General features: G+C 70.7%; 98 protein-coding genes and 5 tRNA genes. 70 read left to right on the top strand and 33 right to left on the bottom strand.

Annotated features, from left to right (window positions below):
* Positions 1-173 precede the first annotated feature (173 nt).
* The 4 genes from ABD817_RS05910 to ABD817_RS05895 form a co-directional block, all read right to left on the bottom strand.
* The gene (locus tag ABD817_RS05910) at positions 174-1,298 is read right to left on the bottom strand and encodes a substrate-binding domain-containing protein (RefSeq protein WP_344915802.1); all 1,125 of its coding nucleotides are present in this window, start codon (positions 1,296-1,298) and stop codon (positions 174-176) included.
* A gap of 66 nt (positions 1,299-1,364) precedes the next feature.
* Positions 1,365-2,663: a multiple monosaccharide ABC transporter permease gene (gene mmsB / locus ABD817_RS05905; protein ID WP_425583271.1), complete on the bottom strand. Its 1,299-nt coding sequence runs from the start codon at positions 2,661-2,663 to the stop codon at positions 1,365-1,367.
* Positions 2,660-4,207, bottom strand: a complete 1,548-nt coding sequence (mmsA, locus tag ABD817_RS05900) for a multiple monosaccharide ABC transporter ATP-binding protein (RefSeq protein WP_344915797.1) — start codon at positions 4,205-4,207, stop codon at positions 2,660-2,662. The genes mmsB and mmsA overlap by 4 nt, the downstream gene beginning before the upstream one ends.
* 987 nt (positions 4,208-5,194) lie before the next feature.
* Positions 5,195-5,266, bottom strand: a tRNA-Met gene (locus ABD817_RS05895).
* A gap of 262 nt (positions 5,267-5,528) precedes the next feature.
* Here ABD817_RS05895 and ABD817_RS05890 point away from each other — a divergent pair.
* A complete protein-coding gene (locus tag ABD817_RS05890) occupies positions 5,529-5,870 on the top strand; it encodes a hypothetical protein (RefSeq protein WP_344915794.1) in 342 nt (113 codons plus the stop codon).
* Positions 5,871-6,243: 373 nt separating this feature from the next.
* Here ABD817_RS05890 and ABD817_RS05885 read toward each other — a convergent pair whose 3' ends face one another.
* The gene (locus ABD817_RS05885; protein WP_344915791.1) at positions 6,244-6,585 is read right to left on the bottom strand and encodes a hypothetical protein; all 342 of its coding nucleotides are present in this window, start codon (positions 6,583-6,585) and stop codon (positions 6,244-6,246) included.
* 649 nt (positions 6,586-7,234) lie between these two features.
* On the opposite strand from ABD817_RS05885, the gene ABD817_RS05880 reads away from it, so the two are divergent.
* The gene (locus ABD817_RS05880; RefSeq protein WP_344915789.1) at positions 7,235-7,897 is read left to right on the top strand and encodes a GmrSD restriction endonuclease domain-containing protein; all 663 of its coding nucleotides are present in this window, start codon (positions 7,235-7,237) and stop codon (positions 7,895-7,897) included.
* Positions 7,898-7,967: 70 nt separating this feature from the next.
* On the opposite strand, the gene ABD817_RS05875 is transcribed toward ABD817_RS05880, so the two are convergent.
* The 3 genes from ABD817_RS05875 to manA form a co-directional block, all read right to left on the bottom strand.
* A complete protein-coding gene (locus ABD817_RS05875; RefSeq protein ID WP_344915787.1) occupies positions 7,968-8,900 on the bottom strand; it encodes a hypothetical protein in 933 nt (310 codons plus the stop codon).
* Between the two features lie 181 nt (positions 8,901-9,081).
* The gene (locus ABD817_RS05870; protein WP_344915785.1) at positions 9,082-9,288 is read right to left on the bottom strand and encodes a hypothetical protein; all 207 of its coding nucleotides are present in this window, start codon (positions 9,286-9,288) and stop codon (positions 9,082-9,084) included.
* Positions 9,289-9,909: 621 nt separating this feature from the next.
* Complete coding sequence (gene manA, locus ABD817_RS05865) at positions 9,910-11,013, bottom strand: mannose-6-phosphate isomerase, class I (RefSeq protein WP_344915783.1); 1,104 nt, start codon at positions 11,011-11,013, stop codon at positions 9,910-9,912.
* Here manA and ABD817_RS05860 point away from each other — a divergent pair.
* The gene (locus tag ABD817_RS05860; RefSeq protein WP_344915781.1) at positions 11,012-11,140 is read left to right on the top strand and encodes a hypothetical protein; all 129 of its coding nucleotides are present in this window, start codon (positions 11,012-11,014) and stop codon (positions 11,138-11,140) included. The two genes, manA and ABD817_RS05860, sit on opposite strands and share 2 nt — an antisense overlap.
* A 424-nt stretch (positions 11,141-11,564) precedes the next feature.
* Positions 11,565-12,158, top strand: coding sequence for a dTDP-4-dehydrorhamnose 3,5-epimerase (gene rfbC / locus ABD817_RS05855; RefSeq protein WP_344917192.1), 594 nt, complete (start codon positions 11,565-11,567; stop codon positions 12,156-12,158).
* Here the strand turns inward: rfbC and ABD817_RS05850 are convergent.
* Positions 12,137-12,997, bottom strand: coding sequence for a TetR/AcrR family transcriptional regulator (locus tag ABD817_RS05850; RefSeq protein WP_344915779.1), 861 nt, complete (start codon positions 12,995-12,997; stop codon positions 12,137-12,139). The genes rfbC and ABD817_RS05850 overlap by 22 nt on opposite strands.
* A 492-nt stretch (positions 12,998-13,489) precedes the next feature.
* On the opposite strand from ABD817_RS05850, the gene ABD817_RS05845 reads away from it, so the two are divergent.
* Positions 13,490-15,034 (top strand): MFS transporter, encoded by a 1,545-nt coding sequence (locus ABD817_RS05845; RefSeq protein WP_344915777.1) that lies wholly within the window; start codon positions 13,490-13,492, stop codon positions 15,032-15,034.
* 15 nt (positions 15,035-15,049) lie between these two features.
* Here ABD817_RS05845 and ABD817_RS05840 read toward each other — a convergent pair whose 3' ends face one another.
* The 9 genes from ABD817_RS05840 to ABD817_RS05800 all read right to left on the bottom strand — a co-directional run bounded on the left by ABD817_RS05840 (position 15,050) and on the right by ABD817_RS05800 (position 19,740).
* Entirely contained in the window at positions 15,050-15,421 is a 372-nt protein-coding gene (locus tag ABD817_RS05840) for a hypothetical protein (protein ID WP_344915775.1), read from the bottom strand.
* An 896-nt stretch (positions 15,422-16,317) separates the two neighbouring features.
* The gene (locus tag ABD817_RS05835; protein WP_344915773.1) at positions 16,318-16,953 is read right to left on the bottom strand and encodes a hypothetical protein; all 636 of its coding nucleotides are present in this window, start codon (positions 16,951-16,953) and stop codon (positions 16,318-16,320) included.
* Complete coding sequence (locus ABD817_RS05830; protein ID WP_344915771.1) at positions 16,950-17,135, bottom strand: hypothetical protein; 186 nt, start codon at positions 17,133-17,135, stop codon at positions 16,950-16,952. The genes ABD817_RS05835 and ABD817_RS05830 overlap by 4 nt, the downstream gene beginning before the upstream one ends.
* Entirely contained in the window at positions 17,132-17,308 is a 177-nt protein-coding gene (locus ABD817_RS05825; protein WP_344915769.1) for a hypothetical protein, read from the bottom strand. The genes ABD817_RS05830 and ABD817_RS05825 overlap by 4 nt, the downstream gene beginning before the upstream one ends.
* Before the next feature lie 271 nt (positions 17,309-17,579).
* A complete protein-coding gene (locus tag ABD817_RS05820; protein WP_344915767.1) occupies positions 17,580-18,464 on the bottom strand; it encodes a helix-turn-helix domain-containing protein in 885 nt (294 codons plus the stop codon).
* A 26-nt stretch (positions 18,465-18,490) separates the two neighbouring features.
* Positions 18,491-19,240: a DUF6879 family protein gene (locus ABD817_RS05815; protein ID WP_344915765.1), complete on the bottom strand. Its 750-nt coding sequence runs from the start codon at positions 19,238-19,240 to the stop codon at positions 18,491-18,493.
* Positions 19,241-19,481: 241 nt separating this feature from the next.
* A tRNA-Val gene (locus tag ABD817_RS05810) sits at positions 19,482-19,556 on the bottom strand.
* Positions 19,557-19,570: 14 nt separating this feature from the next.
* Positions 19,571-19,641 (bottom strand) — tRNA-Cys (locus tag ABD817_RS05805).
* 27 nt (positions 19,642-19,668) lie between these two features.
* Positions 19,669-19,740, bottom strand: a tRNA-Gly gene (locus tag ABD817_RS05800).
* Between the two features lie 153 nt (positions 19,741-19,893).
* Between ABD817_RS05800 and hutH the strand changes: the two genes are divergently transcribed.
* Positions 19,894-21,441 (top strand): histidine ammonia-lyase, encoded by a 1,548-nt coding sequence (gene hutH / locus ABD817_RS05795; protein ID WP_344915763.1) that lies wholly within the window; start codon positions 19,894-19,896, stop codon positions 21,439-21,441.
* A 105-nt stretch (positions 21,442-21,546) separates the two neighbouring features.
* On the opposite strand, the gene ABD817_RS05790 is transcribed toward hutH, so the two are convergent.
* On the bottom strand, positions 21,547-22,881 hold the full coding sequence (locus ABD817_RS05790; protein ID WP_344915761.1) for an NAD(P)-binding domain-containing protein: 1,335 nt from the start codon (positions 22,879-22,881) through the stop codon (positions 21,547-21,549).
* Positions 22,882-22,939: 58 nt separating this feature from the next.
* Here ABD817_RS05790 and ABD817_RS05785 point away from each other — a divergent pair, with 58 nt between their 5' ends.
* From ABD817_RS05785 to ABD817_RS05775, 3 genes are read left to right on the top strand one after another with little or no spacing between them, the layout of a single operon-like run.
* Entirely contained in the window at positions 22,940-23,842 is a 903-nt protein-coding gene (locus tag ABD817_RS05785) for a LysR family transcriptional regulator (RefSeq protein WP_344915759.1), read from the top strand.
* Positions 23,843-23,846: 4 nt separating this feature from the next.
* Positions 23,847-24,866 carry a chorismate-binding protein gene (locus ABD817_RS05780; RefSeq protein ID WP_344915757.1) on the top strand — a complete coding sequence of 340 codons (1,020 nt, stop codon included), beginning with the start codon at positions 23,847-23,849 and terminating at the stop codon, positions 24,864-24,866.
* Positions 24,863-25,693 (top strand): aminotransferase class IV, encoded by an 831-nt coding sequence (locus ABD817_RS05775; protein WP_344915755.1) that lies wholly within the window; start codon positions 24,863-24,865, stop codon positions 25,691-25,693. The genes ABD817_RS05780 and ABD817_RS05775 overlap by 4 nt, the downstream gene beginning before the upstream one ends.
* An 81-nt stretch (positions 25,694-25,774) precedes the next feature.
* On the opposite strand, the gene ABD817_RS05770 is transcribed toward ABD817_RS05775, so the two are convergent.
* Positions 25,775-27,181, bottom strand: coding sequence for an LVIVD repeat-containing protein (locus tag ABD817_RS05770; RefSeq protein WP_344915753.1), 1,407 nt, complete (start codon positions 27,179-27,181; stop codon positions 25,775-25,777).
* 91 nt (positions 27,182-27,272) lie between these two features.
* On the opposite strand from ABD817_RS05770, the gene ABD817_RS05765 reads away from it, so the two are divergent.
* The gene (locus ABD817_RS05765) at positions 27,273-27,884 is read left to right on the top strand and encodes a DUF305 domain-containing protein (protein WP_344915751.1); all 612 of its coding nucleotides are present in this window, start codon (positions 27,273-27,275) and stop codon (positions 27,882-27,884) included.
* Between the two features lie 155 nt (positions 27,885-28,039).
* Here ABD817_RS05765 and ABD817_RS05760 read toward each other — a convergent pair whose 3' ends face one another.
* Positions 28,040-28,456 (bottom strand): SsgA family sporulation/cell division regulator, encoded by a 417-nt coding sequence (locus ABD817_RS05760; RefSeq protein ID WP_184547867.1) that lies wholly within the window; start codon positions 28,454-28,456, stop codon positions 28,040-28,042.
* 470 nt (positions 28,457-28,926) lie between these two features.
* Between ABD817_RS05760 and ABD817_RS05755 the strand changes: the two genes are divergently transcribed.
* The 9 genes from ABD817_RS05755 to ABD817_RS05715 all read left to right on the top strand — a co-directional run bounded on the left by ABD817_RS05755 (position 28,927) and on the right by ABD817_RS05715 (position 42,865).
* A tRNA-Val gene (locus ABD817_RS05755) sits at positions 28,927-28,998 on the top strand.
* A 366-nt stretch (positions 28,999-29,364) separates the two neighbouring features.
* A complete protein-coding gene (locus tag ABD817_RS05750) occupies positions 29,365-29,556 on the top strand; it encodes a hypothetical protein (RefSeq protein WP_344915747.1) in 192 nt (63 codons plus the stop codon).
* A 123-nt stretch (positions 29,557-29,679) separates the two neighbouring features.
* Positions 29,680-29,955 carry a hypothetical protein gene (locus ABD817_RS05745; protein ID WP_344915745.1) on the top strand — a complete coding sequence of 92 codons (276 nt, stop codon included), beginning with the start codon at positions 29,680-29,682 and terminating at the stop codon, positions 29,953-29,955.
* A gap of 423 nt (positions 29,956-30,378) precedes the next feature.
* Positions 30,379-31,398, top strand: a complete 1,020-nt coding sequence (locus ABD817_RS05740; RefSeq protein WP_344915743.1) for a ParB/RepB/Spo0J family partition protein — start codon at positions 30,379-30,381, stop codon at positions 31,396-31,398.
* Positions 31,399-31,464: 66 nt separating this feature from the next.
* Positions 31,465-34,368 carry a helix-turn-helix transcriptional regulator gene (locus ABD817_RS05735; protein WP_344915741.1) on the top strand — a complete coding sequence of 968 codons (2,904 nt, stop codon included), beginning with the start codon at positions 31,465-31,467 and terminating at the stop codon, positions 34,366-34,368.
* 1,047 nt (positions 34,369-35,415) lie between these two features.
* Positions 35,416-39,021, top strand: coding sequence for a galactose-binding domain-containing protein (locus tag ABD817_RS05730; protein ID WP_344915739.1), 3,606 nt, complete (start codon positions 35,416-35,418; stop codon positions 39,019-39,021).
* A gap of 161 nt (positions 39,022-39,182) precedes the next feature.
* Positions 39,183-41,090, top strand: a complete 1,908-nt coding sequence (gene recQ / locus ABD817_RS05725; protein WP_344915737.1) for a DNA helicase RecQ — start codon at positions 39,183-39,185, stop codon at positions 41,088-41,090.
* A 135-nt stretch (positions 41,091-41,225) separates the two neighbouring features.
* On the top strand, positions 41,226-41,888 hold the full coding sequence (locus ABD817_RS05720; protein WP_344915735.1) for a potassium channel family protein: 663 nt from the start codon (positions 41,226-41,228) through the stop codon (positions 41,886-41,888).
* Positions 41,889-41,968: 80 nt separating this feature from the next.
* The gene (locus tag ABD817_RS05715; RefSeq protein ID WP_344915733.1) at positions 41,969-42,865 is read left to right on the top strand and encodes a TIGR03564 family F420-dependent LLM class oxidoreductase; all 897 of its coding nucleotides are present in this window, start codon (positions 41,969-41,971) and stop codon (positions 42,863-42,865) included.
* A 38-nt stretch (positions 42,866-42,903) separates the two neighbouring features.
* Here the strand turns inward: ABD817_RS05715 and ABD817_RS05710 are convergent, their stop codons facing one another.
* A complete protein-coding gene (locus ABD817_RS05710) occupies positions 42,904-43,521 on the bottom strand; it encodes a phosphatase PAP2 family protein (RefSeq protein WP_344915730.1) in 618 nt (205 codons plus the stop codon).
* A gap of 310 nt (positions 43,522-43,831) precedes the next feature.
* Positions 43,832-44,809, bottom strand: coding sequence for a 2,3,4,5-tetrahydropyridine-2,6-dicarboxylate N-succinyltransferase (gene dapD / locus ABD817_RS05705; protein WP_344915728.1), 978 nt, complete (start codon positions 44,807-44,809; stop codon positions 43,832-43,834).
* 93 nt (positions 44,810-44,902) lie between these two features.
* On the opposite strand from dapD, the gene ABD817_RS05700 reads away from it, so the two are divergent.
* Positions 44,903-45,508, top strand: coding sequence for a glycoside hydrolase family 25 protein (locus ABD817_RS05700; protein ID WP_344915727.1), 606 nt, complete (start codon positions 44,903-44,905; stop codon positions 45,506-45,508).
* A 69-nt stretch (positions 45,509-45,577) separates the two neighbouring features.
* Positions 45,578-47,545 (top strand): threonine--tRNA ligase, encoded by a 1,968-nt coding sequence (thrS, locus tag ABD817_RS05695; protein WP_344915725.1) that lies wholly within the window; start codon positions 45,578-45,580, stop codon positions 47,543-47,545.
* A gap of 171 nt (positions 47,546-47,716) precedes the next feature.
* Here the strand turns inward: thrS and ABD817_RS05690 are convergent, their stop codons facing one another.
* Positions 47,717-48,517, bottom strand: coding sequence for an Asp23/Gls24 family envelope stress response protein (locus ABD817_RS05690; RefSeq protein ID WP_344915724.1), 801 nt, complete (start codon positions 48,515-48,517; stop codon positions 47,717-47,719).
* Positions 48,518-48,703: 186 nt separating this feature from the next.
* Between ABD817_RS05690 and ABD817_RS05685 the strand changes: the two genes are divergently transcribed.
* Positions 48,704-49,255 (top strand): HIT family protein, encoded by a 552-nt coding sequence (locus tag ABD817_RS05685; RefSeq protein WP_329078880.1) that lies wholly within the window; start codon positions 48,704-48,706, stop codon positions 49,253-49,255.
* Here ABD817_RS05685 and ABD817_RS05680 read toward each other — a convergent pair.
* From ABD817_RS05680 to ABD817_RS05670, 3 genes are all read right to left on the bottom strand, one after another.
* A complete protein-coding gene (locus ABD817_RS05680; protein ID WP_344915721.1) occupies positions 49,198-51,396 on the bottom strand; it encodes a hypothetical protein in 2,199 nt (732 codons plus the stop codon). The two genes, ABD817_RS05685 and ABD817_RS05680, sit on opposite strands and share 58 nt — an antisense overlap.
* A gap of 108 nt (positions 51,397-51,504) precedes the next feature.
* A complete protein-coding gene (locus ABD817_RS05675; protein WP_344915719.1) occupies positions 51,505-53,103 on the bottom strand; it encodes a glycoside hydrolase family 10-like protein in 1,599 nt (532 codons plus the stop codon).
* 159 nt (positions 53,104-53,262) lie between these two features.
* Complete coding sequence (locus ABD817_RS05670; RefSeq protein WP_344915716.1) at positions 53,263-55,395, bottom strand: elongation factor G-like protein EF-G2; 2,133 nt, start codon at positions 55,393-55,395, stop codon at positions 53,263-53,265.
* A gap of 269 nt (positions 55,396-55,664) precedes the next feature.
* Between ABD817_RS05670 and pgsA the strand changes: the two genes are divergently transcribed.
* The 18 genes from pgsA (at position 55,665) to ABD817_RS05580 (ending at position 75,056) form a co-directional block, all read left to right on the top strand.
* Positions 55,665-56,282 (top strand): phosphatidylinositol phosphate synthase, encoded by a 618-nt coding sequence (gene pgsA, locus ABD817_RS05665; RefSeq protein ID WP_344915714.1) that lies wholly within the window; start codon positions 55,665-55,667, stop codon positions 56,280-56,282.
* Between the two features lie 12 nt (positions 56,283-56,294).
* Positions 56,295-57,236 carry a phosphatidylinositol mannoside acyltransferase gene (locus tag ABD817_RS05660; protein WP_344915712.1) on the top strand — a complete coding sequence of 314 codons (942 nt, stop codon included), beginning with the start codon at positions 56,295-56,297 and terminating at the stop codon, positions 57,234-57,236.
* Positions 57,233-58,408, top strand: a complete 1,176-nt coding sequence (locus ABD817_RS05655) for a glycosyltransferase family 4 protein (protein WP_344915710.1) — start codon at positions 57,233-57,235, stop codon at positions 58,406-58,408. The genes ABD817_RS05660 and ABD817_RS05655 overlap by 4 nt, the downstream gene beginning before the upstream one ends.
* Positions 58,405-58,944 (top strand): LemA family protein, encoded by a 540-nt coding sequence (locus ABD817_RS05650; RefSeq protein ID WP_344915708.1) that lies wholly within the window; start codon positions 58,405-58,407, stop codon positions 58,942-58,944. Before ABD817_RS05655 ends, ABD817_RS05650 begins: the two co-directional genes overlap by 4 nt.
* 115 nt (positions 58,945-59,059) lie before the next feature.
* Complete coding sequence (locus ABD817_RS05645) at positions 59,060-60,076, top strand: DUF3048 domain-containing protein (protein ID WP_344915706.1); 1,017 nt, start codon at positions 59,060-59,062, stop codon at positions 60,074-60,076.
* Between the two features lie 150 nt (positions 60,077-60,226).
* On the top strand, positions 60,227-61,141 hold the full coding sequence (gene pdxS, locus ABD817_RS05640) for a pyridoxal 5'-phosphate synthase lyase subunit PdxS (RefSeq protein ID WP_344915704.1): 915 nt from the start codon (positions 60,227-60,229) through the stop codon (positions 61,139-61,141).
* A gap of 166 nt (positions 61,142-61,307) precedes the next feature.
* On the top strand, positions 61,308-62,999 hold the full coding sequence (locus ABD817_RS05635) for an alkaline phosphatase D family protein (protein ID WP_344915702.1): 1,692 nt from the start codon (positions 61,308-61,310) through the stop codon (positions 62,997-62,999).
* A gap of 184 nt (positions 63,000-63,183) precedes the next feature.
* The gene (gene pdxT / locus ABD817_RS05630; RefSeq protein ID WP_344915700.1) at positions 63,184-63,774 is read left to right on the top strand and encodes a pyridoxal 5'-phosphate synthase glutaminase subunit PdxT; all 591 of its coding nucleotides are present in this window, start codon (positions 63,184-63,186) and stop codon (positions 63,772-63,774) included.
* A 3-nt stretch (positions 63,775-63,777) separates the two neighbouring features.
* Positions 63,778-64,530, top strand: coding sequence for a YebC/PmpR family DNA-binding transcriptional regulator (locus ABD817_RS05625; protein WP_344915698.1), 753 nt, complete (start codon positions 63,778-63,780; stop codon positions 64,528-64,530).
* A 72-nt stretch (positions 64,531-64,602) separates the two neighbouring features.
* A complete protein-coding gene (locus ABD817_RS05620; protein ID WP_344915696.1) occupies positions 64,603-65,880 on the top strand; it encodes a cation:proton antiporter in 1,278 nt (425 codons plus the stop codon).
* A 128-nt stretch (positions 65,881-66,008) separates the two neighbouring features.
* Entirely contained in the window at positions 66,009-66,593 is a 585-nt protein-coding gene (gene ruvC, locus ABD817_RS05615; protein ID WP_344917190.1) for a crossover junction endodeoxyribonuclease RuvC, read from the top strand.
* On the top strand, positions 66,590-67,210 hold the full coding sequence (ruvA, locus tag ABD817_RS05610; RefSeq protein ID WP_344915694.1) for a Holliday junction branch migration protein RuvA: 621 nt from the start codon (positions 66,590-66,592) through the stop codon (positions 67,208-67,210). The genes ruvC and ruvA overlap by 4 nt, the downstream gene beginning before the upstream one ends.
* A 142-nt stretch (positions 67,211-67,352) precedes the next feature.
* On the top strand, positions 67,353-68,411 hold the full coding sequence (gene ruvB, locus ABD817_RS05605; protein WP_344915692.1) for a Holliday junction branch migration DNA helicase RuvB: 1,059 nt from the start codon (positions 67,353-67,355) through the stop codon (positions 68,409-68,411).
* Positions 68,412-68,636: 225 nt separating this feature from the next.
* The gene (yajC, locus tag ABD817_RS05600) at positions 68,637-69,002 is read left to right on the top strand and encodes a preprotein translocase subunit YajC (protein ID WP_344915690.1); all 366 of its coding nucleotides are present in this window, start codon (positions 68,637-68,639) and stop codon (positions 69,000-69,002) included.
* 84 nt (positions 69,003-69,086) lie between these two features.
* Entirely contained in the window at positions 69,087-70,862 is a 1,776-nt protein-coding gene (secD, locus tag ABD817_RS05595; RefSeq protein ID WP_344915688.1) for a protein translocase subunit SecD, read from the top strand.
* Positions 70,862-71,932, top strand: a complete 1,071-nt coding sequence (secF, locus tag ABD817_RS05590) for a protein translocase subunit SecF (protein ID WP_344915686.1) — start codon at positions 70,862-70,864, stop codon at positions 71,930-71,932. Before secD ends, secF begins: the two co-directional genes overlap by 1 nt.
* A gap of 170 nt (positions 71,933-72,102) precedes the next feature.
* Entirely contained in the window at positions 72,103-72,624 is a 522-nt protein-coding gene (locus tag ABD817_RS05585; protein WP_344917188.1) for an adenine phosphoribosyltransferase, read from the top strand.
* Between the two features lie 236 nt (positions 72,625-72,860).
* Positions 72,861-75,056 (top strand): RelA/SpoT family protein, encoded by a 2,196-nt coding sequence (locus tag ABD817_RS05580; RefSeq protein ID WP_344915683.1) that lies wholly within the window; start codon positions 72,861-72,863, stop codon positions 75,054-75,056.
* Between the two features lie 261 nt (positions 75,057-75,317).
* Here ABD817_RS05580 and ABD817_RS05575 read toward each other — a convergent pair whose 3' ends face one another.
* Positions 75,318-76,547 (bottom strand): DUF349 domain-containing protein, encoded by a 1,230-nt coding sequence (locus tag ABD817_RS05575; protein WP_344915682.1) that lies wholly within the window; start codon positions 76,545-76,547, stop codon positions 75,318-75,320.
* A 65-nt stretch (positions 76,548-76,612) separates the two neighbouring features.
* Complete coding sequence (locus tag ABD817_RS05570) at positions 76,613-77,473, bottom strand: peptidylprolyl isomerase (RefSeq protein ID WP_344915681.1); 861 nt, start codon at positions 77,471-77,473, stop codon at positions 76,613-76,615.
* Positions 77,474-77,620: 147 nt separating this feature from the next.
* Between ABD817_RS05570 and ABD817_RS05565 the strand changes: the two genes are divergently transcribed.
* Genes ABD817_RS05565 through aspS form a run of 3 tightly spaced genes read left to right on the top strand, consistent with a single transcriptional unit; the run spans position 77,621 to position 81,354 of the window.
* A complete protein-coding gene (locus ABD817_RS05565; protein ID WP_344915679.1) occupies positions 77,621-78,352 on the top strand; it encodes an MBL fold metallo-hydrolase in 732 nt (243 codons plus the stop codon).
* Positions 78,353-78,355: 3 nt separating this feature from the next.
* Positions 78,356-79,621: a histidine--tRNA ligase gene (hisS, locus tag ABD817_RS05560; protein ID WP_344915677.1), complete on the top strand. Its 1,266-nt coding sequence runs from the start codon at positions 78,356-78,358 to the stop codon at positions 79,619-79,621.
* Positions 79,618-81,354 carry an aspartate--tRNA ligase gene (gene aspS, locus ABD817_RS05555; protein ID WP_344915675.1) on the top strand — a complete coding sequence of 579 codons (1,737 nt, stop codon included), beginning with the start codon at positions 79,618-79,620 and terminating at the stop codon, positions 81,352-81,354. The genes hisS and aspS overlap by 4 nt, the downstream gene beginning before the upstream one ends.
* A 426-nt stretch (positions 81,355-81,780) precedes the next feature.
* Here aspS and ABD817_RS05550 read toward each other — a convergent pair whose 3' ends face one another.
* The gene (locus ABD817_RS05550; RefSeq protein ID WP_344915673.1) at positions 81,781-82,668 is read right to left on the bottom strand and encodes a peptidylprolyl isomerase; all 888 of its coding nucleotides are present in this window, start codon (positions 82,666-82,668) and stop codon (positions 81,781-81,783) included.
* Between the two features lie 199 nt (positions 82,669-82,867).
* On the opposite strand from ABD817_RS05550, the gene ABD817_RS05545 reads away from it, so the two are divergent.
* The 17 genes from ABD817_RS05545 to ABD817_RS05465 all read left to right on the top strand — a co-directional run bounded on the left by ABD817_RS05545 (position 82,868) and on the right by ABD817_RS05465 (position 99,303).
* The gene (locus ABD817_RS05545; RefSeq protein ID WP_344915671.1) at positions 82,868-83,326 is read left to right on the top strand and encodes a hypothetical protein; all 459 of its coding nucleotides are present in this window, start codon (positions 82,868-82,870) and stop codon (positions 83,324-83,326) included.
* Positions 83,327-83,384: 58 nt separating this feature from the next.
* Complete coding sequence (locus ABD817_RS05540) at positions 83,385-84,695, top strand: replication-associated recombination protein A (protein ID WP_344915669.1); 1,311 nt, start codon at positions 83,385-83,387, stop codon at positions 84,693-84,695.
* Positions 84,696-84,827: 132 nt separating this feature from the next.
* Positions 84,828-85,220 carry a DUF948 domain-containing protein gene (locus tag ABD817_RS05535; protein ID WP_344915667.1) on the top strand — a complete coding sequence of 131 codons (393 nt, stop codon included), beginning with the start codon at positions 84,828-84,830 and terminating at the stop codon, positions 85,218-85,220.
* Positions 85,217-85,471, top strand: coding sequence for a hypothetical protein (locus ABD817_RS05530; protein WP_344915665.1), 255 nt, complete (start codon positions 85,217-85,219; stop codon positions 85,469-85,471). The genes ABD817_RS05535 and ABD817_RS05530 overlap by 4 nt, the downstream gene beginning before the upstream one ends.
* Before the next feature lies 1 nt (position 85,472).
* Positions 85,473-88,142, top strand: a complete 2,670-nt coding sequence (gene alaS, locus ABD817_RS05525) for an alanine--tRNA ligase (protein ID WP_344915663.1) — start codon at positions 85,473-85,475, stop codon at positions 88,140-88,142.
* Positions 88,143-88,194: 52 nt separating this feature from the next.
* A complete protein-coding gene (ruvX, locus tag ABD817_RS05520; protein ID WP_344915661.1) occupies positions 88,195-88,695 on the top strand; it encodes a Holliday junction resolvase RuvX in 501 nt (166 codons plus the stop codon).
* A gap of 14 nt (positions 88,696-88,709) precedes the next feature.
* Positions 88,710-89,240, top strand: a complete 531-nt coding sequence (locus ABD817_RS05515; protein ID WP_344917186.1) for an endolytic transglycosylase MltG — start codon at positions 88,710-88,712, stop codon at positions 89,238-89,240.
* Between the two features lie 163 nt (positions 89,241-89,403).
* The gene (gene mltG / locus ABD817_RS05510; RefSeq protein WP_344915659.1) at positions 89,404-90,573 is read left to right on the top strand and encodes an endolytic transglycosylase MltG; all 1,170 of its coding nucleotides are present in this window, start codon (positions 89,404-89,406) and stop codon (positions 90,571-90,573) included.
* Positions 90,570-91,394 (top strand): shikimate dehydrogenase, encoded by an 825-nt coding sequence (locus ABD817_RS05505; protein WP_344917184.1) that lies wholly within the window; start codon positions 90,570-90,572, stop codon positions 91,392-91,394. The genes mltG and ABD817_RS05505 overlap by 4 nt, the downstream gene beginning before the upstream one ends.
* Before the next feature lie 182 nt (positions 91,395-91,576).
* Positions 91,577-92,359 (top strand): translation initiation factor IF-3, encoded by a 783-nt coding sequence (infC, locus tag ABD817_RS05500; RefSeq protein WP_425583265.1) that lies wholly within the window; start codon positions 91,577-91,579, stop codon positions 92,357-92,359.
* A gap of 130 nt (positions 92,360-92,489) precedes the next feature.
* Positions 92,490-92,684 (top strand): 50S ribosomal protein L35, encoded by a 195-nt coding sequence (gene rpmI / locus ABD817_RS05495; RefSeq protein WP_030920046.1) that lies wholly within the window; start codon positions 92,490-92,492, stop codon positions 92,682-92,684.
* Positions 92,685-92,708: 24 nt separating this feature from the next.
* Complete coding sequence (gene rplT, locus ABD817_RS05490) at positions 92,709-93,092, top strand: 50S ribosomal protein L20 (protein WP_012892552.1); 384 nt, start codon at positions 92,709-92,711, stop codon at positions 93,090-93,092.
* 72 nt (positions 93,093-93,164) lie between these two features.
* A complete protein-coding gene (locus ABD817_RS05485) occupies positions 93,165-93,980 on the top strand; it encodes a TrmH family RNA methyltransferase (RefSeq protein WP_344915657.1) in 816 nt (271 codons plus the stop codon).
* A gap of 79 nt (positions 93,981-94,059) precedes the next feature.
* On the top strand, positions 94,060-95,142 hold the full coding sequence (locus ABD817_RS05480; protein ID WP_344915655.1) for a sensor histidine kinase: 1,083 nt from the start codon (positions 94,060-94,062) through the stop codon (positions 95,140-95,142).
* A gap of 121 nt (positions 95,143-95,263) precedes the next feature.
* Positions 95,264-96,313, top strand: a complete 1,050-nt coding sequence (pheS, locus tag ABD817_RS05475; protein WP_344917180.1) for a phenylalanine--tRNA ligase subunit alpha — start codon at positions 95,264-95,266, stop codon at positions 96,311-96,313.
* Positions 96,313-98,886 (top strand): phenylalanine--tRNA ligase subunit beta, encoded by a 2,574-nt coding sequence (locus tag ABD817_RS05470; protein ID WP_344915653.1) that lies wholly within the window; start codon positions 96,313-96,315, stop codon positions 98,884-98,886. Before pheS ends, ABD817_RS05470 begins: the two co-directional genes overlap by 1 nt.
* Positions 98,887-99,057: 171 nt before the next feature.
* Positions 99,058-99,303: a hypothetical protein gene (locus ABD817_RS05465; protein ID WP_344915651.1), complete on the top strand. Its 246-nt coding sequence runs from the start codon at positions 99,058-99,060 to the stop codon at positions 99,301-99,303.
* A 245-nt stretch (positions 99,304-99,548) separates the two neighbouring features.
* On the opposite strand, the gene ABD817_RS05460 is transcribed toward ABD817_RS05465, so the two are convergent.
* The 3 genes from ABD817_RS05460 to ABD817_RS05450 all read right to left on the bottom strand — a co-directional run bounded on the left by ABD817_RS05460 (position 99,549) and on the right by ABD817_RS05450 (position 103,494).
* Positions 99,549-100,127, bottom strand: coding sequence for a Uma2 family endonuclease (locus tag ABD817_RS05460; protein ID WP_344917178.1), 579 nt, complete (start codon positions 100,125-100,127; stop codon positions 99,549-99,551).
* A gap of 83 nt (positions 100,128-100,210) precedes the next feature.
* Complete coding sequence (locus ABD817_RS05455) at positions 100,211-101,464, bottom strand: MFS transporter (RefSeq protein ID WP_344915649.1); 1,254 nt, start codon at positions 101,462-101,464, stop codon at positions 100,211-100,213.
* A 338-nt stretch (positions 101,465-101,802) separates the two neighbouring features.
* Positions 101,803-103,494, bottom strand: coding sequence for a class I adenylate-forming enzyme family protein (locus tag ABD817_RS05450; RefSeq protein WP_344915647.1), 1,692 nt, complete (start codon positions 103,492-103,494; stop codon positions 101,803-101,805).
* Positions 103,495-103,764: 270 nt separating this feature from the next.
* Here ABD817_RS05450 and argC point away from each other — a divergent pair, with 270 nt between their 5' ends.
* The 10 genes from argC to tyrS all read left to right on the top strand — a co-directional run bounded on the left by argC (position 103,765) and on the right by tyrS (position 114,551).
* On the top strand, positions 103,765-104,787 hold the full coding sequence (gene argC / locus ABD817_RS05445) for an N-acetyl-gamma-glutamyl-phosphate reductase (RefSeq protein WP_344915645.1): 1,023 nt from the start codon (positions 103,765-103,767) through the stop codon (positions 104,785-104,787).
* Positions 104,784-105,938 (top strand): bifunctional glutamate N-acetyltransferase/amino-acid acetyltransferase ArgJ, encoded by a 1,155-nt coding sequence (argJ, locus tag ABD817_RS05440; RefSeq protein ID WP_344915643.1) that lies wholly within the window; start codon positions 104,784-104,786, stop codon positions 105,936-105,938. Before argC ends, argJ begins: the two co-directional genes overlap by 4 nt.
* Positions 105,935-106,897 carry an acetylglutamate kinase gene (argB, locus tag ABD817_RS05435; RefSeq protein ID WP_344915641.1) on the top strand — a complete coding sequence of 321 codons (963 nt, stop codon included), beginning with the start codon at positions 105,935-105,937 and terminating at the stop codon, positions 106,895-106,897. The genes argJ and argB overlap by 4 nt, the downstream gene beginning before the upstream one ends.
* A 56-nt stretch (positions 106,898-106,953) precedes the next feature.
* Entirely contained in the window at positions 106,954-108,105 is a 1,152-nt protein-coding gene (locus ABD817_RS05430; RefSeq protein WP_344917176.1) for an acetylornithine transaminase, read from the top strand.
* A complete protein-coding gene (gene argF / locus ABD817_RS05425) occupies positions 108,095-109,069 on the top strand; it encodes an ornithine carbamoyltransferase (RefSeq protein ID WP_344915639.1) in 975 nt (324 codons plus the stop codon). The genes ABD817_RS05430 and argF overlap by 11 nt, the downstream gene beginning before the upstream one ends.
* A 5-nt stretch (positions 109,070-109,074) precedes the next feature.
* Positions 109,075-109,581: an arginine repressor gene (locus ABD817_RS05420; RefSeq protein WP_344915637.1), complete on the top strand. Its 507-nt coding sequence runs from the start codon at positions 109,075-109,077 to the stop codon at positions 109,579-109,581.
* 69 nt (positions 109,582-109,650) lie between these two features.
* Positions 109,651-110,850 carry an argininosuccinate synthase gene (locus ABD817_RS05415; RefSeq protein ID WP_344915634.1) on the top strand — a complete coding sequence of 400 codons (1,200 nt, stop codon included), beginning with the start codon at positions 109,651-109,653 and terminating at the stop codon, positions 110,848-110,850.
* A gap of 82 nt (positions 110,851-110,932) precedes the next feature.
* On the top strand, positions 110,933-112,330 hold the full coding sequence (gene argH / locus ABD817_RS05410) for an argininosuccinate lyase (RefSeq protein ID WP_344917174.1): 1,398 nt from the start codon (positions 110,933-110,935) through the stop codon (positions 112,328-112,330).
* 9 nt (positions 112,331-112,339) lie between these two features.
* On the top strand, positions 112,340-112,999 hold the full coding sequence (locus ABD817_RS05405; protein ID WP_344915632.1) for a DNA-3-methyladenine glycosylase: 660 nt from the start codon (positions 112,340-112,342) through the stop codon (positions 112,997-112,999).
* 283 nt (positions 113,000-113,282) lie between these two features.
* Positions 113,283-114,551: a tyrosine--tRNA ligase gene (gene tyrS / locus ABD817_RS05400; RefSeq protein ID WP_344915631.1), complete on the top strand. Its 1,269-nt coding sequence runs from the start codon at positions 113,283-113,285 to the stop codon at positions 114,549-114,551.
* Positions 114,552-115,343 lie beyond the last annotated feature (792 nt).

Below are 115,343 nucleotides of genomic sequence, written 5' to 3'. Positions count from 1 at the left end.
AGGCTTCCCGGTCAGGGGCGTTCGCTCGAGGCCTTCAGGTCATCGCTTCGTCAGGCTGCCGACGGACGACGACCGCCCCGCGCACCGTGAGAACGACGCCACGCGGCAACGAGAACGGGTCCCCGGCTGCGAGCTTCCGGGGACCCGTGAACGCGGCTGACTTCAGCCGGGCGTCACTCCTTGGTGAGCGGGGCCAGCTTGGGGTCGTTGGCGTACGCCTCCACGACGTTCTCCTTGGTCACGATCAGCGGCTCCAGCAGGTACGACGGGACGACCTTCACCCCGTTGTTGTACGACTTGGTGTCGTTGACCTGGGGCTGCTTACCGGCCTGCAGGTCCTTGGCCATCTGGATGGTCTGCTTGACCAGCTCGCGGGTGTCCTTGTTGATCGTCGAGTACTGCTCGCCGGCCACGATCGACTTGACCGACTCCACCTCGGAGTCCTGGCCGGTCACCACCGGCAGGTCCTTACCGGCACCCTTGACCGAGGTGATGATGGCGCGGGCCAGCGTGTCGTTGGGGGAGAGCACCCCGTCCAGGGCCTTGCTGCCGTAGGTGGAGGTCAGCAGCGAGTCCATCCGCCGCTGGGCGTTCTCGGCCTTCCAGCCGTCGGTGGCGGTCTGCTTGACGTCGGTCTGGCCGGAGCCGACCACCACGGTGCCGTCGTCGATCTTCGGCTTCAGCACGTCCATCGCGCCGTCGAAGAAGACCGCCGAGTTGTTGTCGTCCGACGAGCCGGAGAACAGCTCGATGGTGTACGGGCCGTCCGCCTTCTTCGCCTTCATGCCGTCCAGCAGGGCCTGACCCTGGAGCTGGCCGACCTTGAAGTTGTCGTACGCGATGTAGTAGTCGACGGCGTCGGTGTTCTTGATGAGCCGGTCGTAGGCGATGACGGTCGCGCCGGCCGCCTTGGCGGCCTCCGCCTGGGTGCTCAGCTGCGCGGCGTCGGTCGCGCCGATGACGATGACCTTGGCGCCCTTGGTGACCATGGCCGAGATCTGCGCCTGCTGGTCGGCGACGGTGGTGGAGGAGCCGGCGTACTGCACGTCGGAGGTGAAACCGGCCTCCTTCAGGCCGTTGGTGAACAGGTCACCGGCGAGGACCCAGTTCTCCGAGGTCTTCGACGGCAGCGCGACGCCGATCAGCGAGTCGGCCGCGAAGCCCTGCGCGGCACCGGTGGCGCCCGCGGAGGCGCCCGTGTCGCCCGCGGGGGTCTGCGAACGCTCGGAGGCGCAGGCGGTGAGTGACAGAAGCGCGATGGCCCCGGCCGCCACGCCCTTGACGAGGATATTGCGCATTTTCAGAGGTGCCCTTCTTCAATGTGGAACGGGGCGGAGGTCTTCCGCCCCGTCGACGGGGGCCGGTTAGCCGGCCACCGGACTCTTGCCGCGGTCCTGGTCCGTCTCCGTGCTGGACGCAGGGCCGGTCGGTGTCTCCCGGCGGAACGGACGCGTCAGCGATCCGATGACCGAGAAGCGCCCCTGCCTCTTGTTGTAGACGTCGAGCGCGACGGCGAGCAGCAGGACCAGGCCCTTGATGATCTGCACCCGGTCCGACCCCACGCCCATCAGCTGCAGGCCGTTGTTGAGCACGGCCATGACGAGACCGCCGACGATGGACCCGCTGATCGTGCCCAGGCCGCCGGAGACCGCCGCGCCACCGATGAAGACGGCGGCGATCGCGTCCAGCTCCCAGCCGATGCCGTCCTGCGGCCCGGAGGCGGCCGAACGGGCGACGAAGATCATGCCGGCCAGGGCCGCCAGGACCGACATGTTCATCATCACCAGGAAGTTGACCCGCCTGAGCTTGACGCCGGACAGCTCGGCGGCGCGGGCGTTGCCGCCGACCGCGTAGATGTGCCGGCCGCCCGCCGTGTTGCGGGTGACGAACCCGTAGACCACGACCAGGACGCCGAGGATGATCCCGGAGATCGGGAAGCTGGTCCCGACCCGTCCGCCGGCGAACTGCAGGGTCGCGAACACCACCACGACGATCGGGACGGCGACCCGGATCGCCGAGATCCACATCGGGGCGACGTCGGCCGCCATCTCCCGCCGGGTCCGGCGGGCCCTCCACTCCCGGACCAGCACCGCCACGCAGAGCAGCAGGCCGAGCAGGAGCGTGGGGTTGTTGTACCCGGTGTCCGGGCCGACCTCGGGCAGGAAGCCGGCACCGATCACCCTGAACCCCTCGGGCACGGGGATGGTGTCGGCGTTGCCGATGTACTGGTTGCCGCCCCGGAACAACATCATGCCGGCCAGGGTGACGATGAAGGCCGGCACCCCGACGTAGGCCACCCAGAAGCCCTGCCAGGCGCCGATGAGGACACCGACCCCCAGTCCGATCAGGATGGCGAGGAACCACGGCACCGAGTAGTCCTGCATCACCTTCGCGACCACGATGCCGACGAACGCGGCGATCGAGCCCACGGAGAGGTCGATGTGCCCGGCGACGATGACCATCAGCATCCCGATGGCCAGGATGAGGATGTACGAGTACTGGCTCACCAGCGAGATGAGGTTGCCGGAGTTCAGGGTCAGGCCGTTGGTCAGGATCTGGAACAGCAGGACGATCGCCACCAACGTGAAGATCATCCCGAACTGCCGGGCGTTGGAGGTCGTCCCCCCGAACAGGGACTTCTGGAGTTCTTTCACGCGGCTCATGATCGACGTGCCTTCTTCGCTGAGGTCATCTGCTTCATCAGTAGCTCCGGGTCGGCGTCTCGCCGGTCGATGTTGCCGGTGATGGTCCCCTCGAACACCGTGTAGATCCGGTCGCACAGGCCGATCAGCTCGGGCAGCTCCGAGGAGATGACGATGACGCCCTTGCCCTGTTCGGCGAGTCGCTGGATGATGCCGTAGATCTCGTACTTGGCGCCCACGTCGATGCCCCGGGTCGGCTCGTCGAGGATCAGCAGGTCGGGGTCGGTGAACATCCACTTCGCCAGCACCACCTTCTGCTGGTTGCCGCCGGAGAGCTTCGTCACCCCCTCGTCGACGGTGGGGGCCTTGACCCGCAGGCTCGTCCGGTAGCTCTCGGCCGCCCGATGCTCCCGCACCGGGTCGACCACGCCGTGGGTGGAGACCTTGGACAGCTTGGCGGACACCATCGAGGTCTTGATGTCGTCGAGCAGGTTCAGGCCGATCGACTTGCGGTCCTCGCTGACGTACGCCAGGCCGTGCGCGATGGCGTCCGACACCGACCTCAGCACGATCTCCCGGCCGTCCTTGAAGATCTTCCCGGAGACGTAGGTGCCGTACGACCGGCCGAAGACGCTCATCGCCAGCTCGGTGCGCCCTGCCCCCATCAGGCCGGCGAACCCGACGATCTCGCCCCGGCGTACGGTGAAACTGGAGTTCTTGACCACCAGACGCTCGGCGGAGATCGGATGCCGGACCGTCCAGTCGCGGACCTCGAAGAAGACCTCGCCGATGTCGGGAGTGTGGTCGGGGAAGCGGCTGTGCAGCTCCCGGCCGACCATGCCCCGGACGATGCGGTCCTCGTCGACGCCGTCCGCCTTGACGTCGAGGGTCTCGATCGTCCGGCCGTCCCGCAGGATGGTGATGGCGTCGGCGATCCGCGCGATCTCGTTGAGCTTGTGCGAGATGATGATCGAGGTGATGCCGCGCCGCTTGAAGTCGAGCAGCAGGTCCAGCAGGTGCTGGGAGTCGGCCTCGTTCAGGGCGGCGGTGGGCTCGTCGAGGATGAGGAGCTTCACGTCCTTGGCGAACGCCTTGGCGATCTCCACGAGCTGCTGCTTGCCCACGCCGATGTCCTTGATCAGCGTGTCCGGGTCCTCCTCCAGGCCGACCTGGGCCATCAGCTCCAGTGCCCGGCGGTTGGCGACCTTCCAGTTGATCACGCCGCCTCGGCCCGGTTCGTTGCCGAGGAAGATGTTCTCGGTGATGGACATGCCGGGCACCAGGGCGAGCTCCTGGTGGATGATCACGATGCCGGAGTGTTCGCTGGCCCGGATGTCGGAGAAGCGGCTCTCCGCGCCCCGGTAGAGGATCTCGCCGGAGTAGGTGCCGTACGGATGGACCCCGCTGAGCACCTTCATCAGGGTGGACTTGCCCGCGCCGTTCTCCCCGGCGATCGCGTGGATCTCACCGGCCCGCACCACCAGGTTGACATCGGAGAGCGCCTTGACCCCGGGGAACTCCTTGGTGATCGAACGCATCTCCAACAGGACGGACGCGTCGCTCATGACCGGCTCACCGCGGCCCGGACCCGTGCCGGGTACGGCCGGGAGACAGCGGTGTCGCCGTCTCCGGGCCGGCGGAGGGGTCCGCACACGTCCGGCCGCAGGGGACCGCGCCAAGCCACCACCGACATGCTTTCCTCCGGGAGGTTCGTCATCAGTTCGCCGACCGTGGTGCGGCCTGGGCCGCACCGGGAAGACAGGGGCTTTCCACAAAATCTAAAGTGATTCATCCTTCGCACGATTCCCCGACTGGTGGTGGCGTGTGCGTGCGCCGCCGCCTCGGTCGTACGCGGTCACGCGCCGCGGGTCCGTCGGGGGGCGAGACCGGCCGCCTCGTCGTGAGGTCCGGCGATGAGGTCTGGCGGGGGTGATCGTCGCGGCGCCCGCCGGCGGATGTGTCCGTGCCTGAGCGTGGCTCTCGGCTACACACAAGGCCGCGGGAGGCAGAAGTCAGTGGTCATAACGATGCCGGTTCCCTCCGATCAGCCATGACATCGTTGTCATGACGGCAGCGGGTAGAGAATCCACCCGCGTTACGAACATGTCAATTACCCCCCTTCCAATGTGGCCATTTTGTAACGTATCGTGACGCCTGGTGATTTTTGCTATACATGGTCCTTTGGGGTGGCTCTCGCCCCTGTTCCCGGACCGGTGGCACGGCCGCTTCCCGCGGTCACCCGGTGCGGTGGGATGCCCCGTTCGACAGGCTCTGTGGGAAACATCACGGTCGCGGGGCCACGGCCGGTCTCCCGCGATCCGCCGGAACAGCGGCTCGACGGCGGTCCGGGCCGGTCGAGTGGTGGGCGCATATGTCCCGCAGCGGTTGCCGCTCGCGTGCCGGATCCTCCTCGGAGCCGACGACGAGCATCGTGTCGTGGTGCCGGGCGACCTCGGCGGCGGCTCCCGCGATCTTCGAACCGGCGCCGCCGGGCCCCGGAGGGCTCCCGGTCGTCCTGGGCTGCTGGACGCACGAGCGCAGCGGTCACCGCGTATCGGGAGCAGGAATCGAACCTGCGACCTGCGGATTATGAGCCCGCTGGGCTACCACTGCCCCATCCCGACCTGGTGAGGTGAGATTACCGACGGGCTCCGGCGATCTCACCTCGTTTTCCCGGCGTTCCCACGGCGTTCCCACGGCGCGGATACCGGTGGCGAGAACGGGGGGCCGGGCCGGAGGCGGCCGGGCGGGGAACCCTCCCGGAGGGGGCGGGGGCACGTCGGATCCGCGGGCCGCCGTGTTTGCCGCACCTCTCGCGGGGCAGGCGGCCGGAGATCGGAAATGTCGTCTCCGCTCACCGTCGGCGGCCAGGGAGGTGTGATCCCGATGACCCTGCACGCACTGTCGATCGCGTTCGGCTGGGCCCTGCTGGCCGCCGGATGCGCGATGGCCGCGCACGGCGTTCACGTGCTGGTGACGGGCCGGGTTCCGCGAGTGATCTCCGGACGAGGCGGGGTCCTGCGGGTGAGGTCGTACGGATGGTCGCTGCTGTTCTTCGGGCTGTTCGCCGTCTCGACGGCCTCGCCCCGGCTGCTGGGCTGGACGGACGAACTGTCGCTCACCTTCTTCACCCTGCTCGCGCTCGCCTTCGCGGCGGTGGCGCTCACGCTGATGGCGAAGGCGAAGAAGGTGCTGAAGCCCACGACGTCACGCGACCGGGAAATGTGACGACGTCTCGTGGGGTCTCGCCGGACACCCTGACGGACGTCGGGCGACCGCGGGAACCCGCCGGCCGAACGCGGCCACCGGTCCTGAGGGGGGCCGGTGACCGAGGCCGGGCGAGAGGTGGGCTCCTCGGCGATGAGCCTGGAGGTCCAAGGGCGGAAGAAACAGCACTGGGACGACCATGCCCGGGGGACGGTCCCGCCGGGGCTTGCGGGACCGTCCCGGTAGGAATCGCGCGGGCGGGAACAGGACTCCGTGGCGGGTTCTTTACGCGCTGACGAAAGGCCGTCCGAACCCGGCGCGGGTTTGGGGCGATACGGCCGCGTTCACAGCCACTGGTAGTAACCCGCCGTCACGGTGAATCCGAGCGGGGGCCTTACGGGCACCACGACCCCTTCGTGGATGACACGAAGAGCGCCTTGGAGGGCTTGGAGCTCACATTGACGGTCTGCGAGGGGCAGAAATTGACCCTGGAGCCATCGTTGTACTGGACGTATCCCGACCAGGTTCCCCCGCTCACCGTGGTGGCCAGTTTGGGGAGGAAATTCACCGTTCCCGGGGCGTTCCGGGAAAGGGTGGTGTTGTCCGCGAATCTAAGGGTCACGGGGCTTGCCAGCGTCGCCTCGGCGTCCGCCGACGCCGCGGCCGGGGTGAAAAGCAGTCCGGCGGCCATGCCGAGGGTGGCGAGCGCACCGGAGAGTTTTGCCGTTCGATTCATCAGGCCGTACCTTTCATGCTTCTGTCCGCCCTTGATGGGAATTCGCGGACGCTTTGTGAAATGGTGACACGCGTGAACACGATTCGTGTTGACGATGCGTGCCAGGTGATTGCCTGTCCGCGCGGGAAATTCACGGCGGCGGTGCGCGTACGGGGACACCGCTTGCGCGGGAGCGGTCGAAGGGGCCGTCTCGCGGTGGCGCGCCGGTCAACCGAACCGGACCGGCGCCACGGTGGTCCCCGTCGTGACAGGCCGGGGACCACGTCGGCGCCCTCGTTTCCCGGTACGAGAGTCGCGCCCTGCTCCTCGCCGCGGCACGTGGTCGGCCCCGCGGAGAGGTGTCGGGGTGACGGGAAACAGCCACCCCTTTTGTTTCAACGAATACAGCGGCAGAATTGCTTTAGTGCAGAATGGACCTGAAGCCCTCGTTCTCCTGGGTCTTGTGGTCGCTCCGCACGATCGACGACGCCGGCTTACGCCCCGGTGTCCCTGTTCCCGGGAGCGGCGTCGACCCGCGATCGGGAGACGGGACGAGCCTCGGCCGCTCCCTTCCCGCCGGGCGGAATGTTCTCCCGCATATCTACCACGTTCCGTGACGGTGGCGGCGTTTCTCGTTACTCGAAGCGATCTCCGCTGGTAGTGGTGGCACATGCTGACACGACCATGGCGCCGTACGGCCGCCGCCCTCACAGCCCTTCCCGTCCTCCTCGCCGGGCCCGCAGCGGCCATGGCCAGGCTGCCCGAGCCGTCGGTCCCGCCGATCGCCCGCGCCGAGCTGAACCTGCTGACCGTCGTGGAGCCGCGGTCGATGGCCGGCTACAGCCCGGACCGCTTCCCGCACTGGAGCCCGCGCGCCTCGGCCTGCGACGCCCGCGAGATCGTGCTGGCGCGCGACGGCCAGAACGTGGAGCGCGACGGCGCCTGCCGGGCGGTGTCGGGCTCCTGGTACTCGGCGTACGACGGGCGCACCCTCAGTTCCGCCGACGACGTCGATGTCAGCCACATCGTGCCGCCGGCCAACGCCTGGCGTTCCGGCGCCGACACCTGGAGCGACGCCGAGCGCGAGAGTTTCGCCAACGATCTGGAGCGGCCGCAGTTGCTCGCCGTCTCCGCCGCGTCGAACAAGAGCAGGGGCGATCGGGGGCCGGAGTCGTGGAGGCCGCCGCTCGCCGCCTCCCGCTGCCTGTACGCCCGCGCCTGGGCGGACGTGAAGTACCACTACCGCCTCACCGTCACCGCCGAGGAGAAGGCCGCCCTCGGCGAGATGCTCGACACCTGCCGCCCCGAGCCGGCCGGCGGAAACCGGAAGTGACCGGCGGACGATGTGAAGGCGGCGTCGCCGCCGGGCCGCGGGGCACCGGTATCCGGGCAGGTGGCGGTGTCTAGGCGGGTGGCGCGAGTCGTGCCACCTGGTCGCGGACGGTGTCGTCGAGGCCCGCCTGGAGCAGCCCGTTGTCGACGCCCGGATCGCAGGACGGCGAGACCCGGACGTCCGCGGGCGGACCGTCCGGGTAGCCGAACAGGACCCGGAGGTCACCGTCCCGCGTGCTCTCGGTCCCGTGGCACGCCTTCTCGCTGGGCCGGGTGTCCAGGGAGTTCAGTGTCGCGGCCAGGGTCTCGGCCGCCTGCCTGCCGTGCTCCAGCCGGGGGGAGTGACCGCCGTACGAGGCGGCCTGGCCGCAGACCAGGACCGAGACGGGCTCGCCGGGCACCATCCGCTCGTTCTGGCCCCGGCGGCCGGTGGGCCCGTGGCAGGGGTCGTCCGGCCGCACGGGGCTCCACGTCCCGGTCCGGTAGGCGGCGGTGATGTCCCGGCCGACGTACGAGCGGGTGCCGACGGTGCCGTTCGTCGTCGTCACGCAGGAGTTGACCTCCTCGGCGCTGCCCACCCACAGGGCCTCCCCGCGAGGGTAGGTGAACCGGATGAGATAGTTCGTCATCGCCCCGCCCGTTCGCGCGCACGGACCGCCGGGGTCGTCCGTGGTCACCGGGAGGTAGCCCAGGTCGTGGGCCATGGCCCCGGCCTCGCGGGTCAGGACCCGGGATCCGGCGAGCCGCTCGCCTCCCGGGCGCGTGCTGTCTCCCGGGTAGGCGCAGATCATCGCCGAGAGTGGCTCTCCGGGGACGAGTGACTCCCCGGCCCCGTCGAGGTCGGTGGCGGCGGGCACCCAGCCGCCGGGCCCGTCGCCGCCCCATCGCTCCGGGCACGACGTGGGCACGGACGACGGCGCGCGCACCGCCTGTGAGATCAGTACGGCCGCCGCGCATGTCGCCGTCACGGCCAGGGCGACGCGCACACCGTGGAAAGACTTCACGATACTGAAACGTCAATCCCCTGTGAAAGGTTCGAACGGCGGTGGGAAAGGGGCACGCGTCCGGCCGGTACGGGGGATTTCCGGGAAATCCCGGTGTACGCGTCGTGTGCCGGGCGGGACTCCGCTTTCCCGTGGAGGGCGGATGGGCGCGCTGGGAGATGCTTCACGTCCTGCCTCCGGGTCACTTCTTGGGGGCGAAACCGTGCTTGACCTCGCCCTTGCTGCAGCGCGGGCAGGGACGGTACTGGCGAGGGAAGAAGGTGGCCTTCAGAGTGCCGGATCCTTGGCACTTGCGGCATTTGGATAGGTAGTTACGTATCCAGTCGGAGATAACCCATATGACGAGCACGGCGACGACGAGCAGTGCGGGTTCCATTGTTAACTCCACCGGGTGAGGGTTCCGTGAGGCCTTCGCCCATAACACCGCGCGTTCCCGTGAACGCGTTGCGTTTCGGCGGACGTTATATCGCCTGCTCATACCGGTTGCGGGGATCCACGAAATTGTGATTGCCCCTCTTATGAGGCTTGAAGGTGAGATAGCGGGCGGTGGTGCAGGCCGGTCGCCCGCCGGAGACACCGAACGGCACGTCCCGGCCCCGGCGCCCCCCGTGGGAGCCGGGACCGGGACGCTCAGCCGGTCGCGAGGTGCTCGGCTTCGTGGTGCAGTACCTCGACCAGGATCAGCTCCAGACGGAGGTCTGGATCTGTGAGGTCGTCGGACGGTGTCATCGGATACCTCCAGCCTCGCTGGTGGGGACGCCCCGCCTCCCGCCGGGGTTATCCGCCATAGCAGGCCGGTATGGACACGCACAGCAGGCCGGTATGGACGCACACAGCAGGCTGGTATGGGCGCGAAGGCGCCCGCCGTCCCGCGCGCTCATGTCCCCGGCCGGAGGCGGCTCGACCCCCGGGGGCACCGAGCCCTCCGCCCGCGCTCCCGGCCCGCGCCCCTCCGGCCCCGGCGTCGCGACGGACGGCCGGGGGAGCGCGGTTCGGTGGGGTGCGGTGCCTACTCGGTCCCCGGCTCCGCCCAGAAGACCGTCCCGGAGCCGTACAGCTCGACGGGCCCGTGGGCGGCGGGGACGAAGGCCGACTCGCCGGGACGCAGGGTGTGCCCGCCGGTCTCGACCTCGCCCTCGGTGCACAGCAGGATGCGCGGCACCCCGCCCTCCAGGGTGAGGCCGGAGCCGGGGACGGCCGTACCGAGGCGGAACTCGGGGGCGGGGGTGCGATAGAGGTTGCCGACCGGCTCGACCCGCAGGGCCGGGACCGAGGGGTCGGTGACCCGCAGCAGCTCCTCCACATCCATCGGCTTGCCGGTCAGCCCGGCACGCAGCACGTTGTCGGAGCCGCCCATGATCTCCACACCGAACCCGCTCAGGTAGCAGTGCAGGACCCCGGCGCCCAGGAAGAGCGCCTCGCCGGGCCGCAGCTCGTGGCGCCGCAGGAACAGCGGGGCCAGGCAGGCGGGGTCTTCGGGGTGGATCCCCGCCAGGCGTACGACCAGCTCGTTCTCGGGACCTCCCGCGGCCGTGGCCGCCCGCACGATGGTGGCCACGAGATCCGTCCTGCCGTCCTTGGGCCACTCCACCAGCGCGCGGAGCGCGGCGGAGGCGTCCCCGGCCGTCAAGGAGGCGACGACGGGCTCCAGCTCCGGTACGCCCAGCCCGCCGATGAGGGCCGCCGCCTCCTTGGGAGGACGGAACCCGGCCAGCGCGGTGAACGGGGTCAGCGCGCAGATCAGCTCGGGCTTGGGGAACGGGTCGACGTAGGTGCCCCGGGCGAAACCCTCCCGCGCCCGCTCCTGGGAGGGGTGGACCTGCAGCGAGAGCGGCAGGTCCACCGCGATCAGCTTGAGCAGGTACGGCAACCGCGAGCCGAACCGCTCGACGGTCTTCTTCCCCAGCTCGGTCTCCGGGTCGGCGGCCACCGTCTCGGCGAGGGAGTGCCACGTCCCCCGGCGCAGCACCGACGAGGAGCCGGACGGGTGGGTGCCGAACCACATCTCCGCCTCGGGCAGCTCCGCGGGGGAGGGGCGCCCGGCCAGCGTGGCGATGGCCGTGTGCGAACCCCAGTCGTAGTTCTTCACGGGGTTCCGCAGGAGGTCCGTCATGACGCCTCCACCGGAGTGGGCGTGGCGACGCCGGGTCGCCCGCCGCCGTTCTCCGGCCGAGAAGACCGCCACGCGGGCGTGCCGCCAGGCCCGGCCGTACCTGCCGCCGCGCGGGCGGCGGGGATGAAGGAGTCGTTCATGATCCTCTGTGTGTCCGTGTGAGTTCGCGAGCAGGAATCGAATGAATGTCGCAGAACGCCGATGTTACGCGTCCTCGGTGCCGTACGGCCGTCAGGGCGTCGCCACGGCCCGGCGCCGGGTTCGCCGACGGCCACGGGAGCCGCTTGACCGCGCGGCCCCCTCGGCGCCTTCGATGGCCGGAAGTGGACAGCGCGGCCGGTCACCGGCCCGATCAGTGCCCACCTGGGACAACCCGCCCATCGGGCTCTGGAACGGTCCCCCGGAAGGCCGCGTGCGCCTTCACAGCGCACGGCGGCGGGTTCACAACGGACCGGCGGTCCTGGAGACTCCGCTGGGGAGCGCTCGCCACGCGTGCCGTTCCTCTGGGAGCCCCTCCCGGACGAAGCGGTGCCACAGAAGGAGAGGTGAGCATGCGTCCGCTCGGCATCGAGGGTGCGTGGGTGTTCGAACCGAAGGTGTTCCCCGACGACCGGGGCAGTTTCCACGAGTGGTTCCGGGGGGAGACCTTCCGCGAGACCACCGGCCAGACCCTCGCCCTCTCACAGGCGAACTACTCGGTCTCGCGCCGGGGGACGCTGCGCGGCGTGCACTTCGCCGACGTCCCGCCGAGCCAGGCCAAATATCTCAAGTGCGTCAAGGGCGCGGTTCTCGACGTGGTCGTCGACATCCGCGTCGGGTCGCCCACCTTCGGGCGGTGGGAGTCGGTGATCCTGGACGACGAGGACCACCGGGCCGTCTACGTCTCCGAAGGGCTCGGACACGCCTTCATGGCGCTGACCGACGACGCGATCGTGGTGTACCTCTGCTCGGAGGGATACGCGCCGGAACGGGAGCACGGGGTCGATCCGCTCGACCCGGAGCTGGGGATCGAGTGGCCCGCCGAGGTGACGCCGCTGCTGTCGGACAAGGACGCGACGGCCCCGACCCTCGCCGAGGCCCGGCGGCGGGGCCTGCTCCCCGCGTACGAGGAGTGCCGCCGGTTCTACGCCAGGCTCCGGGCCTGAGGTGGGGCTCCGCCACCACGAGGCGTGACGTCGCCTGAGGCCCCGGGCCGCGTGTCCGCGGGCCCCGGACCGCCTCGGGACTCCGTGCCCGTGGGCGCCACACCGTACGCCGGTCTGTCGTGTGGTGGTCTGTCGTGCGGTGGTTCGTCGTGTACCGGTCTGTCGAGCGGTGGTCCGTCGTGCGGCGGTCCTGTACGGCGGCTCTCTATCAGGACGGTGAGACCGTCGAGAAGGCGCCGCAGGCCGAACTCGAACCACTCGTCGAGGTCGATCGCGTCGCCCCGCTCCTCGTGCAGCCTGGACAGCATCGGGAACCGGCCGGACTCCAGGATCTCCTGGAGCATCGGCGCCTTCAGGGCACGCCACTGCCTCGTGGTGACGCCGGTGCGCCGTTCGGTCTCCACCTCGTTGACGAGCAGCAGGGCCGAGCCCTGCACCTGGGCGCTCACCATGATGGCCACCCAGTGCATCGTCATCGGATCCAGGCCGAGACCGTCCACGGCCCGCATCGACCGTTCGACGTCGGCCAGCACGTTCGGCCCGAGCGGCGGCTGGGGGGTGGCGATGACCCGCAGCACCCACGGATGCCTGGAGTACATCGCCCACTCCCGCCTCGCGGCGAGTTCGAGCCCCGCGCGCCAGCCCCCGGGGTCTCCGGGAGCGGCATCCGGGGGCGCGCTCTCGGCGAAGACGGCCTCGACCATCAGCTCGATCAGCGTGTCCTTGCCCGGTACGTAGCGGTACAGCGACATCGTGCCCGCGCCCAGCTCGGCCGCGACGCGGCGCATCGACAGCGCGTCCAGCCCCTCGGTGTCGGCGACGCGGATCGCGGTGCGCACGATCCGCCCGGTACTCAGCCCGTCTCGGGGCTCACGGGGCTCCGGCCCGGCCTCCGCGGTGCGTGCGAGCGTGCCGGAAACGTCGTGAGAAGGCGCGGGCTCGGGTGGGGGAGGGGACGCGGCCCGCTCGGCCGTCCTGGTCCGGTACGCCCGCGCCTGGCAGGCCCGCGAGCAGTATCGAGGGCGCCGCCCCCGGGCCGCCGCGCTCAGCGGCTCCCCGCACTGTACGCACGTCGACATGCGTTTCCCTCACTCTATTACGTCACGCTCGACTGCCGGTGACGAAACTCTAGCACGCGTTTTTCCGTGACGTAATAGATGTGGATGGAGGGGGTGGGCGTGATGAAATCAGAATCAAGGCAGGTAGGAGCCTTCTTTAACACACTAAAAATCTATGTGCTCCCGCCCAACGTGGATCATTGTTGATTTCCGGCCATTGTGCGTACGATGTATGCGTCCATATGCGTACGGCGTACTCACGGAGGTTGGGACATGGTGAAGGGCGTAGCCGGTCGGAAGGAGTGGCTCGGGCTCGCGGTGCTGGTGCTGCCCGTGCTGCTCGTCTCGGTGACGGTGACGGTGCTGTACTTCGCGCTGCCCTTCCTGAGCGCCGACCTCGCGCCCACCGGACCCCAGCTGCTGTGGATCGTCGACGTCTACGCGTTCCTGCTGGCGGGCCTGCTGGTGCCGATGGGCGCCCTGGGCGACAGGATCGGCCGCCGCAGGCTGCTGCTGGCCGGTGCGGCCGTCTTCGGCGTCACGTCCGTCGTCGCCGCGTACGCTCCCAGTGCCGAGCTGCTCATCGCGGCCCGCGCCCTGCAGGGGGCCGCGGCGGCGAGCCTGATGCCGCCGACCCTGGCCCTGATCCGCGACATGTTCCGCGACCCGCGACAGCGCCGGACGGCCGTCGCGCTGTGGGCCGCGAGCTTCGCCGGGGGGAGCGTGCTCGGGCCGATCGTGGGCGGGTGGCTGCTGGAGCGCTTCTGGTGGGGGTCGGTCTTCCTGATCAGCGTTCCGGTCATGGTCCTGCTGCTGATCCTGGGACCCGCCCTGCTGCCCGAGCACCGTGCCCCGGCCTCCACGGGGTTCGACCTGCCCGGTGCCGCGCTGTCGCTGGTGGCGGTGCTGCCGATCGTGTACGGAGTCAAGCAGTTCGCCACCGGCGAACCGGGTCCGCTGGCGGTGCTCGGGGTCGTCGCCGGGATCGCGGTCGGCGCCGCGTTCCTGCGCAGGCAGCGCGAGCTGGCCGACCCCATGCTCGACCCGCGCCTGTTCGCCGACCGGGGCTTCACCATGCCGCTGGTCACGAGCACGCTCGCCGTCTTCGCGCTGGTCGGCCTGTTCTACTTCGTCGCGCAGTATCTGCAGCTGGTGCTCGGGCTGCGGCCGCTGGTGGCCGGGCTGCTCACCCTTCCCGCGGCCGGCATGGCACTCGTCGGCTCGCTCCTTGCCGCGGGGATCTCACGCCGGGTCCGCCCCGGATACGTCATGGGCGCGGGCATGACGCTCGCCGCCGCCGGGTTCCTGGTGATGAGCACGATCGACGCGGGCTCCGACCGGTGGCTGCTCGTCGCCGGGCTGCTCCTGCCGGGAGCCGGGATCGGCGCGGTGCAGGCCCTGGCGTCCGGGATGATCGTCGATGCCGCCCCGCCGGAGCGCGCGGGCTCGGCCTCGGCGGTCCTGGAGGCGGCCACCGAGCTCGGCGCGGCACTCGGCGTCGCGATACTGGGCAGCGTGGGCCTGGCCGTCTACCGGGGGCGGTTCGCCGCCACGGCTCCCGAAAGCCTGCCCCTGGACGGCTCGGGGGCGGCCGGGGAGAGCCTGGGCGGGGCGGCGGGGGTGGCCGCCCGGCTGCCGGAACAGGCCGCGGCGGAGCTGCTCGACGTCGCCCGCACCGCCTTCACCGGCGGGATGCAACTCGCCGCGCTCCTGTGCGCCGCCCTCATGGCGACGGCGGCGGTGTCGGTCGCGATCCTGCTCCGGACGGTGCGGGCAGATCCCGGCGGATCAACCCCTCGACGCCTTCGACAGCGATGATCGCGCCGTACGCGATCAGCCGTACCAGGTCGGCGTTGTCCGGCCGGCACGCCAGGCCGTGACGTCGGCGTCGGTGACGCGGTACGGCGCCGGCGCGGCGAGCGGGGCGAGCCTCGCCCCGGGCCGGTCGGCACCGGGCAGGCCCGCCGGCGGCCCGTCCAGCCATCCGCCGCCCATCGCCGGATGATCGCCGTCCCACCCGCCGACGGTCTCCAGCAGGGCCGCGCGGGCCCGCTCGCCGAGCAGCGCCCCGCCCGCGCCCGCCGCCGCCCGCAGCGCGGCGAAGGCGGTACCCACGGGGGTGCCCGCCGCCCAGGCGGGCTCCGGGAGCACGGGCGGCTCCGCCAGCAGGGGGCGGCTCTCACCGGCGGGTAGTCGCCTGCGCACGGTGCGGGCCAGCCGGGAGTCCTGCGGCCTGCCGGGCAGAACGCACCGGAGCAGCTACCGTCCAGCACGCCGAGTCACTGCGCTTGACGAACGCGCTGACACTCGCGGCATGGGTGCGGCCCGCCTCAGCCAACGACTGCCCGCCGGTTCCTTCGCCTGGAATGTGGCGCGGACAGGCAAGAGCAGGGCGCGGACAGGAAATGGCGTGAGACTTCTTCCGTGTAATTATTAATTCAGTGTTCGCCAGTCGGGCATCGCAACATCATCACTATTTGCTGTTGCATGCTAAACACCTTGCAAGGGAAAGGGAAGTAATGCGTCTACGAACAGTGCGCCTCTCGCTGGCCTGCGCAGCGGGGATCGCTGCGACTGCATTCACAGCCGCTCCCGCCCAGGCTATTCCGACCGATTGTTCTGGGGGGGCCGCCTCGCGAACTTCCTACATTTCGACCTGTCATGCGGGGACGGGTTCCTATCGGGCGGTCGCTTTCTGTGACTATCCCGACGGCATCTTGACCTCGGCGTACGGCGCTTGGAAATACATGCCGTCGAATACGTATTCGACGGCAAACTGCCCCAACAGGCCCGAGTACGGCGGGCAGGGCATTCTCAGTTCCGGCTTCACCGAGAGGCGCTAATACCTGAGCGAGGAGCCGAAAGGCTCCTCGCTTGCTGTATCGCCCGCGCTGATAGGGACGGCTCGTGATGAACAGCGCGACCAAGACCACCGCGCATATCACGATCACCCCTGCGAGGACCGGCTTGGGTACCGAGTCCGGCGAAGCCGCCGCCCATTCAGCCAAAGCCAGTGTGCAGACGATGAAGATCGCGTTTCCGATGGTTTCGAGGCGCAACGGTGTCTCCGGAGGTGGATAGGTGATCAAGCAGGGAGGAATTCAGCCCGCCAGGTGCGGCGCGGGCTGGAGGTCGTGAATCTGAACGATCAGCTGTGTGGCGAGCGCCCTGCGAAGCAGGGCCGGTTCGTTCAGGCCGACCAGGACGTTGTGTTCCCCGGTGTGGACGGCCAGTCCGCCAGCGCCGGGGGTGAACATGTCCGCCAGGACGGCGGCGGGCTCACTGCGGGCCACGGTGTACACGGCTGACGACACGTGGAGTTGGGGACACATGCTGAGCGATTCGGGAATGCACGCCCGGCAGGTGGCGGGCGCGCTGGTGTAGCCGCTGTTGGGAACATCGGGGATGTCGCGAAAAGCCGTGGCGGTGGTGATCCACGGAATGCGTCCCGTGGCCGGGTCCGTCGCCTCCAGGCCGCAGACCTGGCACAGGGTTCTTTCCATGCACAGCCACTGGCGCAGCGTGTTGAGCTTGCGCCACTGCGGCGCCCCTCGGCGGTGGTTCATGACGCGGGCACGCAGCACGCCGTGTATGACGTCGCTTCGGCGCGGGTTGCGGTAGGTGAGCCGCAGCCCGCCGAGCGGGCGACGGGCGAACCGCAGGGGTTGCGGTGCGCCCTCGTCGGCGTGGGCGATGACGTAGGGGATACGAAGCTGTGGCGGCGCGTTGCCGGTCATCTTGTCCCCCCGTCCGGTGCGAGCGACCACGCCACCCGCGCGGCCAGGCACCCCAGCTCAAGATCTCGGGGCGTCGTAGCGTTCACGTCGGCGGGGGCGTTCGCGGGGTCGCCCTTGCGGCGTGCCTCAAGAGAGCCATCCGGCCTCTCCGTGACGTCGAACGCCGGTATCTCCAGCGTCACGCCGCCTCCTTCGGCAGCGCGGCGAGGATCAGGTCCACCACCGCGTGAGGCTGGTCGGCGTTCACCATCTGGGTCGTGACCCCCACCGAGGGCAGCGAGACCACGAAGCAGCCGGAACGTTCCCCCACGGTGACGCTCGCCACCTCCCAGCCGTCGCGGCTGTGCGCGATCAACTCGAAGCGGTCTTCTCGCGGAAACGGAAGCGGACGGTGGCTGCGCAGGCGGAGCCCCACATAGTGAATGATCGACGTCTGGACACCTTGCGCACTGACCAACCGCGCGAGGTCACTCAACCCCTCGGGGGGTTCTTGCCCGGCAGGACTCGCTGTCTCGTCGTCCCCTTGCCCCCCGGCATGGGCCTCTGTTGCTGTCTGTCCGAATGCCATAACCCAGACAGTAGAAGCGAACGCTTTCGCAGCCGGAAAAGTTGTCCAAGTTTGCCGTCTACTCCGAGGGCAAAGCTTCGATCGCTTGAAGGATCAGTGCCTTCGCAGACTCACCGATAGTGCCTATGGAGAACAGACGTTCCCATGCTGACACGTACATGGCGACTTCCTCGGGCTGCGTGATCGTTAGATAGCCCGACACCAACTCCACGTTCGTCTGGGCAAAGTCAGTCATTGTGAACGATTCCTCGGGCCACACGCCCCATCCGGTGATGGTGCGGTCGGCAGTGCGAGGAATGATCGCGATCAGTACCGACGGCATCAGCATCACCGACAACAGATGTCGTAGTTGCTCGGCGTGGACGCCGGGTCTCGTGGTTCGGTACCACAGCACGCTCTCTTCGAGGAGGAACACGAAGCGGGCGTCGGCCCGATGGAGCACACGGCGGCGTTCCATCCGCTCTGTCACCGCCCCCGTGATGTCGTTCACTTCGACGGTCTGCTCGTGCCGCACGGCCTCCAGTGCGGCCGTCGTGTATCCCTCCGTCTGGAGAAGGCCAGGGATGACCTTGTTCGAGTACACGCGCATCAAGCGCACACGCTCGTATCGCTCCCTGACCGACTCCTGTGCCCCCTTGAGCCCACGCCGATTGAGCTGCTGGTAGCTGACCCACATGCCGGCCGCCGCACGGAGCTCGGCCAGCAGTTCCTCTGTACGCCCAGGTGACACACCGCAGATCCGGCACCATGTGCGCAGGTCTTCGGGCGAGATAGGGCGTGCGGCATGCTCAATCTTGGAGACCTTGGAAACCCCATGCCAGCCTGCCAGCTCGGCCAGCTTGCGGCCGGTGAGGTCTGCGTCCTCGCGAATCTCGCGAAGTTGATCGGCGAGATGTTGCCGCGCGGCTTGAGCACTGGAAGAGGACGAAGGCGATGACGACATGGTGACGTTCTACGTACCGATCTGAGCTATTGCGGCTGGTACTCCTCGTGTGGGGTCGCCCGTTCCCAGATCTGCTCGAACATGGCGGTACACCGAGTGACCGTGTCCGGGTCGTTGGTGAACTGGTCCGCTTCCGTGTCTACGCCCGCACCGGAGTTGAAATTGAAGCAGACCACCCGTCCGTCGAACATCCAGAAGTCCGTACCAGGGAGTACCAGGTCGAACGCTCGGCGGCGCGGTAGCCATCGCACCTCCTCACCGGCCTTCACGTTCTCGTCAGTGATCATGTGCTCCCAGCGGATGTAGTCGCTGATGGGCTCAGATACTACGCGTGCCCGCCGTATCCGTACTCCGCGCCCTACAGCCTCTCGAACCGTGTCCGTCCATCCGCTTCTGTCGTAGCGGCCCAAGCCACCGGCCAGGAAGTCCTGGAATGCCGGATGGTTGGGATCGTAGGTGTCACGTGTCTCCAGATGGACGGCTGAATGCCGAACCCCGCGAATCATGTCTCTGATCGACGTCGGTCCGTGCCCTACTCGGCCTTCCTCGAAAGTGCCCGCGATGGCTTCAGCGATGATCGGCTTCATTCTGCCGGGGTGCCATACCACTACCTCATCTGCCCCTATGGGGCTGTGTGCAGCGATCTTGGCCAGTAGTACCGGATCGGTGACCAGCTTCCCTTGAAAGAAGATCCTGTCTGCCTCGTCATCGACGAACACGGCGCAACACTTGTCGTCCGGCGAGTTGGGGTCCATGCCTACGAAGTGGAATGCCATGCGGTGCTCCTCGCTAGCGGGTTGCCCGATGTTGTCCTCAAGCAGGAAGCCTGAACGCAGGTTGCGGCACAGTCAAGGGGCTTGGGCAAAGCGAGGTCATCAAGGGTCAGCACAACGTCAGCACCGGTACTGGCAACAACCCGGAACAACGGACATCACCCAGAGAAGCCAGAAGGCCGCCAAGGCCCCTGTGCCGGGACTTTGACGGCCGATCTTGTTCGAGCTACCCGTGGATGGGCGGTGGTGGACGATACAGGGATTGAACCTGTGACCTCTTCCGTGTCAGGGAAGCGCTCTCCCGCTGAGCTAATCGTCCTCGCTGAAAACCAGAGGTGGAGACGGGATTTGAACCCGTGTAGACGGCTTTGCAGGCCGTTGCCTCGCCTCTCGGCCACTCCACCGAGTGGGGGGCTGACGCCCCTTTTCCGAGCGGAAGACGGGATTCGAACCCGCGACCCTCACCTTGGCAAGGTGATGCTCTACCACTGAGCCACTTCCGCGTGCCTCCGGGACCGGCCCGGACTCACGGTGAGAACTCTAGCGAATACCCGGCGACTCCCCAAACCGAATACGACCGGTATCTTGAGATGTAAGGAGCCAGCAGTGGTTTCACCAGTTACCACGACTCCCCCCTACGCGAGAGAGTTGACAGCATGCGCGACAAAGAGGTCGTGAACATCGGGCCGGAGCCGCTGAGCTTCGAGGAGGTCGTCAGGGTCGCCAGGCACGGCGCCCCCGTCCTCCTCGGCGACGACGCCGTGGCCGCCATGGCGGCGGCCCGCACCCGTGTGGACGAGCTGGCCGAGAGCCCCACCCCCGCCTACGGCGTCTCGACCGGGTTCGGCGCCCTGGCCACCCGTCACATCGACCCCTCCCTCCGCGCCCAGCTGCAGCGATCCCTCGTACGTTCGCACGCCGCCGGATCGGGCCCCGAGGTCGAGATCGAGGTCACCCGGGCGATGATGCTGCTGCGCCTGCACACCCTGGCCACCGGCCACACCGGGGTGCGCCCGAAGACGGCGAAGGTGCTGGAGAGCCTGCTCAACGCGCGGATCACCCCCGTCGTGCACGAGTACGGAAGCCTCGGCTGCTCAGGAGACCTCGCGCCGCTCTCCCACGTGGCCCTCACGATCATGGGCGAGGGCGTCGTCCGCGACGCCTCGGGGGAGCGGGCCGACGCCGCGGAGGCCCTCAAGCGGGCGGGCATCGAGCCCGTGGAACTGGTGGCCAAGGAGGGGCTCGCGCTCATCAACGGCACCGACGGCATGCTCGGCATGCTCATCCTGGCCATGGACGACCTCGCCCGCTTGTTCAGGACCGCCGACGTGAGCGCGGCCATGAGCGTGGAGGCGCTCCTCGGCACCGACCGCGTCTTCGCCGCCGACCTTCAGGCCCTGCGCCCGCATCCCGGGCAGGCGGCCAGCGCCGCCAACCTCAGGGCCCTGCTCGGCGGCTCGCAGATCATGGACTCCCACCGGGACGGCACCTGCACCCGCGTCCAGGACGCGTACTCCCTCAGGTGCGCCCCGCAGGTCGCCGGGGCCGCCCGCGACACCCTGGCGCACGCCGCCCTGGTCGCCGGGCGGGAGCTCGCCTCGGCGATCGACAACCCGGTGGTCCTGGCCGACGGCCGGGTGGAGTCCAACGGCAACTTCCACGGGGCCCCCGTCGGCTACGTGCTCGACTTCCTGGCCATCGCGGTCGCCGACCTGGCGAGCATCTCCGAGCGCCGCACCGACCGCATGCTGGACGTGGCCCGCAACCACGGCCTGCCCGCCTTCCTCGCGGACGACCCCGGCGTCGACTCCGGCCACATGATCGCCCAGTACACCCAGGCGGCGGTGGTCTCCGAGCTCAAGCGCCTGGCCGTGCCCGCGAGCGTCGACTCCATCCCGAGCTCGGCCATGCAGGAGGACCACGTCTCCATGGGCTGGTCGGCCGCGCGCAAGCTGCGCCGCTCGGTGGACGGCCTCACCCGGGTGCTCGCGGTGGAGGTCCTCACCGCCGCGCGAGCCCTGGACCTGCGCGCCCCGCTGCGCCCCGCCCCGGCGACCGGGGCCGTGGTGGACGTCCTGCGCCAGTCCGTCCCCGGCCCCGGCCCCGATCGCTTCCTCGCGCCGGAGATCGAGACGGTGGTCCAGCTCGTCGCGGCCAACGCGGTCGTCGCCGCCGCCGAGACGATCACCGGCCCCCTGTCGTAGGGCGGCCCGGCGCCGCCACGGGCCCACCGCCACCGCCACTGCCAGCAGGGCGGCCACGACACCGCCACGGGTCCGCGGACGAGACCGTCACCCCTGCCGCCGCTGTCACCGGTCCGCGGGGATGGCGGCGATCACCTCCACCTCGATGAGCAGCCCCGGCCGGAACAGTCGCGAGACCTCCACGGTCGTGCTGGCCGGGGGTTCGCCGGTGATGAAACGCTCACGAACGGCCGCGTACTCTCGCAGCAGCGACATGTCGGTCAGGTGGCTCCGGATGTGGGTCACGTCGTCGAACGTGCAGCCCTGGTCGGCGAGGACGCGTGACAGCAGGTCCATCACGTACTCGGACTGGCGCGTCATGTCCCCCTCGCCGATCACCTTCCCCTCCTCGTCCAGCGCCACCTGGCCCGAGACGAACAGCAGGCCTGCGGCCCTGGTGGCGTGGGAGTAGAGCCCGTTGGTGGCGGGAACCGTGACCGGGTTCAGCCTCTCCACCCGGGGACCCCCGGGCCGCCCCGGGTTCTCCACGCCGGGGCGGTTTGAGGGTCCCCCGCTGTCCCCGGCCGGTCTCGTCTCCCGCCCCGACTGACCCGCCTGACCCGCCTCGGCCGTCCGATCCGCCCCCGCGGGATCGGCCGCGGCCACGTGCGTGAAGATCGCTGTGAGGTCCGCCCCGCCGAGTCCGGTGGCCACCGCGCCCGCCAGCCTGGTCCCGGCCGAGGCGGCGAGCGTCTGGATCCCGTGCGCGGCCAGCTCCACGTCCTTGGCCGCGAGGCCGAGGGCGTAGCGCGTCTCGTACGGGCCGCTCTCGACGGCCGGGCGGACCCGTTCGACGAGCGCCCCCAGCGGGGTGCCGCCGAGCACGTCCAGCAGGGCCGCGGTGTCCACCCCGGTCGCCCTCGCGTACGCGAGGGTCTCGGCGAGCAGCACCTGGGCCGGTACCAGCGCGCTCATCACGGCCAGCTTCATCGCCGCGCCCGCGCCGGGGCCGCCGGCCTCGCGCACCCGGCCGAACACCTCCAGCACCTTCCGGCAGCGGGCCAGATCCTCGGGCAGGCCCCCGGCCAGCACCGTCAGGGCGCCGTCCTCGGCCGGTCCCACGCTGCCCAGGACCGGCGCGTCGACCAGTCCCACCCCCGGGGGAAGCAGGTCGCGCAGCCCGGCCACCGCCTCGGGCCCGATCGTCGACATCTCCACGACCACCGTCCCGGCCCGCAGCCCCGGTGCGGCGTCCGCGAGCACCCGCCGCACCGCCGCGGGGTCGCTGAGCATCGTGACGACCAGCTCCGCGCCCGACACGGCCTCGGCGGGCGACGCCGCCGAGGCGGCCCCCTCTATCGCGCGAGGGGTGCGGTTCCACGTCGTCACCGCGTACCCGGCCCCCACCAGACGCCGGGCCATCGGGACGCCCATGTGTCCCAGACCAAGAAAGGAAATCATGCGCCTCACGCTACGAACCGGGAAGGTATTCCACCAGCGACTAGATTGCATGTAAGCCATGCGAAGGAGGAATGTGTTCGACGTCGAGGCGTTGCGCCTGCTGGACACCGTGGCCCGTACCGGGTCGTTCACCGCGGCCGCCGCCAGGCTCAACTACACCCAGTCGGCCGTGTCCCGCCGCATCGCAGCGCTGGAGCACCGGGCGGGCGGCCCGCTGTTCGAGCGGTTGCCGCGCGGGGTGCGGCTCACGCCCGCCGGTGAGGCGCTGCACCATCACGCCCAGGTCGTCCTGAACCGGCTGACCAGGGCGGAGGAGGAGCTGGCCGGGATCCACGGCGGCTACCGGGGGCGGCTGCGCGTGGGGGCGTTCGCCACCGCCAACGTCGCGCTCGTCCCGAACGCCCTGCGCGCGTTCCGCGCGGACTTCCCCGAGGTCGAGCTCGTCCCGATCGAGGGACCCAGCGGGAGCCTGCTGCGCCGCATGCGTGAGGGCGGCCTGGACGTCGCGGTGGTCAGCGACTACCCGTCCGAGCTGCCCTACGAGGAGGAGATCGGGCTGGTCGAGCTGGCCGACGACGAGCTGTTCGTCGCGCTGCCCCGCGACCACCGGCTGGCGGCGGAGGAGATCGTCGACCTGCGCGAGCTGCGGGAGGAGACCTGGATCGAGGCGCCCCCGCCCGGCCGGGCCACCGCGCTCGCCGCGGCCTGCGCCCGCGCCGGGTTCGCGCCCCGCGCCACGGTCAGGATCGGCGAGTGGACGGGCAAGTTCGGGTTCGTCGCGGCCGGGCTCGGCGTCACGCTCGTGCCCGCCATCGCCGCGTACGCCGTACCGTCCGACCTGGTGCTCCGCTCTCTCGGCGACCTCGCCCCGCGCAGGACCGTCTACGCGGCCCTGCCGCCCGCCCCGCTCGCCGCCGCCCGCGCCCTGGTGCGGTTACTGGCCAGGAAAGCGGGACAATAGGGAAGTGCATGACTCTTTTGCGCATATAACCGGATACCTAGCCACAGGTCTCCGGGACCTCACCACCGACCTCGCCGCGCTGGACGGCGAGGGATGGTGGGCCGTCGTGATCGACTACGAGGGCAAGGTGACGTGCGCCCGGTTCGGTGACGTCCGCCGGGCCCCGCTGCCCGCGCCGCGCGGCCCCTGGCGCGGGCCGCACCCGTCGTCGTGGCGCAGTTCCCTCGACCGGGCCGCGTACGAGGACGGCGTGCGGCGCGTCCGCGCCCATATCGAGCGGGGCGAGGTCTACCAGGCCAACCTGTGCCGGGTGCTGAGCGCGCCGCTCCCGGCGGGGGAGGAGCCGGACCCGCTCGCCCTGGCCGTACGGCTGGCGGAGGGCAACCCCGCCCCCCACGCCGCCACGGTGAGCCTGCCGGGGCTGAGCGTCGTGTCGGCCTCCCCGGAGCTCTTCCTGTCCAGGGACGGCGACGTGGTCGAGTCCAGGCCGATCAAGGGGACCGGGGTCACCGCGGGGGACCTGCTGGAGAAGGACTACGCGGAGAACGTGATGATCGTCGATCTCGTCCGCAACGACCTGGGCAGGGTCGCCGCGGTCGGCTCGGTGAGCGTGCCCGCCCTGTGCGAGGTGGAGGAGCACCCCGGTCTCGTCCACCTGGTCTCCACGGTCCGGGCGCGGCTCGCTCCGGAGTACGGGTGGCCGGAGCTGCTCTCCGCGACCTTCCCGCCTGGGTCGGTGACCGGGGCCCCGAAATCCTCCGCCCTGCGGATCATCGATGAGCTCGAACCCGAGCCGCGCGGGCCCTACTGTGGGACCGTGGGCTGGGTCGACGCCGACCGGCGGCGGGCGTCGCTGGCGGTGGGGATCCGCACGTTCTGGCTGTCGTCCGACGCGATCCGGTTCGGTACGGGCGCGGGCATAACCTGGGGTAGCGATCCGCGACGCGAGTGGGACGAGACCGAGCTGAAGGCATCCCGGCTCATCGCGCTGGCATCAACATCAGGTTCAGAAGGAGTCGCATGAACGTACCCATATGGCTTAACGGGGCACTTATCTCTCCGGATGAGGCCGTCGTCTCGGTGTTCGATCACGGCCTGATGGTCGGTGACGGGGTCTTCGAGACCATCAAGTGCGTGAACGGCGCCACGTTCGCGCTCACCCGCCACCTCGACCGGCTCACGCTCTCGGCGCGGCGGATGGACCTGCCCGACCCCGACGTGGAGGCGATCGCCGACGGGATCCGCGCCTGCCTGGCCGAGGCCCCGCCGTGGCGGCTCGGCCGCGTCCGCGTCACCTACACCAGCGGCCCGGGGCCGCTCGGCTCCGACCGGGGCGACCAGGGGTGCACGAGCGTGGTGATCGTCGACGAGCAGAAACCGTTCCCGGCCACCGCCGACGTCACCGTCGTGCCCTGGCCGCGCAACGAGCGCGGCGCGCTCGCCGGGGTGAAGAGCACCTCCTACGGCGACAACGCCAAGGCGCTGTTCCACGCCAAGGCGAGGGGCGGCGGCGAGGCGATCTTCGAGAACCTCGCGGGTAACCTGTGCGAGGGCACCGGCAGCAACGTCTTCGTCGTACGCGACGGGCGGCTGCTCACCCCCACGCTCGCCTCGGGCTGCCTGGCCGGGGTCACCCGCGCGCTCGCCCTGGAGTGGTGCGGGGGCGCCGAGGAGGACGTCCCGCTCTCGGCCCTGTACGAGGCCGAGGAGGCGTTCCTGACCTCCACCACCCGCGACATCCAGCCGATCCGGGCGGTCGACCAGACCGTGCTGCCCGCCGCGCCCGGCCCGATCACCGCCAAGGCCATGCGGATCTTCGCCGAGCGCTCCCCCGCCGACCTCGATCCCTGACCGATCCCTGAGCCCCGTCCCCGGCTCCGTGAGGCGCGCCCCGCGGAGCCGGTCGTCCGGTGGCCTAGGTCGTCCGGTCGCCTAGTAGGAGACCTGGGTCTGCGCGTTCAGCTCCTTGATCTTGACCTTGGAGGCCGGATCGGTGAGCGGGTCGTCGATGCGGAGCACGTCCAGGCCCTTGGTGATGTCACTCGAGTAGATGTGGCCGTTGTAGTAGTAGGCCGACCAGGAGCCGCCGACCCCGGGGACCGGGCCCCGCTCGAAGAAGCCGATCTCCCGGGGCTGGTCAGCGTCGGTGAAGTCCCAGACGGACACCCCGCCCTGGTACCACGACTGGACCATGATGTCCTTGCCCGGCACCGGCAGCAGCGACCCGTTGTGCGCGACGCAGTTCTCGTCGGACGCCTGCCCCCTGGGGATCTTGAAGTAGCCGCGGAGCTTGAGTTTGCGGTCCTTGCCGAGGTCGTACACCGCGTTGGCGCCCTTGGTCTTCGGGGTGTTGGCGTCGCAGGTCGCGCTGACGCCGCCGCCCAGCTCGTCGCCGAAGACAATCTTGGTGGCGTCGTTGTTGAACGTCGCCGAGTGCCAGATGGCGAAGTTCTCCTTGTCGCTCACGTGCTGGAGCACCTTGGGGTTGACCCGGTCGGCGATGTCCAGCAGGATCCCGTCACCGAAGCAGGCGGCGGCGGCGAGGTCCTTCTCCGGGTAGGCCGTGAGGTCGTGGCAGCCGCCGATGCCCCCCTCGGCGGGCTTGTCGGAGAGCACCGGCGTGGAGACCACCTTGGCGGTCTTCGGTGCCTTGACGGGCACCTCGACCACGGAGATCTTGTTGTGCGGCGCCGGGCAGGTCGTCGACTCCGGCTCCGGGCCGGGGGAGGAGACGTAGAGGTAGACCTTGTCCGAGGTCTTGCCGGGAACCAGCGTGTGGGTGTGCGAGCCGCAGTCGGTGCGGACCGCCGAGACGAACCTGGGGTGGCTCTTGTCCGCGATGTCGAAGATCCGGATGCCCTCGAAGCCGTCCGACTCCGGCTCGCCGCGCTGGGCGTCGCACTCCGGGCCCTCCCGGACCGAGTCGATCGACAGGAACAGGAGGTCCCCGCTCACCGAGACGTCGTTCTGCTCGCCGGGGCAGAGCACCCGGCTGGCCACCGAGGGACTCGCCGGGTCGGAGATGTCGAAGACGGTGAAACCGTCGAAGTTGCCGACGAACGCGTAGTCGCCCTGGAAGGCCAGGTCGGTGCCCCACGACTGGGACCCGTCGAGCGGGGCGCCGGGAGGCACGTTGGCCAGGTGCGTGATGTTGTCGCTGTGGGTGCCGTCCCCCGAGATCCCGGGTGCGGGGGTCTCCTCGGTCTGCCCCGGGGCGCTCGGGCTCTCCTCGGGGACGGCCGCGGGCGCCGAGGTGGCGGCGGACGGTGACGAGGCCGAGGGGGTCGGGTCCGCCCCGCACCCGGCCACGAGAAGTAGCGCGGCCAGTCCGAATGCCACGATCGGTCGCACGATGCCCCCATTACGTCGGTCCACTTGCCCCATTATTAGAGCTATGCGGAGGATGCGTGTGCCGAGTCAGGTTACCGCGATGATCATTGTGGCGTCGGTTCTCGGCGGATGCGCGGAGACGACGTCGGAACGATCGGCCCCGCTCGTCGCCGAGTCCGGCGCGCCCGTGATCATCCCGGGTGGCCCGGGGGAGGGTGGCCGTACGGCGAGGCCGGGCGAGCAGCTGGGGGAGTCGGAGGCGCGCGTCACCGCGGCCGACGTGAGGTTCGCCGAGGGCATGATCCCGCACCACCGGCAGGCGCTGGAGATGGCGGCGCTGGTGCCGTCCCGGTCGTCCTCGCCGGTCCTGCACAGGCTCGCCGAGCGGATCACCGCAGCGCAGCGGCCGGAGATCGCGGCGATGACCTCGTGGCTGAAGGCGGCCGGACGGACCCCGGGCGAGCACGGCGGCCACGACGCCCACACCCTCCCGCTGGAGGAGATGAACCGGCTCAGGGCCGCCAGGGGGGCGGCCTTCGACACGCTTTTCCTGACCCTCATGATCACTCATCACGAGGCTGCGGTCACGATGGCCGGGCTCCAGCTGCGCGAGGGCACCGACCGGGTCATGCTGGCCACCGCCAAGGACGTCGTGGCGGGGCAGGGCATCGAGATCGCCCGGATGCGGGACCTGCTCAAGCCCGGGACGTAGCCCGGCTCGGGCCCGACCCTGTTCAGGGCGTCGAGATCGCCTGGATATGAGCCCTGCTCGGGCCCGCCTCCGTTCAGGGTGTCGAGGTCGCCCGGATGTGAGTCCCGCTCAAGCCCTGCTCAGGCCCGGTTCGGGCCGATCCCGCCGGGAACCCGTCAGGAACTCCAGAGCATGTTGCTGAGCTCGGCGTCCAGGTCCATGAAGTCGGTCTCGCGACCGGCGGGGACCAGCTCGTACGTCCGGTGCAGGAACTCCGTGAGCGGAGCGAGCGGCACCTCGAACAGGGCCTGCCCGAACGGCGACGTGAGGCTGATGTGCAGCGTGCGCTCGCCGTCGGCGCGCGCCGGCCACACCTGGACGTCCCCGTCGCCGACCCGCCGCACGATGCCGACCGTGAGCAGCTCACGGGCGAAGATCCACTCGACCGGCTCGTCGTTGCCGACGTGGAAGGCCATCCTGATCGCGTACGGATCACCGGCCGTATAGCTGAGCCCGGCGAGCAAGGGGACGGTGGTACGGTCGGGGACCACAAGCCGAAGGCCTAGCTCGGCAGAGACGGTGGCGCTGTTCATCGTCAGCCAAACCTTTTTCGTCGTCGGTCCCCTCTGCGGGGCTATCACTGCTCTTACTGCTCTGAACGGCTTCGTCCCTCGCGAGCTATCACGCGGAACAAAGAAACCTGTAGGAAAGATTCCGCCTCCGCGCCCTTCTGTAACACACATCACAGCGCGACATTTGGGCATCTACCTGGCTAAACATCACCAACAGGGCCGTATTTGCAAGGGTTTTGCGTCTCGTTTTGGTCACCGTCGACTCCCTGGCGGGGCGTCTCGGGTGATTCGGGTCGAGCGCGGGTCGTTCGGTGCTTCTACGGATCAGGACGATGCTATGACACCGTAGCCCCCCGCCGGATGCATCCTCAGACCTTTGCCTCCCGACCGTGTCGTCTTCCAAGATCATTGAGTGGCGGATACCGCTTCGCGAGCACTCTCGGATTGCTGTATGGTTTTCCACGTCGGCACCGTGAGGGGCCGCACAGGGCGGGCGATTAGCTCAGCGGGAGAGCGCTTCGTTCACACCGAAGAGGTCACTGGTTCGATCCCAGTATCGCCCACACTAGCAAGAAGCAGGTCAGAGCCCCTCGGTTGACACCGGCCGAGGGGCTTTCCCCTGCCTGCGGGGGCCCGCGCGACCGACTGAGCCACGACGCCTCCTCGGTGGTGTCCGGGACGATCCGGTCCATCGCCGCCGCGCCCTCCGGAGCCGCCCGAGGTGGGTCGTCTCGCTCGCCGTTGTCGGCAGGGCGAGAGGTGTTCTCCATCGTCCGGCGGCGGCGAGGCGAAGCCGTGACGCATCCCGGGGTGCTCGGGGGAGGGCCTCCGCCCGGTCGGGTGTGAGTGACGCGGAGTAGAACGACGTTCCGTTTGGGCTTGTCGCATGCCTGAGCGTGGGACGCGGCGTGTTGATTGCCCCGATTTTGGTGGATCATCAAGCCGAGGCGGTTCCCGGCGCGGCCCGACTGGACGCGGCCAAGCCTGCCACCTCCGGATCGGCGTGCACGGTGAACAGGGGGTTCGTGTCCGAGGGGGCGTTCGGGATCGCCGCCTGGCCGGGTGTCGCGCCGCTCACGGAGAACGCGGAGGACGACCTCGCCGAATGCGAGCGTCAATAGGCATTTAAGGGCCCCCGAAAAGGGGGCCGTGCTGCTATTAGGTCGTAAATCCTGATATGTCCATCAAGGCGGGGCCCGTTGAAGGCTGCAGGGAACCGAGGGCCTTGGGGGATATGGATGCTGGTGACCGATTTCACGACGGAGATTGTGCCGGCACCGGAGCGGTTCGCGCTGTGGGGGGAGGTCGCGGCACAGTCGCATGTGCCCAACCGGCAAAGCAGCGACAACCGCGATGACTTCCGCGCCGGGATACGCGTCATGGACCTGGGGCCGTTACAGGCGTCCGCGCTGGCCTACCCGCACCTGGAGATCGCGCCGGGTGGCCTGGCGGAGCCCGGCGGCCGGAGGAACGATGATGGCAGACCCCGCGCGGGGCGGGGGTCTCGTCGTGGCCGATGATGTGACGGCGAGCACCTCGCGTACCGGATGTGAGACCACCGCCCGGCCAGAGCCCCTCACCGGGGCGGTGTGGCCGCCGGTATCCGCTCGCTGCCGGTGAAGGAACCCCGTGATCTCCTCGGGCGCCCGGTCACCGTCGATCCGGATGTTCGCCCCGCGCGAGTACGAGGGGGTTCCGCGACCGGCGCCGAGCCCATCGAGCCCTGATCCTGGCGGCCCCGCCGCGTACCGCCCCGGACCCGATCGCGGTTCCGAAACGAGTCGCCGACCCGCGCGTCCATCCCCTGCGGGACAGGAATGGCGGGCCGGTGAGATCCGGGGAGGGGACGCCGACCGGCCCGATGCGGCAATGGGAAGCGAAAAGGCTTCGTCGGATGGGAAAACACATTGGTTGACCAGACCATGGAAACAGCCTCGTCGCAGGTGAACCGGACCGGAAAGGAAGCGCTGGAGGAGGACTACCGCTCCAGGCTCTCGGGAATCGAGACGGTGCCCGTCCGCTCGCTGCTCTCGACGGACACGCCACGGAGCACGGGGGAGAACCCGGAGCACGTACGTCTGCTCTCCGGGCTGGAGACCGTCCTGCCCCCGGTGATCGTGCACCGGACCACCATGCGGGTCGTGGACGGGATGCACCGGCTACGGGCAGCGGCGTTGCGCGGTGACGAGAGCATCCGCGTGCGGTTCTTCGACGGTGATGAGCATGATGCCTTCGTGGTGGCGGTCAGGGAGAACATCGCTCACGACCTGCCGCCGTCGGTCGCCGACCGCGCCTCGGCCGCCGACCGGATCGTGCGGTCGCACCCCTACTGGTCCGACAGGGCGATCGCGGGAGTCGTCGGATTGTCCGCCCGGACGGTAGGCGAGATCCGCCGTGCGGCGTTTCCCCAGGGCACCCGGAGCAAGGCGCGGCTGGGGCGTGACGGGCGGGTCCGTCCGCTGGACGGTTCCGCCGGGCGGATGCGCGCGGCCGAACTGATCGCGGAGGAGCCGCATGCCTCGCTCCGTCGGATCGCACAGCGGTCCGGGATCTCGCCGAGCACGGTACGGGACGTCCGTGAGCGTCCGAGGCGAGGAGAGGACCCCTTGCCGAGCTCACTGCGGTCCGCCGCCGCACCACCCGCGCCAACCACTCAGAACCAGACGAATGCCTCAAATGTTCCGCTTCCAGGCATCGCGACCGGGCCCCGCCCGGGGGCGAAGCACGGCCGCGACCGGACATCGGCGTTGGGCATCCTGATCAAAGATCCGTCCATCCGGTCCGGGGAGCGTGGCCGGCTCCTCCTCCGGATGCTCGGCGCGAGCGCCTGCCTCGCGCCGAGCCGGGAGCAACTCGTCGACGCGGTTCCCGAGCGCTGCGTCGACCTCGTCTGTCAGGTGGCCAAGGAGTTCTCCGCGGCCTGGGCGAAGTTCGCCGAGGATCTTGAACTCAGGGTGAAGTGACGCCCGCGGTACCGCGGATCCCGTCGCGGCGGGGGTTCTGTCGGTGGCCGGTGGCATCCTGGGGACGTGAGAGCCCACGCGGTAAGCCCCCTGTTCGTCGGCCGCGCCGACGAACTCGCCGTTCTGGAGGGCGCGCTCGCCAGGGCGCGCGCCGGATCGGCCTCGACCGTGTTCGTGGGAGGCGAGGCCGGGGTGGGCAAGACCCGCCTCGTCCGCGAGTTCACCGAGCGCTCCGGCGACGCCCTGGCGCTCATCGGCGGGTGCCTGGAGCTGGGCACCGAGGGTCTCCCCTTCGCCCCCTTCACCGCGGTGCTGCGCGGGCTCGCGCGCGACCTGGGCCACGACGGCGTCGCCGCGCTGCTGCCCGGCGGGGCGACGCGGGGGCTCGCCCGGCTGCTGCCGGAGTTCGGCGAGCCGGAGAGGGAGGGCGCCGAGGCGCGCGCCCGGCTCTTCGAGCAGGTCCTGGGCCTGCTGGAGCGGCTCGCCGAGACCCGGCCGACGGTCCTGGTCATCGAGGACGCCCACTGGGCCGACCGCTCCACCCGCGACCTGCTGTCGTTCCTCGTCCGCTACCAGCGCTCCGACGCGCACCTGCTCACCCTGGTCACCTACCGGGCCGACGAGCTCCACCGCACCCATCCCCTGCGCCCGCTGCTGACCGAGCTGAGCCGGATCGACTGGGTCACCCGGCTCGACCTGCGCAGGCTGAGCCGCCGGGAGGTGGACCAGCAGGCCGCGAGCATCCTCGGCGGCGGGCCGGTCGCCGACCTCGACCTGGTCTACGCGCGCAGCGAGGGAAACCCGCTGTTCGTCGAGGCGCTGCTCAACGGCGGCGAGGGCGAGACGCTGCCCGACTCGCTGCGCGACCTGCTGCTGGCCAGCGTCGAGCGGCTGCCGGAGGAGACCCAGGAGCTGATGCGGCTGGCCGCCGCCGGCGGGGCGAGGATCGAGCACACGATGCTCTCGGCCGTCGCCGGGGCCGACGACGGCGAGCTCTCCCGGCTGCTGCGCCCGGCGGTCGCGGGCAACGTGCTCGTGGTCGACGGCGAGACGTACGCCTTCAGGCACGCCCTGATCCGCGAGGCCGTCCACGACGACCTGCTGCCCGGCGAGCGCACCCGCCTGCACACCCGTTTCGCCGAGGCCCTGGAGGTCAATCCCGGCATCCTGCCCGCCCCCCGGGCTGCCATCGAGCTCGCCCACCACTGGCACGCCGCGCACAACTCCCTCTGGGCGCTGATCAGCGCGTGGCACGCGGCCGCCGCCGCCAGGAAGGCGGCGGCCTACGACGAGCAGCTGCGGATGCTGACCAGGGTGCTCGAGCTGTGGGAGGCGGTGCCCGACGCCGCCGAGCGGATCGCGGCCGACCACGTCGACGTGCTCCGGCAGGCCGTCACCGTGGCGCACCTGGCGGGGGAGTTCGAGCGGGGCATCTCCCTCGCCAGGGCGGCCCTGCGGGAGATCGACACCGCCACCGACCCGATCCGCGCGGCCCGGCTGCTGCGGCAGCGCGGGCTCGTCAGGTACGACCTCGGCAGGGCCGGGTTCGTCGAGGATCTCCGCGCCGCCGCCGAGCTCGTCCCGGCCGAGCCGCCGACCTCCCTGCGCGCCCATGTCCTGGAGAACCTGGCGCGTGTGCTCAGCACCTCCCGCGACCGGGCGGAGAAGGAGGCGACGGCCAAGGAGGCGATGCGCATCGCCCAGGAGGTGGGCGACGCCGACGCCGAGGCCCACGCGCTCGTCACGCTCACCTGGGCGAGCTGCCGCTACTCCCGGACGGAGGAGCGGATCGTCGCGTTCGCGCGGGCGCGGGAGATCGCGAGCCGGGCCAGCACCTACCACGCGCTGATGCGGGCCGTCATCTTCGAGTCCGACGCCCTGGAGGGGGCCGGGCGGCACGAGCAGGCCGCGGAGGTCGCCCGCCGGGGCGTCGCCGACGCCGAGGTCTACGGCCTGGCCCGCACGTCCGGGGCCTTCCTGGCGATCAACCTCGCCGAGCCCCTGGTCTCGCTGGGCCGCTGGGACGAGGCGTCGGGGGTGGTCGAGCACGCCCTGGAGGTCGCCCCGCCGCCGCCCTACCGCGCGAGCCTGCAGGGGCTGGTCACCGACATCGCGCTGGCACGCGGCGACCTCGACCGGGCCGGCTCGCTCTTCCACGCCTCGCGGGCCGTGCTCGCCTCGGGTACGTACAGGGACCAGACGGTCCTGCCCCAGCTGCGCAGGGAGATCGAGCTGCTGGTGGCGCGCGGCCGGGACGACGAGGCGGCCGCGCTCGTCGAGCGGACCCTGGACGAGCACGACCTGGAGGCCACCCCCCGCTACGTGTGGCCGCTCCTCCGCGCCTGCCTGCCGGTGGTCGTGTCCCCGTCCTCGCCGCCCTCGCCGTCCCTGTCCCTGCCCCGGCTGCGCGCCGTGGCGGAGAGGCTCGGCGTGGAAGGGGAGCTCCAGGAGGCGCACCGCCTCACCTTCACCGCGGAGGCCGCCCAGGCGGAGGGGGTGTTCGACCGGGGGGCGTGGGAGGCGGCGGCCGCCGCCTGGGCCGCGCTGCGCCAGCCCTACGCCGAGGCCCGCGCCCTGCTCGGCGTGGCACGGGCCGCCGTCGCGGCGGGGGAGCGCGACGAGGCGGCTTCGATCCTGCCCCGGGCGGCGGAGCTCGCCGCGCGCCTCGGGGCCGCGCCGCTCGCCGCCGAGATCGGCTCCCTCGCCAGGAGGGCGAGGATCGCGCTCCCCGGGGAGTGCCTCTCCGCCGAGCCGGTCCCCGAAGGCGCGGGGTTCGGGCTCACCGCGCGCGAGCACGAGGTGCTGGGCCTGGTGGCGACCGGCCGCAGCAACCGCGAGATAGCGGGTGAGCTGTTCATCTCGGCGAAGACCGTCAGCGTGCACGTCTCCAACATCCTCGCCAAGCTGGGCGTCACCTCGCGCGGGGAGGCCGCGGCCACGGCATACCGGCTGCGCCTGTTCGAACGGTGAAATGTCGCCATGTTTCAGATTTCTAGCTGTTGAGTAACGTATTTCAGGCTGAATAGTTCGGAGCGACTTTTCCGCGCCGGGTCCTCCCGGCCTCGGCCGCGGACGGCGGGTCCGCGGGGGCTTCGGCGTGGCCTCCTCCCGGGCCGGTGTCCTCCGGCGTCCGTCAGGGCCGTGACGTACGGGCTCGCGGGATCCGTCTCCCCGGCCTCGCCGCGCGAGCCGTTCCGCGCGGCCGTGTTTCCGGGATGTTTCCCCGATCTTGTTCCGGCGTCGGCGTCCCCTCCGTCCCGGCGGGCGGGCGGCCCTCCGGAGGGGTGCCGCACCCCCCTCGCGTACCGGCCGGGGAGGGGCCTGAAAGCCCCTCTAGCAGGCAGATCAGCCAGATCGCACATAAGGCTAAGGGGGAAAGTAAGCCACCTTTCTCGACCCGTTGACGCGGCCGTAGCACGTATGTAACATTTGGTCAGCGCCATGCAAAAATATTGCAAAGTCCTGTTAAATTCTCTCTGTTCTCCGCAACTTACGGCAGTGATGTGCTGCGCCCGCGCATCCCTCCCACCCCTCCGGAGAGGCCCCAGGTGATGTCGTTTTCGGCATTGCGCGGTCGGTCGCCGCCCTGGCGGCCCCGGTTGCGACACTCATCGCCCCCGCGCCGACGCTGACGGCAGGGCCATCGCGGCCCCGTCCGGCAGAGCGTCCCGCGCCGCCGCAGCCGGTCAGGGGCCCGTGGTTCCGGACATCTCCCGTCCGGGACCCACCACCAGATCCGACGTTCACCCATCGCTCGTCCCGCCGGTCATCTCCACAAGAAGAGCACCGGCGTACACGGCGACCAGCACCCCCCAGCGACGAACGAGGCACGGCTCGCGGATCGGCCCGCACAGATCACACGGCCGGCCCGCCCGCCGGATTCCGAGGACCCGGAAAAGAGGACCGGAGATCCGCACCTCGTGGGCGAGGCACCCCCGGGTGCCGAGCGCGTCGCCCGGCGGAGGCCACGGCCTCCCTCCCGACCCTGTCGTTCCAGACGAGAGATAGAGGAACGCAATGAGAAAGCAGTACCTGGCGTTACGGCTGATGGCGGCGATGGCCGCGACCAGCCTGCTCGCCCTGGCCGGGGCGGTCGTCGCACCGGCCTCGGCGATGGCCGGCCCCAACCTGGCGGCCGGGAAGCCGGCCTCGGCCAGCAGCGGCGGCGCCCCCTACGCCGCGGGCAACACCACCGACGGCAACGCCACCACCTACTGGGAGAGCAACAACAACAGCTTCCCGCAGTGGGTCCAGGTGGACCTCGGAGCCGCGACCAGCGTCAACCAGGTCATCCTGAAGCTGCCGCCCGCGGCGGCCTGGAACACCAGGACGCAGACCCTGTCGGTGCTCGCGGGCACGAGCGCCACGCCCACCACCACCATCGTGGGCTCCGCCGGCTACACCTTCAACCCGGCGACCGGCAACACGGTGACGATCAACTTCGCCGCGACCACCGCCCGCTACCTGCGGCTGAACATCACCGCCAACACGGGCTGGCCGGCCGGCCAGATCTCCGAGTTCGAGGTGTACGGCCCCGTCAGCGGCGGCGGTGACACCACGCCGCCGACCACGCCGTCGAACCTGGCCTACACCGAGCCGGGCTCGGGCCAGATCAGGCTGACCTGGAACGCCTCGACCGACACCGTGGGCGTGACCGGTTACGACGTCTACGCCAACAACGTCCTGCGCGGCAGCGTGGCGGGCAACGTCCTGACCTACACCGACACCCAGCCGGCCACCGCGACGGTGTCCTACTACGTCAAGGCCAAGGACGCCGCGGGCAACCAGTCGGGCAACAGCAACACCGTCACCCGCAACGGCAGCACCCCGCCCGGGTCGAACCTGGCGATCGGCAAGGCGATCACCGCCTCCTCCTCGGTCTTCACCTTCGTGGCCGCCAACGCCAACGACAACAACACGGCGACCTACTGGGAGGGCAACGGCGGCAGCTACCCCAACACGCTGACCGTCGCCCTCGGGGCGAACGCCACCCTCAGCTCGGTCGTGGTGAAGCTGAACCCCGACAGCGCCTGGGGAACGCGCACCCAGAACATCCAGGTCCTCGGGCGCGGGCAGAGCTCGACCACCTTCACCAGCCTGGCGGCGGCGGCCAACTACACCTTCAACCCGGCGACCGGCAACTCGGTGACGATCCCGGTCAGCGGCGCCTACGCCGACGTCCAGCTCAGGATCACCTCGAACACCGGCGCCCCCGCCGGTCAGGTCGCCGAGTTCCAGATCATCGGCACCCCGGCGCCGAACCCGGACCTGACGATCACCGCTCTGACCGCGTCCCCCGCCTCGCCCATCGAGACCGACTCCGTCACGCTCTCGGCCACGGTGCGCAACGCCGGCTCGGCGGCCTCCGGCGCGACGAACGTCAACTTCTACCTGGGCACCACCAAGGTCGGCACCGCCTCGGTCGGCGCGCTGGCCGCCGGGGCGTCCGCCACGGTGACCGCCAACGCCGGTCCCCGTGACGCGGGCAGCTACCCGCTGAGCGCCAAGGTCGACGAGGACAACGCCGTCATCGAGCAGAACGAGTCGAACAACACCTTCGCGGCCTCCGCCCCGCTCGTGATCAGGCCGGTCGACACCTCCGACCTGGTCGCCACGACCAGCTGGACCCCCAGCAACCCGTCCAACGGCGCCGTCGTCACCTTCTCCGTGGCGATCAAGAACCAGGGCACCGTCGCCTCCGCGGGCGGCGCCCACGGCATCACGCTGACCGTCCTCAACGAGGCGGGCACCGTCGTCCGTACCCTGACCGGCTCCCACACCGGTGTGATCGCGCCGGGCGCCACCACCAGCCCGGTGAACCTGGGCACCTGGACGGCGGCCAACGGCAAGTTCACCGTCAGGACGGTCCTCGCCGACGACGCCAACGAGCTGCCGGTCAAGCGGGCCAACAACACCTCCACCCAGCCGTTCTTCGTCGGCCGCGGCGCCAACATGCCGTACGACTTCTACGAGGCCGAGGACGCCGTCGTCGGCGGCGGGGCGACCGTGGTCGGCCCGAACCGCGAGATCGGCGACCCGGCGGGTGAGGCGTCCGGCCGCAGGGCCGTGACGCTGAACAGCACGGGCAGCTACGTCGAGTTCACCACCAAGGCCAGCACCAACACCCTGGTCACCCGCTTCTCCATCCCCGACGCCCCGGGCGGCGGCGGCATCAACTCGACGCTGAACGTCTACGTCAACGGCACCTTCCTCAAGCCCATCAACCTGACGTCCAAGTACGCCTGGCTGTACGGCCCCGAGGCCGGTCCCAACAACTCGCCGAGCTCCGGCGGCCCGCGTCACATCTACGACGAGGCCAACGTCATGCTCGGGACCACCGTCCCGGCCGGCAGCAAGATCAGGCTGCAGAAGGACCCCGCCAACACCACGACGTACGCGATCGACTTCATCAACACCGAGCAGGTCTCGCCGATCGCGAACCCCGACCCCGCCAGGTACACGACCCCCACCGGCTTCACCCACCAGGACGTGCAGAACGCCCTGGACCGGGTCCGGATGGACAACACCGGCAACCTGATCGGCGTCTACCTGCCGGCGGGCACCTACCAGACCTCCAGCAAGTTCCAGGTCTACGGCAAGGCCGTCAAGGTGGTCGGCGCGGGCCCCTGGTACACCCAGTTCCGCGCGCCCGACACGCAGGACAACACCGACGTCGGCTTCCGCGCCGAGGGCACCGCGAGGGGCTCGTCCTTCGCGAACTTCGCCTACTTCGGCAACTACACCTCGCGCATCGACGGTCCGGGCAAGGTGTTCGACTTCTCGAACGTCAGCGACATCGTGATCGACAACATCTGGAACGAGCACATGGTCTGCCTCTACTGGGGCGCCAACACCGACCGTGTGACGATCAAGAACTCCCGTATCCGCAACATGTTCGCCGACGGCATCAACATGACCAACGGCAGCACGGACAACCTCGTCAGCAACAACGAGGCCCGCGCCACCGGTGACGACAGCTTCGCGCTGTTCTCGGCCATCGACGCCGGCGGCGCCGACATGCGCGGCAACGTCTACGAGAACCTGACGTCCATCCTGACCTGGCGGGCCGCGGGCGTCGCGGTCTACGGCGGGTACGACAACGTCTTCAGGAACATCTACATCGCCGACACGCTGGTCTACTCCGGCATCACGATCAGCTCGCTGGACTTCGGCTACCCGATGAACGGCTTCGGCGCCAGCCCGCCCACCAGGTTCGAGAACATCTCGATCGTCCGCGCCGGCGGACACTTCTGGGGACAGCAGGTCTTCCCGGCGATCTGGATCTTCTCCGCCTCCAAGGTCTTCCAGGGTATCCGCGTCAACAACGTGGACATCGTGGACCCGACCTACGGCGGCATCATGTTCCAGACCAACTACGTCGGCGGCCAGCCGCAGAACCCGGTGACCGACACGATCTTCACGAACGTCTCGATCACCGGTGCCAGGAAGAGCGGCGACGCCTTCGACGCCAAGTCCGGCTGGGCGATCTGGGCCAACGAGATGCCCGAGCCCGGTCAGGGCCCGGCGGTCGGCTCGGCCACGTTCAACAACCTCCAGTTGAGCAACAACTTCCAGAACATCAGGAACACGACGTCGACCTTCACGATCAACGTCAACCCGTGATCCGGTAGGAAGACCGCGGGAAAGCAGTGCCGGTGCCGCCGGGAGGTCCGACCCTCCCGGCGGCACCTTTCCCTGTCCCACCCCTGTCGTGTCCCGTACGGCCCCGGCGCTTCCGGCCCGTCCGCCGCCGACCGGCGGGAAGATCCTCGTACAATGTCCCGATGGCTTCCCCCGAGAACGGCCCCGAGGTGAGCGACGCGTCGCGGGTCCTGCAGCGCGTCTTCGGCTACGACTCGTTCCGGGCGGGCCAGCAGGAGATCATCGAGCATGTCGTCTCCGGCGGCGACGCCCTCGTGCTCATGCCGACCGGTGGCGGCAAGTCGCTGTGCTACCAGATCCCCGCCCTGGTGCGGAAGGGCACCGGGGTGGTGATCTCGCCGCTCATCGCGCTCATGCAGGACCAGGTCGACGCCCTGACCGCGCTCGGCGTACGGGCCGGGTTCCTCAACTCCACCCAGGACTTCGAGGAGCGCCGCGCCGTCGAGTCGGCGTTCCTCTCCGGCGAGCTGGACCTGCTCTACCTGGCGCCGGAGCGGCTGCGGGTCGACGCGACGCTGCGGCTGCTCGACAGCGGGGTGATCTCGCTGTTCGCGATCGACGAGGCGCACTGCGTGGCCCAGTGGGGGCACGACTTCCGGCCCGACTACCTCGCCCTGTCCGCGCTGCACGAGCGCTGGCCCGACGTGCCGCGCATCGCGCTGACCGCGACGGCCACCAAGGCCACCCACGCCGAGATCGCCTCCCGCCTGAGCCTGGAGGAGGCCCGCCACTTCGTGGCGAGCTTCGACCGCCCCAACATCCAGTACCGCATCGCTCCCAAGGACGAGCCCAAGCGGCAGCTGCTGGAGCTGCTGCGCACCGAGCACGCCGGGGACGCGGGCATCGTCTACTGCCTGTCGCGCAACTCGGTCGAGAAGATCGCCGAGTTTCTGGTGCGGAACGACATCGAGGCGCTGCCCTACCACGCGGGGCTCGACGCCCGCGTCCGCGCCGCCAACCAGGCGCGCTTCCTGCGCGAGGACGGCCTCGTCATGGTCGCCACCATCGCGTTCGGCATGGGCATCGACAAGCCCGACGTGCGCTTCGTCGCCCACCTCGACCTGCCCAAGTCCGTCGAGGGCTACTACCAGGAGACCGGCAGGGCCGGGCGCGACGGCCTGCCCTCCACCGCGTGGCTCGCCTACGGCCTCCAGGACGTCGTGCAGCAACGCAAGATGATCGACACCTCCGAGGGTGACGACGCCCACCGCCGCCGCCTGGCCGCCCATCTGGACGCCATGCTGGCCCTGTGCGAGGCGGTCGAGTGCCGCCGCACGCGGCTGCTCGCCTACTTCGGCCAGGAGGGCACCGCCTGCGGCAACTGCGACACCTGCCTGTCGCCGCCGGAGTCGTGGGACGGCACGGTCGCCGCGCAGAAGGTCCTGTCGACCGTGTTCCGGCTGATGCGCGAGCGCCGCCAGAAGTTCGGCGCCGGCCAGATCATCGACATCCTCCTCGGGAGGAAGACGGCCAAGGTCATCCAGCACGACCACGACGGCCTGACGGTGTTCGGCATCGGCACGGAGCTGGGCGAGGCAGAGTGGCGCGGCGTGGTGCGCCAGCTGCTGGCGCAGGGGCTGCTCGCCGTCGAGGGCGACTATGGCACGCTGGTGCTCACCGAGGCGAGCGCGGAGGTGCTGGGCCGCAGACGCCAGGTCCCGCTGCGGCGCGAGCCGGAGAAGGCGCCGAAGGCCGCGAAGGCTCCCAAGTCGTCCACCTCGCGCCGGGCCGAGCCCGTCGAGATGCCGGAGGAGGCGGCCCCGGTGTTCGAGCTACTCCGCGCCTGGCGCGGGGCCACCGCGAAGGAGCAGGGCGTGCCCGCGTACGTGATCTTCCACGACGCGACCCTGCGCGAGATCGCCACCAGGGTCCCCTCGTCCCTGGCCGAGCTGGGCACGGTCAGCGGGGTCGGGGAGAACAAGCTGGCCAAGTACGGCCAGCAGGTCCTCGACACCCTCGCGGGATCCGGCCGGGAAGCCGGGGGCGGCGATTCCGGGGGCGGGGAGGAAGTCCCTCTGGAGTTCCCCTGAGGTAGGATCAGGCGAATTCGGGCCTGATGGCTCGCGCAGTGACGCAGGTAGGAGCCTGGAGGCTGTCGTCCGCCTCCGGGCTTCTCGCGTTGACGGATCCCCCCGTGGCTGCGAACTCCCGAAAGAGGACGATCGTTGGCTGACAGAAGGAACGATCCGGTGGTGGTCGTCGGGCTCGGCCGCTTCGGCAGTTCCCTGGCCGTCGAGCTGTTCCGCAGGGGCACCGAGGTGCTGGCCATCGACAACCGCCCCAAGGTGGTGCAGAGCCTGGCGGGCAAGCTCACCCACGTCGTCGTCGCCGACTCCACCGACATCGAGGCGCTGCGGCAGATGGGGGTGCCCGACTTCTACCGGGCGGTGGTCGCCATCGGCACCGACCTGGAGTCCAGCATCCTCACCACGTCCCTGCTCGTCGAGCTGGAGATCGAGGACGTCTGGGCCAAGGCGATCAGCCGCGAGCACGGCCGCATCCTGGAGCGGGTCGGCGCCCACCACGTGATCCTCCCCGAGCACGAGATGGGGGAGCGGCTGGCCCACCTGCTCAACGGGCGGATGCTCGACTACATGGAGGTGGACGGCGACTACGCGGTGGTCAAGACCCGCCCGCCCCGCGAGTACGTCGGCGTGCCCCTGGGCGAGTCCAACCTGCGGCGCAAGTACGGCGTGACCGTGGTGTGCGTGAAGGGCCAGTACGACGAGTTCACCTACGCCGACGCCGGGACCGTGCTGGGGTACGGGGACGTGATCGTCATCGCGGGCAAGATCGACCAGGTGGAGCGGTTCACCGAGCTCCCGTGAGTCCTCCCGGGTTTTCCGGCCCCCTCTTCCCATGATCGATCTAGACTGGACCGAACTCACTAGAATGGAGTTCGGTAGCGATGCGATTCGGACTGTTCGTCAATGGATCCCAGGGCCCGGACATGCTCGGCAGACTGCGGGAGCGCATCGCCCGCGGCGCCGACGACGGCTTCTCCTCCGTCTGGGTGTCCCAGACGTTCGGCTTCGACGCGCTGACCGCGCTCGCCGTGCTCGGAAGCGGGCTGCCCGGGATCGAGCTCGGCACCGCCGTCGTCCCGACCTACCCGCGCCACCCGGTGGCCCTCGCCCAGCAGGCGCTCACCGTCAACGCCGCCCTCGACGGGCGGCTCACGCTCGGCATCGGGCTCTCCCACCAGATCGTGATCGAGGGCATGTACGGCATGAGCTTCGAGCGGCCCGCCCGCCACATGCGCGAGTACCTGTCGATCCTGATGCCGCTCGTGCGCGGGGAGAACGCGGACTTCCAGGGGGAGACCCTCACCGCGCGGATCGGGCTGAACGCGCCGGGGCCGAAGGACATGCCCGTGCTCGTCGCCGCCCTGGCCCCGAGGATGCTCAGGCTGGCCGGGGAGATGGCCGACGGCACCGTGCTGTGGATGACCGGTCCCAAGACGGTGGCCGAGCACGTGGCACCCGCCGTCACCGAGGCCGCGCGGGCCGCCGGGCGCCCCGCGCCGAGGATCGTGTGCGCGCTCCCCGTCTGCGTCACCGACGACGCCGAGGCGGCCAGGGCGCTGGCCGCCGAACGGTTCGAGACCTACGGCCAGCTGCCGTCGTACCGGACGGTGCTCGACAGGGAGGGCGCCGAGGGCCCGGCGGACGTGGCGATCGTCGGCGACGAGGACGAGGTGGCGGCGCGGATCGAGGCGCTCGCCCAGGCCGGGGTCACCGACTTCGTCGCCGCCGAGTACGCCCCGGGCCCCCGGACGCGGGAGTTCCTGAAGGGTCTTCTCTGAGGGGGTTCTCCCGCACGAGGGGCGCCAGGGCCCCCGTCTCAGACGCCGAAGGCGCTCAGGGCCGCCCAGGCCGTTCCCGCTCCGGTGACGGTCCCGGCGGCGACCTGGGCGGGCGTGTGGTGGGTGAGCCTGACCCGCGCCCAGCACACCGTCGCCACGACCAGCGCGCCCGCGGCCAGCGTGGGGGCGGCGGGCAGCACGTGGGCCAGCACCACCACGGTCCCCGCCGACACGGCCGCGTGGAAGGAGATCTTCCACCGGAGGGTGATCGGGACCGTCACCGCGAGCGCGGCCAGCATCGCGGTCACCGTGGCCACCAGGAGCCGGGGCGCGCCCAGGAGGATCAGCAGCGTCAGCGCGACGACCACCGCCACGACCGCCACCAGCAGCGGAACCGTCCGGCTCGCCCGGTCGACCAGGTGGTGGGAGTCGAGGCGCCCGGAACGGACCCCGGCCAGGATCACCACGGCGGGGATCCCGCCGCACAGGGCCGAGGCCACCAGGCCCCAGGCCGCGCCCGGCCAGCCGTCGGCCATCAGCCCGACGATCGGAGGCAGCCCGATGACCAGCACCTGCGGCGCGAACAGCCCGGTCACCCACCGGGCCGCCGCCCCCGCCGTGCCCTCACCGTCGCCCGCCATCCCCTGCCCGGTCATCTGACTCCTTTTCCAGCGCGGAGACCCCGCTCCCGAGTTCCGGTGAGGCCGCGTCGACATGAGGGCCGTGAGGCCGGTGAGGCTCGTGGGGTCCGTGAGGCCACCCTGTCAGCTGCGGGGCCCGCGGACGAACATCCACGGGCCCCGCGGCCTCCGGGTCGCGCGGGGCACCCAGAACAGCGCCTCCGGACAGCGACCCCGGCGACCCCGGCGGCCCCGGACAGCGTCCCGGGCGCCCGCGCCCACAGGGGCCGGGAACTTACGAGAACCCAGGGTGCCCCGGGGACGCTCCCGGCGGGTGAAACGATGATCAGTCGTTGGCGTGCAGGACGCTGTTCAGCTCCACGCTCGTCCCCCCGCGGGGCACGGCCTCGACCGCGCCCGAGGTGGAGTTGCGGCGGAACAGCAGGCCGGAGGCGCCGGAGAGCTCAGCCGCCTTGACCACCCGCCCCTCGGGCAGGGCCACCTTGGTCCCGGCGGTGACGTAGAGGCCCGCCTCCACGACGCAGTCGTCGCCCAACGAGATGCCGACGCCGCTGTTGGCGCCCAGCAGGCAGCGCCGCCCGATGGAGATGACCTGCTTGCCGCCGCCGGACAGGGTGCCCATGATCGAGGCGCCGCCGCCGACGTCCGAGCCGTCGCCCACGACGACGCCCGCCGAGACGCGGCCCTCGACCATGGAGGTGCCGAGTGTCCCGGCGTTGAAGTTGACGAAGCCCTCGTGCATCACGGTCGTGCCGCTCGCCAGGTGCGCGCCGAGGCGGACCCGGTCGGCGTCGGCGATCCGGACGCCGGTGGGCAGCACGTAGTCGACCATCCGGGGGAACTTGTCCACGCCGTGGACGGTCACCTGCCCCCGGGCGCGCAGGCGGAGCCGCACCCGCTCGAAGCCCTCGACGGCGCACGGGCCGTGGCTGGTCCACACCACGTTGCTGAGCAGGCCGAACAGCCCGTCCAGGTTCTGGCCGTGCGGCTGGACGAGACGCGCCGACAGCAGGTGCAGGCGCAGGTAGGCGTCGTGGGTGTCGGCCGGGGCCTCCGACAGCTTGGTGATGCCGGTGCGTACCGCGACCACCTCCACGCCTCGGTCCTCGTCGGGGCCGAGGAGCGCGGCGACCTCGGGACCGAGTTCCTCGACCGCCTCCTGCCCGGTCAGCCGCCTGGTGCCCGGCGAGGAGGGCTCGCCCAGCTGCGGGGACGGGAACCACGTGTCGAGCACGGTCCCGCCGGAGGTTATGGTCGCGATGCCGGCCGCGTGCGCGCCGGAGATCTGGGCTGCTGCGTTCACGCCGACCAAGCCTAGCCAAAGTGGCCGCAATGGCAGTACGCCGAGGGAGCGTCGGGCGTGTGCCCGGGGAGCCGGGTGGTTAGCGTGGCCGCCATGTTGCAGGGGATCGACGTGTCGAACTGGCAGGGCGCCGTCAACTGGGGCGCGTACGCGAGGGGCGGGGTCTCCTTCGCCTTCGCCAAGGCCAGCGAGGGGAGCACCTTCACCGACAAGTGGTTCGGCGCCAACTGGAACGGCATGCGCGAGAGCTGGATCGTCTGCGGCGCCTACCACTTCGCCCGCCCGGCCGGAGACCCCGAGGCGCAGGCGGTGCACTTCCTGCGGATCGTGCAGCGGGCCGGCGGGCTGCGCAGGGGGGACCTGCTCGCGCTCGACCTGGAGACCAACGACCACCTCCCGGCCCCCAGGGTGGCGCGGTTCGCCCGCAGCTGGTGCCAGGCGATCGTCGCGCTGTCCGGGGTCAAGCCGGTGGTCTACACGTTCCTGTCGTTCGCGCGGAACGGCAACTGCGCCGGGCTGGAGCCCTACCCGCTGTGGATCGCCGCGCCCGACCACCCCCGGGGCAGGCCGGAGGTGCCGAGGCCGTGGAACAAATGGACGATCCACCAGCACTCCAACAAACCCGTCGATCGCAACGTCTTCCGCGGCACCCGGGCCGAGCTGACCTCCCTGGGCTACCGCCGAAGCCGCGACGCCTGAGAAATCGCGTTCCCGGCACCGGTAGCATCGATTCCCAGACCATTCGTCGACGTCTCCCAGGGAGCAACAGTGTCCGCCGTGCCAGAACTTCGTATCACCCTCGCCGGAGCCGCGCGTGTGGTGGCGGGAGGCACGACGTACGGGGAGGCGCTGGAGGCGGACGGCCGCTCGGTGGTCGCCGCCCGCGCCAACGGCGAGCTGAAGGACCTCGCGGCCCCGGTGGCCGAGGGCGACGTGGTGGAGCCGGTCACCGCGGACAGCCCCGACGGGCGCGCCATCGTCCGCCACTCCACCGCGCACGTCATGGCCCAGGCCGTCCAGGAGATCTTCCCCGAGGCCAGGCTGGGCATCGGCCCGCCGGTCGAGAACGGCTTCTACTACGACTTCGACGTCAAGGACCCGTTCACCCCCGAGGACCTCAAGCGCGTCGAGAAGCGCATGCGCGAGATCGTCAAGCAGGGGCAGATCTTCTCCCGCAGGCCCGTCTCCGACGAGCAGGCCGCCGAGGAGCTCGCCTCGGAGCCGTACAAGCTGGAGCTGATCGGCCTCAAGGGCGGCGCGGGCGACGAGGAGAGCGTCGAGGTCGGCGGCGCGGAGCTGACCATCTACGACAACCTCGACGCCAAGACCGGCGAGCTGCGCTGGAAGGACCTGTGCCGCGGCCCCCACGTGCCGACCACCCGGTCCATCCCGGCGTTCAAGCTGATGCGCTCCGGTGGCGCCTACTGGCGCGGCAGCGAGAAGAACCCGCAGCTCCAGCGGATCTACGGCACCGCCTGGGAGTCGCGCGAGAAGCAGGACGAGTACCTCCACATGCTGGAGGAGGCCGAGAAGCGCGACCACCGCAAGCTGGGCGTCGAGCTCGACCTGTTCTCCTTCCCCGACGAGCTCGGCTCGGGCCTGCCGGTCTTCCATCCCAAGGGCGGCGTGATCCGCCGCGTCATGGAGGACTACTCGCGCAAGCGGCACGAGGAGGCGGGATACTCCTTCGTCAACACCCCGCACATCACCAAGAGCAAGCTCTACGAGATCTCCGGCCACCTCGACTGGTACAAGGACGGGATGTTCCCGCCCATGGAGCTGGAGGGCGCCGAGTACTACCTCAAGCCGATGAACTGCCCGATGCACAACCTGATCTTCAAGTCCCGCGGGCGGTCCTACCGGGAGCTGCCGCTGCGGCTGTTCGAGTTCGGGGCGGTCTACCGCTACGAGAAGTCGGGCGTGATCCACGGCCTGACCCGGGTGCGCGGCATGACGCAGGACGACGCGCACATCTACTGCACCCGCGAGCAGATGCGCGACGAGCTCACGTCGCTGCTGCGCTTCGTGCTCGACCTGCTCCGCGACTACGGGCTCGACGACTTCTACCTGGAGCTGTCGACCAAGGACCCGGAGAAGTTCGTCGGCTCCGACGAGGTGTGGGAGGAGGCGACCGAGACGCTGCGCGAGGTCGCCGAGTCCGAGAAGCTGGAGCTCGTCCTCGACCCCGGCGGCGCCGCCTTCTACGGTCCCAAGATCTCCGTGCAGGCGCGCGACGCCATCGGCCGCACCTGGCAGATGTCGACCATCCAGCTCGACTTCAACCTGCCCGAGCGCTTCGAGCTCGAGTACCAGGCCGCCGACGGCACCCGCCAGCGCCCCGTCAAGATCCACCGGGCGCTGTTCGGGTCGATCGAGCGCTTCTTCGGCGTCCTGGTCGAGCACTACGCGGGCGCCTTCCCCCCCTGGCTCGCGCCGGTCCAGGTGGTCGGCATCCCGATCGCCGAGGCCCACGCGCCCTACCTTCAGGACCTGGCCAAGAAGGCCCGCGAACGGGGTATCAGGATCGAGGTCGACGCCTCCGACGATCGCATGCAGAAGAAGATCCGCAACGCGCAGAAGTCCAAGGTGCCCTTCATGCTCCTGGCGGGCGACGACGACATCGCCAACGGCGCGGTCTCCTTCCGCTTCCGCAACGGCGAGCAGAAGAACGGGGTGCCGGTCGACGAGGCGATCGCCGAGATCGTCGACGCGATCGAGCGCCGCGTCCAGGTCTGACCCCTTCCCGTGGGCGGCCCGAGGCCGCCCACGGGTGTGCGGGGCTTTCACGGCCCCCGCACCGTCCTTCCGGGCCGTCACCGCGTCCACGACCGCGACGTCGTCGGCGTACGGGGGTTTTCGCGGCCTCCCGCACCGTTTTTCCGGGCCTTCGCCGAGGCCCTCGGTGTCCTACGCGTCGTCTCCCGGCTTCGCGGGAGTCTCGGAGCCGGTCTCGCCCGGCATGCGGACGTCCGCCACGTCGACGTTGACCTCCACGACCCGCATGCCCAGCATCCGGCTGATGGTCCGGGCCACGTTGGTCTTGACCTCGTTGGCCACGTCCATCACCACGTGCCCGTACTCCGCCACGATCGTCACGTCCACGGCCGCCGTACGGTCCTGCACGTGGGCGTTGACGCCCCGGGGGCCGCGCCTGGCGACGCCCGCGCGCTCGCGCATCGGCTCCACCGTGTGGGCGGCGTCGGCTCCCAGCTCGGCGACGCCCGTGACCTCCAGCGTGGCGAGGGCCGCGACCTTCTCCACCACCTCGTCGGCCACCTTGATCCGGCCCTTCACCACGGCCGAGGCCACCGGGGAGACGGGGGACGGCGAGGGGGGCGTCACGGCCGGTGCCGTCCTGGCGGGGACGGGGGCGGGCGTGTCGTCCGGAGCCTCGGACACGGGTGACGGCTCGGGGAGCGCCTCGACCACGGCGAGGAAGGGCTCACCCGGGGAGGAGACCGGCTCGCCCGGGGACGACTCCGACGCCTCCGAGGACACTGACGACAGCGACGACACCGGGGACACCGGGGACACCGGGGACGAGGTGGGCGCCGGGGGCGCCGTGGCGTCGGACAGGGACAGGCTGAGGGAGAACGGGCGGGTGGGCCTCCCGCCCGTTTCGGCGGAAGATACGGAAGACGCGGGGGAACCGGGGGACACAGGGGACGCGGTCTCCTCGGTCGGCTCCTCGACGGAGACGTCGGTCATGGGTTGCTCCTCGGCTGTCGGTGGGCGTGCTGGGGGGATTCTGCCGGAAATCTGCCGCATTCGTCCGTCAATACCGTGTGACATACGCCGCGCGTCCCGTACCGGCGCTGAATCCCGGCCATCCCGGCCGCCCCGGGCGGGGACGCGGGGGAGGGCGGGGATTCGCGTGGCAATATGCTGGCGGCCATGAGCAACGAGCCGGAGGCGCAGCACGGAGCGGGGACACCGGACGCGTTCCAGAGACTCTGGACCCCCCACCGGATGGCTTACATCAAGGGAGCCAGCAAACCGACCGGTTCCGGCCCCGAGGACGGCTGCCCGTTCTGCGAGATCCCCCGGATGAGCGACGAGGACGGCCTGATCGTCGCCCGCGGGGAAACGGTCTTCGCGCTGCTCAACCTCTACCCGTACAACTCCGGCCACCTGATGGTCTGCCCCTACCGGCACGTGCCGGACTACACGGACCTGGACGAGACCGAGACCTTCGAGCTCGCCGACTTCACCCGGCGGGCGCTGGTGGCCCTGCGCAAGGCCAGCGGCGCGCAGGGTTTCAACGTGGGCATGAACCTGGGCGGCGTGGCGGGCGCCGGGATCGCCGCCCACCTGCACCAGCACGTGGTGCCCCGGTGGGGCGGCGACACCAACTTCATGCCCGTCGTCGGCCAGACCAGGGTGCTTCCTCAGCTGCTGCGCGACACCAGGGAGTTGCTCGCCGGGTCCTGGCCCGGGTCGTCGTAGCGCGGGGCGCCCCCGTCCAGGGCCTTGATGCCCGCCGACAGCGTCAGCGGCACGGCGAGCGCCAGCGCCATGGACAGCACCGCGGCGCCCGAGTCGTTGACCAGCATGCCGACCACCCCGCTGACCAGGGTGCCGATCAGCCCGGCGCGCAGCGCGGGGGAGTGCGCGAACGCGGCGGGCAGCACCCCCGCGGTCGCCTGCTCGGGGCGCAGCAGCGCGTAGACGAGGAACGCCACCGCGGCGATCACGACCGGCATCAGGTTGGGGCTGAGCAGCGTGCCCAGCATCGCGCCGAGCTTGCGGCCGATCACCTCCAGGGCCTCGCCGGTGAACACCTGGCCGACGAAGCGGCCCAGGTGCGTCTGCGAGCCCGGCGGGCGCAGGTAGTCGAGGTAGGCGATCGCCATCACGATGACGCCGCCCGCCACGCAGAACGCGCCCAGCTTGACGATCGAGACCCGCTTGCCCGCGATCAGCAGCGCGGTCACCGCGATGCCGGGAACGAAGGCGATCACCCCGCCGAAGTCGCTGCCCACGCCCGGCCAGCCGCCCAGGATCATCGCGAACCCGCCCAGCACCGCCACCACGGCGGCGGCCACCATGCTCGCGCGGCTCCCGCCTGCGGGCCGGTCCGCCACGACGGCCTCGGCGTCCGGGCCGTTCACCGGTGCGTCCGCCCGGTCGCCGCGCGTCAGCCGGTGCGCGATCGTGGCGGCCAGCAGCAGCACCGAGGTGGCGAAGAGCGCGAACGGGATGTTGCCCAGCCCGTAGTAGCGGGCCCCGACCACGGCGCTGTAGCCCATCACGCTGTTGAGCTGCAGGGTCGTCCCGGTCAGCAGGTCGCCCGCCAGCACCGCCGCAGTCACCCCCGCCACCACCGCCAGCGGCCCGAGCGGTGCCCGGCGCCAGGGCCCCGCCAGCGCGGCCGAGGCCAGCAGCAGCGCGCATCCGGCGATCCCGCCGACCAGCGCGAGCACCGGTGATCCCGCGTGGTGCCAGGGGGTGAGGTTCACCAGGTACGTCGACACGGGCACCGAGGCGAGCGCGACCGCGGCCACGCGGATGCCGGTCAGCCCCCGCCTGCGGCGCAGCAGCAGGAAGGCGATCAGGTAGAACGCGACCTGCAGCACCGCGACCGTGGTGAAGAAGATCCCGCCCACGTTCCTGATCGTCTCCCCGGCGACGTCGGCCCGCTCCAGCCCGGTCCGCGCCGCCTCGGTGCCACCGGTGCGCCTCTCGCTCGCCTGCCAGGGAGTCCCGATCACGCCCGGCGGCACCGCGACCCCCGTCAGGGAGAGCATCGTCGTGGTGATGTCCGGCAGGATCGTGGTGTCGTCGCGGTGGGTGGAGGCCGCCCCCAGGAAGCGGCCGGAGACGTCTCCTCCGGGCCCCCCGCGCATCATCGCCACCCGCAGGTGCGGGTTGCCGCCGTGGTCGGACAGGCCCGCCAGCAGCACGACGGCGTCCCCGGGCAGCACGGTCAGCACCGCCCCCGCCTTGGCGTCGGCCAGGCGCAGCGCCTCGGCCCGCTCTCGGGCGGTGAGCCGGTCCTCGTCCGAAGGCAGCCGGTCGCCGGTCACGTACGGCTTGATGAGGTCGTCGACGTCGACGGCCGTCACCCGGCATCTGGCCAGCGTGTCGGCGCCGACCCGCTCGGGGGTGGGGGCGTACGCGTCGACCCTGCCCGAGCGGTCGGCCAGCGCCAGCGCGGCCCCCGGGCCGATCGCCAGCGTGCACCCACCGGCGGCGTGAACGGCCTCGCCGAGGGCGCCCGCGTAGCGCTGCCCGGCGACCCGGTGCAGGTAGTCGTAGTCGGGGATGACCGCGCCCGCCCCGTCGGGCTCGGGCGCCGGGGGCAGCCCGCAGCCGTAGCCGACCGCCGACCTCACCCCGGCCGACACCGTCAGCCACCCGTCGTAGGGGCAGGTGACCCGGCCCACCGCGCGGACCGACAGGGATCCGACCGCGCTCTGCCCGGCCAGCCGCCACAGGTTCGGGGTGCCGGTGGGGCTGAGGTCACTCCAGCGCAGGCCGGGAATGCCGATCAGCACCACCCGTCCGTCCGCCCGCGTGGTGGCCTGCGCGGCCCCCGGCCACAGCAGGCCCAGCACCACCGCGAGCGCGACAAGTGTCCGCTTCACGAACGACCTCCCCTTCAGCTCCTGCCAAGTGCTGGCACCGTAGGGGAAGATCGTGCCACGGGTCCAGCCGCTCCGGGGAGCGGCCGGGATCACCGTCGTGACCGGTTCTCAGGTCCCGGTGGGGGCGCTCTCGTTCTGCAGGCGGTCGAGGGCGGTGACCAGGTAGGTGCCGCCGCCGGTCGCGGTGAAGGCCTGGCGCTCGCCGGCCGCCGCGGGCACGACCGCGACCAGGTCGCGGGCGTCGGCGGTGGCGCACTCCCCGGGCTTGCCCGAGGCGATCCGGTAGACCGCGTACGAGCGGGCGTCCGGGGAGCTCCTCCAGCTGAGCGAGGTGCCCTGGAGCCGCACGTCGGCGGGCTTGGCCGGGGCCTGGCCGCCGCGGTCCCTCATGAGCGGCAGTAGCGCCGGGCGGGCGTAGTGGTCCTTGACGACGCGGTCGAGTGCGCCCAGGGGGTTGGTGAGGAGCTGCTTGGCGCTGAAGTAGACGTCGCCGGAGACCTGCCCGTGCTTGCGGTTGCGCGTGAGGTGGGAGGACATCTCGCCGGGCCTGGTCCAGGCGGCGGTGTCGGTGGTGCCGACCCGGTACAGGCCCTGGCCGATGTAGAGCTGCACCCCGGTGCCCTTGACCTCGTTCGCCCACCAGGGCATCAGCACGTCGTAGTCGGCGATCTTGAGCCCGCGCGGCCAGTACAGCTGGGGGATGACGTAGTCGACCGTGCCCTTCTTGATCCAGTGACGGGCGTCGGCGTAGATGGAGTCGTACGCGGACATGCCACCGGTGGCCGAGCCGCTGGGGTCCTCGGCCTTGTTGCGCCAGATCCCGAAGGGGCTGACGCCGAACTTCACGCTGTTCCTGACCTCGTGCACGGCCTTGTCGACCTGCGCGATCAGCTTGTTGACGTTGGCGCGGCGCCAGTCGGCGAGCTTGGCGCCCTTGCCGTACCTGGCGAAGGCGGCGCCGTCGGCGAACTTCGCGCCCGCGACGGGGTAGGGGTAGAAGTAGTCGTCGAAGTGGACCCCGTCGACGTCGTAGCGGGTCACCACGTCCTTGACGACCTTGGTGACGTAGTCGCGGACCGCGGGCAGGCCGGGGTTGTAGTAGGCCAGATCCCCGTATTTCACGATCCACTCGGGGTGGAGCCGGGCGGGGTGCCTCGCGGGCAGCCTGGACAGGTCGGCGTCGGCGGACGCGCGGTAGGGGTTGAACCAGGCGTGGAACTCCAGGCCGCGCCGGTGGGCCTCGGCGACGAGGAAGGGCAGCGGGTCCCAGCCGGGGTCCTTGCCCGCCGTGCCGGTCAGATACTGCGACCAGGGCTCCAGGTCCGACTTGTACAGCGCGTCGGAGGCGGGACGGACCTGGACGAACACCGCGTTGAACCGCCGCTTGACCGCGCTGTCGAGGATCTTGACGTACTCGGCCCGCTGGCGGGCCGGGGACAGCCCGGTGCGCGAGGGCCAGTCGATGTTCTTGACGGTGGCGATCCACACCCCGCGCAACTGCCGCTTGGGGTACTTCGCGTCCACGTCGCACCGCGCCGACGCCGAGGCGGCGGTCGTCGTCGTCGAGTCGACCGTCTCGGCCGAGACCGCCGAGCTCTTCGCTGCCTTCGGCCGGGCGGGCGCGGCCTCGGGGCCGAAGGTGTAGGCGGCTCCCGTGGTCAGGACGGCGAGGGCGGCAGCGGCCAGGAGAGGGCGTCCGTTTCGCATGGTTCCCCAGTGTGGCACCAGCGCCGGTGTGCTTTGGCCGGAAAAACGAAATCCTTTCGTGATGACTCTGTTACATAAGTGCATGCTGTGACGCGTGTGCCGGACGGTGCGTCTCTCCTGTGCGGCGGGGCACCGTCCGGCACACGCGTCACCGCCCTGTCAGCCGGTGACTTTGTCCATCAGATGCGAGGGAAGCGGCTCGTACCGCAGGAAGACCCGCCGGAACGTCCCCGTCCCGTGCGACATGGATCTCAGGTCGATCGAGTATCGCGTGATCTCCAGCTCGGGCACCTCGGCCCTGACCAGGGTACGCCCGACGCCCACCGGCTCCGTGCCGAGCACGCGGCCCCTGCGCGAGGACAGGTCGGACATCACCGCGCCGACGTAGTCGTCGGCGATCAGGATGGACACCTCGTCGACCGGTTCGAGCAGCAGCGTGGGCACCTTGGCCGCGGCCTCCTTCAGCGCGAGCGCCCCGGCGATCTGGAACGCCATGTCGGAGGAGTCGACCGAGTGGGCCTTGCCGTCGTACAGGGTGACCCGCACGTCCACCATGGGGTACCCGGCGAGCACCCCGCGCTGCATCTGGGTGCGCACCCCCTTCTCCACCGAGGGGATGAACTGGCGCGGCACCACCCCGCCGACGATCCTGTCCACGAACTCGAAGCCGCCGCCGGAGGGCAGCGGCTCGACCTCCAGGTGGCAGACGGCGAACTGGCCGTGGCCACCGGTCTGCTTGACGTTGCGGCCCAGGGCCTGGCAGCTGCCGCCGAAGGTCTCCCGCAGCGGCACCCGTAGCTCGACCTTCTCCACCTCCACGCCGTGCCGCCTGCTCAGCCGGTCGAGGAGCACGTCGGTGTGGGCCTCGCCCATGCACCACAGCACGAGCTGGCGGGTCTCGGGGTTGTTCTCCAGCCTGAGCGTCGGGTCCTCGGCGACCAGCCGCTGCAGCGCCTGGCCCAGCTTGTCGTCGTCGGCCTTGGACCTGGGCTGGATCGCCACGGGCAGCAGCGGCTCCGGCATGCTCCAGGCCGTCATCAGCAGCGGGTTCTCCCGGTCCGACAGGGTGTCGCCGGTCTCCGCGCGCGACAGTTTGGCCACCGCCGCGATGTCCCCGGCCACGCACTTGGCGATCGTCCGCTGGTGCTTGCCCAGCGGCGAGGAGAGCGCGCCGATGCGCTCGTCCACGTCGTGGTCCTCGTGCCCGCGGTCGGACAGGCCGTGCCCCGAGACGTGCACCGTCATGTCCGGGCGCAGCGTGCCGGAGAAGACCCGTACCAGGCTGATCCTGCCGACGTACGGATCGCTGGTGGTCTTGACGACCTCGGCGACGAGCGGCCCTTCGGGGTCGCAGGTGACGCCGGAGACGGGCTCGCCGCCGATCGACATGATCTCCGGCATGGGGTGCTCGGGCGGGGAGGGAAACCCCTGGGTGACCAGCTCCAGGATCTCCAGGGCTCCCACTCCGGACCCCGCGGCCAGCACCGGGTAGAAGCCGCCGCGCGCGACGGCCTTCTCCAGGTCCTCGATGAGGGCCTTGGTGTCGATCTCCTCGCCGGAGAGGTAACGGTCCATCAGGGACTCGTCCTCGCTCTCCTGGATGACGCCCTCGATCAGGGCGCCCCGGTAGAGCTCGATCTGGTCGGCGTAGGCGGGGCCGGGGGAGTTCTCCGTCCGGGTGCCGGTCGCGTAGTTGTAGAACCGCTGGCTCAGCAGGCCGATCAGGCCGTTCACCCTGCCGTTGGTCACCACCGGCAGGTAGAGCGGCGAGACGCCGTCGCCGAAGGCGTCCTGGCAGGCGGCGAGGGTGTCCTCGAAGTTCGCCCGCTGGTGGTCGATCTTGGTGATCACGACCGCGCGGGGCATCCCGACGGCCGCGCACTCGTCCCAGAGCATCCTGGTCAGGCCGTCCACGCCCTCGACGGACGAGACGACGAACAGCGCCGCGTCGGCCGCGCGCAGCCCGGCGCGCAGGTCGCCGACGAAGTCGGCGTAGCCGGGCGTGTCCAACAGATTGATCTTGATGTCGTTGTGGACCACGGGGGCCACGGTCAGGTTCACCGAGCGTTGCTGGCGTACCTCGACCTCGTCGAAGTCGCTGACGGTCGTGCCGTCCTCGACCCTGCCGGACCGCTGGACGGTCCGCGTCGCGGCCAGCATCGCCTCCACAAGCGTTGTCTTCCCGGCGCCGGAATGGCCGACCAGCACGACGTTTCGTATCATGCCCGGCTGGTCGGCCGCGGGTGCCCTCCCCGCGGCTCCCGCTGTTCCGCCGGTTGCTCTCTCCGCCACATCGCCTCCCGCGTCGTTGCCGAAGGGGCGCGGCCTGGTGGGGCCACACCCCCGGGGTCCGCTGCCGAGCTCGTGCATCGCACGGACTCGGTCTGTTCACCAAATACCCATGTGGCGAATATCACAAGAGGGGTGGGGCGATCCTCTTGCGAGAGGAAGGCCTGATCGCTACGTGTCCGGGCCGTCCTCGCGAACATCGTTTTCCCCGGCTCGCCGCCGCCCGCCGCCGATGCGCGCGCGCAGGCCGGGTGGCCTACGATCGGAGCGCGATGCTGAAACTTCTGCGCCCCGCCGTCACCAGGCTCTTGACCCCGCTGGGCAGGGCACTCACCCGCCGCGGGATCGGCCCCAACGCGGTCACCGCCGCCGGCACGCTCGGCACCGTCGCCGCGGCCCTGTTCTTCTACCCGCGGGGCCAGCTGTTCATTGGTACGGTGGTGATCACCTTCTTCGTGCTGGCCGACCTCCTCGACGGGGTCATGGCCAGGATGACGGGCCCGGGAAGCACCTGGGGCGCCTTCCTCGACTCCACCCTCGACCGGGTCGGCGACGCGGGCATCTTCTCCGGGCTGGTGTTCTGGTTCGTCGTGAGCGGGCAGCGGGTGCTGGCGGGGGTCGCGCTCTTCTGTCTCGTCGCGGGGGCGGTGGTCTCGTACGTCAAGGCCAGGGCCGAGGCGCTGGGCATGACGTGCGACGTCGGCCTCGCCGAGCGGCCGGAACGCCTGGTGGTGGGCCTGGTCTCCGTCGGTCTCGGCGGTCTCGGCGTGCCGTACATCCTGGCCGCGGGCCTCTGGCTGCTCGCCGTCGCCAGCGCGGTCACGGTCGGCCAGCGCCTGCTGCACGTGCACCGGCAGGCCGTCTCCCACCCGCCACGGACCCTCCGCTGATCGGAAAGATCGATGACCGACAAGCCCTCCCCCCAGGATCGTCTCGTCGCCGCGGCGTTCGGCGCCGGTTGGACGGTCGTGCCCCGCCTGCCCGAGAGGCTCACCGCCTGGGCCTTCCGCGCCGCCGCCGACCGGCTGTGGAGACGCCGGGGGAAGTCGGTGCTCAGGCTTGAGGCCAACCTCGCCAGGGTCAGGGGCACCTCGCCGGGCGATCCGGCGATCCGGGCGCTCAGCCGCGACGGCATGCGCTCCTACTTCCGTTACTTCCACGAGGTGTTCCGGCTGCCCTCGATCCCCATCGAGGAGATCGTCTCCCGGATGCGGGTAGCCGGGGCCGACCCCGTCTACGACAACCTCGCCAGGGGGCGCGGCGTGGTCCTCGCCCTGCCGCACATGGGCAACTGGGACCAGGCGGGCGCCTGGTTCGCCGGTACGGGCCACCCGTTCACCACGGTCGCCGAGCGGCTCAAGCCCGAGTCGCTCTTCCACCGCTACACCGCCTTCCGCGAGGGGCTGGGCATGGAGGTGCTGCCGCTCACCGGTGGTGACGGCCACACCTTCGGCACCCTGGCGCAGCGCCTGCGCGCGGGCCTGCCGGTCGCCCTGCCCGCCGAGCGCGACCTGACCGCGAACGGGGTCGAGGTGCAGTTCTTCGGTTCGGCCACCCGGATGCCCGCCGGTCCCGGCCTGCTGGCCGTGCACACCGGGGCCGCCCTCATCCCGGCGATCCCCTACTTCGAGGAGAACGGCTGGGGGCTGCAGTTCCACGAGGAGATCGCGGTCCCGGCCGAGGGCACCAGGAAGGAGAAGGTGGCCGTCGTCACGCAGAGTCTCGCCACCGTCTTCGAGAAGGGCATCGCCGAGCACCCCGAGGACTGGCACATGCTCCAGCGCCTCTGGCTGGAGGACCTGGAGCCCCGGGAGCCCCGGGAGCCCGGGGAGGAGAGGCCATGAGGGTCGGCATCGTCTGCCCCTACACGTGGGACGTGCCGGGCGGCGTCCAGGTGCACATCCGCGACCTGGCCGAGGCGCTCATGGCCGACGGCCACCACGTCTCGGTGATCTCCCCGGCCGCGGAGAACGCCGACCTGCCCTCGTACGTGACCTCGGCGGGCCGCGCCGTCCCGGTGCCCTTCAACGGGTCGGTGGCCAGGATGTCGTTCGGGTTCCTGTCGGCGAACCGGGTGCGCCGCTGGGTGCGCGAGGGCCGTTTCGACGTGCTGCACGTGCACGAGCCGGCCATCCCCTCGCTGGGCCTGCTCGCCTGCTGGGTGGCGAGGGGGCCGATCGTGGCCACCTTCCACGCCTCGTACGGCAACTCCCGCTCCTTCTCGGTCGGGGTGCCGGTCATCATGAGCGCGCTGGAGAAGATCGGCGGCAGGATCGCCGTCTCCGACGCCGCCAGGAAGACCCTGGTCGAGTTCATGGGCGGCGACGCCGTGCTCATCCCCAACGGGGTGACGGTGAGCCGCTACGGCGAGGGCGAGCCGCTGCCCGGCTGGGACGAGGGCGAGGTGATCGGCTTCCTCGGCCGGATGGACGAGCCGCGCAAGGGCCTGCCGGTGCTGCTGGAGGCGTTCGCCCTGCTGGCCGCCGAGCGACCGGCGCTGCGCCTGCTGCTGGCGGGGCCCGGTGACGCCGACGAGGTGCTGGAGCGGGTCCCGGCCGCCTTCCACGACCGGATCGGCCTGCTCGGCCTGGTCAGCGAGGAGGACAAGGTGCGCGCCTACCACACGGTCGACGTCTTCTGCGCGCCCAACCTGGGCGGTGAGAGCTTCGGCATCGTGCTGACCGAGGCGATGTCGGCCGGCGCGGCGATCCTGGCGAGCGACATCCCGGCCTTCCGCAAGGTGCTCGACGACGGCGAGGCGGGGGCGCTGTTCGAGACGGGCGACGCCGGGTCGCTCGCCCGCGAGGCCGCCGCGCTGCTCGACGATCCCGCGCGCCGGGCCAGGCTGTCGGACGCCGCCCGCCTCGCCGTGCGCAAGTACGACTGGTCGACGGTCGCCCGCGACGTCCTGCGGGTCTACGAGACCGTGGCGAGCACCGCCGGGGTCGAGGAGGACGCGGTGGGGGTCGGGGCCGACGGAGACGCGGCGAGGGCCGGGAGGGGCGACACGCTGTGACGACCACGCTGGTCCTGGTGGTGGGCGCGATCGTGGTGCTCCTCGCCGTCTACATCTCCTGGCGGGCGGGGCGGCTCGACCGGATGCACATCCGGCTGGAGCTGGCCCGTGAGTCCCTGGACGCCGCCCTGGTGCGGCGGACCGCCGTCAGCCTGGAGCTTGCGGCCTCCCGGCTGCTGGATCCGGCCACGAGCCTGGTGCTGGCCGCGGCAGCCCACGAGGCCCGTACGGCGGGGCCCGAGGAGCGCGAGCACGCCGAGAGCGACCTGTCGCGCTCCCTGCGCGCCGTCGTCGACCAGGAGCGCTTCCGCGACCGGCTGGCCGACACCCCGGCGGGGTCCGACCTGCTGGAGGAGCTGGACGCCGCGGTGGCCAAGGTCCTCTACTCCCGCCGGTTCTACAACAACGCGGTGGGCGTCACCCGGACGGCGCAGCGCCGCTGGCTGGCCCGCACGCTGCGGCTGGCGGGGCACACCGAGTATCCGGACTTCTTCGAGATCGACGACGCGCCCCCGAAGGTCTTGGCCGCCGAATAAAGGTAAATAAGGCGTACATAAACCGGAGTATCTGACAAGTCGGACACCGGTAAGCTCTTGGCGATTCACGACTGAGTGGCCGAGTAACCGAGTGGCCGACTTGAGGAGATGAGCCGTGCGGGTGTCCCGGATGATCGCCGTCACGCTGGCGGGAGTCGCGGTCCTGGCCCCGGCCGCCGCCTGTTCCTCCGACGATCCCGCCTCGCCGGGCACCCCCGCGGGCGCGGCCGGCGAGCCGAGTGCGGCCCCGACCCCCACACCCGAGCCGACGCACCCCTTCACCGGCCTGCCCGGCGCGGCCCGCAGGGCGGTGCTCACGGCGAAGATCGAGAACACCTCGGCGGGCAAGCCGCAGCTCGGCCTGAAGAGCGCCGACATCGTCTACGTCGAGCAGGTCGAGGCGGGCCTCACCCGCCTGATGGCGGTCTTCTCCTCGAAGATCCCGGCCAAGATCGGCCCGGTCCGCAGCGCCCGCATCTCCGACCTGCACATCGTCCCGCAGTTCGGCAGGCCCGCCTTCGCCTACTCGGGCGCGCAGACCAAGATGCTCCCCTTCATCGCCGAGGCCCCGCTCTACGACGTCTCCGACAGCAGGCAGCCGGGCGCGTACTTCCGCCAGCCGGGGCGGTTCGCCCCCTACAACCTGTTCGCCGAGACCCGGAAGCTGCTGGCCGGGGCGCCCAAGGCGAGCAAGGCCAAGGACATCGGGTTCACCTTCGGCGACGCCCCCGAGGGAGGCGTGCCGCGCAAGACGTACAGCGTGAAGTACCCGGCGGCGAGCTTCACCTTCGGCTGGTCGAAGACGGCGGGCAAGTGGCTGATCTGGCAGGACGGCAAGAAGGACATGGCGGCCGAGGGCGGCCAGCTCGGCGCGCCCACGATCGTCGTGCAGTACACCAAGACGGAGCGCTCGGAGTTCCACGACAAGAACCAGAGCTACACCCCGCTGGTGCACAGCACGGGCAAGGGCAGGGCGATCGTGCTCCGCGACGGGCAGGCGTTCAAGGCCCGCTGGTCGCGGCCCAAGGAGAAGGACGGCACCGTCTTCACCACCGAGACGGGCGAGCCGATGAACTTCGCCCCCGGACAGGTCTGGGTCGTGCTCGCCTCCGCCAAACCCGTCATTCCCTGACGCGCAAGCCCTACATCCTGTCCAAGAGGATCGCCCAAGAGCGACAAGGCGTCGTGTAAGGCGGCAGGCCGCCAGCACCTACGATGGAAGCGTAGTGGCCGTCCCCGGGACGGCCCGTGATCCGCAGCCAGCCGTCGTGAGGTAGAGACCGTGTCCAGCAGCACGCCCGAAGTCAGCGAGACGACCGTCACCGGAACCGCCCGGGTCAAGCGCGGCATGGCAGAGATGCTCAAGGGCGGCGTCATCATGGACGTCGTCAACGCCGAGCAGGCCAAGATCGCCGAAGACGCCGGCGCCGTCGCCGTCATGGCCCTCGAGAGGGTGCCCGCCGACATCCGCGCCCAGGGCGGCGTCTCCCGGATGAGCGACCCCGACATGATCGACGGCATCATCGCCGCCGTCTCGATCCCGGTGATGGCCAAGGCCCGCATCGGCCACTTCGTCGAGGCCCAGGTGCTCCAGTCGCTCGGCGTCGACTACATCGACGAGTCCGAGGTGCTCACCCCGGCCGACTACGCCAACCACATCGACAAGTGGCAGTTCACGGTGCCCTTCGTCTGCGGCGCGACCAACCTGGGCGAGGCGCTGCGCCGCCTCACCGAGGGCGCGGCGATGATCCGCTCCAAGGGCGAGGCCGGCACCGGCGACGTCTCCAACGCCACCACCCACATGCGCAAGATCAGGGGCGAGATCAAGCGTCTGGGCTCGCTGCCCGAGGACGAGCTCTACGTCGCGGCCAAGGAGCTCCAGGCGCCGTACGAGCTGGTCGCCGAGGTCGCCAGGACCGGCAAGCTGCCGGTCGTGCTGTTCACCGCCGGTGGCATCGCCACCCCGGCCGACGCGGCGATGATGATGCAACTCGGCGCCGAGGGGGTGTTCGTCGGCTCGGGCATCTTCAAGTCCGGCAACCCCGCCGAGCGCGCCTCCGCGATCGTCAAGGCCACCACCTTCTACGATGACCCCGACGTCGTCGCGAAGGTCTCCCGAGGTCTGGGTGAGGCCATGGTCGGCATCAACGTCGACGACATCCCCGCCCCGCACCGGCTGGCCGAGCGCGGCTGGTAGGGCGCGGCTCCACGGCCCGCAGAGGCCGGAGAAGGCCCGGAAAGCCGGGAATCAGGCGATCTCTGTGATGGAGGTCGCCTTTTTCCTGACAGGGGGAGTTAACTCCGCAGTCATGCTGCTCCGCGAGGCTGACGGGCGTTCGAGCCCGATCACCCGGGAGGTTCCCTTGTCGAAGTTCACCCGCCGATCCTTTCTCGTCACCGGTATCGCGGCCGGCGCGGCGGCGGGGATCCCCGCCGCCGCGCACGCCGGACCCGAGCCCGCCCAGGAGAGCGCTGAGTCCCTGGCGTCCCTGGCCTCCCGCGGCCTGCGCTCGGACCCCTTCACCCTCGGCGTCGCCTGCGGCGACCCCGACTCCGGCGGCTTCGTGATCTGGACCCGCCTGGCGCCCCAGCCGCTCGCCGAGGACGGCCTGGGCGGCATGCCCACCCGGCCCTTCCCCGTCGAGTGGCACGTCTACGGCGACGAGCGGGGCCGCCGCGTGCTGCGCCGGGGCGTGGCCGTCGCCACTCCCGAGTGGGGCCACAGCGTCCACGTCGAGCTGAACGGGCTGTCCTCCGACCGGGACTACTGGTACCGCTTCAAGGTCGGCCCGTACCTCTCGCCGATCGGCAGGGCGAGGACGGCCCCGCACGCCCTCTCCCACGGCTCGGCCCTGGCGATGGCCTTCGTCTCCTGCGCCCAGTACGAGCACGGCTACTTCACCTCCTACCGGCGCCTGGCGGAGGAGCGGCCCGACTTGATCCTGCACCTGGGTGACTACCAGTACGAGTACCGGCGCGACACCTACACCATCCCCGGCGGCAACATCCGCCACCACGAGGGGCCGGAGACCGAGAGCCTGGCCAACTACCGCCAGCGGCACGCCCAGTACAAGGCCGACCCCGACCTGCAGGCCGCGCACGCCGCCGCCCCCTGGCTGGTCGTCTGGGACGACCACGAGCTGGACAACAACTGGGCCGACGAGGTGCCCGAGAAGCCCGAGGTGCCCCAGCCCAACTTCCTCGCCCGGCGCGAGGCGGCCTTCAGGGCGTACTACGAGAACATGCCGCTGCGGCGCGCCTCCATCCCCCGGGGGATCGACATGCAGCTCTACCGGCGCGTCCGGTGGGGGAGGATGGCCACCTTCCACATGCTCGACACCCGCCAGTACCGCAGCGACCAGGGCTGCGGCGACGGCTACAGCGACTGCCCGGCGGCGGTCGACCCCGCCCGCTCGATCACCGGCGCCGCGCAGGAGCGCTGGCTGCTGGACGGCATGCGGCACTCGGAGGCGCGCTGGGACATCATCGGCCAGCAGGTCTTCTTCGCCCAGCGCGACAACAACGCCGGGCCCGCCAAGATCACCAGCCAGGACGCCTGGGACGGCTACGTCGCCTCGCGGCAGCGCATCACCCAGGGCTGGGTCGACGCCAAGGTGCGCAACCCCGTGGTGCTCACCGGCGACGTGCACGCCCACTGGGCGAGTGACCTCAAACTCGACTACGACGACCCGACCACCCGCACGGTCGGCTCCGAGCTGGTCGCCTCGTCCGTCTCCACGGGCGGCGACGGCCTCGACTCCGACCCGGCGACCCACCCGTACCTGACGATCAACCCGCACCTGAAGTTCTACAACAACCAGCGCGGCTACGTGCTGACCAGGATCGAGCGCGACCAGCTCACCGCGGACTTCAAGGTGGTGCCGAAGGTCACGCAGCCGGGCGCCGCCGCGCACACCAAGGCGACCTTCGTGATCGAGGACCGGGTCCCCGGCGTGCAGCGGACCTACCTGCGCCCGGTCGACCCCTCGGCCGCCAGGACCCCCGGGATCGACTGGATCCAGGAGACCGTGGACCTGGAGACCAAGCGTCCCTGATCATGCCGTGATCGCCGACGATCACCCGGCACCCACCGTCACGGGCGCCCCGCCGAACGTTCGCCGGGGCGCCCGTGCCGCGTTCCGGGTTTCCGTACGGAGCCGGAGCGCGAACCGGTTTGGGGCCGTCCGAGGGGTGGCCATACGCTGAAGGGGCATTTCACCCGCGCGGGAAGGACCATCGGTGACCATCGTCCCCACGATCGGCGTGTTCGCGCTGCAAGGAGACGTGCGCGAGCACGTGCGCTCCCTGGAGGCGGTGGGCGCGAGAGCGGTCACCGTACGGCGTCCCCGCGAGCTGGAGGCGGTCGACGGCCTCGTCATCCCGGGCGGGGAGTCCACCACGATGTGGAAGCTCGCCGAGACCTTCGAGCTGCTCGAACCACTCCGGATGCGGATCAAGGCGGGCATGCCCGCCTACGGCTCCTGCGCCGGAATGATCATGCTGGCCGACCGGATCGAGGGCGGGATCGAAGGTCAGCAGACGATCGGCGGCATCGACATGGTCGTCCGCCGCAACGCCTTCGGGCGCCAGGTCGACTCCTTCGAGGCCGACGTCGACTTCGCCGGCCGAGGCGGCATGCGGGCCGTCTTCATCCGCGCCCCCTGGGTGGAATCCGTGGGTTCGGGGGTCGAAGTGCTGGCACTGGCCGAACCTGGGGATAGGATCGTCGCGGTCCGTCAAGGACCGTTGCTCGCCACGTCCTTCCACCCGGAACTTACCGGGGATGTCGGTGTGCATTCATATTTCGCTGAGATGGTGAGGGAGCTCTAGGCGATGTCCGGCCACTCCAAATGGGCGACGACGAAGCACAAGAAGGCCGCGCTCGACTCCAAGCGCGGCAAGCTGTTCGCCAAGCTCATCAAGAACATCGAGGTCGCGGCCCGGACCGGCGGACCCGATCCGGACGGCAACCCGACGCTGTACGACGCCATCACCAAGGCGCGCAAGAGCTCGGTCCCGATCGACAACATCGAGCGCGCCCGTAAGCGCGGCGGCGGCCTGGAGGCCGGCGGCGCCGACTGGCAGACCATCATGTACGAGGGCTACGCCCCCGGCGGCGTCGCGGTGCTGATCGAGTGCCTCACCGACAACCGCAACCGCGCGGCCTCCGAGGTCCGCGTCGCGCTGACCCGCAACGGCGGCTCGCTGGCCGACCCCGGCTCGGTGTCCTACATGTTCAACCGCAAGGGCGTCGTGCTCGTCCCCAAGGGCGAGCTGGGCGAGGACGACGTGCTGGTCGCGGTCCTCGACGCGGGCGCCGAGGAGGTCAACGACCTGGGCGACCAGTTCGAGGTCGTCTCCGAGGCCACCGACCTCGTCCCGGTCCGCAAGGCCCTGCAGGAGGCCGGGATCGACTACGACTCGGCCGAGTCCAGCTTCATGCCGACGATGAACGTCCCGCTGGACGAGGACGGCGCCCGCAAGGTCTTCAGGCTGATCGACGCCCTTGAGGACAGCGACGACGTGCAGAACGTCTGGGCCAACTTCGACGTCTCCGACGAGGTCATGGAGAAGCTCGACGCGTAATCCGGCCATTCGGCGTGACCTCGTGTTGTCTGCGAGGTTTGTCCGCGTGGTCGAGGGCATATCACGCGGACAATGGGCAATCCTGATCTGATTTTTGCCGTCGCGGGCGTCGCCGCTTTACTCGCGGCCACACTGCCCAGGCTCCTCAACCGGCGTCCCTTCTCCCTTCCCCTTGCCTGCCTGCTGGGCGGTCTCCTGCTGTACGCCCTGCCCCTGGACCTGCCGGACCCCGATCCGGTGGCCCACCGGGCACTGGTCGAGCACGCCACCGAGATCTGCGTGCTGATCTCGCTGATGGGCGCCGGGCTGGCCATCAACCGGCCCTTCGGGCGGCGCGAGTGGTCCTCCACCTGGCGCCTGCTGGGATGGACGCTCCCGCTGACTGTTTTTGCTGTGGCCGCCGCCGCGTACGGCCTGCTCGGCTGGCCCCTGGCGGCGGCGCTGCTGCTGGGCGCGGTGCTCGCGCCGACCGATCCGGTGCTCGCCTCCGACGTGCAGGTCGGCGAGCCCGTCGACTCGGAGGAAGCCGACGACGAGGTCCGCTTCACCCTCACCTCCGAGGCGGGCCTCAACGACGGCCTCGCCTTCCCGCTGGTGTACGCCGCGATCGCGCTGGCCGTCAGCGGGGGCGCCGGCTGGATCGGCGAGTGGACGCTGGTGGACCTGCTCTACCGGTGCGCCGCGGGCGTGGTGTGCGGCCTGCTGATCGGCAGGGGACTGGGGCGGCTGTTCTTCCGCGCGCAGAAGTCCGACCTGCGGCTGGCCGAGCACCGCGACGGCTTCGTCGCGCTGGCCGCGACGTTCCTGGCCTACGGCCTCACCGAGCTGGTGCACGGGTACGGCTTCATCGCGGTGTTCGTGGCCGCCTGCACCATCAGGGCGGCCGAGCGCAGTCACGGCTACAACGGGGTGCTGCACGGCTTCATCGAGCAGATCGAGCGGCTGTTCACCGCCTGGCTGATCCTGCTGCTCGGCGGCTTCGTCGCGGTGGGCGGCCTGGCCGCGCTCACCTGGCGGGGCGCCGCGGTCGGCCTCCTGCTGCTCCTGGTCATCCGGCCGCTGACCGGGTGGCTCGCCGAGCTGGGCGGCAGGGCGGGGCCGCGCGAGCGCGTGGCGACGGCGTTCTTCGGCATCCGCGGCATCGGCTCGCTGTTCTACCTCGCCTACGCCCTCGGCCAGGCCGACTTCGGCGTGCCCGCCGAGGAGCTCTGGGCCGTGGTCGCCTTCACCGTGCTGGCCTCCCTGGTGATCCACGGGATCTCGGCCTCGCCGGTGATGAATCGCCTGGACCGGCTCCGCGACAGGGTGGGAGAGGCCCGGGACGCCGACCCCGCCGCCCAGCACCTGTGAGGCCGGTTCCGCCCCCGGCTCCTCCGACAGGGCCGGGGGAGAGCCGTGCGCGGGGTGCTCTCACGCGGTAGAGTCTGCCACCGAACAGGTGTTCGGCGAGCGGAGGCGTGTCGGTGCGATTGCCCGAGCTGCGGGTGATGGGGGTCGATCCGGGGCTGACCCGATGCGGGCTCGGTGCCGTCAAGGGACGGCCCGGCGCACCGCTGAGCCTGGTCAAGGTCGGGGTCGTCCGCACCCCGGCCGACGACGAGATCGGTGCCCGGCTGGTGGCGATCGAGGCGGGCATCGAGCGGTGGCTCGACGAGATCCGGCCCGACGCGGTGGCCGTGGAGCGGGTCTTCGCCCAGCACAACCTCAGGACCGTGATGGGCACCGCCCAGGCCTCCGCCGTGGCGATCCTGTGCGCGTCCCGCAGGGGCCTGCCGGTCGCGCTGCACACGCCGTCCGAGGTCAAGGCCGCCATCACCGGCAGCGGCACGGCCGACAAGCAGCAGGTCGGCACGATGGTGACCCGCCTGCTGCGGCTGGACGCGATGCCCAAGCCCGCCGACGCGGCCGACGCGCTCGCCCTCGCGATCTGCCACGTGTGGCGGGGCGGGGCCCAGAGCAGGCTGGCCGAGGCCGCCGCGAAGGCCGCGAGCGCCACCACGACCCCCGCCGCCTACTTCCGAGGCCGTGGCAGGGCCGGATACCCGAGAGGAACAGCGAAGTGATCGCCTCGGTGCGAGGACAGGTGACCGCGATCGCGCCCGACGGGGCGGTCGTCGAGGTCGGCGGGGTGGGCGTCCTCGTGCACTGCACGCCGGGCACGCTGGCGACGCTCAGGACGGGGGAGGAGGCCAGGCTGGCCACCTCGCTGGTGGTCCGCGAGGAGTCGCTGACCCTGTTCGGCTTCGCCACCGACGACGAGCGCGGCACCTTCGAGATGCTGCAGACGGCCAGCGGGGTCGGCCCCAAGGTCGCCCTCGCGATGCTGGCCGTGCACACCCCCAACGCGCTCAGGGTGGCCGTGGCCTCCGCCGACGTCAAGGCGCTGACCAGGGTCCCCGGGGTGGGCCCGAAGGGCGCCCAGCGGATCATCGTCGACCTCAAGAACAGGCTCGGCACGCCGGAGGAGGCCGTCAACGCCGCGCTCGACGGCCGCGCCGCCGCGCCCGCCTGGCGCGCCCAGGTCCACTCCGGGCTGGTCGGCCTGGGCTACTCGGCGCGAGACGCCGACGAGGCGGTCGCCGCCGTCGAGCCCCAGGCCGACACCGAGCTGGCCGAGGGCCGGACCCCCCAGGTCGCGGCCCTGCTCAAGGCCGCGCTCCGCGCGCTGAGCGTGCGATGAGGGGCCCGGCGGCCGAGCTCGCCCGGGTCGCCCGGACTGCCCGGGAGGATGGCGGGGATCGGGGGCGCGGCCGTACGAGCCGTACGAAAGGGGTGCCCGGAGACGGTGAGCGGGGCCGCGCGGCGGGCGAGGGAGGGGCGGCGTGAGTTCCGACCGCGACCTGGTGTCGCCGGACGCCGAGGGCGACGAGAGAAACATCGAGGCGGCGCTGCGGCCCAGGCGCCTGGCGGAGTTCATCGGCCAGGAGCGGGTGCGCGAGCAGCTGTCACTGGTGCTGCAGAGCGCGCTGCGGCGCAACCGGCCGCCGGACCACGTGCTGATGAGCGGCGGTCCCGGACTGGGCAAGACGACCCTCTCCATGATCATCGCGACCGAGCTCTCGGTGCCCCTCCGGATCACCTCGGGGCCCGCGCTGGAGCGGGCCGGCGACCTCGCGGCGATCCTGTCGACCCTCTCGGAGGGCGAGGTCCTGTTCATCGACGAGATCCACCGGATGGCCAGGCCCGCCGAGGAGATGCTCTACCTCGCGATGGAGGACTTCCGCGTCGACATCGTGGTGGGCAAGGGGCCGGGGGCGACCGCGATCCCGCTGGAGATCGCCCCGTTCACCCTGGTCGGGGCCACCACCCGGGCCGGCATGCTCCCCGCGCCGCTGCGCGACCGCTTCGGTTTCGTCGCGCACATGGACTTCTACGGGGTCGCCGAGCTGGAGGAGGTGCTGCACCGCTCCTCGCGCCTGCTGGGCGTCGAGCTCCCCGGCGACGCCGCCCGTGAGATCGCCGGCCGCTCCCGGGGCACCCCCCGCATCGCCAACCGGCTGCTGCGCCGGGTCCGCGACTTCGCCGAGGTGCGCGCCGAGGGCGTCGTCACCCGGGATGTCGCCTCCGCCGCGCTCAACCTCTACGAGGTCGACGCCGAGGGGCTCGACCGGCTCGACCGGGCGGTGCTCGGAGCGCTGCTGCGCAAGTTCGGCGGCGGGCCGGTGGGGCTGTCGACGCTGGCGGTCGCGGTGGGGGAGGAGCCGGAGACGGTCGAGGTGGTCGCCGAGCCGTTCCTGGTGCGGCAGGGACTCCTGGCCCGCACCCCCCGGGGCCGGGTCGCGACCGCCGCGGCCTGGACCCATCTGGGCCTGGTGCCCCCGCCGGACGCCTTCGGCGCCTCTTTCCTCATCGATCTTGAGGATGATCCCGGGCAAATCTAACGTTGGGAGTCGGTAGGGGAGTCGTACAGGGTTGATCACAGATCGATGACAACTGTATCGAAATGGGAACTTCCTTGCGTGCCGAATCGTGACTTCGTTGCCGCGCTCTTAACAGCTCGCCTAAACTCCGAGCCTTGGCTGGCTGTGTAGGCTGACGTGCTGAGCGGCGTGGCCGTATATGGCGTCCGGCTTTCGCCGGTCATTCTCAAGAGAGGGAGCGGCCCTGTGGGCGGCAACTATTCGAGCCTGATCATGATCGCTCTCATGGTCGTGGTGTTCTACTTCCTGCTCATCCGGCCGCAGCGCAAGCGGCAGCAGGAGCAGGTCAAGATGCAGAACAGTCTCACACCGGGCACCGGGGTGATGACCACGACGGGTCTTTTCGCGACCGTGGTGGCCATCGACGCCGACGACGTGATCCTGGAGATCGCCCCCGGTGTGGAGACGCGCTGGGTCAAGGCGGCGATCGGCCGCGTCCTGGTTCCGGTTGACGACGCGGAGGAGGAGAATGTCAAGGCTGTCGACCACGGTGTCGTGGAGACGGCCGAACAGCAGGGTGCAGACCACGACACGACGACCAAGAAGCCGTGAGTAGCCTCACCTCCAACCCCCTATAGCCGAAAGAACTGACGACCAGTGGCCCGACCGACCAGCGGCCAGAGCAGACCGGGGCGCATGCTCCTGGTGCTTCTGGCGATCATTCTCGCCATGGGCGGGGCGATGCTCCTCAACAAGGCGTACACCCCGGAGTATGGCCTCGACCTCGCCGGCGGCACGACAGTGACGCTGCAGCCCGTCACGCCGAACGGGGGCGCTCCCTCGCAGGAGAGCCTCGACCTCGCCGTGAACATCATCCGTGAGCGGGTGAACGGCAGCGGCATCTCCGACGCCGAGGTCGCCAAATCCGGCGACAACATCGTCATCTCCGTTCCCGGAGCCGGCCAGGAGGAAGTCGTCAAGCTGGTCGGCACCACCGCGGAGCTGAGGTTCCGCCAAGTGCTGGCGATCGGGGCCGGGTCGCCGCCGCCCCCGGGGCAGCTCCCCACCCAGGCGCCGACGCCGACGCCCGCTCCCTCGCCCACCGAATCCGGGCGCAAGGGCGGCAAGGATCCCAAGCCCGCCGAGTCGGCGACGCCGAAGCCCAGCGCGACCGCCGCGCCCGACACGGGAGCCTCCCCGGCCGGCCGCGCCCTGTCGTCGGCGCTCGTCAACCCGAGCCCCGGTGCCAGCGCCGCACCCTCCGCCGAGCCGAGCGGCGGCCAGTCCGCCGCCCCGGGCAAGAGCGCCGCCCCGGACGCCAGCGCCGCGCCCTCCGCGGTGCCGACGGCCCCGCCGGGGACGCCCGAGGACCCCATGGCCGGCGTCGACACCAGCGGGATCGACCCGGCGGCGCTCAAGCAGTTCGAGACGCTCGACTGCGCCAAGAACGCCGGGGTGGGCGCCCAGGACGCGCCGGACAAGCAGTACGTCGGCTGCAGCCAGGACGGCAGCACCAAGTTCGTGCTCGACAAGGCGGCCGTGACCGGCACCTCGATCGACAGCGCGTCCTCCGGCGTCGACCAGACCACCGGTGAGTGGCTCGTCCAGCTCGCCTTCAAGGGCCAGGGCCCCGACCAGTGGTCCAAGGTCACCACCACCGCCTTCAACTCGCAGGCTCCCCGCAACCAGGTCGCCATGGTCCTCGACGGCGTGGTCATCTCCGCGCCCGTCATCCAGGAGCCCATCACCGGCGGCCGGGCGCAGATCTCCGGCAGCTTCACCCAGGTGACGGCCGACGAGCTGGCCAACCAGCTCAAGTACGGCGCGCTGCCGCTGAAGTTCGAGAAGAGCTCCATCGAGGAGGTCTCCTCCACGCTGGGCGCCGACCAGCTGCGCGGCGGCCTCATCGCGGGCGCGATCGGCCTGCTGCTGGTCGTCGTCTACTCGATGCTCTACTACCGGGGTCTGGGCATCGTGTCGGTGCTGAGCCTCGTGGTGGCCACGATCGTGACCTACCAGTCCGTCGTGCTGCTCGGCGCGTTCGCGGGCTTCCGCCTCTCGCTGCCGCACATCATCGGACTGATCGTCTCGATCGGTATCACCGCGGACTCGTTCATCGTCTACTTCGAACGCATCCGCGACGAGATGAAGGAGGGCCGGCGCTCGCTGCGCACGGCCATCGAGGTCGCCTGGGTTCGCGCCCGGCGGACGATCCTCATCGCCGACGCCGTCATGTTCATCGCCGCCGTGGTGCTCTACTTCCTGGCCGTCGGCGGCGTGGCCGGATTCGCGTTCGCCATGGGCCTGACCACGCTCATCGACATCGCGGTGGTGTTCATGTTCACCAAGCCGTTCGTCGCGATGCTGGCCAGGTTGAAGTTCTTCGCCAAGGGGCACAAGCTCTCCGGGCTCGACGCCGAGCGCATGAGCGAGGCCCACGTCGCGCCCAAGACCGTTCCGCAGGAGGCCTGATGTCCGGCATCGCGCGCCGGCTGTACCGGGGCGAGGTCGACGTCGACTTCGTCGGCCGCAAGAAGCTCTGGTACACCCTTTCCGCAATCCTGCTGGTGATCTCCATCGCCGGTCTCGTCTTCAACGGGCTCAACCTGGGCGTGGAGTTCAAGGGCGGTTCCGTCTTCTCCTTCAAGGCCCCGGCCGCCAACATCGAGCAGGTACGCGCCACGTTCACCGACGCCGGCGCGCACCAGGTCATCGCGCAGACGACCCAGAACGGCTGGCGGGTCACCACGGAGAGCCTCCCGGCCGACCAGGTCACCGCGGTCCAGAAGGCGGTGGCCACCGAGTTCAAGCTGCCGGCCGACCAGGTCAACCTGCAGGTCATCGGCGCCTCGTGGGGCGGCCAGGTGGCCAACAAGGCCGTCATCGGACTGATCGTCTTCATGCTGGCGATCATCCTGTACCTGACGATGGCCTTCGAGTGGAAGATGGCGCTCGCCGCCGTCGTGGCGCTGCTGCACGACCTGGTGATCACCGCCGGCGTCTACGCCTGGTCCGGCTTCGAGGTCACCCCGGCGACCCTGCTGGGCTTCCTGACGATCCTCGGATACTCGCTGTACGACGCCGTCGTCGTCTTCGACATGATCAAGGAGGTCACCGCCAAGCTCGGCACGACCTCCAAGCTCACCTACACCGAGGCCGCCAACAACGCGCTGAACCACACGCTGATCCGGTCGCTGAACACCACCCTGGTGGCGATCCTGCCGGTCGCGGCGATCCTCTTCATCGGCACCACGCTGTTCGGCGCGGGAACGCTGAAGGACCTGTCGCTGTCCCTGTTCGTCGGCATGATCGTCGGCACCTACTCCTCGCTGTGCGTCGCGACGCCGCTGCTGGTCACGCTCAAGGAGCGCGAGCCGCGCTACCAGGCGCTCGCCCGCAGGATCGCCTCTCACGGGGGAAGCTCCGGGATCAAGACGGTGCGTCAGCCGGTCCCCGCCGGAGCCTCCAACGGCGCCTCCAACGGCGCCGCCACGGCCACGGGCCGAGCCGCCACCGCCGGTGACAAACGGAAGAAGAAGTAAGTACGGGCATGTCCGCGCCTCCGCTCCCCGCGCAGGGAGCGGAGGCGTTTTCCTTCCCCTCCAGGCTTTTACCCCGTCCTCCAGAGACCCTCAGAGACCCTTCGACACCCTCCGGCACCGGCCGCGGTACCCCCGGTGTCCCCCCGCCCGAGACCTCCACAGGAGCGCCGATCATGACCGAGCTGAGCAGCCTGATCCTCGACCGCATCCGCGACGTGCCCGACTACCCGCAGCCCGGGGTGCTGTTCAAGGACATCACCCCCCTGCTGGCCGACCCGGTGGCGTTCACCGCGGTGACCGAGAAGCTGGCCGGGCTGTATCAGGTGGACAAGATCGTCGGGATCGAGGCGCGGGGGTTCATCCTGGCCGCCCCGGTCGCCATCCGGGCGGGCGCGGGCTTCGTCCCGGTGCGGAAGAAAGGCAAACTGCCCTCTGAGACGCTTGAGGCGTCCTACGATCTGGAGTACGGCTCCGCCACCATCGAGCTTCACCGGGACGCCCTCGCCCCCGGAGAGCGCGTTCTCATCGTCGACGACGTGCTCGCCACGGGAGGTACGGCGCGCGCGGCGGTGGAGCTGGTCCGCAGGGCGGGCGCCGACGTCGTCGCCATCGCCGTGCTCATGGAGCTGGCCTTCCTCAAGGGCCGGGAGCGTCTGGCCGACGTGGAGCTGCACTCCCTCGTCGTCGTCTGACGACCCCGCGGACGAAAGCACACAACCCGGTCTGGATACACTGAGGGATCTGGACTCGAACGTAGGGAGTCTGAGTGCCCCGTGATGTGGTCGTCCCCGACGCGACCGCCGACGGTGGCGGTCCCGAGACGGCCGTCCCAGCAGGCGATGCCGGTTCCGCCATGTCCGGAACCGCGGAGGAGAAGCCTGCGGTAAGGCGAAGGCTCGCACGTTTTGGGGGGACATGGGGTGGCGGGATGAATCCGGTTCTGGAGCCGCTGTTCCGGACGGTCCGCGCGACCCATCCGAAGGCGGACCTTCGGCTCATCGAGCGCTCCTACGACGTGGCGGCCTACCACCACCGCGACCAGAAGCGTAAGAGCGGCGACCCCTACATCACCCACCCGCTGGCGGTGGCCACGATCCTGGCCGAGCTCGGCACCGACGACGAGACGCTGTGCGCGGCGCTGTTGCACGACACCGTCGAGGACACCGCCTACGGGCTGGACGAGCTGCGCTCGGACTTCGGCGACAACATCGCGCTGCTGGTCGACGGCGTCACCAAGCTCGACAAGGTCAAGTTCGGCGCCGCGGCCGAGGCCGAGACCGTGCGCAAGATGGTCGTGGCGATGTCCCGCGACATCCGGGTGCTGGTGATCAAGCTCGCCGACCGGCTGCACAACATGCGCACCATGCGTTACCTGCCCGAGCACAAGCGGCACCAGAAGTCGCGGGAGACGCTGGAGATCTTCGCGCCGCTCGCCCACCGGCTGGGCATGAACACCATCAAGTGGGAGCTGGAGGATCTCGCGTTCGCCATGCTCTACCCCAAGCGGTACGACGAGATCGCCCGGATGGTGTCGGAGCGCGCCCCGCGCAGGGACCTGTTCCTGCAGGAGGTCATCGAGAAGGTCTCCGGCGACCTGCGCGACGCCAAGATCCGCGCGGCCGTCAAGGGACGTCCCAAGCACTACTACTCCGTCTACCAGAAGATGATCGCCAGGGACGTCGCCTTCGACGACATCTACGACCTGGTGGGCATCCGGGTGCTGGTCGACTCGGTCCGCGACTGCTACGCGGCGCTCGGCACGATCCACGCGCGATGGAACCCGGTTCCCGGCCGGTTCAAGGACTACATCGCGATGCCCAAGTTCAACATGTACCAGTCGCTGCACACCACGGTCATCGGCCCCGAGGGCAAGCCGGTGGAGCTGCAGATCCGCACGCACGGCATGCACCACAGGGCCGAGTACGGCGTGGCGGCGCACTGGAAGTACAAGGAGGACATGACCACCTCGGGTCCTCCGGGGGCGAAGCTGAAGCCCGCCAGCGACATGGCGTGGCTGCGCCAGCTCCTCGACTGGCAGAAGGAGACCGCCGACCCCGGCGAGTTCCTGGAGTCGCTCAGGTTCGACCTGTCGGTCTCCGAGGTCTACGTCTTCACCCCCAGGGGCCAGGTCATCGCCCTGCCGGAGAACGCGACGCCCGTCGACTTCGCCTACGCCGTGCACACGGAGGTCGGCCACCGCTGCATCGGGGCGAGGGTCAACGGTCGCCTGGTGCCCCTGGAGTCACGCCTGGGCAACGGCGACACCGTGGAGATCTTCACCTCCAAGTCGCCCGACGCGGGCCCCTCCCGCGACTGGCTGAAGTTCGTCAAGTCCGGCCGGGCCCGCAACAAGATCCGGCAGTGGTTCTCCAAGGAGCGCCGCGAGACCGCGATCGAGGCGGGCAAGGAGGCGATCGGCCGTGCCATGCGCAAGCAGGGCCTGCCGCTGCAGCGCCTGATGTCCGGAGAGTCCCTCCTGGCCCTCGCCAGGGACCTGCGCTACCCGGACGTCTCCGCGCTCTACGCGGCCGTCGGTGAGGGCCACGTGGCCGCGCAGACGGTCGTGCAGAAGCTCGTGACGTCCATCGGGGGCGTGGAGGGCGCCGAGGAGGACATCGCCGAGACCTCCGTGCCGACCAAGCTTCGCGGGCGCCCCCGCGGCAGCGGCGGCGCGGGAGTGGTCGTCGCGGGCGACTCCGACGTGTGGGTACGCCTCTCGCGATGTTGCACGCCCGTACCGGGCGACGAGATCGTCGGGTTCGTCACCCGGGGGCACGGCGTGTCGGTGCACCGCACCAACTGTCCCAACATGGACCAGCTCCAGTCCGAGCCCGACCGCCTGGTCGAGGTCGCCTGGTCCGCCGCCGACGACTCGGTGTTCCTGGTCGCGCTGCAGGTCGAGGCGCTCGACCGGCCCCGCCTGCTCTCCGACGTGACCCGCACCCTCTCCGACCAGCACGTCAACATCCTGTCGGCGTCGGTGACGACGTCCAGGGACAGGGTGGCGATCAGCAAGTTCACCTTCGAGATGGGCGACCCCAAGCACCTGGGCCACGTCCTGAAGGCCGTCCGCAACATCCAGGGCGTCTACGACGTCTACCGGGTCAGCGGCGCCGGTTCCTAGAAGGCGCGCCCCTCTCCGTCCCGCGTCCTCCCGGGCCGGGCGGCGCCGGTCCCCGACGTTCCCGCCCTCTCCGTCCCGCGCCGGGCGGGGTGGTCCGTCCCGCGTCTTCTCGGGTCAGCGGCACTGCTCCCCGAGGTTCCCGCCCTCTTCGTCCCGCGCCTCCGCCCGCCCCGCCACAAAGCGTCAGGGCCGCGGGACCGTCCCGTGGTGGGGCGGTCCCGCGGCCCTGAGGGGCGCGTCAGCCGGTGACGGCGCCGGGGGTCAGGAGAACTCGGCGAGCGTGCGCTCCGCCTCCTCCAGCCAGGAACGGCGGGCGGTCAGGGCCTCCTCGGCGTCCTTGACGTCCTTGTCCCTGCCCGCGTCCCTGGCCTTGGCCAGGCGGCCCTCCAGCTGCGCGATCGACTTGCGCAGCTGGTCGACCGTGTTCTGGGCGCGGGCCCTGGCCTCGGGGTTGGAGCGCTTCCACTCCGTCTCCTCGGCCTTGCGGACCGCCTCGTCGATCTTGCGCAGGCCACCCTCCAGGCGGTCACGCTGCTCGCGCGGAACCGGGCCCGCGGCCTCCCAGCGCTCCAGGAGGTTGCGCAGGGCGCTCCGGGCGGCGCGGGCGTCGGTGACCGGAAGGATCTTCTCCGCCTCGACCAGGAGTTGCTCCTTGATCTCGGCGTTGGCCGCCAGCGAGGCGTCGCGCTCGGCGAAGACGGCCGAACGCGCCTGGAAGAACTGGTCCTGGGCGCCCTTGAAACGGGCCCAGAGCTCGTCCTCGACCTCGCGGGAGGCCCTGCCGGCCGTCTTCCACTCCTGCATCAGCTCGCGGTAGGCCGACGCGGTGGCGCCCCAGTCGGTGGACGAGGCCAGCGTCTCGGCCTCGGCCACGATGCGCTCCTTGGCGGAACGCACGCCCTCGCGCTGCTCGTCCAGCCCCGCGAAGTAGGCCTTGCGCCGCTTGGCGAAGGCCGTACGGGCCGCCGAGAGGCGCTTCCACAGCGCCGCCTCGGTCACCCGGTCGATGCGCTCGGCGGCCTTCCACTCCTCGATCAGCTGGCGCAGCCGTTCGCCACCGGTCTTCCAGTGGGTCGTGTCGTCGGCGATGCGCTCGGCCTCGGCGACGATCCGCTCCTTGACGCCCTTGGCCTCGGCCCTGGCCACGTCGCGCGCGGCCTTGACCTCCTCCCGGCGCTGGGCGACCAGCTCCGTGAGGGCGTTGAGGCGGCCCAGCAGCGCGTCGAGATCGCCGACCGCGTGCGCGTCGGTGATCGCCTCACGGAGCTTGACGATCGTCGCCTCGGCCTGGGCGGGTGGCAGGTCGGTGCCGCGAACCCGCTGTTCCAGCAGGGCGACCTGCCCGGCCAGCTCGTCGAACTTGCGATGGAAGTAGGCGAGTGCCTCTTCCGGTTCGCCGGCCTTCCAGGACCCGACGGCCCGCTCTCCCTCAGCCGTACGTACGTAGACGGTGCCGTCGTCGTCTACCCGGCCCCACGGGTCGGTGCTCACCGTGTCCTCCCGCACTTTCATCAGCCTTTCGGGACTTACCGCCCCTTGTATGTATTACGTCAGCTCTAGCTGGACATTGTCACGTCTTTGATTTCGACGGTTTCCTTCGGTGCCCCGGTACCGCCGTCCCCCGGGGGGATGAAGCCGGCCTTGTTCACCTTGTCGAGGATCTCCAGACCCTTGGTGACCGTACCGAACGGCGTGTAGTCCGCCGGCAGCTGGGTGTCGCCGTACACCAGGAAGAACTGGCTGCCGTTGGTGTCGGGGCCGCTGTTGGCCATGGCCACGACGCCGCGGGTGTACTTGGCGCCCTCCAGGTTCTCGTTCACGAAACGGTAACCGGGACCGCCCTGGCCGTCGGTGGGGTTCTTGCCGTCGGCCTTGGCCAGCGGGTCGCCACACTGCAGCATCGGGAACTGGTCGGAACCCAGCCGGTGACACTTGGAACCGTTGAAGTACTTCTTCTTCGCCAGGAAGGCGAAGGAGTTGACCGTGCACGGTGTCTTGTCGGCCGACACCTCGATGACGATGTCGCCCTGGTTGGTCTTCAGGGTCATCGTCTTGGGCGTCAGGTCGACCTTCTCCGGGGGTAGGCCCACGTTCTTGGCCGGGCCGCCACCGGCCTCCGCGGCGTAGCCGCAGGTGCCGCTGGCCGGGTCGAAGGCCTTCGGCTGCGCTCCCTCGGCCGCCGACGCGGCCGGTGAGGCGTTGTCGGACGGGGCCGGTTCGGTGGTCGCGGTCGCCGTCGTGTCGGAGCCGCCGAACAGCGTCGTCGCGGCGATCACACCCGCCACGACGACCACACCGGCCACGGTGCTGCCGATGATCGCGTTGCGCTTGGCCCTGGCCTCACGTTCGACGCGTCGCTGCGTCTGCCGCTCGTAGTGCTCGCGCGCCAACTGCTTCTGACGCTCCTTGCCGCTCACCGCTTCGCCCTCCCGAGTGCCGAGTAGTACTTAATGAGGTGGGCGAATCGTATCGGCCAATGGGTAATGGTTCGCAGCCCGCCGACCCGCACCGGTACCCTTCGGTTACATTCCCATCCGCATTCTTGACGAGATCAGCTGAGGCAGATGCTCATCGCCGGCTTTCCCGCAGGGTCCTTCCAGACCAACTGCTACGTCGTCGCCCCCGCCGCGGGCGAGGAGTGCGTGGTCGTCGATCCCGGTCAGAACGCCGTCGGCGACCTCGACGACCTGCTGCGCGAGCACCGGCTCAAGCCGGTCGCGGTGCTGGTCACCCACGGGCACGCCGATCACATGTGGTCGGTCGCCCCGGTCTGCGGCGCGCGCGACGTCCCCGCGTGGATCCACCCGGAGGACCGCGACCTGCTGTCCGATCCGGGCAAGGGGCTGCCGCTGTCGGCGAGGCAGCAGCTGTTCGGGGGGCTCACCTTCACCGAGCCCGACGACGTGCGCGAGCTCGCCGACGGCGAGGTGCTGCGGCTGGCCGGCCTGGAGCTCACCGTCGACCACACCCCCGGTCATACCAGGGGGTCGGTGACGTTCAGGCTGCCCGCCTCCGAGGAGATCCCGGACGTGCTGTTCTCGGGCGACCTGCTGTTCGCCGGCTCCATCGGCCGCACAGACCTTCCGGGCGGCGACTACCCGACCATCCTGCGCAGCCTGGCGGCCAAGTGCCTGCCGCTGCCGGAGGACACGGTGGTCCTGCCCGGCCACGGATCACAGACCACGATCGGCCACGAGCGTGCCACCAACCCGTATCTCGCGAAGGCGGCCGCGGGCGCGGATCCCGCGGCCCCCTCGGGTGCCGGGCACGACCGTGGTCCCGGCAGGGGACTTTAGACAATGACTTTGCAGGCGCCCAAGGGCACCTTCGACTGGCTTCCGCCGCGCTCCGAGCGGGCGCTCGCCGTGCGCGAGGCGCTCACCGCGCCCGCCCGCCGGGCGGGATACGGCTACATCGAGACCCCGGTCTTCGAGGACACCGCGCTGTTCGTCCGCGGTGTCGGCGAGTCGACCGACATCGTCTCCAAGGAGATGTACACCTTCGAGGACAAGGGCGGGCGCTCCATCACGCTGCGCCCCGAGGGCACCGCGTCGGTGGTGCGGGCGGTCCTCCAGCACGGCCTGCACAACGGGCAGCTTCCCGTGAAGCTCTGGTACTCGGGCAGCCAGTTCCGCTACGAGCGGGCCCAGAAGGGCCGCTACCGCCACTTCTGGCAGGTCGGCGCCGAGGCGCTGGGCTCCGAGGACCCGGCGCTGGACGCCGAGCTGATCCTGCTGGCCGTCGACGGCTACGCCGCCCTGGGGCTCACCGGGGTCCGGCTGCTGATCAACACGCTGGGTGACAAGGAGTGCCGTCCCGTCTACCGGGCCGCGCTCCAGGACTTCCTGCGCGGCCTCGACCTCGACGAGCCCACCCGCGCGCGAATCGAGATCAATCCGTTGCGCGTGCTCGACGACAAGCGCCCCGAGGTGCAGGCCCTGCTGGCCGGCGCGCCGCTGGTCGTCGACCACCTGTGCGGGGCGTGCAAGGCCTACCACGAGGAGGTCCGCTCGCTGCTGACCGCCTCCGGCGTGGCCTACACCGACGACCCCCGGCTGGTCCGCGGCCTCGACTACTACACGCGCACCACGTTCGAGTTCGTCCACGACGGGCTCGGCTCGCAGTCCGCGGTGGGCGGCGGGGGCCGCTACGACGGGCTGAGCGAGATGCTCGGCGGGCCCGCGCTGCCCAGCGTCGGCTGGGCGCTGGGCGTCGACCGCACGGTCCTGGCCATGGAGGCCGAGGGCCTGTTCGGGGACGAAAGCGACGAGGCTCGCGTACAGGTGTACGGTGTGCCGCTGGGCGAGGAGGCGCGCCGCCGGATGTTCTCGCTCGTCACCGAGCTGCGCCGGGCGGGCCTGTCGGCCGACATGTCGTTCGGCGGCAAGGGCGTCAAGGGCGCGATGAAGGGCGCCGACCGCTCGGGGGCCGGCTACGCGGTGATCCTCGGCGAGCGCGACCTCGCCGCGGGGGTCGCGCAGGTCAAGGACCTGGCCAGCGGGGACCAGACCGCCGTACCGCTCGATGGGATCGTCACGATGTTGAAGGAGAGACTGGACAAATGATCCGCACGCACGAAGCGGGATCACTGCGCGAGGAGCACGCCGGGCAGCGGGTGACGCTCGCCGGGTGGGTGGCGCGACGCCGCGACCACGGTGGCGTGGTCTTCATCGACCTGCGTGACGCCTCGGGTTCGGCCCAGGTGGTCTTCCGCGAGGAGGACGACGCCCACGGCCTGCGCGCCGAATACTGCGTGAAGGTCGTCGGAGAGGTGCGGGTCCGCCCCGAGGGCAACGAGAACCCCGAGCTGCCGACCGGCGCGATCGAGGTCGTCGCCTCCGAGGTGGAGGTGCTCAGCGAGTCCGCGCCGCTGCCGTTCCCCATCGAGGGCACCGCGGGCATCTCGGAGGAGGCGCGGCTGAAGTACCGCTACCTCGACATCCGCCGCCAGCAGGTCGCGCACGCCATGCGCGTCCGCTCCCGGGCCACCTACCTCGCCCACGAGGTGATGAACGAGCAGGGGTTCACCTACGTCGAGACCCCGACGCTGACCCGCTCGACCCCGGAGGGCGCCCGCGACTTCCTGGTCCCGGTCCGGCTCCAGCCGGGCAGCTGGTACGCCCTGCCCCAGTCGCCCCAGCTGTTCAAGCAGCTCCTCCAGGTCGCCGGGCTGGAGCGCTACTACCAGCTCGCCAAGTGCTACCGCGACGAGGACCTGCGCGCCGACCGGCAGCCGGAGTTCACCCAGATCGACGTTGAGATGTCCTTCGTGGACCAGGACGACGTCATCGCCCTGGGCGAGGAGCTCGTCGGCCGCGTCTGGAAGGAGACGGTCGGCTACGACCTGCCGACGCCCCTGCCCCGGATGACCTACCGGGAGGCCATGGCGCGCTACGGCTCCGACAAGCCGGACCTGCGCTTCGGCCAGGAGCTCGTCGAGATGACGGAGTTCTTCGCGGGCACCACCTTCCGCGTCTTCCAGGCGCCGTACGTGGGCGCCGTGGTCATGCCGGGCGGTGCCTCGCAGACCCGCAAGGAGCTGGACGCCTGGCAGGAGTGGGCCAAGTCGCGCGGAGCCAGGGGCCTGGCCTACGTGCTGGTGGGCGAGGACGGCACGCTCGGCGGGCCGGTCGCCAAGAACCTGTCGGAGACCGAGGCGGCCGGCCTGGCCGCCAAGGTGGGCGCGGCACCCGGGGACGCGATCTTCTTCGCGGCCGGCGCGGCCTCCGCCTCCCGCGACCTGCTCGGCGCGGCCCGCCTGGAGATCGGCCGTCGCTGCGGCCTGATCGACGAGTCGGCCTGGAACTTCCTGTGGATCGTCGACGCCCCCATGTTCGAGGAGGACGGCGAGGGCGGCTGGACCGCGGTCCACCACCCCTTCACCGGTCCCAAGCCCGAGTGGGCCGACACCTTCCAGGACCACCCCGGCGAGGCCCTGGCCTACGCCTACGACATGGTCTGCAACGGGATGGAGATCGGCGGCGGCTCGATCCGTATCCACCGGGCCGAGATGCAGCAGCGTGTCTTCGAGGTGCTGGGCATCTCCAAGGAGGACGCGGAGAGCAAGTTCGGCTTCCTGCTGGAGGCGTTCAAGTACGGCCCGCCGCCGCACGGCGGCATCGCCTACGGCTGGGACCGGATCTGCATGCTCCTGGCGGGCACCGACTCCATCCGCGACGTCATCGCCTTCCCGAAGACGGCCTCCGGGTTCGACCCGCTGACCGGCGCGCCCACCCCGATCACGGTGGAGCAGCGCAAGGAGGCGGGCGTCGACGGCAGGCCCAAGACCGACGCCTGACCCGGTGCCCGCCCCGGAGGCGGGCGGGTGTGACGAGGGTGTGACGAGGGCCCCCGGACGGTGTTCCGGGGGCCCTCGGCGCGTCCGGGGCCGCCCGGCCGCCGGGGGCGGGGCCGCGGTGGCGCTCTCCGTGCGCCTCAGGAGCCTCCTGAGCGGCTGATGGGCCTTCTTCGGCTTACGGGGGCGACGAGCGTCCACGGGCCGCGTACGGCCGCGCTGAGGTCCGCGCGGGCCGTATGCCGAGGACGGTTCGCGTACGGCCCCGCGTGCCCGGGGCGGGCGAGGAGGGCCGCGGTGAGGGGCTGTGCCCGTCGCCGGGACGCGGGGCCTGGACACGGGGCCGGAAGTCGGGCCGGGACGTGGAAACGCCCCGGCGGTCGTCCGACCGCCGGGGCGTCCTGTGGCGGCGGACCGCCGCGGGTCCGGTTAGGAGAGCCGCACGCTCTTGATGATCACCGGGATCTTGGGGGCGTTGGAGCCGCCGTCACCGGTGATGTCGTCGGGGTTGGCGATCCACCCGCCCTTGGAGATCTCGTCGAGGATCTCCATGCCCTCGGAGACGACGCCGAAGGGCGTGTAGGCCTTCTCCACCTGCTGGGTCTCGTCCCCCAGCGAGATCCAGAACTGGCTGCCGTTCTGGTTGACGGCGTCGACGGCCTGGGCCACCGCGACCGTGCCCCTGGTGTACGGGATCCCGTCGAGGTTCTCGCTGTCGTAGACGTACCCCGAGCTGCCCTGGCCGTCGGTGGGGTTCTTGCCGTCGGCCTTGGCCTGCGGGTCGCCGCACTGCAGCAGGCTCAGGCCGGAGTTCTCCGGGGTGGCCAGGCGGTGGCACTTGGTGTTGTCGAAGAAGTGCTTCTTGGCCAGGAAGGCGAAGGAGTTGACCGTGCAGGGGGCCTGCCCGGTCGCCAGGTCGATCACGACGTTGCCGTGGTTGGTGGCGATCGTCATGGTCTTCAGCTTCAGGTTGGGCCTGGTCGGCGGCGTGCCCACGTTCTTCGCCGGGCTGCCGCTGGTGTCCTTGCGGTAGGCGCACTTCGTGTTGGCCGGAGCGGTCGTGACGCTCGGCGCGGGCGTCGCGGCGGGGGTCTCCGAAGGGGACGGCGAACCGGTGGCGGCGGCGTTGGCGTTCGGGTCGTCACCGTCGTTCCCCAGGAGGGTCACCCCGGCGAACAGTCCTCCCGCGACGACGACCACCGCGGCGACCGCTCCGATGACGACGTTGCGCTTCGACGTGGTCGCCTGCTCAGCACGCTTCGCCTGCCGCTCTTTGTGTTCCCGAGCCAGCTGGCTCTGGCGGTCCTCGGCGCTCACCGCTATGTCCTCCAAGATCGCTGTTCCATGGTTACGGGCTGGCGAAAAGAGTACCGGCCCTAACATGTGCTGGACGTAAGTGGCGGAATTCATCAGATGGGGTCAGAGGGGAAGACGAGTCTCTTCACGCTCTCCATAACCCGCCCATGGTGGGATCCGTACTTGCTGATGATGGACCACGCACCTTCGGAGCGCCCCCATGTTCGACGAGATCCTCGGCCTGCCCCTCCATCCCCTGGTCGTGCACGCGGCCGTGGTCCTGACGCCGCTCCTCGCGGTGCTCGCCGCCGCGTACGCGCTGGCGCCCCGCACGCGGCCCGTGCTCACCTGGGCGGTGGCCGGGCTCGCCCCGGTCGTGCCGGTGAGCGTCTTCGTGGCGCAGGAGAGCGGGGAGGCGCTGGAGGAGGGCCGCTTCGCCTCCGTAGAAGGGCAGCTCCGCGAGCTCATCGACGAGCACACGGGCTTCGGCACCCCGCTGCTGGTCGTCACCTTCGTCCTCGGGGTGCTGTCGCTCGCCCTCGTCTACGTCACGCGCGGCGACAGGTTCGGCCGCCCGGCCCAGCTCGCGGTCTCGGCGCTGACCGTGGTCCTGGCCGTCGCGGCGCTCTACTACGTGGTGCGGGCCGGGCACAGCGGCGCCGTCGCGGTCTGGAGCTGAGGCCGCCCGGCCCGTGGAGGGGCTTCTGGCCCCGCCGGGCGGCGGTACTGTCTCAGGCGTGGACAGCCTGTTCGATTCGGCGGCGGAGGAGGCCCATCGCGGCCAGGAGCCCCTGGCGGTGCGGATGCGCCCCCGGGGCCTGGACGAGGTGGTCGGCCAGCGGCACCTGCTGGGCCCCGGCACGCCGCTGCGCCGCCTCGTCGAGGCCGAGGCGCCCATGTCGCTGTTCCTCTGGGGCCCTCCGGGGACCGGCAAGACAACCCTCGCCTACGTGGTGGCGGGTGTCACCAAGCGCCGTTTCGTGGAGGTCTCCGCGGTGTCGGCGGGGGTCAAGGAGGTCCGCGCGGCCATCGAGCAGGCCCGGCGCGAGCTGGGCATGTCCGGCCGCCAGACCGTCCTGTTCGTCGACGAGGTGCACCGCTTCAACAAGGCGCAGCAGGACGCCCTGCTGCCCGCCGTGGAGAACCGCTGGGTCACCTTCATCGGCGCCACCACCGAGAACCCCTTCTTCTCCGTCATCTCGCCCCTGCTGTCGCGCTCGCTGCTGCTGACCCTGGAGTCGCTGTCGGAGGACGACATCCGGGCGGTGCTGGAGCGCGCCGTCGCCGACCCGCGCGGCCTGGACGGGAAGGTGCGCCTGGCGCCCGAGGCCGCCGAGCACCTGGTGCGGCTGGCCGGCGGCGACGCCCGCAGGTCGCTCACCTACCTGGAGGCCGCCGCGCTGATCGCCGACGGCGAGGTCACCGTGGAGGTGGTGGAGCGGGCGGTCGACAAGGCGGCCGTGCGCTACGACCGCCAGGGCGACCAGCACTACGACGTGATCAGCGGTTTCATCAAGAGCATGCGGGGCTCCGACGCCGACGCCGCGCTGCACTACCTCGCCCGGATGATCGAGGCGGGGGAGGACCCCCGGTTCATCGCCCGCAGGATCGTCATCTTCGCCTCCGAGGACGTCGGCATGGCCGACCCCACCTGTCTTCAGGTCGCGGTGGCCGCCGCCCAGGCGGTGGAGTTCATCGGCCTGCCCGAGGGACGGCTCAACCTGGCCCAGGCCGTCATCCACTGCGCGCTGGCCCCCAAGTCCAACGCGGTGATCAACGCCATCGGCGCGGCCGCCGAGGACGTACGGCGCGGCGACATCGGCCACGTCCCCAACCATCTGCGCGACGCCCACTACGCCGGGGCCAAGCAGCTCGGCCACGGCAAGGGCTATCGCTACCCCCACGAGTTCGAGCACGGCCTGGTACGCCAGGAGTACGCCCCCGAGGAGCTGAGGGACCGGCGCTACTACCAGCCCACCCGCCACGGCGCCGAGGCGGGCTTCGCCGACCGCTGGTCCAGGATTCGCGCCTTCCTGCGCGGGGAGTAGCCTCCCGCGAGGCCCACCCCCGGGGGCGCGCGGTAAGCGGGGATGAGCGGTATCGGGCACGATAGGGTTTCGCCAATCCGCCCGACCATGGCCGGGGCCACCTATGAACCTATGAGGGGAGCGGGTCCGCACATGCTTACCGCAGGAGAGGTCGCGGGGCTGATCGCCGCGATGGCCTGGGCGATCCTGGTCTCCTTCATGGCCGTCGTCATGGTCAGGCTGGCCCGGCTGCTCACCGAGACCACCAAGATGGTCTCCCAGCTGGGCGACCGCGTCGTGCCGCTGCTGGAGGACGTGTCGGCCGCCGTCGGCGAGACCAACCGGCAGCTGGTCGCGATCGAGGCCATCACCAAGGACGTCAAGCAGGTCAGCGGGCACGTGGCCAAGGTCAGCGACGTCACCCAGAGCCTGGTCACCGGGCCGATGATCAAGGTCGCGGCCCTCACCCACGGCGTCCGCAGGGCCCTGGGGGGCCGCAGGCGCGCCAGGCCCGCCGCCGTGGCGCTGGAGAGGCGCCCGCGATGATCCGCAGGCTGTTCTACATGGGGCTGGGCGCGTTCGGCGCGGTGTGGGTGATGCGTAAGCTTCAGTCACTGCATCCGAACCACCTGGCCCGAAGGGCCGTGCACAACGCCACCGGGGTCCTGGACCAGGCACGCGACCTCGCCGGGGAGGCCCTGCGGGGCGCGGCCGAGCGGGAAATCGAGTTGCGGTCCAGGTTCGGGCTCGACACCGTGGAAAACCCCTATCACTCCAACGTAAAGGATGGCCGCTGACATGGAGTCGGCAGAGATCGCCCGCCGCTTCCTGCGCTTCTTCGAGGAGCGTGGGCACACCGTCGTGCCCTCGGCCAGCCTCATCGCCGAGGACCCGACGCTGCTTCTGGTCAACGCGGGCATGGTGCCCTTCAAGCCCTACTTCCTGGGCCAGCAGAAGCCGCCCTACAAGCGGGCCGCCAGCGCGCAGAAGGTCGTGCGGACCCTCGACATCGACGAGGTCGGCAAGACGACCAGGCACGCCAGCTTCTTCCAGATGCTCGGAAACTTCTCCTTCGGCGACTACTTCAAGGAGCAGGCGATCCCGTTCGCCTGGGAGCTGCTGACCAGGCCCGAGTCCGAGGGCGGGTTCGGCTTCCCCGAGGACCGCCTCTGGGCCACCGTCTACCTCGACGACGACGAGGCCGCCGACATCTGGCGCAAGGCGGGGGTGCCGCAGGAGCGCATCCAGCGCCGCGACCTGGCCGACAACTACTGGCACATGGGCGTGCCCGGTCCCGGCGGCCCGTGCAGCGAGATCTACTACGACCGCGGTCCCGAGTACGGGCGCGAGGGCGGCCCGATCGCCGACGAGAACCGCTACCTCGAGGTGTGGAACAACGTCTTCATGCAGTACCAGCTCAGCGCGGTCCGCACGAAGATCGACTTCGACATCGCCGGTGAGCTGCCCGCCAAGAGCGTCGACACGGGCATGGGCCTGGAGCGCATGGCGGCGATCCTGCAGGGCGTCGACAACATCTACGAGATCGACACCACGTACAAGATCCTCGACCGGGCCGCCGACCTCACCAAGACGCGTTACGGCCGCGACGAGCGCGCCGACGTGTCGCTGCGGGTCGTCGCCGACCACGTCAGGACCGGCGTGATGCTCGTCGCCGACGGGGTGCTGCCCTCCAACGAGGGCAGGGGCTACGTGCTCCGCCGCATCCTGCGCCGCGCCATCCGCAACCTGCGCCTGCTGGGCGCGGGCGAGGAGCGCTACATGCACGAGCTCACCGCGGTGACCGTCGAGGTGATGGGCGAGCAGTACGCCGAGCTCAAGGCCGACGCCCCGCAGATCCACGGCGTCATCGACGCCGAGGAGGCCTCCTTCCTCGGCACCCTCCGCACCGGTACCGCGATCTTCGACGTGGCGGCCGAGGAGACCAAGCGCAAGGGGCGGGCCACGCTCGCCGCCGACCAGGCCTTCCAGCTCCACGACACCTACGGCTTCCCGATCGACCTCACCCTGGAGATGGCCTCCGAGCAGGGGCTGCAGGTCGACGAGGAGGGCTTCCGCCGGCTGATGAAGGAACAGCGCGACCGGGCCAAGGCCGACGCCGCCGCCAAGAAGACCGGCAACGCCGACATCTCGATCTTCGGCACGCTCCTGGAGAAGACCGGCAAGGTCGAGTTCCTGGGCTACGACCACGTGACGGCCGAGGCCGAGGTCGTCGGCCTGCTCGTCGACGGCGTCTCGGTCCCCGCGGCGGGCGCGGGTACGTCGGTGGAGGTCGTGCTGGGCCGCACCCCGTTCTACGCCGAGGGCGGCGGCCAGCTGTCCGACCAGGGCGTCATCCGCACCGGCGAGGCCGAGGTGGAGATCGTGGACGTGCAGTCCCCGGTCTCCGGCGTCGTCGTGCACCGGGGCAAGGTCCGCTCCGGCGAGATCCGGGTGGGCGACCAGGCCCAGGCGGAGATCGACGTCGAGCGGCGCCGGGCCATCTCCCGCAGCCACACCGCCACCCACCTGGTGCACCGCGGTTTCCGCAACGCGCTGGGCGAGACCGCGGCGCAGGCCGGTTCTGAGAACTCCCCGGGCCGCTTCCGCTTCGACTTCACCGCCGCGGGCGCCGTGCCGCCCAGCGTGCTGCGCGACGTCGAGGACGAGGTCAACGCCGTCCTCATCAACGACCTGCGGGTCAACGCCTTCCACACCTCCCAGGCGGAGGCCCGTGCCATGGGCGCGCTCGCCCTGTTCGGTGAGAAGTACGGCGACACCGTCCGCATCGTCGAGGTCGGCGAATACTCCCGCGAGCTCTGCGGCGGCACCCACGTCGCCAGCTCCGGGCAGCTGGGCCTGGTCAAGGTGCTGGGCGAGGCCTCGATCGGCGCGGGCGTGCGCCGCGTGGAGGCCCTGGTCGGTCTCGACGCCTTCCGCTTCCTGGCCAGGGAGAGCGTGCTCGTCGCCCAGCTGTCGGAGCAGCTCAAGGCCCGCAGGGAGGAGCTGCCCGAGCGCATCGAGGGCATCGTCAGCCGGTTGCGCTCGGCGGAGAAGGAGCTGGGCGCGCTGCGCTCGGCCCAGGTGCTCGCGGGTGCGGGCCAGATGGCGGAAAGTGCCCGTGACCTGCGGGGAGTCTCCGTCGTGACGCACCGCGCGCCCGATGGGACCTCTCCCGACGACCTGCGCAGGCTCGCGCTCGACGTGCGTGGCCGCTTCCCGGGCGATCGCGCCGCGGTGGTCGTCGTCGCCGGTGTCCCCGCTGACCGGCCGGTCGTCGTGGCCGCGGTCAGCGAGGCGGGACGCGGTCGCGGCCTGAAGGCGGGCCGTCTGGTCGGCGTCGCCGCGAAGGCGCTCGGAGGTGGCGGCGGCGGCAAGGACGACGTCGCCCAGGGAGGCGGTGTGCGTCCCGAGGCGATCGGTGAGGCGCTCGCCGCCGTCGAGCAGGCGATCGAGCAGACGCTCACCTGATGGAGAACGACGCCCCCGCGCCGCGTCCGGCACCGGGATGGGGACGGAAACGATGAGAAACGGCGTTCGGCTGGGCGTCGACGTCGGCTCGGTCCGCATCGGCGTGGCCCGCAGCGACCCCTCGGGATTGCTGGCCACGCCGGTGGAGACCGTCCGGCGCGGTAAGGGCGACCTTGACCGGCTCGCGGAGATCGCGGCCGAGTACGAGGTCGTCGAGGTGGTGGTCGGCCTGCCGACCTCGCTCTCCGGGCGGGAGGGGCAGGCGGCGCAGACCGCCCGCGACTTCGCGGACCGGATCTCGCTGCGGCTGGCGCCCGTCCCGGTGCGGCTGTTCGACGAGCGGCTGACCACCGTCACCGCCCAGCAGGGCCTGCGGGCCAGCGGGGTGAAGGCGAAGAACCAGCGCGGCGTGGTGGACCAGGCGGCGGCCATCGTGCTGCTCCAGGCCGCGCTGGACGCCGAACGCGCCACCGGCAGGCCCCCCGGCGTCCCCGCCGGGTCTTCCCCGGGCGGAGGAAACGTCGAGGGGCCGGGGGACGGGACCGTCCGGTGAGCCGCCCGCGGCCGATGCGGCCGCCGGTGGCCGGGACCTCCGTGACCGCTCCGGGTGCTTTCGCCGTGATGATGGAACGTTACAAACAAGTGGCGCATCGGCTAAAACTGAGGGAACGGACCACTAAGAAAGGATCGTCGCCCTTGGAAGCCGCCATGGTGACGGGCATCGTCCAGGCGGAGGGCGGGCGGGATCCGGGCCATCCGAAGATCGCTAGAATGATCTACGACCGGCTCGGGCCCCGGACGCGGCTCCGGCCGGACACCGCGGTGCCGTACACGCGGGGGCTCGATACCCCGGAGGTTTCGGAGAAGGGCGCCGAGGTGAGGTCCCCGCGCGACACCTTCTTCACACCCGGCCTGCCGCCAAAAACCATCGCGAATCCCGGGGAGCAGGTATTGATCACGGCACTCCAGCCAGATCAAGGTGATTGGTTCTGGTTTGTCACTACCAATCCGGAGCATAGAATCACGAAATTCACTGACAAAGAGAGTGAGTTTGTGAGATACCGGGAAGAGCTGAACATACACCTCGGGAAGCGTTGATGCCCGGCGGAATACCCCCCGTTCCGCCGCAGGCGGCGACCCGCACCCGCGGATCAGACGACGGCTCCCGGAGCACCGGGACGTCTGGCCGGGTGCTCTCCTTCGGTTCGGCACACCCGCTTGACGCCAGGCCGTCTCTAGCGGGAGATTGGCCAACGTCTCTATGAACGATCTCGATATGGACTTCCTGGTCGGCTCCGACGACGAAGGTCGGTCGCGCCGAGGATCCAACACGTCTTCAGGCCGCGACTCCGGAGGCCGGCGCGGCCGCCGCAGGAAGCGCCGCCGCAACCGGGGCGGCTTCCTCGCCCCCATGCTCGCGATCATCGTCCTGCTCGGCGGCATCGGCGCCGCCGGCTTCTACGGCTACACCTGGGTCCGCGACGTGATGACCCCCGACGACTACACCGGCCAGGGGTCCGGCGAGGTCGTCGTGGAGATCAAGGACGGCCAGAACGCCTCCGACGTCGCCCAGACCCTGCAGGACCAGGACGTGGTGAAAAGCGTCAAGGCCTTCGTCAACGCCATCGCCGAGGCGGGCAAGAGCTCCTCCCTGCAGCCGGGCGAGTACACCATGCGCAAGCAGATGGCGGCCGCGGAGGCCGTCAAGCTCCTCGACCCGGACAAGCGGCTGCTGGAGAGGGTCACCCTCAAGGAGGGGCTGCGCCTGGTCGACACCCTCAAGCAGCTCTCCGAGAAGACGGGCAAGCCGCTGCGGGAGTTCCAGCAGGCCGCCAGGAACGTCCGCGAGCTCGGCCTTCCCCCCTACGCCAAGAGCAGGCTGGAGGGCTACGCCTTCCCGGCCACCTACGAGATCACGCCCAAGATGTCGGCCTCGGAGATCCTCACCAGGATGGTCGACCGCTTCAACCAGACCGCCGACAAGGACGACCTCCAGGGCAAGGCGAAGGCCCTCGGGCACACCCCGCACGAGATCATGACGATCGCCAGCATCGTCCAGGCGGAGTCCGGCACCAAGGAGGACATGGGCAAGGTGGCCCGCGTCGTCTACAACCGGCTCGACCTGCCCATGCATCTGCGGATGGACAGCACGGTGATGTACGGGCTGAACAAGTACGGCATCGAGTCGTCCAGCAAGGACCTTGAGAGCACCTCGCGCTACAACACCTACAAGTTCGAGGGCCTGCCTCCCGGCCCGATCGCCAACCCGGGTGACGACGCCATCCAGGCGGCGCTCAATCCCACCAAGGGCGACTGGCTCTACTTCGTGACCACCTGTCCGGCCAAGGGCATCACCAAGTTCGTCAAGCTGGAGTCCGAGTTCAACGTGATCAAGGCCGAGTACGAGAGCAACAAGGTGAACGGGTGCTGAGGGCGGCGGTCCTCGGGTCGCCGATCGTCCACTCGCTCTCCCCGCACCTGCACCGCGCCGCCCACGAGGGCATGGGACTGCACGACTGGCGTTACGAGGCGATCGAGTGCGACGAGGCCGGGCTCCCCGGCCTCCTCGCCGGGCTGGACGGCGACTGGGCGGGACTCTCGCTCACGATGCCGCTCAAGCGGGCCGTGCTGCCGCTGCTCGACACCGTCTCGGAGCTCGCGGTCCAGGTGGGCGGCGCCAACACCGTGACCCTGCGCGACGGCGCCCGGCACGGGGACAACACCGACGTGTACGGCATCGTCCAGGCGCTCGCCGAAGCGGGCGTGGCCCCGCCCCGGGCGGCGACCGTCCTCGGCGGCGGCGCGACGGCGGCCTCCGCGCTCGCCGCCCTGCGCGAGCTGGGCCTCGACGAGGCGATCCTCGTGGTCCGCGACCCCGCCAGGGCGGGGGAGACCGCGCAGGTCGCCGAGCGGCTGGGCATGGACCTGTCGGTGCGGACCCTCGACAAGCTCGACACCGCGCTGGAGGTCGACCTGGTCGTCTCGACCCTGCCCGCCGGCGCGGCCGACGCCTTCGCCGGGACGCTGGCGGGGGTGCCCGCCCTCTTCGACGTGGTCTACGCGCCCTGGCCCACCCGGCCGGCCGCCGCCGTGGCCGAGCGGGGCGGGGTCGTCGTCGGCGGCTTCCCGATGCTCCTGCACCAGGCCGTCCGGCAGGTCGAGATGATGACCGGCCGCGCGGACGTGCCGGTGGAGGCGATGCGCGCGGCGGGAAAGGCCGAGATCGTCAGGCGTGCCGCCCCGGCGGGATGATTCTGCGTGAGCGCGCTGTTGTGGTAGAGTAACGACTCGATCGGTCCGGCGTGCCTGCTGGACGCGCAAGCGGAGGTCGTCCTCCCACCTCGTCGGCCACAAGGCTGACAGGTCAGGATCACAACCGGGGTAAATCTCCGGAGAGCTTACGGCGTGAAGCCTTCGAGTTCATGTGGCCCCGCATGCGTGACGTGCGGGGCATCTTGCGTTCGAACGTCCTCAACGGGACGTGCGTTCTACGACCTCCCGGCACGATCGAGCATGTTGCGGCCTCCTCTCGGATGGCCGCGGATCGCAACCTAGGAGGCCCCATCAGCGCCGAGCCCCGCATCAATGACCGCATTCGCGTGCCCGAGGTCCGCCTCGTCGGCCCGAACGGCGAACAGGTGGGCATCGTCTCCATCGGCGATGCCTTGAAGCTGGCTCAAGAAGCCGACCTCGACCTGGTCGAGGTCGCGGCAACGGCTCGCCCGCCAGTGTGCAAGCTCATGGACTACGGCAAGTTCAAGTACGAGTCCGCGATGAAGGCACGTGAGGCGCGCCGTAACCAGGCGTACACCATCATCAAGGAGATCAAGCTTCGGCCGAAGATCGACCCGCACGACTACGAGACCAAGAAGGGTCACGTGGTGCGGTTCCTCAAGGCCGGCGACAAGGTCAAGGTCACCATCATGTTCCGCGGCCGGGAGCAGTCCCGGCCCGAGCTGGGCTTCCGGCTCCTGCAGCGGCTGGCGGAGGACGTGACGGAGCTCGGCTTCGTCGAGTCCCAGCCCAAGCAGGACGGTCGAAACATGATCATGGTGATCGGGCCGCACAAGAAGAAGGCCGAGGCCAAGGCCGAGAAGGCGGCGGCCAAGGCACGGCATGACGAGAACCCCTCGGGGGACGCCTCTTCGGCCGCCGACGAGACGCGCGTCAACGACGAGGTGTCCGTCAGCGGAGCGGTGGCGGCTCCTCAGGAGTAACTCGCATAGCCTGGATCGTCAGGTAGTCGCGAGATCAGTCCGAGACCGGGTCCGGTCTCGTAGTCAGGCACGCCCTTGACTTGGGTTACCGGCCCGGGACATCGGCACGATCGAGGGAGAGACGGCTGAGATGCCGAAGATGAAGACGCACAGCGGTGCGAAGAAGCGGTTCAGGCTCACGGGTTCCGGCAAGCTTGTGCGCCGCCGCGCCAACCGTGCGCACTACAACGAGCACAAGCCGTCCACCTTGACGCGTCGTCTCAAGCCCGAGGTCGTGCTCTCCGACGCCGACTCCAAGAAGATCAAGAAGCTGCTCGCTAAGTAACCGCCCCCGGGGAGATAGATACACATGGCACGCGTGAAGCGGGCGATCAACGCCAAGAAGAAGCGCAAGGTCGTTCTCGAGCGGGCGAAGGGCTACCGGGGTCAGCGATCCAGGCTGTACCGCAAGGCCAAGGAGCAGATGCTCCACTCGATGACGTACGCCTACCGCGACCGCAAGGACCGCAAGGGCACCTTCCGCCGTCTCTGGATCCAGCGCATCAACGCCGCTGCCCGCCAGAACGGCATCACCTACAACAGGCTCATCCAGGGCCTGCGGCTCGCCTCCATCGAGGTCGACCGTAAGATCCTCGCCGACCTCGCGGTCAACGACGCCGCCACGTTCGCGACGCTGGTCGAGGCCGCCAAGAAGGCGCTCCCGGCCGACGTGAACGCGCCGGTCGCCGGCTGAGCGAGGCACTGACGACCGTGCGGCCCGCAGCGATCACGCTGCGGGCCGCATGCGCATTCTTGGGGGACGGGCATGGCCGGGTCTGAGCTGACCAACATCAAGTCACCGCGGGTCAAGGCCGCGCGGAGGCTGACGAAGCGGGCCTTCAGGGACCGCGACCGCTCCTTCCTGGCGGAGGGGCCGCAGGCGGTCCGCGAGGCGCTGGCGCTGGACGGGGTCGTGATGGAGCTGTTCACCACGGCCGAGGCCGAGCTGCGTCACGCCGACGTCGTCGGCGCCGCCACCGCCGCCGGGGTGCCCGTCCACCGGGCCAGCGGCGAGGTCATGGCCGAGCTGGCCCAGACCGTCACCCCCCAGGGACTGCTGGCCGTGTGCCGCTTCGTGCACGTGCCCCTGGACGCCGCCGTCGTCCCCGGCTCCACGCTGGTGGCGGTGCTGGCCCACGTCCGCGACCCCGGCAACGCGGGCACCGTGCTGCGGACGGCCGACGCCGCGGGCGCCGACTCCGTCGTCTTCACCGACGCCTCGGTCGACCCCTACAACGGCAAGTGCGTGCGGGCCAGCGCCGGGAGCCTGTTCCACCTCCCGGTCAGCACGGGCGTCCCGGTGGCGCGGGCCGTGGAGCACCTGAAGGGAACCGGGCTGCGGGTGCTCGCCGCCGACGGCGCGGGCGAGCAGACCCTGGACGACGTGGACCTGTCCGGCCCGACCGCCTGGATCTTCGGCAACGAGGCGTGGGGGCTTCCGCAGGAGATCCTGAAGCTGGCCGACGAGGTCGTCCGGGTTCCCATCTACGGCCGGGCCGAGAGCCTGAACCTCGCGACCGCCGCCGCGGTCTGTCTGTACGCATCTGCCCGATCTCAACGCACCACCCCCGGCCCCAGGTGAGGCACCCCGGCCGGCGAGGCTGCCGTACGGTGCGGGAAACCCGCTATTGTCGGCCATGTAGCGTCGAGGAGGCGGGGTCGTGCACGGCGAACACACCGGCGAGCGGAGCACCGATGCCGCTTCTGTGATCGACGTCGACGAGCTTCCCGACGGTCTCGTGGTGACCGACGGCGACGGCCACGTGCTCACCGTCAACCGGGCCGCGGCCCGTCTGACCGGTGTCACCCGCGAGCAGGCCGTGGGGGGGCACCTGCGCGACGTGTTCTCCTTCCGCGACCACGACGGGCGCGACTGGTGGAAGTGGCTCGACACCTACGGCGGCCTGCCCAGCCGCGCCCGCCAGCCCGAGCTGCCGCTGCGCACCCCCGGTGGCCAGGAGCTGCTGGTGGCCGCCCGGCTGGTGCGCGAGCCACGGCGGGGCGGAGAGGTCGTCCGGGTGGTCATCACGTTGCGTGACGCCGGGGCCCGCGCCCGCCTGGAGCGCAGCCGCGCCGACCTGGTCTCCACCGTCGCCCACGAGCTCCGCTCCCCGCTGACCAGCGTCAAGGGGTTCACCGCGACCCTGCTGGCCAAGTGGACCCGCTTCACCGACGACCAGAAGCTCGTCATGCTGGAGACCGTCAACGCCGACGCCGACCGGGTGACCCGGCTCATCACCGAGCTGCTCGACGTCTCGCGCATCGAGTCGGGCCGGCTGGAGATCCACCGCCAGGTCGTCGACGTCCCGGCCAGGATCTCCAAGATCATCGCGGGCCGGGTGGCGGCGGGCGAGCCGGAGGACCGCTTCGTGCTCCAGGTGCGCGGCGAGCTGCCCGAGACCTGGCTCGACCAGGACAAGATCGATCAGGTGCTCGCCAACCTGATGGAAAACGCGGTGCGTCACGGGCGCGGTACGGTGACAATAGTCGTCGAGCCGAGTGAATGGGGAGTGACCGTGTCCGTCCGCGACCAGGGGGAGGGCATCCCGCCCGAGCTGGTCACGCGCGTGTTCCGGCAGTTCTGGCGGGGCAACGCCCGCCGCCGGGGCGGCACCGGGCTCGGCCTGTTCATCGTCAAGGGGCTGATCGAGGCCCACGGCGGCACCATCTCCGTGCAGCGTGGGCCCGAGGGCGGCGCCGAGTTTCGATTTATGGTGCCCACCGGCACTCCTGAATTCGCCTGATCGCGAATGTCGGCCCGGTGGGCTCACCCGACTAGACTCATGGCCGCTCAAGCCCTGGATTCGGAGCTCTCTCTTGTCAAACTACGACCCGGTCGAGGTGACCCCGCTGCACGCCGACGAGATGGCGCGCATGCAGGCCGACGCGCTCGACGCCGTCAAGGCGGCGCGCGACCTCGAAGAACTCAAGCAGGTGCGCCTCGCGCACGCCGGTGACCGCTCACCGATCGCCCTGGCCAACCGCGAGATCGGCGCCCTGCCCCCGGCGGCCCGCTCCGAGGCGGGTAAGCGCATCGGCGGCGCCCGCAGGGCGGTCGCCGACGCCCTCGCCGAGCGGCAGGCACAGCTGGAGGCCGAACGCGACGAGCGGGTCCTCGTCGAGGAGACCGTCGACGTCACGCTGCCCTCCACCCGCGCCCCCCTCGGTGCCAGGCACCCGCTGACCACCCTCCAGGAGCGCATCGCCGACGCCTTCGTCGCGATGGGCTACGAGGTGGCGGAGGGCCCCGAGCTGGAGGGGGAGTGGTTCAACTTCGACGCGCTGAACATCTCCGCCGACCACCCGGCGCGCTCGGAGCACGACACCTTCTTCGTGGAGTCCGTCGACTCCGGCAAGGTGCTGCGCACCCAGACCTCTCCCGTCCAGATCCGGGCGCTGCTCGACAGGAAGCTCCCGGTCTACGTAATTTCGCCGGGCAAGGTGTTCCGCACCGACGAGCTCGACGCCACCCACACCCCCGTCTTCCACCAGGTCGAGGGGCTGGCGATCGACGAGGGCCTGACCATGGCCCACCTCAAGGGCACCCTCGACCGGTTCGCCGAGGTCATGTTCGGCGAGGGCATCACCACCCGGTTCCGGCCCAACTACTTCCCGTTCACCGAGCCCTCCGCCGAGATGGACCTGAAGTGCTTCGTCTGCCGCGGCGCCTCCGCGGTGCCCGGCAACCCGCCCTGCCGCACCTGCAAGTCGGAGGGCTGGATCGAGTGGGGCGGCTGCGGCATGGTCAACCCGAGGGTGCTCATCGCCTGCGGCGTCGACCCCGCCCGCTACAGCGGCTTCGCCTTCGGCATGGGCGTCGAACGCACCCTGATGTTCCGCCACAACGTCGAGGACATGCGCGACATGGTCGAGGGAGACGTCCGCTTCACCCGTCCCTTCGGAATGGAGATCTGATGAGGGTCCCGCTTTCATGGCTGCGGGAGTACGTCGATCTCCCCGCCGTCACGGCGCACGAGATCGCCGAGAAGCTCACCGCCGCCGGGCTCAAGCTCGAGTCCGTCACCTCCTACGGCCACGACATCAAGAACGTCGTGGTGGGCGAGGTGATCTCCATCGAGACGCTGGAGGGCTTCAAGAAGCCCATCCGCCACTGCCAGGTCGAGGTGGGGGAGGCCGCGCCGCGCGAGATCGTCTGTGGCGCGACCAACTTCGAGGCCGGCGACCGCGTCCCGGTCGCGCTGCCCGGCGCCGTGCTGCCCGGCGGGTTCGAGATCGCCTCGCGAAAGACCTACGGGCGCCTGTCCGACGGCATGATCTGCTCGGAGTCCGAGCTCGGCGTGGCCGAGTCGTCGCCCGGCATCCTCGTGCTGCCCGAGGGCACTCCGATCGGCGCGGACGTGGTCGAGCTGCTCGGGCTGCGTGACGACGTGATCGAGCTGGAGATCACCCCGGACATCGGCTACGCGCTCTCCATCCGGGGCGTGGCCCGCGAGGCCGCCACCGCCTTCGACTCGGCGTTCATCGACCCGGCCGACGTCTCCCCGCCCGAGGCGCCGGGCCCGTCCTACCCCGCCTCGATCGCCGACCCGTCGGCCTGCGACCGCTTCGTGCTCCGCGAGATCCGCGGGTTCGACCCGTCGGCGCCGAGCCCGCTGTGGATGCGCGCCCGGCTCTCCCGCGCCGGCGTGCGCCCGGTCTCGCTCGCCGTCGACGTCACCAACTACGTCATGCTGGAGCTCGGCCAGCCACTGCACGCCTTCGACGCCGCCAGGCTCACCGGCGAGGTCGTGGTGCGCAGGGCCGAGCCCGGCGAGACGCTGGAGACGCTCGACCACGTGGTCCGCAAGCTCCACCCGGACGACGTGCTGATCACCGACGGGTCGGGCGCGATCTCGATGGCCGGCACCATGGGCGGCCTGCACACCGAGATCTCCGACGCCTCCACCGACATCGTGATCGAGGCGGCCCACTTCTCCACCAGCGGCGTCGCGCGCATGTCGCGCCGGCACAACCTGGTCAGCGAGGCCTCCAAGCGCTTCGAGCGGGGCGTCGACCGGGAGCTCCCGCTGTACGCCTCCTGGCGCGCGGCCCGGCTGCTGGCCGAGCTCGGCGGCGGCACGATCCAGCCGGGCGTCACCCACGCCGAGGTGGAGGTCGAGCCGGTCCACATCGCGATCCCGAGCGGCTACCCGGGCAGGGTCGCGGGCACCGTCTACGACCGTGAGACGGTGATCCACCGCCTGCGGCAGGTCGGCTGCACGGTTGTCGAGGGCGCCACCACCGCGACCGGCCCGGCGACGGGCGGCACGGCCGGTGGCACCGCGGCCACGGGCGACCCCGCCTCCGCCGGGATCGCCGCGAAGCTCGCGGTCACCGGTGACGACGTGCTGGCGGTCACCCCGCCCTCGTGGCGTCCCGACCTGACCGACCCGAACGACCTCGCCGAGGAGGTCATCAGGCTGGAGGGCTACGAGAACCTGCCCTCGATCCTGCCCGCCGCCCCGGCGGGCGCCGGTCTCAGCGAGGGCCAGCGCCTGCGCCGCCGGGTCGGCCGCGCCCTCGCCGCCGCGGGCTACGTCGAGATCCTCGCCTACCCGTTCAACGGGGAGCGCGACTTCGACAACCTGCAGCTGCCCGCCGACGACGCGCGCCGCCTGGCCGTACGGCTGGCCAACCCGCTCAGCGAGGACGAGCCGCTGATGCGGACGACCCTGCTGCCCGGCCTGCTCAAGACACTGGTCCGCAACGTGGGCCGGGGCTTCGGCGACGTGGCGCTGTTCGAGGCGGGCCTGGTCTACCGGCCCTCCTCCGACGCGCCCGCCGTCGCCCCCGTGCTGGGCGTCGACCGCAGGCCGAGCCCGGAGGAGCTCGCCTCGATCGAGTCCGCGCTGCCCGCCCAGCCACTCCGGGTCGGGGTCGTGCTGGCCGGGGAGTTCGAGCCGTCCGGCTGGTGGGGCAAGGGCCGCGCGGCCGGTTGGGCGGACGCCGTCGAGGCGGCCCGCGTGGTGGCCGCCGAGGCCGGTGTCACCCTCGACGTCCGCGCGGACCGGCACGAGCCCTGGCACCCGGGCCGCTGCGCCGCGCTGTACGCCGGTGACGTGCTCGTCGGTCACGCCGGTGAGCTGCACCCGCGCGTCGTCGAGGCGTACGGCCTGCCGCCGCGCACCTGCGCGATGGAGCTGGAGCTGACCCGGTTGGAGCCGCTCATCGCCGGTCCGCCGCAGGCCCCGGCGATCTCCGCGTACCCCGTCGCGGGCCAGGACGTCGCGCTCATCGTCGACGCGGCGACCCCGGTGGCCGCCGTGGAGGCGGCGCTGCGCGAGGGCGCGGGCCCGCTGCTGGAGTCGATCCGGCTGTTCGACGTCTACACCGGCGCCCAGGTCGGCGAGGGCGGGAAGTCCCTCGCCTACTCCCTGCGCTTCCGGGCGCCCGACCGGACGCTCACCGTGGAGGAGACCACCGCGGCCCGCGACGCGGCCGTGGCCCTGGCCGGAGAGCGCACCGGGGCGCGGCTGCGCGGCGTCTGACCGGTCCGCGAGGGGCCCGGGGCGTGTCCCGGGCCCCTTTTCGCCGTATCGGGCCGGGATGTTCGCGTCCCGGGTGATTCTCCTTCAGGAGGCGACGATGACATACCCGCCGGCCGCTCAGGGCGGACCGCTCGCCCGGAGCGGAGAAGAACCCTTCCCCGGGAGGGAGCGATGAGGCATCTGCTGGTGTTCGCCGGGCGCGACGACGCCGAGGAGGTCGCCGAGACCGTGGCCGGGGAGTTTCCGGTGATCGGCGTGCCCACGGTGGTCAGGGAGACCCTCGCGGGCGAGGACGACGCCGAGGACGCCCAGTGGCTGGTGGTTGTCGAGGACCCCTCAGGGGCGCTGCCGCCGGAGGGCGTGGCCCGCCTGGAGGCGCTGGCCGAGGAGTACGAGGGCTGGCGCGAGAACGGGTGAGGCACGGCCTTCGTCCGGCGGAGGAGCCGGGCGATGTGACGGACCGCCCTGGGCGGCGGTGGGCGCCGCGCGAGGACCCGGTCCCTCGGGCCTGTTTTGTGGATCTTTTCGCCTCCTGCGGTCGTCCAGGCGGCGCCCCGCGGCGTTGTCGTCGTCGCCCATAACTCCGTTATGAACTCCTCCTCCGCCGTGCGGGGCATCCACCCGGACGATCCTCGCCACGGCGAAGATCCACAAAACAGGCCCTAGAGCCGGTCGATCTCCGTCAGGTCGATGTCGACGTCGAAGGGGACCGAGACCTTGAGCCGGTCGCGATGGATGCCGGTGAGCGCGTAAGAGTGGGTGACCGGGTCGAGCTCGTAGACGTAGATCGCGGGCCTTCCCGACGGGTTCTCGACCAGCCAGAAGTGCGCGACGCCCGCTTCGGCGTACAGCACGGGCTTGCGGTCGCGATCGCGGGCCGTGGACTCGGGGGAGACGACCTCCACTACCAGCACGACGTCCTCGGCCCGGTAGAAGGTCTGCTCCGGGCTGTGCTCGGCGGAGGCGTGGATGACGCTGATGTCGGGTTCGGGCCGCTGGCGTTCGCCTAGTATGACGCTCATCTCCCGGCGCGCTCGGAGATCAGCGGGTGCCGCATGGCGGAGGGCATTGACCAGCAGATCCACCGCTCGCGTGTGAAAAGAAGCCTGGGGACTCACGAAGACCAGGCTTCCATCGATCAACTCTGTGTGCGCGGGCAATTGCGGAATGCGATCGAGATCCTCCGCGACGAACCCCTCCGGCGGGGGGAACACCCAGTCGGGCAGTGAGGACTCCGTCATCTCGGGGCTCCGTACGTCGACCGTCATGCCCTCACGGTAGCAAGGGGATTCCGTTCCGTGAGGACACTTGCCGGTGCCCGGTGTCAGGCGCGGGCGGCCTCCTCGCGGCGGGCGCGCTCCCTGATCGCGTGCTCGTCGGTGCGGGCGTCGTAGTCGCGGAACCTCGGCAGCAGCGCGGCCATCGCGGCCACCGCGCCGACGCACAGCAGGCCACCGGCGCCCAGGGAGAAGCGGGTCCCGCCGAGCTGGGCCATCAGGCCGGCCCTGGCGTTGCCGAGCATCGGGCCGCTGGTGTACGAGAGCAGCTCGATGCCCGCCAGGCGGCCACGGAACTCGTCGGGGATGGTCTGGTTCCAGATGGTCGAGCGGAAGACACCGCTGATCATGTCGGCGGCCCCGGCCACGGCCAGGAAGGCGAAGATGCCCCAGACGCTGGGCATCAGCGCCGCCAGCGCCACCGCGACGCCCCACACGGCCGCCGCGACGATCACGCCGAGGCCGTGCCGGTGCACGTGCGCCGTCCAGCCGGAGGTGACCGAGGCGATCAGCGAGCCGATGGCGGAGGCGGAGAAGAAGAGCCCCAGGGCCTTGGGGGCGCCCAGCTCGTCGGCGAGGAACGGATACAGCGCGGTGGAGAACGCGAAGATCATCGCGGCGATGTCGACCAGGTAGGTGCCCATCAGGTCGGAGCGGCCCACGGCGTAGCGGACCCCCTCGACCAGGGACCTGATCGAGGCCGCGGGCGTGTCCTCCGGCCGAGGCTGGGCCCGGACCATCCAGAGCAGGACCAGGGACGCCAGGAAGGTCACGACGTTGACGCCGTACGCGACGGCGACGCCGAACCAGGCCGCGATCAGGCCGCTGAGGCCCGGGGCGACGATGGCGCCCAGGTTCCAGCGGAAGGCGCCGAGGGCGGCGGCCGCGGCCAGCTGGTCGTGCCTGACCACGCGCGGCATCAGCGACTCCAGGCTGGGCCGCTGCAGGCTGCCCAGCCCGGCCGAGAGCGCGCCGACCACGTACAGCACCCAGACCTGCGGGTTCGGCAGCAGCGCGTTGACGGTCAGGATCGTGACCGTGAGGCAGAGTCCGACCTCGGTGAGAAGGATGATCTTGCGCCGGTCGAGGGCGTCGGCGATCGCCCCACCCCAGAGCCCGCACACCACCATCGGGACGAACTCGGCCACGCTGACCAGGCCGACCGCCAGGTAGGAGCCGGTGAGCTCCTTCATCTGCAGCGGGACCGCGACCAGCGTCAGGAAGGTGCCGAACATCGTGATGACGCCGGAGCCGAAGAGCAGCCGGAAGTCGCGCGAGTCGCGAAGGGGGCTGAGATCCATCGCCAGACGGCGGAGCAGGGTTCTGATCGGTCGATCGGCGTTTTCCGGCACGAACAGCTAGTTTCGGGGGTGATCTACGCGAAGGCAAATCATTTTTCGGCAGGTCACCGTCGGGCCGGGCCGAGGGGAAGCCGTTCCCCGGCCGCCTGACACCCGCCGGGCGTACGGCGACGGGGGATCGGTGTCCGGGCGGGCGTCAGCGGGCCGAGGACCTTCCGCAGCGAAACGGGCGTCGGAAGCGGGCGTCAGCGGGCTGGGGACTTTCCGGGGCGAGAAGCCGGGCCTCAGCGGGCTGGGGATCTGCTGGCGGGGGTCCGGCTTCCTGGCGGGAGCGGTTGTCAGGAAGGGCCCAGGACCTCCTGGCGCAGCCGGGTCTTGAGGATCTTGCCGCCGGGGTTGCGGGGAAGCTCCGTCTCGCGCACCCAGAACCTGACCGGGACCTTGAAGGGGGCGATCCGCTCGCGCAGGAAGGCCCGCAGCTCCTCGTCGGTCGCCGGGGACGACAGCCGGAGCACCGCGCCGACCTCCTCACCCAGCTCGTCGTGGGGGATCCCGATCACCGCGGCGTCCTCGACCGCCGGGTGCTCGAACAGGGCGGCCTCGACCTCGGCGCAGTAGACGTTCTCGCCGCCGCGGATGACCATGTCCTTGGCCCGGTCCACGATGAACACGAACCCCTCCTCGTCCACCCTGGCCAGGTCACCGGTGTGCAGCCAGCCGCCCACGAAGGTCTCCGCGGTGGCCTCGGGCCGGTTCCAGTAGCCCAGGATGACGTTCGGGCCGCGCAGGCAGAGCTCGCCGACCGTGCCGACCGGCAGTTCGCCGCCGATCGGGTCGGTGATCCTCACCTCGACCACGGCCATCGGCAGGCCGATGCTGTCGGGCTTGGCCAGGTAGTCGGCTCCGGTGTTGCCGATGGCGAGCGCGGTGGTCTCGGTCATGCCGTACCCGTTGGAGGGGGCGCGGCCGGGCAGCTGCTCGGTGATGCGCTCCAGCAGCTTCGGCGGGGCGGGGGCGCCGCCGTACCCGAGGCCGCTGAGGCTGGAGATGTCGTACCTGTTCAGGTCGGGATGCGACAGGAGCTGCCACACGTTGGTGGGCACGCCGGTGAGCCCGGTGATCCTCTCGCGCTCGATCAGCTCCAGCGCGCGGCCCGGGTCCCACCTGTACATCAGTACCAGGCCGCCCCCGCTGAACATGGTGGTGGTCATCACCGCGAAGCAGCCGGTGACGTGGAAGAGCGGCACGGTGAGCAGGGTGACCCGCCGCTGCCCGGCCGTCTCGCCCGGCTCCCTGCCCGCCCTGATCAGGGTGCGGTACAGGCCGTAGGCGACGGTCATCGGCGACTGCCCGAGGTTGCGGTGGCTGCCGAGCGCGCCCTTGGGGCGGCCCGTGGTGCCGGAGGTGTAGAAGATCGTCGCAGGGTCCTCGGGGGAGAGCTCGACCGGCGGCAGTGTCACGCCCGCCTCCACCTCGCCGATCACGTCCTCGAGGGAGCGGGCGCCCTCGGGTGCCTCGCCGCGGGTCACGATCAGCGCCGGGCCCGATCCGGTGAGCGCGGTGAAGCCGGTGAGGCCGGTGAGCCCGGCCGCCCGCTCGCCGTCGGCGATCAGCACCTTGGCCCCCGAGTCCGACAGCCCGTACTCCAGCTCCTGCGGCGTCCACCACGCGTTGAGCGGCACGGCTATCGCCCCGATGGCCAGCGTGGCGGAGAAGGCGATCACCCACTCGGGGTAGTTGCGCATGGCGATGGCCACCCGGTCGCCCTTGCCCACGCCGTACTCGTCCACCAGGCGCCGCGCGAGCGTGGCGGCCCGCCGGAAGTGCTCCTCGTAGGTGAGGTGCTCGTCCTCGTAGATCAGGAAGACCTTGTCGCCGTGGAACCTGCTCGTCTCAAGGAGTGCTCGGAAGTCGCGGGGCGCGTGTTTCCAGGTTCTGACGGTCCCGCCGTGGCCGGGAACCTCTTCCGTCTCGAAAAGCTGCCCGGGGCCGGTGAGCCGGGCCCGGACCTGGTCGTGGGTGACAGTCATGCGTTCGTACTCCCGGAGGCTGAGAAACCGGAAACGTTACGATACCGACCGGTAGGTACGTGCAACAATGCCGAAACATGGCCGATCGTTTCGTGCCCGCGTTCGCCGGCCGCGAAGCGCGATTTTCGCGGTGTTTCCCGCCGGGTGCGGCGTTTCTGAGCGTTAGAGCCCTCTGTCGTATCGGCTTGCATGGCAATCCTCCAAGATGCATAATCTTTCTAGTAAGTCCATGAGGAGCAATGCATAAGCATGCAGACATCGGGGGGACGGATGAGAGCGGCGATCGCGGGTGCCAGCGGCTACGCCGGAGGTGAGCTCCTGCGCCTGCTGCTGTCCCACCCCGGCATCGAGATCGGCGCGCTGACGGCGGCCTCGAGCGCGGGCACCGCCCTCGGCGCCCACCAGCCACACCTGGCCCCGCTGGCCGACAGGGTCCTGCTGGAGACCACGCCCGAGACCCTCGGCGGCCACGACCTCGTCTTCCTCGCCCTGCCGCACGGGCAGTCGGCCGCCGTCGCCGAGCGACTCGGCGACGGCACCCTCGTGGTCGACTGCGGCGCCGACTTCCGGCTCACCGACCCCGCCGCCTGGGAGCACTTCTACGGCGGCGCCCACGCGGGCACCTGGCCGTACGGGCTGCCCGAGCTGCCGGGGCGGCGCGAGGAGCTGCGCGCCGCCCGCAGGATCGCGGTGCCGGGGTGTTACCCGACGGCCGTCACCCTGGCCATGTTCCCCGCCTTCGCCGCCGGTCTCGTCGAGCCCGACGTGGTGGTGGTCGCCGCCAGCGGCACCAGCGGAGCCGGCCGGGCGCCCAAGCCGAACCTCCTGGGCAGCGAGGTGATGGGCTCCGCCACCGCGTACGGCGTCGGCGGCGTCCACCGCCACACCCCGGAGATGGAGCAGAACCTCTCCCCGCTGGCGGGCGAGCCGGTCACGGTCTCCTTCACCCCCGTGCTGGCGCCGATGAGCCGTGGCATCCTCGCCACCTGCACCGCCCCCGCTAGACCCGGCCTCACCTCCGCGGTCCTGCGCGAGGCCTACGAGGCCGCCACCAAGGACGAGCCGTTCCTGCGGCTGCTCCCCGAGGGCCAGTGGCCCGCGACCTCGATGACCCTCGGCGCCAACACCGCCGCCCTCCAGGTCGTCCTGGACGAGCGCGCGGGCCGCGTCGTCGCCGTCGTCGCCATCGACAACCTCACCAAGGGCACGGCCGGAGGCGCGATCCAGAGCGCCAACCTCGCCCTCGGCCTGCCGGAAGAGTCCGGCCTTCCTCTCAACGGAGTCGCCCCATGAGTGTGACCGCCCCTCTCGGCTTCCGCGCGTCGGGTGTCGACGCCGGGATCAAGTCCGGCGTCGACCGCGACCTGGCACTGATCGTCAACGACGGTCCCTCGCGCGCCGCCGCCGGGGTCTTCACCGCCAACCGGGTGAAGGCCGCGCCGGTCCTGTGGTCCGCGCAGGTGCTGGCAGGCGGCCGGGTGCACGCCGTCGTCCTCAACTCCGGCGGCGCCAACGCCTGCACCGGGCCGCTCGGCTTCCAGGACACCCACGCCACCGCGGAGAAGGTCGCCGAGGCACTGGGCGACTCGGCCGGGGAGGTCGCGGTCTGCTCCACCGGCCTGATCGGTGAGCGGCTGCCGATGGACCCGCTGCTGGCCGGGGTCGACCTCGCGGTCTCCCAGCTCGCCAGGGACGGCGGCCTCGCCGCCGCCGACGCCATCCGCACCACCGACACCGTCTCGAAGATCTCCTTCAGGAAGGGCGCGGGCGGCTACATGGTCGGCGGCATGGCCAAGGGCGCGGGCATGCTCGCCCCCGGCCTCGCCACCATGCTGTCGGTGATCACCACCGACGCCGACCTGCCCGCCGAGCGGCTCGACGAGGTGCTCCGCAAGGTGACGCGGGTCACCTTCGACCGGCTCGACGCCGACGGCTGCATGTCCACCAACGACACCGTGCTGCTCCTGGCCAGCGGCGCCTCGGGAGTCGTCCCCGACCTCGCCGAGTTCGAGCAGGTCCTCCTCGCGGTCTGCGCCGACCTCGCCCGCCAGCTGCTGATGGACGCCGAGGGCGCCTCCAAGGCGATCGCCATCGAGGTCGTCGGCGCCGCCTCCGAGGACGACGCGGTCACCGTCGGCCGCGCCGTTTCCCGGTCCAATCTCCTCAAGTGCGCCATCTACGGTGAGGACCCCAACTGGGGCCGGGTGCTCTCGGCCGTCGGCACCACCGACGCCGTCTTCGAGCCCGACCGGCTCAACGTGGCCATCAACGGCATCTGGATCTGCAGGGGCGGCGCCGCGGGCGACGACCGTTCCAAGGTCGACCTCACCCCGCGCGAGGTGACGATCACCATCGACCTGTCGGCGGGACCGCACTCGGCGACGATCCACACCACCGACCTCACCGTGGCGTACGTCCACGAGAACTCGGCGTACTCCACATGAGGCGCGCCGAGGCCCTGACGAAGGCCGCCACCCTCATCGAGGCGCTGCCCTGGCTCGCCGGCTTCCACGGCGCGACCGTCGTCATCAAGTACGGCGGCAACGCGATGACCGAGGAGCACCTGCGCGAGAAGTTCGCCGCCGACGTCGTCTTCCTGCGCTACGCCGGGCTCAAGCCCGTGATCGTGCACGGGGGAGGGCCGCAGATCAACGCCCACCTCGACCTGCTCGGCATCGAGTCCACCTTCACCGCCGGGCTGCGGGTCACCACCCCCGAGGCCATGCGGGTCGTCAGGATGGTCCTCGTCGGCCAGGTCAACCGCGACGTGGTCGGCCTGATCAACCGGCACGGTCCGTTCGCGATCGGCATGTCCGGCGAGGACGCCCACCTGTTCACCGCCGTGCGCAAGCACGCCGTCGTCGACGGCGTCGGCGTCGACATCGGCCAGGTCGGCGACATCGTCAAGGTCGAGGCCGGAGCCGTACGAGCGTTGCTGGACGACGGGCGGATCCCGGTGATCTCCTCGATCGCGCGCGGCGACGACGGCACCGTCTACAACGTCAACGCCGACACCGCCGCCGCCGCGCTCGCCGTGGCCCTCCAGGCGTCCAAGCTGATCGTCCTGACCGACGTCGAGGGCCTGTACCGCGACTGGCGTCCCGACGCCGACGAGAACGAGATCATCGCGCGACTGTCCGCCACCGAGCTGGAGAAGCTCCTGCCGGGCCTGTCCAGCGGCATGATCCCCAAGATGGAGGCGTGCCTGACCGCCGTCCAGGGCGGCGTGCCACGGGCCCACGTGCTCGACGGCAGGGTGCCCCACTCGGTGCTGCTGGAGATCTTCACCGACGAGGGCATAGGAACCATGGTGCTGCCCGACGCCCCGGAGGCGGCGGCCACACCGGAACCGGTCAGGCGGCGGCCCGAGGCCCCCGCCCAGCTGAAGGGGAACGACCAGTGAGCCCGAAGGAAAGCCCCGCAGGAGAGGCGCTCGCCAGACGCTTCGAGGCCGCCTTCATGCCCAACTACGGCGTGCCCCCGGTGGCGCTGGCCCGGGGCGAGGGCGCGAGGGTCTGGGACGTCGACGGCCACGAGTATCTCGACCTGATCGGCGGCATCGCGGTCAGCTCGCTCGGCCACGCCCACCCTGCCCTGGTGGAGGCCGTCTCCCGGCAGGTCGCCACGCTCGCCCACACCAGCAACCTCTTCCTGCACGAGCCCGAGGTGCTGCTCGCCGAGCGCCTGCTCGGCCTGCTCGGAGCCCCGGCCAAGGTGTTCCTCACCAATTCGGGAACCGAGGCCAACGAGGCCGCGCTCAAGCTCTCCCTCAAGTACGGCACATCGAACGGCCGCACCTACTTCGTGGCCGCGGAGAACGCCTTCCACGGCCGCACCCTCGGCGCGCTCGCCCTCACCGGCAAGCCCTCCATCCGCGACCAGTTCGGCCCGTTCCCGATCGACGTCCGCTTCGTCCCGTACGGTGACGCCGACGCGCTCAAGAGCGCGGTCACCGGCGAGTGCGCCGCGGTCTTCCTCGAACCCACCCAGGGCGAGGCGGGGGTCGTGCCCCCGCCCGAGGGCTACTTCACGGCCGCGCGCGAGATCTGCGACGTCACCGGCGCCCTGCTGGTCGCCGACGAGATCCAGTCGGCGATCGGCCGCACCGGGCACTGGTTCGCCCACCAGCACGAGGGCGTCCTGCCCGACGTGCTCACCCTGGCCAAGGGCCTCGGCGGCGGCATGCCGATCGGCGCCTGCGTCGGCTTCGGCGCGGCGGCCACCGCCTTCGCCAAGGGCGACCACGGATCCACCTTCGGCGGAAACCCCGTCTCGGCCGCCGCCGCGCTCGCCGTGCTCGACACCATCGACGCGGACGGCCTGCTGGAGCACGTCCGCACCGTCGGCGCCGAACTCGCCGAGGGCGTCGCCGCGATCGACCACCCGCTGCTCGCCGGCGTCCGCGGCCGGGGCCTGTGGCGGGCCGTCGTGCTCACCGACGCCCGCTCCGCCCAGGTCCAGGCCGCCGCCCAGCGCGCCGGCTTCCTGGTCAACGCCCTCCAGCCCGACGCGGTACGGCTCGCGCCCCCGCTGGTGATCACCTCCGCCCAGGTCGCGGCCTTCGTGGCCGCGCTTCCCGCGATCCTCGACGAGGCCGCAGATGCCCAGTAACCCCGCCGGACAGGCGCACGTCAGGCACTTCCTGAGGGACGACGACCTCTCGCCCGCCGAGCAGGCCCGGGTGCTCGACCTGGCCGAGGCCGTGAAGAAGGACCGCTACGCCTACCGCCCCTTCGAGGGCCCGCAGACCGTCGCCGTCCTGTTCGACAAGCACTCCACCCGCACCCGCGTCTCCTTCGCGGTCGGCATCGGCGAGCTCGGCGGCCTCCCTCTCATCCTCGACGCCGGATCCTCCCAGATGGGCCGCGGCGAGTCGATCGAGGATACCGCCCGGGTCCTGGAGCGCCAGGTGGGCGCCATCGTGTGGCGCACCTCGGGCCAGGAGCGGATCGAGGCGATGGCCTCGGCGTCCTCGGTGCCGGTGGTCAACGCCCTCACCGACGAGTTCCACCCCTGCCAGATCCTCGCCGACCTGCAGACCGTCAGGGAGCACTTCGGCAGGACGGCGGGGCTAACCCTCGCCTACTTCGGCGACGGGGCCAACAACATGGCCCACTCCTACCTGCTCGGCGGTGCCGTCGCCGGCATGCACGTGCGGATCGCCACCCCCGCCGGATACCTGCCCGACCCGGAGATCCTCCGGCGGGCCGGCGAGGTCGCCGAGGGGACCGGCGGGTCGGTCGCCGTCCTCGCCGACCCGGCCCAGGCCGCCGCGGGCGCGGACGTGATCGCCACCGACACCTGGGTCTCCATGGGCCAGGAGGACAGGGAGCAGCGGATCGCCGACCTGATGCCGTACCAGGTCAACGCCGTGCTGGTGAGCCGGGCGGCCCCCGGCGCCGTCGTCCTGCACTGCCTGCCCGCCTACCGCGACCTGGAGATCTCCGCCGAGGTCCTCGACGGCCCGCACAGCCTGGTGTGGGACCAGGCGGAGAACCGGCTGCACGCCCAGAAGGCCCTGCTGCACTGGCTGGTCTCGGTGGCGGGCCGGGACACGCCCACCGGCGACGGGTGATCCACATGACGATCCCGATGACCAAGGTCGCCCGCCAGGCACGGATCGCCGACCTGCTGCAGCGGCAGCCGGTCAGATCCCAGCCCGAGCTGGCCAAGCTCCTGCTGGAGAGCGGTGTCGAGGTCACCCAGGCCACCCTCTCCCGCGACCTGGACGAACTCGGCGCGCTCAAGCTGCGCGCCGAGGACGGCTCGCTGGTCTACGCCCTGCCGGGCGAGGGCGGCGGCCGGATAAGGCTCGCCAGGCTCGGTACCGGAGAGTCCCCGGCCGCCAGGCTCAGCAGGCTCGCGGAGGAGCTCCTCGTCTCCGCCGAGGCCTCCGCCAACCTCGTCATCGTCCGTACGCCACCGGGCGCCGCGCAGTTCCTCGCCTCCGCCATCGACCACGCCGACTGGGAGTCCATCCTCGGCACGGTCGCGGGAGACGACACGATCCTCGTCATCAGCCGCGACCCACTGGGCGGGGCGGCCGTCGCCGAAGGACTGCTCCGGCACGCCGATCGACGTATCTAGCCTGCCCGGGTGGGCTGCCCCGGCAGCGTCCGGCACCCGTGACCAATAAAGATCTTGGAGGTACCCATCATGACCGACCGGGTCGTCCTCGCCTTCTCCGGAGGACTCGACACCTCCGTCGCCATTCCCTTCCTCGCCGAGAAGACCGGTGCCGAGGTCGTCGCGGTCGCCGTCGACGTCGGCCAGGGCGGTGAGGACATGGAGGCCGTCCGCAAGCGCGCCATCGACTGCGGCGCCGTGGAATCCGTCGTCGTGGACGCCCGCGAGGAGTTCGCCGCCGACTTCTGCGTGCCCGCGCTGCAGGCCAACGCCCTCTACATGGACCGCTACCCGCTGGTCTCCGCCCTGTCGCGGCCGCTGATCGTCAAGCACCTGGCCGCGGCGGCCAAGGAGTTCGGCGGCACCCACGTCTCGCACGGCTGCACCGGCAAGGGCAACGACCAGGTCCGCTTCGAGGCCGGTCTGGCCGCCCTCTACCCCGAGCTCAAGGTCATCGCCCCCGCCCGCGACTACGCGTGGACCAGGGACAAGGCGATCGCCTACGCCGAGGAGAAGAACCTGCCGATCGAGACCACCAAGAAGAACCCGTACTCCATCGACCAGAACATCTGGGGCAGGGCCGTCGAGACCGGCTTCCTCGAGGACATCTGGAACGGCCCGATCGAGGACGTCTACGCCTACACCGCCGACCCGGCGCAGCCACGCGACGCCGACGAGGTCATCATCAGCTTCGTCAAGGGCGTTCCCGTGGCGCTGGACGGGCGGCACCTCACCCCGTTCCAGGTCATCGAGGAGCTCAACCGCCGCGCGGGAGCCCAGGGCGTCGGCCGCCTCGACATGGTCGAGGACCGGCTCGTCGGCATCAAGTCCCGCGAGGTCTACGAGGCACCGGGCGCCACCGCCCTGATCACCGCCCACATGGAGCTGGAGAACGTCACCGTCGAACGCGACCTCGCCCGCTTCAAGCGGTCGGTGGACCAGCGCTGGGGCGAGCTCGTCTACGACGGCCTCTGGTTCTCCCCGCTCAAGAAGGCTCTCGACACCTTCGTCGCCGAGGTCCAGGAGCACGTCACCGGCGAGATCCGGATGACCCTGCACGGCGGCCGGGCCACCGTCACCGGGCGCCGCTCCGAGGCGTCGCTGTACGACTTCAACCTCGCCACCTACGACACCGGCGACACCTTCGACCAGTCCCTGGCCAAGGGCTTCGTCGAGCTGTGGGCCCTGCCCGCCAAGATTGCCTCCGCCCGGGACGCCCGGCTGGTCTGATTGGGCTAAGGTCGCGGATTGAATGGGGAGGTCACGGAGTGAATGGGGAGGGAGAACAACGGTGACTGATGGTGGTAAGCCGATGCGGCTCTGGGGCGGCCGGTTCGAAGGAGGTCCGGCCGACGCGCTGACCAGGCTCTCGGTGAGCGTGCACTTCGACTGGCGGCTGGTGCCGTACGACCTGCTGGCCTCGCGCGCGCACGCCAGGGTGCTGCACCGCGCGAACCTGCTGAGCGACGACGAGCTGACGCGCATGATCGGCGCCCTGGACGACCTGGAGCGCGCCTGTAAGGCGGGCGAGTTCCGGCCGACCGTCGCCGACGAGGACGTCCACACCGCGCTGGAGCGCGGCCTGCTGGAACGCCTCGGCACGCTCGGCGGCAAGCTCCGGGCCGGTCGCAGCCGCAACGACCAGGTCGCCACGGACCTGCGGCTCTACCTGCGCGACCACGTCAGGCACATCGTGTCCCGGCTGGTGGAGCTGGAGACCGCGCTGATGAGCCAGGCCGAGGAGCACGCCGAGACGGCGGCCCCCGGCATGACCCACCTGCAGCACGCCCAGCCGGTGTCCTTCGGCCACCAGCTCCTGGCGCACGTGCATGCCTTCGCCCGCGACATCGACCGCCTGCGCGACTGGGACCGGCGCGCGGCCGTCTCCCCGCTGGGCTCGGGGGCGCTGGCCGGATCCTCCCTGCCGCTCGACCCGCAGGCCGTGGCCAGGGAGCTCGGCTTCGACTCCGCCGCGCCCAACTCGATGGACGCCGTCGCCGACCGCGACTTCGCCGCCGAGTTCCTGTTCGACGCGGCGATGATCGGCGTGCACCTGTCGCGGCTGGGCGAGGAGATCGTCCTGTGGGCCTCGCAGGAGTTCCGCTGGATCGAGATGGACGACGCCTACTCCACCGGCTCTTCGATCATGCCGCAGAAGAAGAACCCCGACGTGGCCGAGCTCGCCCGGGGCAAGAGCGGCCGTCTCATCGGCAACCTCATGACGCTGCTGACGACGCTCAAGGGCCTGCCGCTGACCTACAACCGCGACCTGCAGGAGGACAAGGAGCCGGTCTTCGACTCCGTCGACAGCCTGCTGCTCGTCCTTCCCGCGATGGCCGGGCTCGTCGCGACCATGCGCGTCAACACCGCCAAGCTGGAGTCCTCGGCCCCCGACGGGTTCGCGCTCGCCACCGACCTCGCCGAGCTGCTGGTCCGCAGGGGCGTCGCCTTCCGCGAGGCCCACGAGGCGGTCGGCCACCTCGTCGTCTGGTGCCAGGTCAACGACAAGGACTTCGGCGAGCTCACCGACGAGGAGCTGGCCAAGGTCTCGCCGCACTTCACGCCCGACTCCCGCGAGGTCCTCTCGGTGCCCGGCGCCCTGGCGGCCCGCAAGGCGCACGGCGGTACGGCACCCGACCGGGTTCGTGACCAGCTCATCGCACTGCGTGAGACCGTCGACGCCCAGGCCGCCTGGGCGAGCGGAAACTGACGCGCGGCGATGGCCGTCGACGAGCACGGCGGGCGACCGCCCGCCGCGTCCACGCCGCTGGCCCGCGACTTCTTCGACCGGCCCGCCCACGAGGTCGCCCCCGACCTGCTGGGGCGGGTGCTCGTACACGGGCCGGTCGCGGTACGCCTCACCGAGGTCGAGGCGTACGGGGTGCCGGGCGAGGATCCCGCGTCGCACACCTACCGGGGCCGGACGCCGCGCAACGCGGTGATGTTCGGTCCACCGGGTCACCTGTACGTCTACTTCACGTACGGTATGCACTTCTGCGCCAACCTCACCTGCCTTCCCGAGGGGATCGGCTCCGGCGTGCTGCTGCGGGCCGGAGAGGTGATCTCCGGTGTCGAGACCGCCCTGGCTCGACGGAGCGCGGGAAGCGCCCGTCCCGTCAGGGAGGTCGACCTCGCCAGGGGGCCCGCACGCCTGGCGGTGGCGCTCGGCCTCACCCGCGAGCACAACGGGCTCGACGCCTGCGCGCCCGGATCACTCTCCTCACTCTCCGTGACCGAGGGTGAGCCGGCCAAGCCGTCGTCCATCCTGTCGGGACCGCGCACCGGGGTCTCGTCGGGCCGGGAGACGCCGTGGCGCTTCTGGACCGACGGTGAGCCCACGGTCTCTCCCTACCGGCCGCATGTCCCGCGCCGCCGGTAGGCCGATGGCGTCTCCTTATCGGGCGCGTCCCGTGCTGCCGCGCCGGTAGATCGACGGCGAGTCCACAGTCTCTTCCCGCCGGGGTCGTACGTCCCGCACCGAGGTAGATCACGTGTGGTCCCTCCTCGTCGGTCCTCGTGCCCTCCCTCCCCGTCCGTCCTCGTGCCCTCCCGCGCTGGTCGCCTCGTGCGAGAGGAGGGTTTCGAGTGGCGCTACGGTGCCGTGATCGGGCAGGGTGTACGAGAGCGCTAAATGTCCCTTCGAGCATTGGAAAGCAAGGATCGTGACCGACATTCTGGATGACCTCGCCTGGCGCGGCCTGATCGCGCAGTCCACCGACATCGACGCCCTGCGCGCGGCGATGGCCGAGGGTCCGATCACGGTCTATTGCGGCTTCGACCCGACCGCTCCCTCCCTGCACGTCGGCAACCTGGTCCCGCTGCTCACCCTCACCCGCATCCAGCGGGCGGGCCACCGGGCCATCGGCCTGGTGGGCGGCGCGACGGGTCTGATCGGCGACCCCAGCGGCCGGAGCACCGAGCGCTCGCTCAACTCCTCCGACGTCGTGGCCGAATGGGTGGCGCGGATCCGCGTCCAGGTGGAGAAGTTCCTCGACTTCTCAGACGAGAAGGCCGGGATCCTCGTCAGCAACCTCGACTGGACGGAGGGCATGACCGCGATCGACTTCCTGCGCGACGTCGGCAAGCACTTCCCGGTCAACCGCATGCTCGCCCGGGAGTCGGTCTCGGCCCGGCTGGGCGGGGAAGGGCTCAGCTACACCGAGTTCAGCTACCAGATCCTGCAGGCCAACGACTACCTGGAGCTGAACAGGCGCTATGGCTGCACGCTCCAGATCGGCGGCAGCGACCAGTGGGGCAACATCACCGCGGGAACCGACCTCATCCGCCGGGTGACGGGCGGCCACGTGCACGCCCTCACCGTGCCGCTGATCACCAAGGCGGACGGGACCAAGTTCGGCAAGACGGCCGGCGGCGCGGTCTGGCTCAACCCGGAGATGACCTCTCCGTACGCGTTCTACCAGTTCTGGCTGAACGCGGACGACCGTGACGTGGTGAAGTTCCTCAAGATCTACAGCTTCCGGTCCCGTGAGGAGATCGAGGGGCTGGAGAAGGCCGCCGCCGACCGGCCCGCCGGGCGCGAGGCACAGCGGGCGCTCGCCGAGGAGTTCACCACGCTGCTGCACGGCGCCGACGAGTGCGCCGCGGTGATCGCCGCCTCGGCGGCCCTGTTCGGCCAGGGCTCCCTGGAGGAGCTGCCCGCGCGCACGCTGGGGGAGGCCCTCGCCGAGGTGCCGCGCGCGGAGGTGCCCGCCCTGGGGGCGTCCTTCGTCGACCTGCTCGCCGAGAGTGGCCTGGTCAAGTCGAAGTCGGAGGCGCGCCGCGCGGTGAAGGAGGGCGGCGCCTACCTCAACAACGTCAAGGTCACCGACGAGACGTACGTGCCGTCTGCCAGTGATCTGCTTCACGGACGCTTCCTGGTGCTGCGCCGTGGCAAGCGTTCCATCGGCGGCGTCGAGGTCGTCGCGGGCTGATCTCGCCCCTGTCTCGCTTCTGTACTCTCGCGGGGGCGTGTGGTCCCCGTGGTTTCTCGTGTTGTTCCGATCTTCCGCGTTGACCTGGCTCTTTGGCCAGGTCAACGCGGTGATTCCGGATGACTGATGCTCCGGCTCCGGTCGGGGTGTCAGTCGTCTCACCGCGTAACATTCCGGTAGCGAACGTTCCCGGTTTTCTCAACGAACTGCTCTGACCTGCGATTTTGTCGGGTGTCGCTGATTTGACGATGTTCCGGAGGGCGCATAATCTTTGCAATGCCCCGGAGCGAGCCGGACGCCGATCGGCGGACGGGCCCAGGGCCACTCCTCCTGAACGAACCTGAGCGTTCGGACCCCGCGTAGGTCGCCGGAAAACCGGTTGATTCGCTGTGGCCCGGATGACACGGTAGGTTCAGAGGGTTGCCTCGGAGGCGAGGCGATGGAAATCCTAGCAAGTTTGCAGGTTTTGTGACAAACGGCTGATGGCTAGCAATTTGACACAATCTTAACAGGCTTGTACGGTTGAAATACGAAATGGAACGCCCCGGAGTTCTACTCGGCTGGTTGGTCGGGTCTGGGTGATGGTGTACGCGTCCGTTTCTTGAGAACTCAACAGTGTGTTAAAAGCCAGTGCATGAAGCACAACCCCGTCCTACCACCCTATCGGGGTGGGGGATGGATTCCTTTGGTTGATGACACCCGCCCCTTCTTTGTGTGGTGGGTGGTTTCAGCTGGGTAGGACTGTTCAAGCATTGTTTGGAGAGTTTGATCCTGGCTCAGGACGAACGCTGG

Origin of the sequence: Streptosporangium oxazolinicum, from assembly GCF_039537505.1 — a bacterium.
Classification (GTDB): domain Bacteria; phylum Actinomycetota; class Actinomycetes; order Streptosporangiales; family Streptosporangiaceae; genus Streptosporangium; species Streptosporangium oxazolinicum.
This window is presented reverse-complemented; position numbering and strand designations above follow the sequence as displayed.

Coding starts and splice junctions, on each gene's coding strand:
- ABD817_RS05430 (WP_344917176.1), top strand. CDS start 106,954: ATGCCCAACTACGGCGTGCCCCCGGTGGCGCTGGCCCGGGGCGAGGGC.
- ruvX (WP_344915661.1), top strand. CDS start 88,195: ATGAGAAACGGCGTTCGGCTGGGCGTCGACGTCGGCTCGGTCCGCATC.
- ABD817_RS05730 (WP_344915739.1), top strand. CDS start 35,416: ATGAGAAAGCAGTACCTGGCGTTACGGCTGATGGCGGCGATGGCCGCG.
- pheS (WP_344917180.1), top strand. CDS start 95,264: ATGGCGCGCATGCAGGCCGACGCGCTCGACGCCGTCAAGGCGGCGCGC.
- ABD817_RS05535 (WP_344915667.1), top strand. CDS start 84,828: ATGCTTACCGCAGGAGAGGTCGCGGGGCTGATCGCCGCGATGGCCTGG.
- secD (WP_344915688.1), top strand. CDS start 69,087: ATGCTCCTGGTGCTTCTGGCGATCATTCTCGCCATGGGCGGGGCGATG.
- ABD817_RS05465 (WP_344915651.1), top strand. CDS start 99,058: ATGAGGCATCTGCTGGTGTTCGCCGGGCGCGACGACGCCGAGGAGGTC.
- ABD817_RS05485 (WP_344915657.1), top strand. CDS start 93,165: ATGGCCGGGTCTGAGCTGACCAACATCAAGTCACCGCGGGTCAAGGCC.
- ABD817_RS05835 (WP_344915773.1), bottom strand. CDS start 16,953: ATGACCGGCAACGCGCCGCCACAGCTTCGTATCCCCTACGTCATCGCC.
- ABD817_RS05675 (WP_344915719.1), bottom strand. CDS start 53,103: ATGCGAAACGGACGCCCTCTCCTGGCCGCTGCCGCCCTCGCCGTCCTG.
- pgsA (WP_344915714.1), top strand. CDS start 55,665: ATGCTGAAACTTCTGCGCCCCGCCGTCACCAGGCTCTTGACCCCGCTG.
- ABD817_RS05690 (WP_344915724.1), bottom strand. CDS start 48,517: ATGACCGACGTCTCCGTCGAGGAGCCGACCGAGGAGACCGCGTCCCCT.
- mmsB (WP_425583271.1), bottom strand. CDS start 2,663: ATGAGCCGCGTGAAAGAACTCCAGAAGTCCCTGTTCGGGGGGACGACC.
- ABD817_RS05785 (WP_344915759.1), top strand. CDS start 22,940: ATGCGAAGGAGGAATGTGTTCGACGTCGAGGCGTTGCGCCTGCTGGAC.
- ABD817_RS05625 (WP_344915698.1), top strand. CDS start 63,778: ATGTCCGGCCACTCCAAATGGGCGACGACGAAGCACAAGAAGGCCGCG.
- ABD817_RS05470 (WP_344915653.1), top strand. CDS start 96,313: ATGAGGGTCCCGCTTTCATGGCTGCGGGAGTACGTCGATCTCCCCGCC.
- ABD817_RS05565 (WP_344915679.1), top strand. CDS start 77,621: ATGCTCATCGCCGGCTTTCCCGCAGGGTCCTTCCAGACCAACTGCTAC.
- secF (WP_344915686.1), top strand. CDS start 70,862: ATGTCCGGCATCGCGCGCCGGCTGTACCGGGGCGAGGTCGACGTCGAC.
- ABD817_RS05765 (WP_344915751.1), top strand. CDS start 27,273: ATGATCATTGTGGCGTCGGTTCTCGGCGGATGCGCGGAGACGACGTCG.
- rpmI (WP_030920046.1), top strand. CDS start 92,490: ATGCCGAAGATGAAGACGCACAGCGGTGCGAAGAAGCGGTTCAGGCTC.
- rfbC (WP_344917192.1), top strand. CDS start 11,565: ATGCGTCCGCTCGGCATCGAGGGTGCGTGGGTGTTCGAACCGAAGGTG.
- ABD817_RS05580 (WP_344915683.1), top strand. CDS start 72,861: ATGAATCCGGTTCTGGAGCCGCTGTTCCGGACGGTCCGCGCGACCCAT.
- ABD817_RS05880 (WP_344915789.1), top strand. CDS start 7,235: ATGCTGACACGACCATGGCGCCGTACGGCCGCCGCCCTCACAGCCCTT.
- ABD817_RS05815 (WP_344915765.1), bottom strand. CDS start 19,240: ATGGCATTCCACTTCGTAGGCATGGACCCCAACTCGCCGGACGACAAG.
- rplT (WP_012892552.1), top strand. CDS start 92,709: ATGGCACGCGTGAAGCGGGCGATCAACGCCAAGAAGAAGCGCAAGGTC.
- ABD817_RS05860 (WP_344915781.1), top strand. CDS start 11,012: ATGACGCCTCCACCGGAGTGGGCGTGGCGACGCCGGGTCGCCCGCCGC.
- ABD817_RS05790 (WP_344915761.1), bottom strand. CDS start 22,881: ATGATTTCCTTTCTTGGTCTGGGACACATGGGCGTCCCGATGGCCCGG.
- ABD817_RS05655 (WP_344915710.1), top strand. CDS start 57,233: ATGAGGGTCGGCATCGTCTGCCCCTACACGTGGGACGTGCCGGGCGGC.
- aspS (WP_344915675.1), top strand. CDS start 79,618: ATGATCCGCACGCACGAAGCGGGATCACTGCGCGAGGAGCACGCCGGG.
- hisS (WP_344915677.1), top strand. CDS start 78,356: ATGACTTTGCAGGCGCCCAAGGGCACCTTCGACTGGCTTCCGCCGCGC.
- ABD817_RS05450 (WP_344915647.1), bottom strand. CDS start 103,494: ATGACTGTCACCCACGACCAGGTCCGGGCCCGGCTCACCGGCCCCGGG.
- mltG (WP_344915659.1), top strand. CDS start 89,404: ATGAACGATCTCGATATGGACTTCCTGGTCGGCTCCGACGACGAAGGT.
- argF (WP_344915639.1), top strand. CDS start 108,095: ATGCCCAGTAACCCCGCCGGACAGGCGCACGTCAGGCACTTCCTGAGG.
- ABD817_RS05845 (WP_344915777.1), top strand. CDS start 13,490: ATGGTGAAGGGCGTAGCCGGTCGGAAGGAGTGGCTCGGGCTCGCGGTG.
- mmsA (WP_344915797.1), bottom strand. CDS start 4,207: ATGAGCGACGCGTCCGTCCTGTTGGAGATGCGTTCGATCACCAAGGAG.
- argC (WP_344915645.1), top strand. CDS start 103,765: ATGAGAGCGGCGATCGCGGGTGCCAGCGGCTACGCCGGAGGTGAGCTC.
- argH (WP_344917174.1), top strand. CDS start 110,933: ATGCGGCTCTGGGGCGGCCGGTTCGAAGGAGGTCCGGCCGACGCGCTG.
- ABD817_RS05775 (WP_344915755.1), top strand. CDS start 24,863: ATGAACGTACCCATATGGCTTAACGGGGCACTTATCTCTCCGGATGAG.
- ABD817_RS05620 (WP_344915696.1), top strand. CDS start 64,603: ATGGGCAATCCTGATCTGATTTTTGCCGTCGCGGGCGTCGCCGCTTTA.
- manA (WP_344915783.1), bottom strand. CDS start 11,013: ATGACGGACCTCCTGCGGAACCCCGTGAAGAACTACGACTGGGGTTCG.
- ABD817_RS05885 (WP_344915791.1), bottom strand. CDS start 6,585: ATGAATCGAACGGCAAAACTCTCCGGTGCGCTCGCCACCCTCGGCATG.
- recQ (WP_344915737.1), top strand. CDS start 39,183: ATGGCTTCCCCCGAGAACGGCCCCGAGGTGAGCGACGCGTCGCGGGTC.
- ABD817_RS05460 (WP_344917178.1), bottom strand. CDS start 100,127: ATGACGGAGTCCTCACTGCCCGACTGGGTGTTCCCCCCGCCGGAGGGG.
- ABD817_RS05545 (WP_344915671.1), top strand. CDS start 82,868: ATGTTCGACGAGATCCTCGGCCTGCCCCTCCATCCCCTGGTCGTGCAC.
- alaS (WP_344915663.1), top strand. CDS start 85,473: ATGGAGTCGGCAGAGATCGCCCGCCGCTTCCTGCGCTTCTTCGAGGAG.
- ABD817_RS05715 (WP_344915733.1), top strand. CDS start 41,969: ATGCGATTCGGACTGTTCGTCAATGGATCCCAGGGCCCGGACATGCTC.
- ABD817_RS05760 (WP_184547867.1), bottom strand. CDS start 28,456: ATGAACAGCGCCACCGTCTCTGCCGAGCTAGGCCTTCGGCTTGTGGTC.
- argB (WP_344915641.1), top strand. CDS start 105,935: ATGAGGCGCGCCGAGGCCCTGACGAAGGCCGCCACCCTCATCGAGGCG.
- ABD817_RS05515 (WP_344917186.1), top strand. CDS start 88,710: ATGCGGCCGCCGGTGGCCGGGACCTCCGTGACCGCTCCGGGTGCTTTC.
- ABD817_RS05660 (WP_344915712.1), top strand. CDS start 56,295: ATGACCGACAAGCCCTCCCCCCAGGATCGTCTCGTCGCCGCGGCGTTC.
- hutH (WP_344915763.1), top strand. CDS start 19,894: ATGCGCGACAAAGAGGTCGTGAACATCGGGCCGGAGCCGCTGAGCTTC.
- ABD817_RS05700 (WP_344915727.1), top strand. CDS start 44,903: ATGTTGCAGGGGATCGACGTGTCGAACTGGCAGGGCGCCGTCAACTGG.
- ABD817_RS05710 (WP_344915730.1), bottom strand. CDS start 43,521: ATGACCGGGCAGGGGATGGCGGGCGACGGTGAGGGCACGGCGGGGGCG.
- ABD817_RS05415 (WP_344915634.1), top strand. CDS start 109,651: ATGACCGACCGGGTCGTCCTCGCCTTCTCCGGAGGACTCGACACCTCC.
- ABD817_RS05455 (WP_344915649.1), bottom strand. CDS start 101,464: ATGGATCTCAGCCCCCTTCGCGACTCGCGCGACTTCCGGCTGCTCTTC.
- ABD817_RS05530 (WP_344915665.1), top strand. CDS start 85,217: ATGATCCGCAGGCTGTTCTACATGGGGCTGGGCGCGTTCGGCGCGGTG.
- ABD817_RS05820 (WP_344915767.1), bottom strand. CDS start 18,464: ATGTCGTCATCGCCTTCGTCCTCTTCCAGTGCTCAAGCCGCGCGGCAA.
- ABD817_RS05685 (WP_329078880.1), top strand. CDS start 48,704: ATGAGCAACGAGCCGGAGGCGCAGCACGGAGCGGGGACACCGGACGCG.
- ABD817_RS05405 (WP_344915632.1), top strand. CDS start 112,340: ATGGCCGTCGACGAGCACGGCGGGCGACCGCCCGCCGCGTCCACGCCG.
- ABD817_RS05420 (WP_344915637.1), top strand. CDS start 109,075: ATGACGATCCCGATGACCAAGGTCGCCCGCCAGGCACGGATCGCCGAC.
- ABD817_RS05910 (WP_344915802.1), bottom strand. CDS start 1,298: ATGCGCAATATCCTCGTCAAGGGCGTGGCGGCCGGGGCCATCGCGCTT.
- argJ (WP_344915643.1), top strand. CDS start 104,784: ATGAGTGTGACCGCCCCTCTCGGCTTCCGCGCGTCGGGTGTCGACGCC.
- infC (WP_425583265.1), top strand. CDS start 91,577: ATGCGTGACGTGCGGGGCATCTTGCGTTCGAACGTCCTCAACGGGACG.
- ABD817_RS05890 (WP_344915794.1), top strand. CDS start 5,529: ATGACCCTGCACGCACTGTCGATCGCGTTCGGCTGGGCCCTGCTGGCC.